111 protein-coding genes are annotated in these 115343 nt (G+C 42.3%); 50 read left to right on the forward strand and 61 right to left on the reverse strand.

The window, feature by feature from the left end; genetic code table 11:
* The first annotated feature begins 79 nt into the window (after positions 1-79).
* From HY064_16540 to HY064_16595, 12 genes are all read left to right on the forward strand, one after another.
* The gene (locus HY064_16540) at positions 80-829 is read left to right on the forward strand and encodes a hypothetical protein (protein ID MBI3512270.1); all 750 of its coding nucleotides are present in this window, start codon (positions 80-82) and stop codon (positions 827-829) included.
* A gap of 469 nt (positions 830-1298) precedes the next feature.
* Positions 1299-2870, forward strand: a complete 1572-nt coding sequence (locus tag HY064_16545; GenBank protein MBI3512271.1) for a type I restriction-modification system subunit M — start codon at positions 1299-1301, stop codon at positions 2868-2870.
* Between the two features lie 476 nt (positions 2871-3346).
* The gene (locus tag HY064_16550; protein ID MBI3512272.1) at positions 3347-4036 is read left to right on the forward strand and encodes a restriction endonuclease subunit S; all 690 of its coding nucleotides are present in this window, start codon (positions 3347-3349) and stop codon (positions 4034-4036) included.
* Positions 4036-6909, forward strand: a complete 2874-nt coding sequence (locus HY064_16555) for a type I restriction endonuclease subunit R (protein MBI3512273.1) — start codon at positions 4036-4038, stop codon at positions 6907-6909. The genes HY064_16550 and HY064_16555 overlap by 1 nt, the downstream gene beginning before the upstream one ends.
* 4 nt (positions 6910-6913) lie before the next feature.
* Positions 6914-7468 (forward strand): hypothetical protein, encoded by a 555-nt coding sequence (locus tag HY064_16560; protein ID MBI3512274.1) that lies wholly within the window; start codon positions 6914-6916, stop codon positions 7466-7468.
* A gap of 2 nt (positions 7469-7470) precedes the next feature.
* On the forward strand, positions 7471-8292 hold the full coding sequence (locus HY064_16565; protein MBI3512275.1) for a hypothetical protein: 822 nt from the start codon (positions 7471-7473) through the stop codon (positions 8290-8292).
* Positions 8293-8704: 412 nt separating this feature from the next.
* The gene (locus tag HY064_16570; GenBank protein ID MBI3512276.1) at positions 8705-9691 is read left to right on the forward strand and encodes a hypothetical protein; all 987 of its coding nucleotides are present in this window, start codon (positions 8705-8707) and stop codon (positions 9689-9691) included.
* Between the two features lie 184 nt (positions 9692-9875).
* Positions 9876-10484, forward strand: coding sequence for a GIY-YIG nuclease family protein (locus tag HY064_16575; protein MBI3512277.1), 609 nt, complete (start codon positions 9876-9878; stop codon positions 10482-10484).
* A complete protein-coding gene (locus HY064_16580; protein ID MBI3512278.1) occupies positions 10471-11019 on the forward strand; it encodes a hypothetical protein in 549 nt (182 codons plus the stop codon). The genes HY064_16575 and HY064_16580 overlap by 14 nt, the downstream gene beginning before the upstream one ends.
* A 205-nt stretch (positions 11020-11224) precedes the next feature.
* A complete protein-coding gene (locus tag HY064_16585; protein ID MBI3512279.1) occupies positions 11225-11971 on the forward strand; it encodes a hypothetical protein in 747 nt (248 codons plus the stop codon).
* A complete protein-coding gene (locus HY064_16590; protein MBI3512280.1) occupies positions 11968-12693 on the forward strand; it encodes a hypothetical protein in 726 nt (241 codons plus the stop codon). Before HY064_16585 ends, HY064_16590 begins: the two co-directional genes overlap by 4 nt.
* A complete protein-coding gene (locus tag HY064_16595) occupies positions 12694-13497 on the forward strand; it encodes a sulfatase-like hydrolase/transferase (protein ID MBI3512281.1) in 804 nt (267 codons plus the stop codon). It begins immediately after the preceding gene.
* 267 nt (positions 13498-13764) lie between these two features.
* Here HY064_16595 and HY064_16600 read toward each other — a convergent pair whose 3' ends face one another.
* Both HY064_16600 and HY064_16605 read right to left on the reverse strand, forming a co-directional pair.
* Complete coding sequence (locus HY064_16600) at positions 13765-13935, reverse strand: hypothetical protein (protein MBI3512282.1); 171 nt, start codon at positions 13933-13935, stop codon at positions 13765-13767.
* 31 nt (positions 13936-13966) lie between these two features.
* Positions 13967-14203: a transposase gene (locus HY064_16605; protein ID MBI3512283.1), complete on the reverse strand. Its 237-nt coding sequence runs from the start codon at positions 14201-14203 to the stop codon at positions 13967-13969.
* A 126-nt stretch (positions 14204-14329) separates the two neighbouring features.
* On the opposite strand from HY064_16605, the gene HY064_16610 reads away from it, so the two are divergent.
* From HY064_16610 to HY064_16620, 3 genes are all read left to right on the forward strand, one after another.
* The gene (locus tag HY064_16610) at positions 14330-14611 is read left to right on the forward strand and encodes a type II toxin-antitoxin system RelE/ParE family toxin (protein MBI3512284.1); all 282 of its coding nucleotides are present in this window, start codon (positions 14330-14332) and stop codon (positions 14609-14611) included.
* A 4-nt stretch (positions 14612-14615) separates the two neighbouring features.
* Positions 14616-14915 (forward strand): HigA family addiction module antidote protein, encoded by a 300-nt coding sequence (locus HY064_16615; protein MBI3512285.1) that lies wholly within the window; start codon positions 14616-14618, stop codon positions 14913-14915.
* A 170-nt stretch (positions 14916-15085) separates the two neighbouring features.
* Positions 15086-15583, forward strand: coding sequence for a hypothetical protein (locus HY064_16620; GenBank protein ID MBI3512286.1), 498 nt, complete (start codon positions 15086-15088; stop codon positions 15581-15583).
* Positions 15584-15675: 92 nt separating this feature from the next.
* On the opposite strand, the gene HY064_16625 is transcribed toward HY064_16620, so the two are convergent.
* Both HY064_16625 and hisF read right to left on the reverse strand, forming a co-directional pair.
* On the reverse strand, positions 15676-16269 hold the full coding sequence (locus HY064_16625) for a bifunctional phosphoribosyl-AMP cyclohydrolase/phosphoribosyl-ATP diphosphatase HisIE (GenBank protein ID MBI3512287.1): 594 nt from the start codon (positions 16267-16269) through the stop codon (positions 15676-15678).
* 1 nt (position 16270) lies between these two features.
* A complete protein-coding gene (gene hisF, locus HY064_16630) occupies positions 16271-17050 on the reverse strand; it encodes an imidazole glycerol phosphate synthase subunit HisF (GenBank protein ID MBI3512288.1) in 780 nt (259 codons plus the stop codon).
* 232 nt (positions 17051-17282) lie between these two features.
* On the opposite strand from hisF, the gene HY064_16635 reads away from it, so the two are divergent.
* Complete coding sequence (locus tag HY064_16635) at positions 17283-17606, forward strand: hypothetical protein (GenBank protein MBI3512289.1); 324 nt, start codon at positions 17283-17285, stop codon at positions 17604-17606.
* 73 nt (positions 17607-17679) lie between these two features.
* The gene (locus HY064_16640; GenBank protein ID MBI3512290.1) at positions 17680-18510 is read left to right on the forward strand and encodes a hypothetical protein; all 831 of its coding nucleotides are present in this window, start codon (positions 17680-17682) and stop codon (positions 18508-18510) included.
* Positions 18511-18533: 23 nt separating this feature from the next.
* Here the strand turns inward: HY064_16640 and hisA are convergent, their stop codons facing one another.
* From hisA to HY064_16695, 11 genes are all read right to left on the reverse strand, one after another.
* Complete coding sequence (gene hisA / locus HY064_16645) at positions 18534-19253, reverse strand: 1-(5-phosphoribosyl)-5-[(5-phosphoribosylamino)methylideneamino]imidazole-4-carboxamide isomerase (protein ID MBI3512291.1); 720 nt, start codon at positions 19251-19253, stop codon at positions 18534-18536.
* Positions 19250-19885: an imidazole glycerol phosphate synthase subunit HisH gene (gene hisH, locus HY064_16650; GenBank protein ID MBI3512292.1), complete on the reverse strand. Its 636-nt coding sequence runs from the start codon at positions 19883-19885 to the stop codon at positions 19250-19252. Before hisH ends, hisA begins: the two co-directional genes overlap by 4 nt.
* Positions 19882-20112, reverse strand: a complete 231-nt coding sequence (locus HY064_16655; protein ID MBI3512293.1) for a hypothetical protein — start codon at positions 20110-20112, stop codon at positions 19882-19884. The genes hisH and HY064_16655 overlap by 4 nt, the downstream gene beginning before the upstream one ends.
* Positions 20113-20242: 130 nt before the next feature.
* Entirely contained in the window at positions 20243-21253 is a 1011-nt protein-coding gene (gene aroF / locus HY064_16660; GenBank protein MBI3512294.1) for a 3-deoxy-7-phosphoheptulonate synthase, read from the reverse strand.
* Positions 21254-21448: 195 nt separating this feature from the next.
* On the reverse strand, positions 21449-22246 hold the full coding sequence (locus HY064_16665; GenBank protein MBI3512295.1) for a tryptophan synthase subunit alpha: 798 nt from the start codon (positions 22244-22246) through the stop codon (positions 21449-21451).
* Positions 22247-22254: 8 nt separating this feature from the next.
* Positions 22255-23436, reverse strand: coding sequence for a tryptophan synthase subunit beta (gene trpB / locus HY064_16670; protein MBI3512296.1), 1182 nt, complete (start codon positions 23434-23436; stop codon positions 22255-22257).
* The gene (locus tag HY064_16675; protein MBI3512297.1) at positions 23417-24070 is read right to left on the reverse strand and encodes a phosphoribosylanthranilate isomerase; all 654 of its coding nucleotides are present in this window, start codon (positions 24068-24070) and stop codon (positions 23417-23419) included. The genes trpB and HY064_16675 overlap by 20 nt, the downstream gene beginning before the upstream one ends.
* On the reverse strand, positions 24067-24924 hold the full coding sequence (gene trpC / locus HY064_16680; protein MBI3512298.1) for an indole-3-glycerol phosphate synthase TrpC: 858 nt from the start codon (positions 24922-24924) through the stop codon (positions 24067-24069). The genes HY064_16675 and trpC overlap by 4 nt, the downstream gene beginning before the upstream one ends.
* Entirely contained in the window at positions 24921-25913 is a 993-nt protein-coding gene (gene trpD / locus HY064_16685) for an anthranilate phosphoribosyltransferase (GenBank protein ID MBI3512299.1), read from the reverse strand. The genes trpC and trpD overlap by 4 nt, the downstream gene beginning before the upstream one ends.
* Position 25914: 1 nt before the next feature.
* Complete coding sequence (locus HY064_16690; GenBank protein ID MBI3512300.1) at positions 25915-26484, reverse strand: aminodeoxychorismate/anthranilate synthase component II; 570 nt, start codon at positions 26482-26484, stop codon at positions 25915-25917.
* A gap of 5 nt (positions 26485-26489) precedes the next feature.
* Positions 26490-27998 (reverse strand): chorismate-binding protein, encoded by a 1509-nt coding sequence (locus HY064_16695; GenBank protein ID MBI3512301.1) that lies wholly within the window; start codon positions 27996-27998, stop codon positions 26490-26492.
* Positions 27999-28356: 358 nt separating this feature from the next.
* On the opposite strand from HY064_16695, the gene HY064_16700 reads away from it, so the two are divergent.
* Positions 28357-29457, forward strand: a complete 1101-nt coding sequence (locus HY064_16700; protein MBI3512302.1) for a lipase family protein — start codon at positions 28357-28359, stop codon at positions 29455-29457.
* 217 nt (positions 29458-29674) lie between these two features.
* Here the strand turns inward: HY064_16700 and HY064_16705 are convergent, their stop codons facing one another.
* Entirely contained in the window at positions 29675-30007 is a 333-nt protein-coding gene (locus HY064_16705) for a helix-turn-helix transcriptional regulator (GenBank protein ID MBI3512303.1), read from the reverse strand.
* A gap of 222 nt (positions 30008-30229) precedes the next feature.
* Here HY064_16705 and HY064_16710 point away from each other — a divergent pair, with 222 nt between their 5' ends.
* On the forward strand, positions 30230-30508 hold the full coding sequence (locus HY064_16710) for a hypothetical protein (protein MBI3512304.1): 279 nt from the start codon (positions 30230-30232) through the stop codon (positions 30506-30508).
* A gap of 67 nt (positions 30509-30575) precedes the next feature.
* The gene (locus tag HY064_16715) at positions 30576-31289 is read left to right on the forward strand and encodes a hypothetical protein (protein MBI3512305.1); all 714 of its coding nucleotides are present in this window, start codon (positions 30576-30578) and stop codon (positions 31287-31289) included.
* Positions 31290-31369: 80 nt separating this feature from the next.
* Here the strand turns inward: HY064_16715 and hisB are convergent, their stop codons facing one another.
* From hisB to HY064_16735, 4 genes are all read right to left on the reverse strand, one after another.
* Positions 31370-32512 carry a bifunctional histidinol-phosphatase/imidazoleglycerol-phosphate dehydratase HisB gene (hisB, locus tag HY064_16720; protein ID MBI3512306.1) on the reverse strand — a complete coding sequence of 381 codons (1143 nt, stop codon included), beginning with the start codon at positions 32510-32512 and terminating at the stop codon, positions 31370-31372.
* A 21-nt stretch (positions 32513-32533) separates the two neighbouring features.
* Positions 32534-33583, reverse strand: coding sequence for a histidinol-phosphate transaminase (hisC, locus tag HY064_16725; GenBank protein MBI3512307.1), 1050 nt, complete (start codon positions 33581-33583; stop codon positions 32534-32536).
* 81 nt (positions 33584-33664) lie between these two features.
* A complete protein-coding gene (gene hisD / locus HY064_16730; GenBank protein MBI3512308.1) occupies positions 33665-35032 on the reverse strand; it encodes a histidinol dehydrogenase in 1368 nt (455 codons plus the stop codon).
* A gap of 32 nt (positions 35033-35064) precedes the next feature.
* Positions 35065-35943 (reverse strand): ATP phosphoribosyltransferase, encoded by an 879-nt coding sequence (locus tag HY064_16735; GenBank protein MBI3512309.1) that lies wholly within the window; start codon positions 35941-35943, stop codon positions 35065-35067.
* Positions 35944-36422: 479 nt separating this feature from the next.
* Between HY064_16735 and HY064_16740 the strand changes: the two genes are divergently transcribed.
* The 3 genes from HY064_16740 (at position 36423) to HY064_16750 (ending at position 39081) form a co-directional block, all read left to right on the forward strand.
* Complete coding sequence (locus HY064_16740) at positions 36423-37253, forward strand: hypothetical protein (GenBank protein MBI3512310.1); 831 nt, start codon at positions 36423-36425, stop codon at positions 37251-37253.
* Between the two features lie 32 nt (positions 37254-37285).
* Positions 37286-38065, forward strand: coding sequence for a hypothetical protein (locus HY064_16745; protein ID MBI3512311.1), 780 nt, complete (start codon positions 37286-37288; stop codon positions 38063-38065).
* 155 nt (positions 38066-38220) lie between these two features.
* Positions 38221-39081: a ChaN family lipoprotein gene (locus HY064_16750; protein MBI3512312.1), complete on the forward strand. Its 861-nt coding sequence runs from the start codon at positions 38221-38223 to the stop codon at positions 39079-39081.
* 106 nt (positions 39082-39187) lie between these two features.
* Here HY064_16750 and HY064_16755 read toward each other — a convergent pair whose 3' ends face one another.
* Positions 39188-41131: an ABC-F family ATP-binding cassette domain-containing protein gene (locus tag HY064_16755; protein MBI3512313.1), complete on the reverse strand. Its 1944-nt coding sequence runs from the start codon at positions 41129-41131 to the stop codon at positions 39188-39190.
* Positions 41132-41240: 109 nt separating this feature from the next.
* Here HY064_16755 and HY064_16760 point away from each other — a divergent pair, with 109 nt between their 5' ends.
* Positions 41241-42395, forward strand: coding sequence for an AI-2E family transporter (locus tag HY064_16760; GenBank protein MBI3512314.1), 1155 nt, complete (start codon positions 41241-41243; stop codon positions 42393-42395).
* Between the two features lie 5 nt (positions 42396-42400).
* Positions 42401-43063, forward strand: a complete 663-nt coding sequence (locus HY064_16765; GenBank protein ID MBI3512315.1) for a DUF2461 domain-containing protein — start codon at positions 42401-42403, stop codon at positions 43061-43063.
* A 26-nt stretch (positions 43064-43089) separates the two neighbouring features.
* Here HY064_16765 and gldN (HY064_16770) read toward each other — a convergent pair whose 3' ends face one another.
* The 10 genes from gldN (HY064_16770) to topA all read right to left on the reverse strand — a co-directional run bounded on the left by gldN (HY064_16770) (position 43090) and on the right by topA (position 56493).
* The gene (gene gldN / locus HY064_16770; protein MBI3512316.1) at positions 43090-44016 is read right to left on the reverse strand and encodes a gliding motility protein GldN; all 927 of its coding nucleotides are present in this window, start codon (positions 44014-44016) and stop codon (positions 43090-43092) included.
* Between the two features lie 174 nt (positions 44017-44190).
* Entirely contained in the window at positions 44191-45105 is a 915-nt protein-coding gene (gene gldN / locus HY064_16775; GenBank protein MBI3512317.1) for a gliding motility protein GldN, read from the reverse strand.
* Between the two features lie 116 nt (positions 45106-45221).
* Positions 45222-46082 (reverse strand): gliding motility protein GldN, encoded by an 861-nt coding sequence (gene gldN / locus HY064_16780; GenBank protein MBI3512318.1) that lies wholly within the window; start codon positions 46080-46082, stop codon positions 45222-45224.
* Between the two features lie 26 nt (positions 46083-46108).
* Positions 46109-47731: a gliding motility protein GldM gene (gene gldM / locus HY064_16785; GenBank protein MBI3512319.1), complete on the reverse strand. Its 1623-nt coding sequence runs from the start codon at positions 47729-47731 to the stop codon at positions 46109-46111.
* A gap of 34 nt (positions 47732-47765) precedes the next feature.
* Entirely contained in the window at positions 47766-48632 is an 867-nt protein-coding gene (gene gldL / locus HY064_16790; protein MBI3512320.1) for a gliding motility protein GldL, read from the reverse strand.
* A gap of 72 nt (positions 48633-48704) precedes the next feature.
* On the reverse strand, positions 48705-50156 hold the full coding sequence (locus HY064_16795) for an SUMF1/EgtB/PvdO family nonheme iron enzyme (GenBank protein MBI3512321.1): 1452 nt from the start codon (positions 50154-50156) through the stop codon (positions 48705-48707).
* 195 nt (positions 50157-50351) lie between these two features.
* A complete protein-coding gene (locus tag HY064_16800; GenBank protein ID MBI3512322.1) occupies positions 50352-51359 on the reverse strand; it encodes a type IX secretion system membrane protein PorP/SprF in 1008 nt (335 codons plus the stop codon).
* Positions 51360-51528: 169 nt separating this feature from the next.
* Positions 51529-52512: a type IX secretion system membrane protein PorP/SprF gene (locus HY064_16805; GenBank protein MBI3512323.1), complete on the reverse strand. Its 984-nt coding sequence runs from the start codon at positions 52510-52512 to the stop codon at positions 51529-51531.
* A gap of 189 nt (positions 52513-52701) precedes the next feature.
* A complete protein-coding gene (locus HY064_16810; protein ID MBI3512324.1) occupies positions 52702-53889 on the reverse strand; it encodes a formimidoylglutamase in 1188 nt (395 codons plus the stop codon).
* Between the two features lie 108 nt (positions 53890-53997).
* Positions 53998-56493: a type I DNA topoisomerase gene (gene topA / locus HY064_16815; GenBank protein MBI3512325.1), complete on the reverse strand. Its 2496-nt coding sequence runs from the start codon at positions 56491-56493 to the stop codon at positions 53998-54000.
* Between the two features lie 245 nt (positions 56494-56738).
* Here topA and miaB point away from each other — a divergent pair, with 245 nt between their 5' ends.
* From miaB to HY064_16880, 13 genes are all read left to right on the forward strand, one after another.
* Positions 56739-58289, forward strand: coding sequence for a tRNA (N6-isopentenyl adenosine(37)-C2)-methylthiotransferase MiaB (miaB, locus tag HY064_16820; GenBank protein ID MBI3512326.1), 1551 nt, complete (start codon positions 56739-56741; stop codon positions 58287-58289).
* A complete protein-coding gene (locus HY064_16825; GenBank protein ID MBI3512327.1) occupies positions 58286-59149 on the forward strand; it encodes a hypothetical protein in 864 nt (287 codons plus the stop codon). Before miaB ends, HY064_16825 begins: the two co-directional genes overlap by 4 nt.
* 36 nt (positions 59150-59185) lie before the next feature.
* A complete protein-coding gene (locus HY064_16830; GenBank protein MBI3512328.1) occupies positions 59186-59482 on the forward strand; it encodes a nucleotidyltransferase domain-containing protein in 297 nt (98 codons plus the stop codon).
* On the forward strand, positions 59469-59807 hold the full coding sequence (locus tag HY064_16835) for a DUF86 domain-containing protein (protein MBI3512329.1): 339 nt from the start codon (positions 59469-59471) through the stop codon (positions 59805-59807). Before HY064_16830 ends, HY064_16835 begins: the two co-directional genes overlap by 14 nt.
* A complete protein-coding gene (locus HY064_16840; protein ID MBI3512330.1) occupies positions 59808-61046 on the forward strand; it encodes a sigma-54-dependent Fis family transcriptional regulator in 1239 nt (412 codons plus the stop codon).
* On the forward strand, positions 61043-61567 hold the full coding sequence (locus tag HY064_16845) for an LptE family protein (protein MBI3512331.1): 525 nt from the start codon (positions 61043-61045) through the stop codon (positions 61565-61567). The genes HY064_16840 and HY064_16845 overlap by 4 nt, the downstream gene beginning before the upstream one ends.
* Positions 61567-62817, forward strand: a complete 1251-nt coding sequence (locus tag HY064_16850; protein MBI3512332.1) for a hypothetical protein — start codon at positions 61567-61569, stop codon at positions 62815-62817. Before HY064_16845 ends, HY064_16850 begins: the two co-directional genes overlap by 1 nt.
* Positions 62818-62829: 12 nt before the next feature.
* Positions 62830-63213: a preprotein translocase subunit SecG gene (gene secG, locus HY064_16855; protein MBI3512333.1), complete on the forward strand. Its 384-nt coding sequence runs from the start codon at positions 62830-62832 to the stop codon at positions 63211-63213.
* 182 nt (positions 63214-63395) lie between these two features.
* Entirely contained in the window at positions 63396-63674 is a 279-nt protein-coding gene (gene groES / locus HY064_16860; protein MBI3512334.1) for a co-chaperone GroES, read from the forward strand.
* A gap of 32 nt (positions 63675-63706) precedes the next feature.
* The gene (groL, locus tag HY064_16865; protein MBI3512335.1) at positions 63707-65335 is read left to right on the forward strand and encodes a chaperonin GroEL; all 1629 of its coding nucleotides are present in this window, start codon (positions 63707-63709) and stop codon (positions 65333-65335) included.
* A gap of 110 nt (positions 65336-65445) precedes the next feature.
* Entirely contained in the window at positions 65446-65631 is a 186-nt protein-coding gene (locus HY064_16870) for a hypothetical protein (GenBank protein MBI3512336.1), read from the forward strand.
* A gap of 10 nt (positions 65632-65641) precedes the next feature.
* Positions 65642-65953 carry a superoxide dismutase gene (locus HY064_16875; protein ID MBI3512337.1) on the forward strand — a complete coding sequence of 104 codons (312 nt, stop codon included), beginning with the start codon at positions 65642-65644 and terminating at the stop codon, positions 65951-65953.
* A 92-nt stretch (positions 65954-66045) separates the two neighbouring features.
* Entirely contained in the window at positions 66046-66639 is a 594-nt protein-coding gene (locus HY064_16880) for a T9SS type A sorting domain-containing protein (protein ID MBI3512338.1), read from the forward strand.
* A 405-nt stretch (positions 66640-67044) separates the two neighbouring features.
* Here the strand turns inward: HY064_16880 and HY064_16885 are convergent, their stop codons facing one another.
* From HY064_16885 to mraZ, 15 genes are all read right to left on the reverse strand, one after another.
* Complete coding sequence (locus tag HY064_16885) at positions 67045-67494, reverse strand: GatB/YqeY domain-containing protein (GenBank protein ID MBI3512339.1); 450 nt, start codon at positions 67492-67494, stop codon at positions 67045-67047.
* Positions 67495-67592: 98 nt separating this feature from the next.
* The gene (gene ftsZ / locus HY064_16890; GenBank protein ID MBI3512340.1) at positions 67593-69743 is read right to left on the reverse strand and encodes a cell division protein FtsZ; all 2151 of its coding nucleotides are present in this window, start codon (positions 69741-69743) and stop codon (positions 67593-67595) included.
* Between the two features lie 359 nt (positions 69744-70102).
* Positions 70103-71389 (reverse strand): cell division protein FtsA, encoded by a 1287-nt coding sequence (gene ftsA / locus HY064_16895; protein ID MBI3512341.1) that lies wholly within the window; start codon positions 71387-71389, stop codon positions 70103-70105.
* Between the two features lie 9 nt (positions 71390-71398).
* Positions 71399-72196: a hypothetical protein gene (locus HY064_16900; protein ID MBI3512342.1), complete on the reverse strand. Its 798-nt coding sequence runs from the start codon at positions 72194-72196 to the stop codon at positions 71399-71401.
* Positions 72193-73632, reverse strand: a complete 1440-nt coding sequence (locus HY064_16905) for a UDP-N-acetylmuramate--L-alanine ligase (protein ID MBI3512343.1) — start codon at positions 73630-73632, stop codon at positions 72193-72195. Before HY064_16905 ends, HY064_16900 begins: the two co-directional genes overlap by 4 nt.
* Entirely contained in the window at positions 73629-74741 is a 1113-nt protein-coding gene (gene murG / locus HY064_16910) for an undecaprenyldiphospho-muramoylpentapeptide beta-N-acetylglucosaminyltransferase (GenBank protein ID MBI3512344.1), read from the reverse strand. The genes HY064_16905 and murG overlap by 4 nt, the downstream gene beginning before the upstream one ends.
* On the reverse strand, positions 74728-75948 hold the full coding sequence (locus HY064_16915) for an FtsW/RodA/SpoVE family cell cycle protein (protein MBI3512345.1): 1221 nt from the start codon (positions 75946-75948) through the stop codon (positions 74728-74730). Before HY064_16915 ends, murG begins: the two co-directional genes overlap by 14 nt.
* On the reverse strand, positions 75938-76447 hold the full coding sequence (locus HY064_16920; GenBank protein MBI3512346.1) for a hypothetical protein: 510 nt from the start codon (positions 76445-76447) through the stop codon (positions 75938-75940). The genes HY064_16915 and HY064_16920 overlap by 11 nt, the downstream gene beginning before the upstream one ends.
* Positions 76448-76457: 10 nt before the next feature.
* Positions 76458-77792 carry a UDP-N-acetylmuramoyl-L-alanine--D-glutamate ligase gene (gene murD, locus HY064_16925; protein ID MBI3512347.1) on the reverse strand — a complete coding sequence of 445 codons (1335 nt, stop codon included), beginning with the start codon at positions 77790-77792 and terminating at the stop codon, positions 76458-76460.
* 7 nt (positions 77793-77799) lie between these two features.
* Positions 77800-79068, reverse strand: a complete 1269-nt coding sequence (locus HY064_16930; protein ID MBI3512348.1) for a phospho-N-acetylmuramoyl-pentapeptide-transferase — start codon at positions 79066-79068, stop codon at positions 77800-77802.
* A gap of 3 nt (positions 79069-79071) precedes the next feature.
* Complete coding sequence (locus tag HY064_16935) at positions 79072-80535, reverse strand: UDP-N-acetylmuramoyl-L-alanyl-D-glutamate--2,6-diaminopimelate ligase (protein ID MBI3512349.1); 1464 nt, start codon at positions 80533-80535, stop codon at positions 79072-79074.
* Positions 80532-82667, reverse strand: coding sequence for a transpeptidase family protein (locus HY064_16940; GenBank protein ID MBI3512350.1), 2136 nt, complete (start codon positions 82665-82667; stop codon positions 80532-80534). Before HY064_16940 ends, HY064_16935 begins: the two co-directional genes overlap by 4 nt.
* A 2-nt stretch (positions 82668-82669) precedes the next feature.
* On the reverse strand, positions 82670-83080 hold the full coding sequence (locus HY064_16945; protein MBI3512351.1) for a hypothetical protein: 411 nt from the start codon (positions 83078-83080) through the stop codon (positions 82670-82672).
* The gene (gene rsmH / locus HY064_16950; GenBank protein ID MBI3512352.1) at positions 83061-84008 is read right to left on the reverse strand and encodes a 16S rRNA (cytosine(1402)-N(4))-methyltransferase RsmH; all 948 of its coding nucleotides are present in this window, start codon (positions 84006-84008) and stop codon (positions 83061-83063) included. Before rsmH ends, HY064_16945 begins: the two co-directional genes overlap by 20 nt.
* Positions 83992-84471, reverse strand: coding sequence for a division/cell wall cluster transcriptional repressor MraZ (mraZ, locus tag HY064_16955; GenBank protein MBI3512353.1), 480 nt, complete (start codon positions 84469-84471; stop codon positions 83992-83994). Before mraZ ends, rsmH begins: the two co-directional genes overlap by 17 nt.
* Positions 84472-84913: 442 nt before the next feature.
* On the opposite strand from mraZ, the gene HY064_16960 reads away from it, so the two are divergent.
* From HY064_16960 to HY064_16970, 3 genes are read left to right on the forward strand one after another with little or no spacing between them, the layout of a single operon-like run.
* Positions 84914-85747 (forward strand): 1-acyl-sn-glycerol-3-phosphate acyltransferase, encoded by an 834-nt coding sequence (locus tag HY064_16960; protein ID MBI3512354.1) that lies wholly within the window; start codon positions 84914-84916, stop codon positions 85745-85747.
* Between the two features lie 18 nt (positions 85748-85765).
* A complete protein-coding gene (locus tag HY064_16965) occupies positions 85766-86698 on the forward strand; it encodes a GNAT family N-acetyltransferase (GenBank protein ID MBI3512355.1) in 933 nt (310 codons plus the stop codon).
* A gap of 19 nt (positions 86699-86717) precedes the next feature.
* Positions 86718-87320, forward strand: coding sequence for a YihA family ribosome biogenesis GTP-binding protein (locus HY064_16970; GenBank protein MBI3512356.1), 603 nt, complete (start codon positions 86718-86720; stop codon positions 87318-87320).
* 5 nt (positions 87321-87325) lie between these two features.
* On the opposite strand, the gene HY064_16975 is transcribed toward HY064_16970, so the two are convergent.
* From HY064_16975 to HY064_16990, 4 genes are all read right to left on the reverse strand, one after another.
* Entirely contained in the window at positions 87326-87934 is a 609-nt protein-coding gene (locus HY064_16975) for a hypothetical protein (GenBank protein MBI3512357.1), read from the reverse strand.
* A gap of 139 nt (positions 87935-88073) precedes the next feature.
* On the reverse strand, positions 88074-89894 hold the full coding sequence (locus HY064_16980; GenBank protein ID MBI3512358.1) for a gliding motility-associated C-terminal domain-containing protein: 1821 nt from the start codon (positions 89892-89894) through the stop codon (positions 88074-88076).
* Between the two features lie 63 nt (positions 89895-89957).
* A complete protein-coding gene (gene gldC / locus HY064_16985; GenBank protein MBI3512359.1) occupies positions 89958-90311 on the reverse strand; it encodes a gliding motility protein GldC in 354 nt (117 codons plus the stop codon).
* 35 nt (positions 90312-90346) lie between these two features.
* Positions 90347-91369 (reverse strand): hypothetical protein, encoded by a 1023-nt coding sequence (locus tag HY064_16990; protein MBI3512360.1) that lies wholly within the window; start codon positions 91367-91369, stop codon positions 90347-90349.
* A 57-nt stretch (positions 91370-91426) separates the two neighbouring features.
* On the opposite strand from HY064_16990, the gene HY064_16995 reads away from it, so the two are divergent.
* From HY064_16995 to HY064_17005, 3 genes are read left to right on the forward strand one after another with little or no spacing between them, the layout of a single operon-like run.
* Entirely contained in the window at positions 91427-92230 is an 804-nt protein-coding gene (locus tag HY064_16995; GenBank protein MBI3512361.1) for an outer membrane beta-barrel protein, read from the forward strand.
* Position 92231: 1 nt separating this feature from the next.
* Positions 92232-93044 carry a DUF481 domain-containing protein gene (locus HY064_17000; protein ID MBI3512362.1) on the forward strand — a complete coding sequence of 271 codons (813 nt, stop codon included), beginning with the start codon at positions 92232-92234 and terminating at the stop codon, positions 93042-93044.
* 36 nt (positions 93045-93080) lie between these two features.
* Positions 93081-94709, forward strand: a complete 1629-nt coding sequence (locus tag HY064_17005) for an NAD+ synthase (protein ID MBI3512363.1) — start codon at positions 93081-93083, stop codon at positions 94707-94709.
* 74 nt (positions 94710-94783) lie between these two features.
* On the opposite strand, the gene HY064_17010 is transcribed toward HY064_17005, so the two are convergent.
* The 3 genes from HY064_17010 to HY064_17020 all read right to left on the reverse strand — a co-directional run bounded on the left by HY064_17010 (position 94784) and on the right by HY064_17020 (position 96907).
* The gene (locus tag HY064_17010) at positions 94784-95278 is read right to left on the reverse strand and encodes a redoxin domain-containing protein (protein MBI3512364.1); all 495 of its coding nucleotides are present in this window, start codon (positions 95276-95278) and stop codon (positions 94784-94786) included.
* An 86-nt stretch (positions 95279-95364) separates the two neighbouring features.
* A complete protein-coding gene (locus HY064_17015; protein ID MBI3512365.1) occupies positions 95365-95976 on the reverse strand; it encodes a hypothetical protein in 612 nt (203 codons plus the stop codon).
* A 94-nt stretch (positions 95977-96070) separates the two neighbouring features.
* The gene (locus tag HY064_17020; GenBank protein ID MBI3512366.1) at positions 96071-96907 is read right to left on the reverse strand and encodes an NAD(P)-dependent oxidoreductase; all 837 of its coding nucleotides are present in this window, start codon (positions 96905-96907) and stop codon (positions 96071-96073) included.
* A gap of 124 nt (positions 96908-97031) precedes the next feature.
* On the opposite strand from HY064_17020, the gene HY064_17025 reads away from it, so the two are divergent.
* Entirely contained in the window at positions 97032-98081 is a 1050-nt protein-coding gene (locus HY064_17025; protein MBI3512367.1) for a VOC family protein, read from the forward strand.
* 121 nt (positions 98082-98202) lie between these two features.
* On the opposite strand, the gene HY064_17030 is transcribed toward HY064_17025, so the two are convergent.
* The 3 genes from HY064_17030 to HY064_17040 all read right to left on the reverse strand — a co-directional run bounded on the left by HY064_17030 (position 98203) and on the right by HY064_17040 (position 101772).
* Positions 98203-99330, reverse strand: coding sequence for an acyloxyacyl hydrolase (locus tag HY064_17030; GenBank protein MBI3512368.1), 1128 nt, complete (start codon positions 99328-99330; stop codon positions 98203-98205).
* A 110-nt stretch (positions 99331-99440) separates the two neighbouring features.
* Entirely contained in the window at positions 99441-100349 is a 909-nt protein-coding gene (locus HY064_17035; GenBank protein MBI3512369.1) for a hypothetical protein, read from the reverse strand.
* Between the two features lie 73 nt (positions 100350-100422).
* The gene (locus HY064_17040) at positions 100423-101772 is read right to left on the reverse strand and encodes a 1-acyl-sn-glycerol-3-phosphate acyltransferase (GenBank protein MBI3512370.1); all 1350 of its coding nucleotides are present in this window, start codon (positions 101770-101772) and stop codon (positions 100423-100425) included.
* A gap of 198 nt (positions 101773-101970) precedes the next feature.
* Between HY064_17040 and HY064_17045 the strand changes: the two genes are divergently transcribed.
* Positions 101971-104649 carry a T9SS type A sorting domain-containing protein gene (locus tag HY064_17045; protein ID MBI3512371.1) on the forward strand — a complete coding sequence of 893 codons (2679 nt, stop codon included), beginning with the start codon at positions 101971-101973 and terminating at the stop codon, positions 104647-104649.
* Positions 104650-104776: 127 nt separating this feature from the next.
* The gene (locus HY064_17050) at positions 104777-105619 is read left to right on the forward strand and encodes a site-specific DNA-methyltransferase (GenBank protein MBI3512372.1); all 843 of its coding nucleotides are present in this window, start codon (positions 104777-104779) and stop codon (positions 105617-105619) included.
* On the opposite strand, the gene HY064_17055 is transcribed toward HY064_17050, so the two are convergent.
* Entirely contained in the window at positions 105616-106647 is a 1032-nt protein-coding gene (locus tag HY064_17055; GenBank protein MBI3512373.1) for a hypothetical protein, read from the reverse strand. The two genes, HY064_17050 and HY064_17055, sit on opposite strands and share 4 nt — an antisense overlap.
* A 3-nt stretch (positions 106648-106650) precedes the next feature.
* Complete coding sequence (locus HY064_17060; GenBank protein ID MBI3512374.1) at positions 106651-106875, reverse strand: helix-turn-helix transcriptional regulator; 225 nt, start codon at positions 106873-106875, stop codon at positions 106651-106653.
* Positions 106876-107242: 367 nt separating this feature from the next.
* Between HY064_17060 and HY064_17065 the strand changes: the two genes are divergently transcribed.
* From HY064_17065 to HY064_17075, 3 genes are all read left to right on the forward strand, one after another.
* The gene (locus tag HY064_17065; protein ID MBI3512375.1) at positions 107243-107791 is read left to right on the forward strand and encodes a hypothetical protein; all 549 of its coding nucleotides are present in this window, start codon (positions 107243-107245) and stop codon (positions 107789-107791) included.
* 207 nt (positions 107792-107998) lie between these two features.
* Entirely contained in the window at positions 107999-108991 is a 993-nt protein-coding gene (locus HY064_17070) for a pentapeptide repeat-containing protein (protein ID MBI3512376.1), read from the forward strand.
* Between the two features lie 48 nt (positions 108992-109039).
* Positions 109040-109474, forward strand: a complete 435-nt coding sequence (locus tag HY064_17075) for a hypothetical protein (protein ID MBI3512377.1) — start codon at positions 109040-109042, stop codon at positions 109472-109474.
* 131 nt (positions 109475-109605) lie between these two features.
* On the opposite strand, the gene HY064_17080 is transcribed toward HY064_17075, so the two are convergent.
* The 3 genes from HY064_17080 to HY064_17090 form a co-directional block, all read right to left on the reverse strand.
* Positions 109606-112452, reverse strand: coding sequence for a T9SS type A sorting domain-containing protein (locus HY064_17080; protein MBI3512378.1), 2847 nt, complete (start codon positions 112450-112452; stop codon positions 109606-109608).
* A gap of 90 nt (positions 112453-112542) precedes the next feature.
* Positions 112543-113880 carry a dihydroorotase gene (locus HY064_17085; protein MBI3512379.1) on the reverse strand — a complete coding sequence of 446 codons (1338 nt, stop codon included), beginning with the start codon at positions 113878-113880 and terminating at the stop codon, positions 112543-112545.
* 173 nt (positions 113881-114053) lie between these two features.
* Entirely contained in the window at positions 114054-115280 is a 1227-nt protein-coding gene (locus tag HY064_17090; protein MBI3512380.1) for a M20/M25/M40 family metallo-hydrolase, read from the reverse strand.
* Positions 115281-115343: the final 63 nt, after the last annotated feature.

A 115343-nucleotide genomic window follows, 5' to 3' on the forward strand; every position in this document is an offset into this window, starting at 1 on the left:
AAGTATTCAGCAGATCAGAAGTCCATTTGATGAGTTGGAAATATGACATCGAAAAACTAAATTTGATATAACTCATTTTATGAGACATACTTTCCGGATTTGGAACATTATGGATCAAAGAATGGGAGATATAAACGAGTTACCTGCAATGCTGAGACGACTTTCATTCTTTATTTTAACTATCACAGTTTTCGTTAGCAAGACAACTGCCGAGACAGTATTGCTAAAATCTGATGATGACTTCATTTATAAACTGACTTTTGACAGCACTCTAATAACCGGCAGTTTGTCGACTTATGAATATTGGTCAAAATCAATCTCGATAATAAATAAAGCAGACAGTCAATTAGTCCAAACAATTTCCACTCCGAAAAATCATATTGCTGGCAGACACATCCTTTTATCCTACTACACATTCAGCCTATTTAGAATTGAAGATATAAACTTTGACGGGTATAATGACATTATGCTAATTCAATCTTTTGACACACTTCACCCACAGAACATATTTTATTTTTCTTGGGCATATAACAATAAGACACTAAAATTCGAGCGCGACACAACTTTAGATAAAATCATTCAGCCAAACTTTGACCATGACAAATTTTTAATTTTATCTTCTAATCTTTTATATGCGCCACAGGATCAAATATGGAAAACATATCAGTACATTAAAGGAAAATTGACCTTGATTGAAATAGATGAACGAAAAATAATTACTGACAAAGACAATAATTACAACTCGGTATCTAATACAAAGACAAAATTAATAAAAGGGAAAATGAAATTAGTCGAGGTGACGACAGATTACTCATTGAAAGAATATTAATCTCACAGCCTAAAGCACAGCAGGTAACAGCAAGTTGGAGAAATGGCGGGTGACATGCAAGTAGAAACTTTAGTGCATTTATTTACCTTTGTGCTGCGGAACAGTGAAGTGCTCCGAACTCCGCCACTTCTCCAACTTGCAAAACGTTATCGGTAACTCTATTGGCGACCGTGCTAACATCAAACTGACGAACAATTAACAAACTGACACAGGACAAAACACATATCGGACAGACATCGCTATTAACGGACAGGCAACCCTTCGTTTTTAATTTTTTTTGCCACCGCACGAAATTTTTAAAAATGATTTTTCTGCCAACGCACAAAACACACTTTCATTTTTTTGCCGACACACAAGCCAACCCGAAAAAAAATGAAAGAGTGTTTTCTCCACCGCTTTAAAAGTCCGTTCTTCGTGAATAAGTAAGTGCTATAAATTTTAACTTTGAACCATAAGAAATATTTAATAAATGAGTGAAGACCAAAAGAAAAACCTTGAACAACAGCTTTGGAACATAGCCAATACGCTTAGAGGTAAGATGAATGCAGATGAGTTCAGGGATTACATTCTGGGTTTTATCTTTTATAAATACTTAGCCGAGAAAATGGAGATTTATGCAAATGCCATTCTCAAAGCCGACAAGATTAAATACAAAGACATAAAAGAAAACAGCAAGCAGGGCAAAGAATACATTGAAGCCATCCGTGAAGAAGCATTGGAAAAGTTGGGCTACTTTTTAAAACCTTCCGAACTGTTTAGTGAAGTTGCCAAACGAGGCAACAGCGATGAAGAAGGCAAGGACAATTTTATTTTAGGCGACCTTCAAAAAATCCTCAACAACATTCAGCTTTCTACAATGGGAACGGAAAGCGAAGAGGACTTTGACCACCTCTTTGAGGACATGGATTTGAACAGCACCAAACTTGGCAAAACACCCGAAGCAAGAAATACAATAATTGCAAAGGTGCTATCGCACCTTGACAATATTGATTTCAAGTTGGAGCAAACCGAGTTGGATGTGTTGGGTGATGCTTACGAATATCTCATTGGGCAGTTTGCCAGTGGTGCAGGAAAAAAAGCAGGTGAGTTTTATACGCCACAGGAAGTAAGTAAAGTGTTGGCGAAAATTGTAACCACAGGAAAACAAAAACTAAAATCTGTTTACGACCCAACATGCGGTTCAGGTTCTTTGCTGTTACGAGTTGCCAAAGAAGTAAAAGAAGTAAGCAACTTTTACGGACAAGAACTCAACCGCACTACTTACAACCTTGCACGAATGAATATGATATTGCACGGTGTGCATTATCGCAAGTTTGACATTAAGCAAGAGGACACACTTGAACACCCACAGCATTTAGGAAAAACTTTTGAAGCCATTGTAGCCAATCCGCCATTCAGTGCACAGTGGAGTGCAAACCCTTTGTTTACGAGTGATGACCGATTTAGCCAATACGGAAAATTAGCACCTGCAAGCAAAGCCGATTTTGCTTTTGTGCAACACATGGTGCATCATTTGGCAGAGAACGGAACAATGGCAATTGTGTTACCACACGGTGCGTTGTTTCGTGCAGGTGCAGAGAAGCACATACGCAAGTATTTGATTGAGGACAGAAATTATTTGGATGCAGTTATTGGTTTGCCTGCAAATATTTTTTACGGAACAGGAATTCCTACTTGCATTTTGGTTTTTAAAAAATGTAGAGAGCAACCCGAAGATGTTTTGTTTGTTGATGCAAGCCAATATTTTGAAAAAGCAAAAAATCAAAGTGTGCTTCGTGGAAGCGACATCAAAAAAATAATTGACGCTTATCGCAATAGAACCGAAGAAGAAAAATACAGCAGAAAAATTTTGTTGAAAGAAATTGCAGAGAATGATTACAACATAAACATTACAAAGTATGTGGACACATTTGAAGCAGAAGAAACAGTTGACTTAAATTCTATTTCCAAAAAGTTGAAAGCATTGAACAAAGAAATAGAAACAACAGACAAAACGCTTGCAGCATTTTGTAAAGAATTAAAAATTGAAACTCCTTTTTAAAAATGCAAAAGCAAAAGAACATACCGCAATTGCGTTTCCCTGAATTTAAAGGAGAATGGGAACAAAAACCATTTGGAAAATTGACAACAAGAATTTCAGACCCAGTTGATGTTGAACCAAAAAAACTTTATCAGCAAATTGGAATTCGTTCACATGGCAAAGGAATATTTCACAAAGAATTAGTTGACGGAAAAACATTAGGAAACAAAAGAGTGTATTGGCTAAAGCCAAACGCACTTATTGTAAATATCATTTTTGCTTGGGAACAAGCAGTTGCCAAAACAACTGATAAAGAAATTGGATTGATTGGTTCACATCGTTTCCCAATGTATTTGCCAATTGAAAATGTTTCTGACCTTGATTATCTCTTACATTTTTTCTTAACGAAAAAGGGAAAAGCACAATTAGAACTTGCTTCGCCTGGCGGTGCAGGAAGAAACAAAACACTTGGGCAAAAGGAATTTGAAAACTTAAAGTTGAGAATTCCCGAACACCGTGAGCAAATTAAAATTGCATCTTTTCTAACTTCAATAAACAAAAGGATTTCTCAACTCACAGAGAAGAAAAATCTTTTGGAGCAATACAAAAAAGGTGTGCTGCAAAAAATATTCTCACAAGAGTTGAGATTTAAAAACGAAAAAGGAAAATCATTTTCAGAATGGAGCTCAACTCCACTTTCTGATTTGTTAGATTACGAACAACCAACAAAATATTTGGTTGCAAGCACAGATTATGACGACAACTACCAAACACCAGTTCTTACAGCAGGGAAAACTTTTGTTTTAGGTTATACCAATGAAACCGAAGGCATCTACAACAATGAGTTGCCTGTAATAATTTTTGATGACTTTACAACAGCATTTAAGTTTGTTGACTTTCCGTTTAAAGCAAAATCATCTGCAATGAAAATTCTAAAACCGAAAGCAGGTGTGAATATTGAGTTTGTTTATGAAGCAATGCGAAACATAGAGTATGAAATTGGTGGGCACGAAAGACATTGGATTTCCAAATATTCTAAAATAGAAGTTCCTATTCCATCACCTGAAGAACAAAAAAGAATTTCAAGTTTCTTTTCGGAGGTAAACAAAAAAATAAATCAAACTGAAATTCAATTAGAGCAAACGCTTCAATTCAAAAAAACTCTTTCACAAAATCTATTCTGTTAATGGCGAAGCAACCCGAACATATATTAGAAGAACAATTGGTAGCACAACTTCAAAAGTTGGGTTACGGTTTGGTGTTGATTAAAGACGAGAAAGATTTAATTGCCAATCTTAAAACACAGTTAGAGAAACACAACAACATTCAGTTCAGCAAAGCAGAGTTTGAAAAAGTGTTGAACATTTTAAGCAAAGGTTCAGTATTTGAAAAAGCAAAAACGCTAAGAGCAAAGCAGCACATTGTAAGAGACAACGGAGAGAATTTATATTTTGAGTTTATACAATCAGAGCATTGGTGTCAGAACCAATTTCAAGTTACACATCAAGTTACCATTGAAGGCAAATACAAAAACCGCTATGATGTTACAATACTCATAAACGGTTTGCCGCTTGTGCAAATAGAATTGAAACGCAGAGGGCTTGAATTGAAAGAAGCGTTCAATCAAATCAACCGCTATCAACGACATTCATTCGGTGCAAACTCTGCACTGTTTCAATATTTGCAAATTTTTGTAATCAGTAACGGAGTAAACACAAAGTATTACGCCAACAACAGGCAACAAAGTTTTAAGCAAACTTTCTTTTGGACAGACAAGGAAAATAAACGGCTCACAAATATTGTAAACGGTTTCACTTCTGAATTTTTAGAACCGTGTCATATCAGCAAAATGATTTGCAAATACATTGTGCTGAATGAGACCAATAAAATTTTAATGGTGTTGCGACCTTACCAGTTTTATGCAGTGGAAGCACTCATAGACAGAGTGAAAAATACAAACAAAAACGGTTACATCTGGCACACCACAGGAAGCGGAAAAACTTTGACATCGTTTAAAGCCAGTCAGATTTTAATGAATTTGCCACAGGTGAAAAAGGTTGTATTTGTAGTTGATAGAAAAGATTTGGATTACCAAACCAACAAAGAGTTCAACAGTTTCAGCAAAGGTTGCATTGACGGCACAGACAACACAAAGCAATTGGTTCAGCAGTTTTCAGACGATACAAAATTGATTGTAACCACCATTCAAAAACTAAACACTGCAATCAGTAAGAAACAGTATTTGGTAAAAATGGAAAAGTTGAAAGACGAAAAAATAGTTTTCATTTTTGACGAGTGCCACCGCAGTCAGTTTGGCGAAACACATAAACGAATAAATTCCTTCTTCAACAACATTCAACTTTTTGGTTTTACAGGAACACCAATTTTTGCCGACAATGCAGTAAAAAACGAATTAGGTAAACGCACTACTAAAGAATTGTTTCAGGACTGTTTGCACAAATATGTAATCACAGATGCAATCCGTGACGAAAATGTTTTGAAGTTTTCAGTGGAATATGTTGGCAAATACAAGCGAAAAGAAACCGCCACCGAAATTGATATTGAAGTGGAAGACATTGACACGAAAGAGTTAATGGAAGACAGCAAACGATTAGAAAAAATTGCTGATTACATTCTTGAAAATCATAACCGCAAAACACACAATAGAGATTTCACGGCAATGTTTTGTGTGAACAGCATTCCAACGTTGATAAAGTATTATGAAATACTCCAACGGAAAAAAGAAGAAGGAAAACACAACCTGAAAATTGCAACCGTATTCAGCTACAACAGCAACGAAGATGATTTAGATGCAAACGGGATTTTTGATTTTGAAAGAGATTTTGACAGGGTTGATTTGAATGTAGTTGCAGAACCAACAGTAGAGTTTGGGGCAAACAAACACACCCGTGAAAAGTTGGACGAGTTTATTAATCACTACAACGCAATGTTTGAAACGAAATTTTCAACCAAGGACAGCGAAAGTTTTTACAACTACTACAACGACATTTCTAAAAAAGTTAAGGAACGCAAGATTGATATTTTGCTTGTGGTAAATATGTTTCTCACAGGTTTTGACAGCCCAACCTTAAACACTTTGTATGTAGATAAAAATTTGAAGTATCACGGATTGATACAAGCATACAGCAGAACAAACAGAATTTTAAATGAACAGAAATCACAAGGCAACATCATTGTTTTTAGAAATCTGAAATACGCAACAGACGAAGCAATTACTTTATTCAGCAACAAAGAAGCGATTGAAGTAATCATAATGAAACCGTATGAGGACTATGTAAAGAAGTTCAACGATGCAGTAATTGACTTGTTGAAAATTGCACCAACAGTAAGCAGCGTAAACGAATTGCAAACCGAAGATGATGAATTGGAATTTATAAAAGCGTTCAGAGAACTGATGCGGATAAAAAATATTCTCACAGCGTTTGCCGATTTTAGCTGGACAGATTTAGCAATAGAAGAACAGAAGTTTGAAGATTACAAAAGCAAATATCTTGACCTTTACGATAAAGTAAAAAGCAATCATCAAAAGGAAAAGGTTTCCATCTTAGAAGATGTGGACTTTGAGTTGGAACTCATTCACCGAGATGAAATAAATGTTGCTTACATCATTCAGTTGCTCATAAAACTGAAATCGCAAGTGCAGAAAGTTGTAACACAAGCAGAAAAGGAAATCTTCAACTTGTTAAGCACCGATGTTACTTTAAGAAGCAAGAAAGAACTGATTGAAAAATTCATTCAGGAGAATTTGCCAGTGATTGAAGATACTGACGATATACCCGAAGCATTTGACAAATTCTGGAACGAAGAACAACAGAAAGCATTTGAGCAATTGGTAAAAGAAGAAAATCTATCAGCCGACAGAACGCAATCTTTAATTGAAGATTACTTGTATGCAGAAAGAGAACCGCTAAGAGATGAAGTGTTGCAATTGATTGAAGGCAGTGAGCCAAAACTTTTAGAACGCAAAAAAATTGGCGATAGGATTTTGAAAAAGATTGTGGATTTTGTGGATAGATTTATAAACGGTATGACATCATAAAGAAATGGTAAACTTGTTATTCAGATTATTTCTCACATTCAATGCAACTTCGTTGATACTAGTTGTGTATTTGGTAAAGACCGAGAAAGTATTGAATGTGTTGTGGTGGCGTTTGGCAAACCTCCCACATTTTGTTTCTTATTCAATTTACTTTCTCATTCCCGTTGTGTTGACTTTTTTGAGTTTGCTTTTATCAAAGTGGTTGGCTAACGACAGCATTGAAAAAGAAAACGGTGTTTCTGCAATCAAAGAAATTGAACAGGCAAACAATGCTTATTTGCCAAGCTATTTGGGTTACTTCTTTGTGGCGTTAAGTGTTCCATATTGCGACACTTTAATTTTTGTTTTTGCAATCTTGTTTCTGTTTACATTCCTTTCTCAGACACTTTATTTTAACCCTTTGTTTTTGCTTTTTGGGTATCACTTTTATTACTTGACGACAGCAAACAACATCAAGATATTTTTGATTACAAAAAAGCAACTGAAAGACCCAAGTAAAATTGAGTTTCCAAAACTTAAACGCATTAACGACTTTACATTTATTGACCAAGAAAAATAGCAATGAACCATTTAATCGCAAAAACAAAAGGCAGAAACGGTGATTACTACAAAGTAATTTCTGACGAAGAAATATTTGAATTACCTGACGATTTGAATAACACCGTTGAATATGATGCTGACCACAAACTTGACGAGGACAGTTGGTTTGCTATAACCGAATTTTCGGAGAAAGATTATTGCATTGACCTTTTGACAAGGCGTTTTGTTTCGGCTGACTACAACCAAATTGCACAAGCCGACTATACAAAAATTGACTTTCTCTGTGCTTATCAGACAGGTGTTTACTACTTTCAAAAGATTTCAAGCAAACAGTTAATCCGCAAAAAATATTTCACACTTTCAGCCGAGCCGACTTTGTATGAAGATGCTCCCATTATCGTTATTGACGAGTTTGCAGACGCAATCTATGTGAAGAACGAGGACACACTTTATTTCAAAAATCTTTCTTCAATCGCAAGTATTTTCAAAGGCATTGACGTTTTGTATCGTGAAGCGACACAAGAGGAAACAGAAGAATTTTTGGAGAACGATTTCATTGAACTTGGTGAGGACTTTTCGGCTGACAATGTGAAGAAAGCAAACAGAAAGAGAATTGCTTTAGCAATGCAATCTTTAGAGAAGTTTACACCTGCACAGAAGCAAGACATCTTTACTTACATCAGAGAGTATTGTGCTGACTTAAACTTTGACGAGAATGATGAGAACTTTACAATTTCAAACGAAGAAGAATTAAAACAACTTCTCTACGGAATTGAGCAACGCTATTACACGACAAGACAAGGAAACGAAAAACGATTGGCAAATTCAATAACACCATTATGACAAAAGTCAACGCACAAAAAAATACACTCTTGCAAGCCGCTAAAGCCAACGCTGAAACCAAAGCTTGCAAGAGAGTATTTTTTTCTCCACCCAAAAAGAAAAATCATTTTTAAAAATTTCTTTCCAACGCTTCAAAAAAAATTAAAAACCCAAACGCACAGTGCAAACACGGACAGACACCGCTTCTAATGTAAATCGCTTCGGACAAAGTGTGTGTAAACTTGACACTACACATCTTCGGACGGACAGAAGAGCTACCGATAACAAGGGGTTTAAGAAATTGGCGGTTCAGTGGTTAAATCAAGTTCGGTTTTCCAATCAAACTTTCGTGCAGGTTGACAGTTTTGTGCTCCGAAATCGCCAACTTCTTAAACCCGCAAACCGTTAGTGGCAAGCAACAAAAACGACACCGATGGTAGAAATAATCTCCGACAGCAAAGAAATAAAACTGCTTCATAGACAGTTTCACAAGTCGCTTGACAAATACTTAGACAAAGAAGTGCCAATTTTTGTAGGCTTTCCTGCGGGCAGTTTTCAAGACACCGTTCAATATTCGACAGACTTGAATTTTTGGCTGACATACAACGAGACAGAATTAAATAGATATTGGAACGGCTTCGGAGTTGGCGAACCCATCAAGGACAAAATGAATTCTCTTACTGGAGAAATTAATTTTCCAAAGACAGACATTGACAGACGAGTTGCTGGAGCATTTGGAAGAGAGCCCAATGGAAACATTCTCGTCTTACATAGAGGAAAAATTGGCGGAGGAAAACCTGGTGTCGGAAAAAATCTCTTCGTTGGAAACTTCAGAGGAGAATTTGTGACAGCAATGGACGGAGACACCGAAAATCAATTCTGTCTTGTCGGACAACTTAATTCAAAATTATTTCCAAGACAAGTTGCAGATTTTATTTTTGAAATCAGGAGAATAAAAGACCTTGGCAACAGCGGACAGACAAACGGTTTTTCAGAGTTAAACAACTTCCAATTCTCAGACGAGCATTCAGGACAGACAATCTCTGAGCGTGAAGGACAGACAGTCATTGACAGAACACACGGAATAGTTGTAAATGCTTTAGCGCGTGAACTTGAAAAAAGAAAATACAAAGTAGGCAACGACAGAAACCGTGACCTATTCATCCATAACGACAATAAAATCCAGACACTATTTGAAATTAAAACAAGTTCTGCAACACAAAATATTTATTCTGCCGTTGGACAGTTAATCATTTACAGCATCCCAATTAAAAATGAAGTTCAACTCGTGACAGTTTTCCCAGACAAACTAAGCAAGACAGTTGAAAAACGACTGGACAATATCGGAATACAGCAACTCTACTACGACTGGACAGACAACGAACCAACATTTCACGGACTGGACGACATACTAAAATAAATTGCCAGCCACTAACATCACCTTTGCGTCAGGCGGGCTTCGGTGGTGCGGGAAAGTTTGTAACATCGCATTTGCATTCGTGTCGGGGGACAGGACTTCGTCCCGTCACCCCGCCCGAACGCAAAGCTGAGGAACGTTACTTGGAGACACTCCGAACATCAAACTAATTGCATGAAAATAAACTATGACAAACAACGAACTTGAAACTAAAATTCTGACAACAATTAAAGCTAAGCGGACTTTCCAAAAGTCATTTTCAGATTTAGTCAAGGACTTTGAAATCAAATTCGCAAACTTTGACCCGACTGCAAACTGTTTTGAAATTGGTAATTACTTCGGGGCTAGGATAGGACAAGTTGCAGCAACAAAAAAATTAATTGCTGACGGTAAAATAAAAAGTGAATGGCTAAGAGAGTATGAAACTAAAAGTGGAAAGACCAAAAATGACTTTATCGGGCTTTATGTTTTCTTAAATGACAACTGTCCTTTCTATGTTGGTATATCAAAGGGTGTTATCGGGCGAATATTTCAACACACGAAAGGACACAACCACAACACTTCGACACTTGCATACAACATTGGACTAATACGCTACGAGCTTTTGACTGGACAAAAACATCTTGGCGATAGAAAAGAATTAAACTTTAAAACAGAAGTAGAACCTGTTAAGGAATTTCTGTTAAGACAAAAAATTGCTTTGCTACCAATTGACAATCACGAAGAGCTTTATTTATTTGAAATATTTTGCTCAATGAAACTTCAGACATTTCTTAACAAATTTGAAACGCATTAAATCAAAAAATATGTATCGTGTAGATAAAAGAGATTGCACCATCGGAGAAACATTAATTGCTCCAGAAAACTCTTATCAAGTTTCGACCAGTTTCACAGACGATAAGCAAACTCTTGAACGAATTTTAGAGGAAGAAAAGCCAATAGACAAGCAAGGAGATAGAAAATCTGGACTTTTCATTTTTGCAGAACTTTCAGACGCAATTCGGTTTTCTTGTGTAATGACAGACAGTAAAATTTATCAAGTAATAGGACTTGCAGACACAGTATTTTATCACCGTGGAGATATGAACTTGACAGAAATAATGAGTAAAATAATTGGGCAAGAAAGCGCTTTGAGAGAAATAGCAAAAAGTTATTGGCAAGGCGGCAAGACATTTAAGCCGTGCTGGGAAATTCTTGTTGACAAAGTTCAAGTAACAAAAATTATTGTTGGTGACAATGAAAATAGAAAAAGGATTTGTTCTGATTTTAAAATGGCCGCAGGACAAAACATTGAAAAGCTAGACTTTTATCTTACTCAACTTTCAGAATAATGATTAGCCACTATAACAACCTTTGGTGCAGACCTCAAACACTTTTGCCTCGAACAGACAGCAGGGCAGCAGGTAACAGCACATTTGCAATAGGCGGGGTTTCGTGCTCCGCAGACAGTTTTGTGGTAGCCGAAAGTTCAGTTCTCCGAATGAACATTTGTGCTGAAACGCCCGCCCATCGCAAATCTGCAAAACGTTATGCCCAATGCTAAAAAACAGCCAGACACCATTGACAACTGACAAATACTACAACGACATTAACAAAATGGTTTGTGACTTCTGTAACAGACACAAACTACAACTGCTGGACATTTTTTTAATTGGTAGCCGAGCATCCAGCAACGACAATACTCCATTGACAAATTCCGATTACGATTCAATAATAATGTTAAAAGACAATCTCGGACTTGACGACTTAAAAAAAATAAGAGACGACTTGCAAAATAAAATAAATCAAATAGACAAACTCGACTTATATCATTTTAAGTTTTTTAGTTTGTATGAATTTGAAAAAGCAAAACATTATGACGGTTTTAGAATTTTTGAGTTTCAATCACGCTTTAAATCACAGTTAGGGACAATGGCTTTAAACTACAATTCTATTTCACTTGATAAATTTAATTTTATAAATTCAATACTTTTACAAGAAGTCAATGGAACATTAACTAATCCGGATATTTTAAAAAATATTTCAAACAACGAGAAATTGAAAAAAAGAGTTGAAAGAAATATTCAAATTTTAGAAAGCAAAAAAATTATTCCTTATTGCCATAAAACAAATTACATAGAATATTGCATGGACAATGATGAACTGTATAGAGAATTTAAGCAATCAAAGTTCAATAAAGTGGGCTATGTTAATTTTCTTGACAAATATTTTATGAGATTCAGACACGAATTTATTAATAGAGGAAAAATTTATTTAGACAATATAAATCAACTACAAAAATGAAAAAAGGAAAAAGAGAATTAACTTGGAACGAAATTTTACACCAAGTAAAGTTTTGGATAGCCCTCATTCTTGCATTGTTACCATTGCTTACTGTTTTATATTTTACAATTTTTGATAAAGTCAAAGACAATTACTTAATCGTTACTTTGGGTTTAATATCATTTCAAGTTGGTTTTTGTATAAATTTAGTTTATGAAATAATAAAAGAGCACAAAAAAAAGAATGAATCAGACATTACAAATATTAAATCACAAACGGAATTTTGGACGCATGGAAAAAAGTATGAGGAATTAATAATCATATCAATAAATGCAAATCATTTTATTGAATCACTTGTAAATAATGAGATAAAGGTGAAAAATGTTAAACTGATTTTTCCAAACGATGACAGCATAAAAACATATTATGCTAATAATAAAAATGTCAATGATAAAACTAAATCAATTTCCGCTGTTAGCGATTCAATTAATCTCGTTTCAAATAAATTAAACCAAGCCAAAACAGATAATATAATTTCATCTTTTGAAATTAAGAAAATGGAAATGTTCCCTTCAACTTTTTTAGCAATTTTTGACGGACAAAAATGTTTGCACGGAAAATATTTTCCCGATAAATATAGAAGTGACACGATTGGATTAAAAAGTATCGGTTGGATGGAAAAAGAACCGAATAAAGTTTTTTATCTTTATAAATATTTTTTAAATTTATGGGAATCCAATTGAATGAAAGAATTTGAAACAAACTATTTAATCGTTACAATAGACAGTTGCAGATGGGATACATTTTGTTCTGCTAATATGCCATATATTAAAGGCAAATCTTCCTTTCGCAAAGCATATTCTCAAGGAACATACACCTTACCTTCTCATAAATCAATTTACCAAGGCATTTTACCTTCCGTGTATGAGAAGATACCATATTATAATAGGTTTGCGAAATCATTATTCAGAATCAACAATAGAGAAGTTGCAACTAATAGTTTGGTAACTTTTAGAGGTGGGACAAAGAATATAATAGAAGGATTTAATGAAAAAAAATATTTCACATTGGGAATAGGAGCAATGGAATGGTTTAGACACATTGAATTAACAGACGGTTTTCAAAAATTCTTTTATACTGCAATTAATGCCAAAAAGCAATGTGAAATATTTTTTGAAACAATTTCTAAAATTAAAGAACCATTTTTTGCTTTAATAAATTTTGGAGAAACTCATGAACCATATGAATACGGAAGACAAATTGAACCCACTCTTAATTCACGCTCAAGAATGCGTTCATTTATAAACTATGGTTTTTTACAAGATGAAATGAATAAACAGATTAGTGCTTGCGAATATTTGGATTTAATGTTCACAGATTTAATCTGTAATATTGAAAAAACAATTTCAAGAGGGACAGTGGTTATTATTTGCTCCGACCATGGAGAATGTTTCGGAGAAGATGGATTATATGGACATGGATTTTATCATCAAAAAATTATTGAAGTGCCTTTGGGAATTTTTGAAATTAATTGTAAAATATTATGATTCGCCTTTCTTGACAGACAGTTACACGGTGGACAATTTCGCAATGGAAAAAAAAAGACAAAAAAAAGCACGGTGGACAGCATCGCAATTATACAACGCTTTTCTCGGCTGACAGTTTTTCTAGCGGACACAGATGACAACAGCACTGGGCATAACAGCGGTGGCCGTTGCCCGCCCGGTTTGGGTCGGGCAGGCACAACTCTCAATTTCAAAAAATAATTCCCCTATTCGCCCGAATAGCGCAACTCATTCCCGCTCCTCCGAAATTCACAACACAATTTTTTCTGTTAATGGCAAACGGAAAATATTTTCCAGCGAAAAACAATGTTCATAAACAACAAAAAAATGTTCATCGTCTTCTGAATTTCTCCCGAGACTTCGGGATTCCTCATCTCCATCGCCACCACTTTTATTTTTTTCTCCCTGTAGTTCATCCACTTTTTGAGATTGTACGCAATCGCGGCGCCGATCATGAATTTATTGGCTCCCGATAGCTATCGGGACTAATTCCGCGCGTCCAAATTCTTTTCATCCCGCGGAAATTAATCAGTGTGCCAAGGACAGGTTCGACCGTTGAGCTGCGCATTTTTTTCAGTTGTTTTGCTTTTTGTGTTTTCAGTCGCTCGTGCATTTCATCGTAGAGCGGTTTGTGTATGCTGTCATCCAATTTTTTAAAATCACTTTTTCCGATGCATTCACTCCGCAGCGGGCAATTCTTGCATTATGCGTCATTGCTCAGACAGACACTTCCGACTATCCGACAGCCAAAAAATAAATTTGCAGACATCGAATTAATTGCTTACCTTTAACGTTAGTAACGTATTTCGATACTATGATTATATCTTTCGGTGACAAGACGATCCAAAAAATATGGGAAGGCGAACGTGTAAAAAGTTTCTCGACAGACATACAAGAAAAAGCTCGTAGAAAATTAAGAATGCTTAATAACTCGGTAGACATAAAAGATTTATTGATTCCTCCTTCAAATATGCTTGAGAGACTCAAGGGAAATCTCAAAGACTTTCATTCCATCAGAGTAAATAACCAATGGCGCATCATTTTTCATTGGCACAATGGAAATGCAAGTAATGTTCAATTAATCGACTATCACTAAGACAATGAAAAAACTAAAAAACATTCACCCCGGAGAAATTCTCCAAGAAGAATTTTTAATTCCACTTGACATTAGTGCGTACCGGCTTTCTAAAGAAATAGGTATTCCTCAGACAAGAGTTTCTGAGATTGTCAAAGGCAACAGACGAATAACTGCGGACACCGCTCTCAGACTTTCCATATTTTTTGGTAACTCCGCTAAGTTTTGGCTCGGACTTCAGGACGACTTCGACATCGAAGACGAAAAAAGACACAAACAAAAAGACCTGAGGTTAATCAAGCGATACGTTCGCAATGCCGCATAACACGGGGCAATTGCGTCAGCGGGCGGACGTCGGAATAGAAACATTGAGCAATAAATAAACTTGGGTGCGTGCAGACAGTTTTGTGTTCCAAATCCGCCACTTCTCCAATCTGCAAAACGTTAGCACTAATAGGGGCGGACAGACAATTCGGAAATCTTAAATGGACATCTATGATAAAGTTTAATCGGGCAGACATACAAGACAAGTACTACATTCTTGAAATTTATAACTGCCCGACAGATGTAATAATGTTTGCTGCAAATTTAGGTGCGGAAAATATTACAATTGAAAATTACAAACATCATGGAAAAGACCACTCCCCTCTTTTCTTAAGTATTCCGTGCGACAATCAAACTGTAATACCTAAACCTAAACGGTATGACATGGATTTTGAAATTACTAAATCGGACTTTAATAATCTTAAATCAATTTGGCATTCCAATGGTTGTTATGCAATTTTCCATGAGATTACAGACCTAAGATTTAAAGCGACAGATCTTAATGACATAGCTCGATACAAAGCTCTCGACAATTTTAAGTGGACATTGGAATTAGCAATTCCAGGCTCTGCTTCTGACGGTTGGGGACGCATAACATCACCGGACAAGACAATAATTGAGAAAATAGAAAACTATATAAAAACTATATACACAAGTTCGTGCCATTGACAATACGAGATTCTTGAAGAAAATCGGACAGCTTACAAAAGATCAGAAAATAAAGCTTAAAAATAATTTACGAATAGTGCTCGACATCCAGATTATTTCTTCTGCCTCTTCTCCAGCACTTTTATCACATCTCCAAGCGATTTATTCTTCGCGGCAAGCAATATCAAATAATGAAAAAGCAGATCGGCGCATTCGCCGAGGAATAATTCATCGTTATTATCCTTCGCTTCGATTACCACTTCAGTCGCTTCCTCTCCTACTTTCTGTGCAATTTTATTTATTCCTTTCGAAAAAAGAGAAGCGGTGTACGACGCAGAAGGATCGGCATTTTTTCTTGCGTGAATTATTTTTTCAAGATGTTCAAGAAAATTTCCTGCATTGATCTCGCCCCAACACGTGTCCGCTCCCGTGTGACATACGGGCCCATGCGGATGAACTTTTATTAGCAGCGTATCGTTATCACAATCGAGTGCAATTTTTTTCACATCAAGAAAATTTCCACTCTCTTCTCCTTTCGTCCACAAGCGATTCTTCGACCGTGAAAAAAAAGTAACGCGGTTTTCATTTTTGGTTTTATCCAATGCTTCTGCATTCATAAAACCAAGCATGAGCACTTTATTCGTCTGCTCATCCTGAATGATGGCAGGAATAAGTCCGTCGGGATATTTTTTAAAATCGGGAGTCATATTATTTCTGTATTGTAAATTCATCCTGCAAACGCATGGGTTCTCCGTTCTCCGCGAGATATTTTTTCAGGGAAGGAATTGAAATTTCCCCGAAGTGAAAAATACTCGCTGCAAGAGCGGCATCGGCATCGGCAATGCGGAACACATCGAGAAAATGATGCATTGCTCCTGCACCGCCCGAAGCAATAACAGGAATGTTCACTGCTTTTGAAATTCCGCGTGTGAGATCGAGATCGAAACCATTTTTAGTTCCGTCGGCATTCATTGAAGTGAGAAGAATTTCTCCGGCGCCAAGTTCCTGCGCGCGCAACGCCCATTCGAGCGCAGTATTTTCTGTTTTCACTTTGCCTCCATTAAGGAAAACAAAATATTCATTTTCCGTTTTCTTTGCATCGATCGCAACTACCACGCACTGGCTGCCGAAACGTTTCGCCAATTTTTCAATAAGAGAAGGATCTTTGAAAGCAGAAGTATTCACAGAAATTTTATCGGCGCCGTTATCGAGCAGGGCTGCAACATCTTCTTCTGAAGAAATTCCACCACCAACCGTAAAAGGGATATTGATTCTTGCAGCAATTCTTCGCACCAGTTCACTCATTGTTTTTCTTTTTTCATTCGTCGCCGTGATGTCGAGAAAAACAAGTTCATCAGCACCTTCACCTGCATAACGCGACGCAAGTTCCACCGCATCGCCGGCATCGCGCAGTCCTTCGAAGTTTACACCTTTCACCGTGCGCCCATTCATTACATCAAGACAGGGAATGATTCTTTTTGTGAGCATTTTCAAAAACTGATCTTCATCATAAACGAAAGCAAATATAATCCTTCCCAATGAGCTTAGCATTTTCAGAATGAGAAGTATAGCAGGATGAAAAAACAATTTCATCAAAACTGATCCTTTTCAAATACCTAATTCGGGGTATTGATGATTTCCTGAGACGAGATACTTTTGTTTAGAATTAATCTAAAGAACAAAACAGGTGAGAGCCGGAAGAAAAACATACCTACTACTGATGCTTGCGGCCTTTATTTTTTCGTGCAGAACTGCTGTTGCCTTGTTCAGCGACGATGATGTAGCCCGTGCAAAAAAGATAAATGCAAATGCCGATGTACAGCAATTAAGTGACGGGCAAAAATTATACAATGAAAAATGCGGCAGTTGTCATTATCTCCATCAGCCGGCCGATTTCAATTCTCAGAAATGGGATACGATACTTCCCGGAATGAAAAACGACGCAAAACTGAATGATGAAGAATATCAGAGAATAAAAATTTACATACTGACCATGTGCGATGCTCCACCGCCTGGGAAAGGAACAAAGAAAAAGGAGCGCTAATTATAACACTGAAAAGAAAAAAACATCCATGCATCATGGAGTGAAATTCTATTAACTAAAAAAAATAAAAATCATGAAACTTATTTCAAAAACATTTTTCGCTGGAACGCTTTCTCTTTTTTCCATACTTCATGCGCAAGACCGTCAATATGTGTGGACGTACCAATGCACCACGCTTCCCAAAGGTGCGAAAGATCTTGAGGCGTGGTCGACGTGGAGTTATGGAAGAAATTATTTTTACCAGCGACTCGATACGCGCCTTGAAATGGAAGTTGGCCTGACGGACAGAATTCAATCTGCATTTTATTTCAACGCATCGCACGCAGCATTCGGCGCCAACCTCGATACACTTGGTGGAATTGCCAATACCAATGTTGACGGAATTTTTCACTCCAGCGAATTTTCTTTTTCCAACGAATGGAAATGGCGGCTCACCGACGCAACTGCGCCCATTGGATTTACACTTTACGCAGAATATGGTTTAGCTCCCGGTAAATTTGAATTAGAGAACAAACTCATTTTCGACAAAAAATTTCCGAAAGATAATTTCGCTTTGAATCTCGTAAATGAAACGGAAATTTATTACAGTTCGAAAAAAGGTAAAACCATCCGCTCCACTGAATACGAGCCCGAATTGGATCTCGCGTACATGCACATGCTCAAACCGGCATGGGGACTTGGATTGGAAATGCGCAACAGTAATGAAATTGAAAATGGGAACTGGAATTTTTCTGCGATTATGGGCGGGCCTACTTTATTTTATGCAGGCAGCGGACACTTCATCATTATCGGTTTCATGCCGCAATGGATGAATCTTCATAAAACGGATGATGCCCCAAATAATCTTGTGCTGAATGCGAGAGAAAAATATGCGGTGAGAATGTTGTTTGGATTCGGACTGTGATAATTTGCTAATGCGCTAATGCGTTAGCATATTGCTTTCAGTTCCTTCAGCGTAATCTTCCCTTCGTAAATTGCTTTTCCAACAATGACTCCTTCACAACCCAAACGATCGAGCGCTTCCACATCTTTCATAGAGGAAACACCACCGCTCGCAACGAGACGAAGGCCGGGACACTGAAATAAAAGATGGCGATAAAAAGTCATGTTGGGTCCGGTGAGTAAACCGTCGCGTGAAATATCGGTACAGAAAACGTGTGCAATTCTTTTTGTCATTTGCTGGCGAATGAAATCCACCACGTCCACTTCCGTTTGTTCCTGCCAGCCGCTCACTGCAATTTTATCGTTGCGCACATCGGCGCCGAGGAAAAAAATATCGGGGCCGTATTTCTGTATCCACGTATCGAACACCTGTGGTTGTTTTACCGCCATGCTTCCAATGGAAACATAAGTTGCGCCGGCCGAAACCACATTTTCAAGTTCTGTCATTGTTTTTATTCCGCCTCCGAAATCGGTGAGCAGTCTTGTGGAACGGGAAATTTTTTCAAGAATTTTCAGGTTGCGTACACAACCGTCTCTTGCTCCATCGAGATCCACAATGTGCAACCGCGTTATTCCCGCCTCTTCAAATTCCTTTGCCACTTCGAGCGGATCTTCACGATAAATTTTTTTGCTCGCGTAATTTCCTTCCGTCAGGCGGACACATTTCCCTTCAATGATATCGACAGCAGGTATGATCGTGATCATAGTTCAATGAAGTTACGAAGTATCTTTTCTCCTGCCGCACCGCTCTTTTCGGGATGAAACTGAACTGCATTGAAATTTTCCTTTGAAACCGCTGCAGCGTACGACAAGATATAATCTGATGTCGCCGAATTATTTTCAGAATTCTCCGCATAATAGCCATGAACGTAATAAACGAATGCATTTTCAGGAATTCCGGCGAATAATTTTCCTTTAAGTCCGGTGATCGTATTCCAGCCAATCTGTGGAATTTTCATGTCTCTCACTTCATAAACTCCCGCCGGCAATTCATCTTTTGATTTTGTCCAGAGCGAATGCGAAAATTTCTTCACCTGCGTTTTGAAAATCCCGATCCCATCCGTGTTGCCTTCCTCCGAATGTTCGCACAGTAATTGCATGCCCAAACAAATTCCGAGTACCGGTTGTTTAAGCGAGCGAATTACATTCACCAGATTTTTTTCATGCAACTGTTTCATCGCGAAAGAAGCTTCACCTACTCCTGGAAAAATAACTTTATCGGCAGCAATTATTTCTTCAGCATTTTCCGTGATTTGCGCGTGCACACCCAGACGCTCCAATGCGAATTTAATTGACTGGATATTTCCTGAACCGTAATTGATGATGGAGAGTTTCATTTAATACTCCTCTTCTTCCATCCTGTTACAACTTGCCTCATTTTTTCATGCGGAATTCCTTTGCTTTCTTTTACATCTTTAATAGCTTCCCGTATTTTATTTACTATGATCAGTTGTTCAATCAAGATATCAAGTTCGAATTCATCCGGGAGCTTTCTTAAAACTTTCATAGCATCAGATTTTTTCATGGTGGTCCTGTTTTCAACGTTGTCTGATTTATTTGTCACACTACTCAATTTTTATTGATTTGCTTTGTGCTCCTTCGTGTCCTCGTGTCCTCGTTAGCGGCTATATAAACAAACTCGAGGCCACGAAGGCTCAAAGGATCGAAGTTTCACTAAGTTCACATCTCTTCCATCAAAATGATCTTTTCAATTGATATGCAGCTCTCGTTTTATTTATCAGTTTCTCCGCTTCCTCAAAGTTAAGCGTCTGCTGTCCATCCGAAAAAGCTTTCTCCGGTGTGTCATGAATTTCCACGATCACTCCATCGGCGCTGGCCATCACGGCAGCGAGCGCCATCGGTTCCACGTGCGCACGTATGCCTATGCCGTGCGAAGGATCGACGATCACCGGCAAATGCGAACGCGATTTAAGAATGGGAACGGCGTTCAGGTCAAGTGTATTGCGATACGCTTTCTCATACGTGCGTATGCCGCGCTCGCAGAGCATTATTTTTTCATTTCCTCCTGAGAAAATATATTCTGCGGAAGCAAGCAGCTCTTCGATCGTTCCGGAAATTCCTCTCTTGAGCAGAACAGGTTTTTCAATTTCACCAAGCGCGTCGAGTAAATTAAAATTCTGCGCATTCCTCGCGCCCACCTGGAAAACATCCACGTACTCATACATTTCTTCTATCTGTTCTTTCTGCATCACTTCCGTCACGATCTTTATTCCATTCTGTTTGCAATGTTTGAAAAATATTTTCAGTCCGTCAATTCCTATTCCACGGAACGCATAAGGCGAACTTCTCGGTTTGAAAACTCCACCACGCATGATGCGTACATTATTTTTCACCAGAAAATTCACCGTACTTTCTATCTGTTCTTCACTTTCAATAGAACAAGGGCCGGCCATGATGGAGAAATTTCCTTCACCTACCACAACACCATCATGGAGATCGATCACCGTTTCTTTCACTCTCCATTCGCGCGACACGAGTTTATTTGCATCCTTCACGTAATGCACATCGCGCACGCCCGCCAGGTTCCCGATGGAGCGAATGTCGAAGGGTTGTGTTCCAACACAAACAAGGTACCGCTGCCGTTTTGTTTTTACTTCGTTAAGCGAATAGCCGGATTTTGCAACAGCATCTTTCACAAAATGTTCATCCTGCTGTGAAATGTTTTCTTCTAATTGAATGATCATGGTTTAATTTTTAAGATTCTGATTGTTCCTGTATTTTAATTTTTTGCGGGCGGCCGGGCTATCCCCGCCCGACTGAACGTCGTTCGGGCGGGCGCTCTATCTTTTGTTTCACAAAAGGATCCCGCTTCTATCCTTGTGCCGAGCGAAGTCGAGGTGCCTGCCCGACTAAACGCAGTGAAGGCGGGACTGCCCGATTTACTTTACACCTATAGTTTGCCCGATTGAAAGTTTATTGATCAGATTATTTATTGCTTTGGAAATATTTTTTTCATTGGTTAATTCTTTGATGAAAGCGGTTCCGACAACCACTCCATTCGTACTCTCCGAAGCAGCTTTTCTTGTTTCAAAATCATGAATCCCGAAACCAACAAGAACCGGAATCTCCGGAATAATTTCCCGAACTTTCCTTAGTGAAACCATTTGTTCATCAGAAAAAGTTCTACTCTTGCCCGTCGTGGATGCAGTTGAAACGAGATAAACAAAACTTTTACTCAGCGCCGCAATTTTTTTCAATCGCGTTTCTGAAGTTTGCGGCGTAGCAAGGAAAATAAAATACACACCGGCTTTTTCAAAAAATGATTTGTATTCTTCTTCATAGACTTCTACAGGAAGATCCGGAAGAATTACACCGCTGATATTATTTTTTACGCACTCATCCAGAAATTTTTTCATTCCGAATTGAATCACCGGATTAAGATACCCCATAAGCACTTTCGGCAATTTTGAATCTTGAATCTTTGAATCCTTGAATTGATCAAAGAGGATACTGATGCTCATTCCATTCTCCAACGCAATGCGTGATGACTCCTGAATAACAGGACCATCCGCTAACGGATCAGAAAAAGGCATTCCTATTTCAACAAGATCAACACCTCGCTTTTCAAGTTCAGAAAGAATTTCCGTTGTGCTGTTCAATTGCGGAAATCCCGCAGTGAAATAAACACTCAGGATATTCTTTTTCTTTTCCGAGAATAATTTATCTATTGGATTCATTACAATTGTTAATTATTAATTGAACGGATGTAAGTTTCAAGATCTTTGTCGCCGCGACCGGAAAGATTGATCACGACAACATCATCCTTATTGAATTTTATTTTTTCCAACGCAGCGACCGCATGTGCGCTTTCGAGCGCAGGAATTATTCCTTCCAATTTTGTCAATAGAAAAGCTGCCTGCAGTGCTTCATCATCTGTTGCAGAAAGAAATTCTGCCCTTCCATATTTACACAGCGCCGCATGCAAAGGGCCAACGCCGGGATAATCCAGCCCTGCGGAAATGGAATGCGGTTCAGTAATTTGCCCGTCATCGCTCTGCATCAACAGTGTTTTACTTCCGTGAATGATTCCTGTTTTTCCCAATACAGAAGTCGCTGCAGAAAATCCGGAATCAATTCCTTTTCCTGCTGCTTCCACCGCAATGAGTTTTATTTTTTCATTTTCCAGGAAATGATAAAATGCACCGGCAGCATTACTTCCTCCGCCTACACAAGCGATAACAACAGAAGGATTTTCATTTCCTGTTTTTTCTTTCAGTTGCTTTTTTATTTCTTCCGAGATCACAGATTGAAATTTCGCAACAAGATCGGGATACGGATGCGGGCCTACCACAGAACCAATAATGTAATGCGTGTCTTCCGGATTATTGATCCAGTCACGGATGGCCTCGTTGGTCGCATCTTTGAGCGTTTTACTTCCTGAAGAAACAGAACGGACTTCAGCGCCCAGCATTTTCATTCGCGCAACATTCGGCGCCTGGCGCTGAATATCTTTTTCTCCCATGTACACCACGCACGGAATTCCCATGAGTGCGCACACGGTGGCAGTTGCCACACCATGCTGCCCGGCTCCAGTTTCCGCAATGATCCTTTTTTTTCCGAGACGTTTTGCCAATAGAATTTGTCCGACCGTATTATTTATTTTGTGCGCGCCGGTGTGACAAAGATCTTCCCGTTTAAGAAATATTTTCGCAGAATATTTTTCCGATAATCTTTTCGCTTCATACAATGGGGTTGGCCTCCCCACATAATTGTGCAGAAGATCATTCAGTTCCGCGCGGAAAGAATCATCTTCCATGATCGAACTATATTTCAAACGGAGTTCTTCCACATTGGGAAAAAGCAACTCGGGAATAAAAGCTCCGCCGAATTCGCCGTAATAACCTTTTTCAGAGACTGCGTAATTCATGTGATGATTGTTTGAATGCGTTGACGAATGGTTTGAGCATCTCAATATTTTTTTTGCCGGGATATAATTCGAACCTGCTGTTCACATCTATTCCCGCAAATGAAAGATGATGCACTTCGTAAATCTTAAGAACATCAGCAGGGCCAATTCCGCCGCTCAGGAGAAAAGGTGTGCTGCCGTTATATTCATTCAGTAATTCCCATGCAAATGAAAATCCATTTCCTCCTGCAAGCGGGCCGGCGGTATCAAAAAGAAAAAGATCCGCAGCGCCTTCATATTCCGCACAGCGTTCGAATGAATTCCCGTCTTCAATTGAAAATATTTTGATCACCTGTACTTTTTCGCGGAGATTCCGGCAATCGCTTACACTTTCTTCTCCATGCAACTGCACCGCATCGAGACGATAAATTTCAATCGCGTCTTTTATTTCGTCTGCATCGGCATTCACAAAGACGCCGGTTTTTTTCATTGACGGAACAGACCGTGAAAGTAAAGCGCATAATTCCGGGTCGATCTTTCCGGCTGCATAACGCGGGGAATTATCGGCGAAAATAAATCCTGCATAGTCGGCATGCATTTGCGATACCGAAATGAGGTCTTCATTGAAAGCTATACCACAGACTTTAACGATCATATCAGATTGGAGTTGGGAGAAGGTTTGCCCGCCTTTTTAAGCGGAGAGTTGGGAGCCGGCAATTCTTCTGCTTTTAACCTGGAAATAAAATTCGCACACGCTTTTCCGGGATCGGAATTTTTCATGAAGGCTTCTCCAATGAGAAATCCGGAAAAACCTTTTTCACGCAATTGAAGAACGATGGACGGATCTGAAATTCCGCTTTCGGAAATGAGTGTGAACTGATCGCTGAGGAGCGTGGCCATTATAACAGAACGTTCTGTATTCACATCGAAATTTTTTAGATCGCGGTTATTTATGCCAATGAGAGTAATTCCATCGCCGATCTTTTCCATTTCATTTTCTTCATGCAATTCAAGCAGCACTTCCAGCCCGAGAGAAAAAGCCAGCGAAGAATATTTTTTTATTTCTTCTTTCGTCAGCACTGCAGCGATCAGAAGTATTGCATCTGCACCAATCGATTTTGCTTCGATGATTTGGTATTCGTCCACAACAAAATCTTTTCGCAACACCGGGCAATAATTGATACGGCGCGCTGCTTCAAGATCTGCATTCTTTCCGCCGAAATATCTTTCATCGGTGAGCACCGACAACGCGGATGCGCCCGCCTGCATATACGCGAGCGTGGTCGCGCCAGGATCTGCGTACGCATGGATGATCCCCTTCGAAGGGGAACGTCGCTTGAATTCAGCAATGATCCCGCTGAGATCCTTTCGCAGAATATATTTTTCAAGGGAAACCGGGGTTGTGTTGAAATACAAACTCTTTTCCAGCAGTTTTACCGGGTAAAGAGATTTCTTTTCTTCTGTTTCCTTCCGCTTGTGCGCGATTATTTCCTCTAAGATATTTTTCATTTTACATTGATGAATTTCTGAAACGATCTTTTTGCCCTGCCGGAATCGATGGCCTCTTTTGCTTTTTCAACAGCAGCGCTCCTGTCCTTTTCAATTCCCAGGCATTCCAAAGCAAGCGCCGCATTGGCAATGACAACATTTTTTTGCGCAACAGTTGCTTTATTCTCCAGCACATTCATGAAAATTTCCGAAGCCGCTGCCGGGGTTGCTCCTCCGAGTAAATCGGAAGGCAGAAGTTTTTCCATTCCGAATGAAATCGGGAAAAGAATTTCCTCCCCGTTATTCCGGAATATCTTTGCATTTCCTGTCAATGATAATTCGTCATAACCGTCGAGCGAATGCAGGATCACATATTTCTCATTGGAATGTTGCGCGATGTAATGATAAGTACGCGCCAGTTCCATACTGAAAACTCCATTCACACGATGCGAAGGTTTTGCCGGATTCACCAACGGCCCGAGCATATTGAAAAATGTTTTGATACCGAGTTCTTTCCTGATGGGCCCAACACGCTTCAACGCGGGATGAAAAAGCGGTGCGTGCAGAAAGCAAACTCCGCTTTGGTCGAGTGATCTTTTCAGCACATCATTGTCATTCGGGAATTTGTATCCTAATTGTTCCAGCACATTCGAAGAACCGCTCACGGAAGAAACTCCATAGTTGCCATGCTTGATCACTTTTCCTCCGGCGCCGGCGACAACAAACGAAGTAGTGGTAGAAATATTAAAAGTATTTTTTCCGTCACCGCCTGTGCCACACAGATCGATCGTATTTTCATTGGGCAGATCGACACGCATGCACAATTCCAGCAATGCAGAACGGAATCCACTGAGTTCTTCGGGCGTCACAGGGCGCATGAGATAAACCGTCATGAACGCCGCAACCTGCGATTCATTTCCTTCGCCTGCCGCTATGCGCGCGATCGTGTCGCCCGCCTGCTGGTGCGAGAGTGTTTCGTGCGCGAAGAGTTTTTCCAGTACTTTTTTCATTTCAGTTCTCCATAAAATTCCGCATCAGTTCTTCGCCGAATTCTGTCATGATTGATTCGGGGTGAAACTGCACGCCTGCAATTTTTTTTGTTTTGTGCTGCAATGCCATGACCTGTCCGTTCTCATCTCTCGCTGTAACGAAAATTTCTTCCGGCAGAGTTTTTTCATCCACTACCCACGAATGATAGCGCCCTGCTTTGAATGCATCAGGAATTCCCTCGAAGAGAAAACCGGAATTTTTTTCTTTGCGAATCTCGGTTGCCACACCATGAAAAACTTTTTCGAGATTGATGAGTTTCGCGCCCATTGCTTCCGCTATGGCCTGGTGGCCGAGACAAACGCCGAGAATATTTTTCTTCCCGGCATATTCTTTAATCAGCGGGAGCAGTAATCCTGCTTCAGCAGGAATTCCGGGCCCGGGCGAAAGAATGATCTTATCATATTCACCGATCTTTTCCATGCTCACCTTGTCATTGCGGAAAACATCGGGTAATTCGCCGGTGATCTTCTCCACGAGATGAACAAGATTGTAAGTGAATGAATCGTAATTATCGAAAACAAGAATTTTCATTTTTTTTATTTTGAGATTTTTTCTGCTGACTGAATGGCCTGGCGTAACGCTTCTAATTTATGATCGATCTCGCGCAATTCTTTTTCAGGAACAGAATTAATGGTGATGCCTGCTCCCGCCTGGTAATGAAGTTCGCCATTTTTGCTGAGGAAAGAACGGATCATGATCGCTGTGTTCATCGTTCCGTCAAAACCGATCAACCCGATACAGCCGCCGTAAAATCCTCTTGCCTCAGGTTCCAGTTCATCGATGATCTGCATGGATCTTATTTTCGGAGCGCCTGATAATGTTCCCGCAGGAAATGTATCGCCAAGCACACGGAAAATATTTGCATTTGCATTCAGTTCACCACTCACTTTTGAAACGAGATGAATGACGTGTGAATAACGGTGAACTTCGCGCAACGAATCTACACTCACATTGCGTGCATGACGACTAAGATCGTTCCGCGCAAGATCGACGAGCATGATGTGTTCTGCATTTTCTTTCGGATCCGCGACGAGTTCTTTTTCCAGTTTTTCATCTGCAACAGCATCGCCGGTGCGGTGGAATGTTCCTGCAATCGGGTGAATTGTTGCTCTTAGAATTCCGGATTTTGGAATTTTGGAATTTGTTATTTGTAATTGTGCTTCGGGAGATGAACCGAAAATGCGGTAGTCGCCATAATCGGCGAAAAATAAATACGGAGATGGATTTACCGCACGCAGTGACCGGTACACATTGAATTCATCGCCTGAAAATTTCCGGGAGAATTTTCTTGAGAGTACGACCTGAAAAATATTTCCTGTCGCACAATTTTTCTTCGCTGTTTCCGTCGCCTGCAGAAAATCTTTTTCGCTGATGGAACAACGTTCACCAGCATCGGCATGGAAACGATATTTGGGAACGGAATGTTGCTGCAGCGAATTTTCTATTGCAGAAAGATCGCTTTCATCGCCCGGCAACAATTGTTCGATGAGATGAATGCGGTGGCGCAGGTGATCGAATTCAATGATGGTGCGGTAAAGTGTGTAACGCAGAAAAGGAATTTCTCCCTGTGAGTTCCGTTTGCGGAATTTTACATCTTCGAGAAAAGGTATTGCATCGTAACCGAGATAACCGATCAGCCCGGTGACCACGCCATCCGGAATATTTTCTTCGGGTTTAAACGCGCTGATGAATTGTTCAAGGATCTGCGGAATACCTCTGCCTGCTTTTTGTGCAGAATGGAAATTGCAGGAAGGAATTTCAATTTTTATTTCTTCTTTTTCTCCTTTGACTTCAGCAACCGGATCAATGGCAATGAAAGAGCGGCTGTTTCTTCCTTCTGCATTATCGGCGCTCTCGAGAAGAACGGCACCGGGAAACTGATCGCGCAGGCGCAAGTACATGCTCACAGGCGTAACGGTGTCAGCGAGGATTGTTTTCACGGTGATGCGCACGGGAATGCTTCCTCTTTTGAGTTCGGGGTTCAAGGTTTCGGGTTCAAGGTTAATCTTCCCGGGTTGTGAATCAGAAATGTCTTTAAGATTCATTGTCATTTCAATTTTATCAAACAAAAAACCCGCTGTGTTCAGCGGGCTTTGTTGGTTATGATGGTTCAACAAAATGCGGCATTACACAGCGAAAGTATTCTTTCCTGCGTGCCACCAGTTTTTGTTGTTATTCATTTTCATTGGGCAAATATACGGCGAAATTCCGCAGAAATCCAAATCGGGGAAACCGGGTAGTGTTCGAAGAAATATTTTTCACAAGATTTTCATTGGTATTTTGATGAACTGCAGAATTTTTTTTAGCCCCGATACCGCAACTGGCTCCGACATTGCGGTAGCGGGAGGAAAGAAACTTTGAAGTGATGCTGTTGCGCTCCTCCAAATCATCCTAAATTTACTCATGAGAAAAATTGTACTGCTTTTATTACTGCCGCTTTTGCTGATCTCTGCTGCTGCCAAAGCGCGACATCTGCAACCCGGATTTGATGCGATGGAATTCCGGAAAATGTTTTCTATTTCGGGTTACCAGCTCGATACGGCGAAGTGGAAAAACACCTGGATGCCGTATCCAACGGGATATGATCTTGCGTATCGTTCGCCGGTGAGCGGGCTTGATAATCGCTGGGACTTGTGGAGAGCGAAAGATTCGGTTGATGTGATCAGTGTGCGCGGTACAACAGCGGAATTCGATTCATGGCTGGAAAATTTTTATGCGGGAATGATCCCGGCGCAGGGAAAATTAACGCTGGAGAACGGAAAAACTTTTGATTACAAACTTGCGGAGGATTCAAATGCATACGTGCACATTGGCTGGACCATAGGCATGGCGGAACTTGCGCCCGATATTGTAGAAAAAATAAATTCGGAATATAAAAATGGCGTGAAAGATTTTGTGATCGTGGGCCACAGCCAGGGCGGAGTGATCTCATTTTTGCTGACTTCTTATTTGTATTATGAAAAAGGAAAAAGCATTCCGGCTGATATTACATTTAAAACTTACGGAAGCGCTGCGCCTAAACCGGGCAACCAGTTTTACGCTTACGATTTTGATTTCATTACGAAAGGGGCCTGGGCTTTTCGTGTTGTGAATTCGGCGGATTGGGTTCCGGAATGTCCGTTCACTATTCAAACGCTTCAGGATCTGAGCAAGGGAAGCGCTTTTGAAAATGTGGATTTGCTATTGGGGAATGCGCCCTGGCCTTCGAAACCTGTTGCGCGGCGACTCGTTCATAAAATGAATCATGCGGCGAAACGCGCGCGGAAAAAATTCATAAAATATCTCGGGAAGCGTTCGGGGTTTGTGGTGCGCAAAAAAATGAGTGCGTTTCCTAAGTACAACTATGTAACGAGTTTCGCTTATGCAACATGCGGCGTTCCGATAATTTTACGGCCAGATGCACATTACCACGAATTATATCCCGACGATGGAAAAAGTATTTTCAGGCATCATGGTTACGGGCCGTACCTGTACTTGCTGAACCTGGATTACCCGGTTAAATGATGTACAATTTACAATTTGGCAATGCACGGATGAGTTGCGGAATTGAAAAGAATCGAATAAAAAAAGCTGCTCTTTACGGCAGCTTTTCTTTTGAAGTGAAAGTTTATGGGCATCTCTAATAACTTCGAACTGCTGCGTTGGGCTGCGTCCTCAAAATCCTCATTTACGAATAGTAAATTCCCGCCTTGCATTTCTGTGTTTTTAGAGATGCCCTTATTTATTTTTTTCTTGAAGATTTTTTCTTCGCGGCTTTTTTCCTTTTGGGTTTCCTGCGATTGCTTTTCACAATGAGGCGTTCCACATCTTTCACTCGCACTGTGGTGTTGGTGTCAACAAGTTTGGCAGGATTCACCCCAACGAACACCGCTATTTTAAGGAGGGTTTCAATGGTAATGTTCTTTCCCGATTCGATGTGATGCATATTTCCTTTATCAAGGCCTATCTGATCGCCGAGGGTGATCAGGGAAAGTCCTTTTTTGTTACGGTAATAGCGAATCCTGGCGCCAACAGCAGCGAGGAATTTGTGGGTAGGGTCATTTGTTTTAGCCATGGTTCAAAGATATGATTTTTTCCGGGTTGTGTTATATTGCAACCTCTGGGTTATGAGTTTCGAGTTTGGGGTTATGGGTTTTGAGAAATGAGAATGAATTTGAAAAACCGGGCGCGAAAATTCTGAATTCTGAATTGACTTTTTGTTGTTAGTAACTCAACAACTTTTTGTTGCGGGTATGCCCGGAGTAATTACCTTCGCGCCTTATTCTTACCCATGCCCATGAAAAAGTTTATCAGCTGCTCTATTATTTTTTGTTCATTCTTGTTTCTTCCTTTCAAAGCCAGCGCCGGCGATGATCCGCATAAGCAAGTGAAAGAAACACATGCCGGAAAGCGTGCAGATTCAAAATTCACGCATATCAGTGCGAAGTACGCGATCAAAAATCGCCTTCATTCTTATCACGATCCTGTAGATGGCGGATTCTATTCCTTCCGTCGCCACGATTATACATTTCACTTTATCCGTCGAAAAAAAGACAATTCCCCTGGCGGAAAATAATCTTCATCTTCTTTTATGGAATTCGGAAAAGCGTTGCATCCTTATTGCAAACGCTAAAATCCGGTCTATGAAAAAGTTTCTTCCCTTCCTGCTCATCCTCTTTTTTCTCCTGGGCAACAATATTCTCTCTGCCGGAAATTTTCCGCGCAATGATCACAAGCATGAATCCTTTCAATGCTGTCCCGTGAATGCGCATGCGGGTAAGCGGGCGAAATCGAGAGCCACTCATATCCATAAAAAACTTTACACGAAGAAAACAGAAAAGATAGGAACCTACGTTCAGTCGCAGGGCCAAACTGCACCGGCGAAAATCATTTCACCTGATAATGGTACTGATGGAACAGGAGCCGGTGGCGGAACATCCGGCGCACCGGTAAATGCAGCACAGCAGGTAGATGCTCCTCAGTCTGTGAATTCAATCAGGCATGACACGGATACAGATGTGCAGCGCGTGATAGAAAATGCAGACGGGAACGTACATGACAATGCGGATGTGAACGTTACTATTCCTTCAGATACTTTACGGATCGAGTTGATCAGTAATCCTAATAGCAATGGAGGAAACATTCATCAGAATAATGCACCGAGAAATAAAGTGAACGTTTCTACGACCGATGGAAATGTAATTGATGAGAAGAAAAAAGCGCCTGCCGGAAATACGGTTCCTCAGCGGAAAAAAACTTCTGAGGATAAAGCGCCAGTCCATAACGCACCGGCTCCTACAGGAGTCCTGGAGACAACTCCCTCGAGAATTACTAATGTAGATGTGATCCATAATTAAGTTGGTTGCTTGTGTTTGTTGAGTTGGCCAGAGAAGAAATCCTTCTGAAGCAACTTCACGAACTCAACAAACTTATCCAACTACAAAACGCCCTTCGTACTCGGCAAAGAATTTCCTTCGCGCTTCACAGCCATCCTGATTGCTTTTGCAAATGCTTTGAAGATGGATTCTATTTTGTGATGTTCATTTGTTCCTTCGGCTTTAATATTCAAATTACATTTTGCAGCATCGCTGAACGATTTGAAAAAATGAAAAAACATTTCCGTCGGCATCTCTCCTATTTTTTCTCTTGTGAATACTGCACTCCATTCTATCCATGGCCTTCCGCCGAAATCAATCGCGACCTGCGCGAGGCAATCATCCATCGGCAATAAAAATCCGTAACGCTCTATTCCGCGTTTATCGCCGAGCGCTTTTGCAAATGCTTCTCCAAGAGTAATAGCAGTGTCTTCAATCGTGTGGTGTTCATCAATGTGCAGATCTCCTTTCGCTGAAATTTTCAGATCGAGATTTCCGTGACGTGCCAGTTGTTCCAGCATGTGATCGAAGAATGCGAGGCCGGTAGAAATTTCTGCTTTGCCGGTTCCATCGAGATTTAATTCGACTGAAATTTTTGTTTCGTTTGTCTTTCTCTCATGAACAATAATCCTGGCGGAATCATTTGGAATTTGAGATTTGAGATTTGAGATTACTTTGAGAAAGGAATAGATCTCATCCCAATCCGAAACCACCTTTGAAATTTTATTTTCCCATCCATCCGCAGAATCATAGTTGCGGTAAAAAATACACCGGCAGCCGAGATTCTCAGCCAGTTTCACATCCGTAAGACGATCGCCGATCACAAAAGAATTGGCAAGATCAAAATCTCCATTCATGTATTGAGTGAGCATGGCCGTGCCCGGTTTGCGCGTAGATTTTTTTTCTTCCGGAAAACTCCGGTCAATAAATACATTGTGAAAACCAATCTTCTCCGACGACATGGTTTGCATAATAAAATCCTGCACGGGCCAAAACGTATTTTCCGGAAATGAATCTGTTCCCAATCCGTCCTGGTTGGTCACCATCACCAATTCATAATCGAATTCAGCTACTATCTTCCGTAGATTTTGAATAACACCGGGAAGAAAACGCAGTTTGGAAAAACTATCGATCTGGAAAGTACCGGGCGGTTCCCCTATCATGGTTCCGTCGCGGTCAATGAATAATATTTTTTTCTTTTTCATGTGGTCGCGGATTAGCGCAGATCAGCGCGGATTATTTTTCAATTCATTCACTAATTTCAGATTCTGTTGCGGTGTTCCCACTGTTATCCGCAAACATCCTTCACACAAAGTTACTTTCGAACGGTCGCGGACAATTATTCCGGCAGAAACAAGTTGATCATAAATTTTTTCAGGATCATTCATTTTCACCAATAAGAAATTCGCATCGGAAGGAAATATTTTTTTTACAAACCTGAGTTTACTCAGTTCTACCACTAATTTTTCTCTTTCACTCACTGTTTCTTTTATCCACGCATTCACCTGCTCAATATTGTCGAGCGCTTTCAAAGCAATTTCCTGCGTGGCCGCATTCACATTGTACGGTGGTTTTATCTTATTCAGCACATCGATAATTTCTTTCGAAGCGAAGAGCATTCCAAGTCGCAATCCGGCGAGTCCCCATGCTTTTGAAAGTGTCTGCATCACCACGAGATTCGGATATTCGGTCAATTCGCCAATGAAACTTTTCTGTTTTGAATAATTGATGTACGCTTCATCCACCACCACAATTCCGTGAAAATTATTAAGAATGATCTCGACCTGTTCGCGAAGGAGTGAATTCCCGGAAGGATTATTCGGCGAACAGAGAAAAATAATTTTCGTTCGCTCATCCACCACTTCAGAAATGCTTTCAATGTCGGGTTGAAAATTTTCTGTCAATGGAATTTTTTTTACAAAAACATCATTGACATTCGCACTCACTTCATACATACCATACGTTGGCGGAGTGATGATCACGTTATCAATTCCCGGATTGCAGAATGCGCGGAACAAAAGATCGATCGCTTCATCACTACCATTCCCGAGAAAAATATTTTTTGCAGGCACTCCTTTTATACCGCTTATTTTTTCTTTAAGTTTTTTCTGGAGCGGATCAGGGTAACGGTTATAATTCCTATCGGCAGGAGAACCGAATGAATTTTCATTTGCATCGAGAAATATTTCTGCATCTCCGTTGAACTCATCGCGGGCAGAGGAATACGGAGTTAATTTTTTTATGTTCTCCCGGAGGAGGTTTTCTAAGTTAAACATGCTTTTTATTTTTTGGGCGTGTCCCCGTCCTTCGACAAGCTCAGGATCGGGGTCGGGCTATCCGGTCGGCGGAGCTCCCTTCTATCCCTCACGCACAGAGCGAGGCCGAAGTGCATCACGCAATTTTTTCAGTCTTAATGTTATTGCATTTTTGTGAGCGAAAAGTCCTTCGGCTTCTGCCATAATTTCTACAGCAGGGCCGATATTTTTCAATCCTTCCTGCGATAATTCCTGGAAGGTTATTTTTTTCACAAAACTATCGAGCGAAACTCCGCTCCACGCACGCGCGTGTCCGTTCGTGGGTAAGGTGTGATTAGTGCCCGACGCGTAATCGCCCGCGCTCTCGGGCGACCATGCACCTATGAAAACAGATCCTGCGTTCACTACGCGTTCTGCAAGCGCGCGCGCATCAGCACAAGCAAGGATCAAATGCTCAGGGGCATAATCGTTTAAAATATCCATCGCTTCAGTTTCATCTTTCACGAGAATTGCAAAACTTTTTTTCAGCGCTTCATCTGCAATTTTTTTCCGGGGAAGAACTTCCAGTTGTTTTTCAATTTCATTTCTCACATTATCGAGAACCATTTTATTTTTTGAAACTACCATCACCTGGCTATCAGTTCCGTGTTCTGCCTGCGAGAGCAAATCAGCAGCAATAAATTCTGCCGGAACAGTTTCATCTGCAAGCACGGCAAGTTCTGAAGGCCCGGCGGGAATGTCAATGGCAATTCCTTCTTTCGAAACCAGTTGCTTCGCACAAGTAACGAAAGAATTTCCCGGCCCGAAAATTTTATCTACACGCGGAATCGTTCCTGTTCCATAAGCCATCGCTGCTATCGCCTGCGCTCCGCCAACTTTAAAAATATTTTTCACACCACAGATCTGTGCAGCGAAAAGAATAGCAGGATGAATCATTCCCTGCCCGACTTCGTCATTCCCGTCCGTAATGGCACGGGCAAGCAGGCGGGCATTTTCCGACGGAGGAGTGCACAGAATAATTTCTTTGCAGCCGGCGAGTTTCGCAGGGATCGCCAACATGAGGACAGTCGAGAACAAAGGAGCCGTTCCTCCCGGAATATAAAGTCCCACTTTTTCAATGGCCACATTTTTTCTCCAGCACTTCACGCCATTCATGGTTTCCACTTCCACTATCGGAGTTTTCTGAAGAGAATGAAATTTTTCAATATTTTGTTTTGCAAGCTCAATTGCATTTTTCAATTCAACCGAAATATTTTTTCCGGCATTTCCCATCTCTTTTTCCGTAACGGAAAATTCTTTCACAGCAAAGCCATCGAATTTTTCCGTGTACGCGCGCAACGCATCATCTCCGCGCGTGCGCACATCACGCATGATAGCTGCAACTTTTTCTTCCAGTTGAGAAACATCAGCAGCCGGCCGCCTGAGTTTTTCTCTCAACATATTCAGGTCTGTATATTCAATGACATTCATCTGTACATCCGTTTTAATTTGTAATCCTCCCGTTAGATAACCATCTTCTCAATAGGGACCACCAAAATTCCCTGCGCGCCTTCTGCTTTCAGTTTTTCGATCACATCCCAGAATACTTCTTCTTCAAGTACGGAATGAACGGAGCTCCATCCTTTTTCGGCAAGCGGAAGAACGGTCGGACTTTTCATTCCGGGAATGAGTTGAATAATTTTCTCCAGTTTATCATTCGGCGCATTGAGCAAAACATATTTATTCTTCTTTGCTTTTCTCACTGCACGTATGCGGAAAAGCAAACGGCCGATGATGGCTTTCTGCTCATTGGATAATTTTTTATTTCCGATAAGAACCGCTTCACTTTTGAAAACAGTTTCCACTTCTTTCAAACCATTCATGAAAAGTGTACTGCCGGAACTTACAATGTCGCATACTGCGTCGGCCAAACCAATTCCGGGTGCGATCTCCACCGAACCGCTTATCTCGTGAATTTCCGCAACGACTTTTTTCTTCTTCAGAAATTTTTCCAGTACATTCTTATAGGTGGTAGCAATTCTTTTGCCGCGCAAATCTTTCACCGAAGCATATTGATCTCCTTTCGGAATAGCAATGGATAATCTGCATTTTCCGAAACCGAGTCGTTCTACAATTTTCACATCGCTGTTTGCTTCCACCAAAACATTTTCACCGACAATACCGATATCCGCAACACCTTCCGCGACATATTCGGGAATATCATCATCGCGCAGGAAAAAAACTTCCAGCGGAAAATTCTGTGCTTCTGTTTTCAGTTTGCCTGCCCGTCCGTCAGGCGGGTTCAGCCCGTTACTGAATTCTATTCCGCATTCTTTTAAAAGGCGGATGGAATCATCATAAAGTCGTCCTGATTTCTGAATGGCAATTCTGAGTTTTCTCATATTGGTTTGTATTGAAATAAAAAAGGGCTTACCATTTCCGGCAAGCCCCTTTGCTATTGAGTATGAAACATACCACCAGCCGGCTCACCATGAGGGTGTGCTTGCGTGATGATGGTTATGAGTTGTTGTTTTCATTGAATGAGGGGGCAAATCTAAAGAAAAAGAGAGTGAATTTCCAAATGTTGCCTTAATAAGGATTGTAAAAAATGATTTTTAAACCGCATTTCATCGCTTTCCGAGTTAGAACTTTTACTGAATTCCACCTGCGTTGCGTTCTTTTCTGCAAAAAATGCAAAAAAATGCAAAGCATAATTGATTCTTGTGTTTCGCTGGCACATTCCGTTACAAAAAAATTTCTCCCCGCGATATTCCGTTTCTCCACCCTTTTTTATCGCCGCATGTTTGTGATGTCAAAAGACAAATAAAAAAATCCAAACACCAAATTCCAAACAATAACAAAATCTAAAAACCTGACCAACATGAAAAACATCATCTCCATCATCGCGCTTGTTCTTCTTTCTTTTACAATGAAAGCACAGGACACCTTAAAACTGAAAAACGGAACGAAAGTTCTCGGGGCGGTAACTGAAGTTTCTTCTTCAGAAGTAAAATTCAGAAAAACTGCCGACGGTCCTATTTATGTAATGCACAAAGATGAGATCGCATCCATTTCTTACCAGAACGGAATGGAAGAAGTATTTGACAACACATCATCTTCTTCCTCTTCTTCCTCGAACACAAATTCCGGTTCTTCCAATTCATCTGCCAACAACGAATCTAAAAAGATCGGAAATTATAATGGTAATGATGAAGGATTCACAACCGGGAAAAAACATTACGGCGGCCCGCGTATAGGAATGACTGCGATCAGTGACGGAACAATTTCAAAATCGATCGGCACGAATGTTATTTCTCAATTCGGCTGGCAATTCGAAACACGTTTTTTCACTGTCGACAATGGTTCATCAGGATTATTTGAATTTGTTCCCATGCTCGGCGGACTTGAAAGAGGAGCATTTCTTCCCAGCGCAAGTGCATTGATCGGATTCAGAACCGGCAGCGGATATGAAATCGGTTGCGGCCCTAATTTATCACGCTCCGGTTTCGGAATGGTTTTCGCAGGCGGCGCATCTTTTCAAATGGGACACGTTTGTTTCCCTGTGAATATTGCGTTCCAACCAAACATTTCCAAGAGCTATACGTCTGCGTCCTACGATTATGTTACCGGCCAGTACACAGAGCATACACAAAAACTCAATTCAGGATTCCGCCTGAGTCTTCTCATCGGTTTCAATGCAAGAAGCAACTGAGTAATTTTTTATTCAACCAAAAAAAAACTGACATGAAAAATTTCATCCTCTCTGCGCTTGCACTGCTCATTGGCACCTGCACATTCGCGCAAGACACACTGGTAAAAAAAGACGGAGCCGTATTGCCGGTTTATCTTTTCGATTCCGATTCGCTCATGATCTCTTACAAAGGAACCGATACAACTGTGAACGAAGTAAATGTTCTGCAGAAAAAAGATCTGTTGCTTCTGAAACACAGGAATGGTGCCGTGGAAATATTTTTTTCCAACGACACACTCATCACCATGAATGGAGCCATCGTGTTGTGCAAAGTGATCGAGATAGCGCCGGAGATCATCACCACATTTTCCTACACAGGAAGAGTGAATGAAACGGCGGCATTACCCTCCTCGGAAGTTTTTGCAATTCGTTTTCACGATGGATCCTCTGAACTTGTCGATCATTCGGAAAATAAAGAGGAGCCGGTTTTCACAATGGATTATTACAAAATGGGGCAGGCCGATGCGAAGAAATATTTCAAAACATCCGGTGGCGCAATCATTGGTGAAGTAGTATCGGGCATGTGTACTTACGTCTATTTCCTCGGGCTTATTCCAGGTATAGCGATCTCCACGCATACTCCGAAAAATATTCACTGCGCAGAAAATCCGAATGATGCATTACTCAACACGAATGAAGCTTACAAAGCCGGGTTCGTGGATGCAGCGAAAAGAAAGAAAAGTAAAGATTGCTGGATCGCTTATGGATGCGGCGTTGTAGTTCCGATTGGCCTTGCAGTTGCCATCCTTTACACGATCGATGATGGATTCTGATCGCAAAAGTAAAGTTCGAAAAGTTTAACGAAGAATATCATATTGAACAGCAAACCGGTCTTTTTCATGGCCGGTTTTTTTGCATTCATCTATTTTAACATTAACTAAGAAATGCTGAAATAAAAATTTGTTTTTCTTTGCGCAAACAATAAGTCATGAAAAAAATTTTACTCCTCTCTTCCGTCACCCTCCTGTTTTTCAGTTTCACCGGCGAAAAAAAAGCTTACGTGATTTACAATTCAAAAGGGAAAGTGACGAGTTATAAAAACCTTCTTGATGCAGCGAAAGAAGCAGACATCGTGATGTTCGGCGAAGAACATGATAATCCTATCTGTCACTGGCTGGAACTGGAACTGACAAAGGATCTTTACAATTTTAAAAAAAATAATCTTGTACTCGGTGCAGAAATGTTTGAACGCGATCAGCAGAATTTTCTCACAGAATATCTCGATGGAAAAATTTCTGACAAAGTTTTCCGCGATACCACAAATCTCTGGTCGAATTTCGGAACGGATTATAAACCCTTAGTTGATTTTGCCAAAGACAATCACCTCGCTTTCATTGCCACGAATGTTCCGCGCCGTTATGCCAACATGGTTTACAAACACGGCCTGTCAGCGCTCGATACTTTGAAACCGAACGAAAAAAATTTCATCGCTCCTCTTCCGATAAAATATGACAGCACGGTGAGAGCTTACAAAGAAATTTTTGAAAATGCAGGCGGGCACGGCGGACAAAATCTTCCGAAGGCGCAGGCGCTGAAAGATGCGACCATGGCTTATTTTCTATTGCAGAACTGGAAACCCGGCGAAACTTTCATTCATTACAACGGCGCTTATCACAGCAACAATCATTCGGGACTCGTGTGGTATCTCGGGCAAAGCAATCCTTCCCTGAAAATCCTTGTGATCTCTTCCACTACACAATCTGATATCAGTAAAATCGATTCGGCTTCTAAAGGTTCCGGTGATTTTATTATTTGCATTCCGGATGATATGACGAGGACGATGGAATAAGCAGCGGCATTATTTCATCTACGCCCGATGAGGCAATGCACATTTTCATTGGGGAAATGATAAAAAAATTGAAGGTTAAAATAGGATAACGCTTCGCAGAAATAATTCACAATTTTTTATTCAACTCTTCCCATTCCAGCATTTTCTGATCGAGGGTATCTTTCTTTTTTTCGTAGGAAGAAAATAATTCTTTGTCATTCATCACCAGTTGATATTGCTGGGGGTCATTCAGTTTTTCATCGATGGACAGAATTTCTTTTTCCAGTTTTGAAATTTCCCCCTCTATTTTGTGAATGCGGTTCCGGAGCTGTGAAGTTTCTTTTTGTTTTGCGCGGTATTCTTCGCTGTCGGTCTTCTCTTCTTGTTTTTCTGCCAGCCCGGATGACCCGGTCGGACGGGATACATTTTTTTTTGCTTCTTTCTGTTCGAGATCGGCCAGCGTTTCTATTTTTCTTGTCTTGATGAATTCATACACATCGCCGATATGTTGTTTCACATTCTGATTGCGGAACTCAAAAACTTTACCGGTAAGCCCCTGCAGAAAATCACGATCGTGTGAAACGATGACGAGCGTTCCGTCGAATTTAAATAATGCATTTTTGAGAACTTCTTTCGAACGGATATCGAGGTGATTGGTCGGTTCATCGAGAATAAGAAGATTGTGCGGCTCGAGGAGAAGTTTGCACAAAGCAAGTCGCGTACGTTCACCACCGGAAAGAACTTTCACTTTTTTGTCAATGTCATCGCCGCTGAATAAAAAAGACCCGAGCAAACCGCGCACCTGTTTGCGCACATCGCCAACAGCCAATTCATCAATCGTTTCAAAAACGGTTTTATCAGCATCCATCATGTCTGCATCGTCCTGGGCAAAGTAACCTGTGCTCACCGAAAAACCTGTTTTCGCTTCACCATTCGTGGTTGCTTCGCCGTTGATGAGGCGGATCATCGTCGATTTTCCTTCGCCATTTCTTCCCACAAAAGCCACGCGGTCTTCCCGTTCAATTTCGAAATTCACATTTTTGAAAATAATTTTTTCTCCGTACGCTTTAGTCACGTCTTTTGCTTCCACGACTATTTTTCCGGAACGCGGCGCAGGAGGAAAACGAAAACGGATCTGTTGGTTGTCTTCGTTATCGACTTCGATAATTTCAATCTTATCTAATTTTTTTATCAGTGACTGTGCGAATGAAGCCTTGTTTGCTTTTGCGCGGTATTTGTCAATGAGTTGTTCTGTTTTGTCAATGAATTTCTGTTGATTTTTCTGTGCGGAAAGCTGCGTCTCCCTTCTTTCTTTGCGCAATTGCAGGTAACGCGTATAATTTGCTTTGTAATCATAAATTTTTCCCAATGAAATTTCTATCGTTCGCGTAGTGAGATTATCGAGAAAAGCTTTGTCGTGCGAAATGATGACGACTGCTCCGTAATAATCGACGAGAAAATTTTCAAGCCACTGGATCGATTCGATGTCGAGGTGGTTCGTGGGCTCATCGAGCAAAAGCACATTCGGTTTCTGTAATAATATTTTCGCGAGTTCAATTCTCATTCTCCATCCCCCGCTGAATTCATCGGTAAGCCGGTCGAAATCTTTTCTTTCAAATCCAAGTCCCATCAGTGTGCGTTCTATCTGCGCATCAATTTCTCCACCGTCAAGAACATGCAATCGTTCATTCGCATCATTGAGATCCTGGATGAGTTGCATGTATCCGCCCGATTCATAATCCGTGCGCACGGTAAGTTGTTCGCTGATGTAAGCAATTTTCTCTTCGAGTTTTTTCACTTCGGCAAATGCGGTCGCCGTTTCATTGAATACAGTTTTACCGAGGCTAGCCGCCATGTCCTGGCGCAGGTAACCGATAGTACATTCTCTCGGGATCGCAACTTCACCGCTCGTAGGCCGCTGTTCGCCTACAATTATTTTCATAAGCGTAGATTTTCCTGCACCGTTTTTTCCTGCAAGCCCAATCCTGTCGCGCTGATTGATGAGAAAAGAAATTCCGTCGTAAAGAGTGAATCCGCCGAAACTCACCGTCACATTATTGATCGAGATCATAAGTCTGCAAAGATAACAGTTGGGAGTGAGGAGAAAGGAGTACGGAGTATTGATTTTTTTCCGGACTCCCAACTCCCGACTCCGAACTAAGAACTATCTTTATTCCCCAATGAAAACCATCCGCGGCTCCGTCATTTCCGGTGTGCTTATTTTTCTGAGCATTGTTCTCCTCGTAGCGTTCGCGTGGGTATTCTGGCAGGTGCGCACGATCCTGCTTTACATTCTCATTGCCGCGATCATCACGGTGCTCACACGCCCGATAGAGAAACGCATGCGCAGTGTTAAGATCAGGAATAAACCTATTCCGTCCGGGTTACGTGCGGTGATTGTGCTGCTGAGTTTATATGTTCTGATCTTTTCTGTTTTTCCTGTTTTCATACACATGTTCGCGGGTGAAGCGCTTACGATCTCGCACGTGAGCAGCGATCAATTGCAGATGGCATTGCACGCACCTATCAATCAACTTCAGAATACATTCACCGACCTTCAGCAAACGAGTGGAAGCACACAATCGCTGGAAAGTTATATTCAGTCGGCAGCAAGCGATATGCTGAAGACGATCCAGTTCACATCTGTAGTGAATGGAGTTGTTTCCTTTTTCGGTTCCGCCTTCATTGCATTTTTCGCGATCTCATTTTTCACATTTTTTTTTATCAAGGATGGCGTTTCCATTTTCGAAATGCTGCTTCTCCTCGTGCCGGTGAAACACGTGCATAGTGTTCGCAACATCATTACCGATTCAGAAATAATGCTGCGGAAATATTTCACGGGCGTTTTGCTCGATGTTTTATTCGTTACTTCTTTCATCAGTATCGGAATGGCGGTACTGGGTGTGAAGAATTTTCTGCTCATCGGATTTTTCGCCGGCATCATGAATATCATTCCTTACATCGGCCCGCTCATCGGTGGCGCATTTGCTATTGTCATTGCAGTTTCTTCCAATCTCACTCTTGATTTTTATTCGGCACTCATTCCGCTCATTGAAAAGATCATACTTGTTTTCATTGCGATGAATTTACTCGACGCATTCATTGTGCAGCCTTTCATTTTCTCAAAAAGAGTGAAAGCACACCCGATAGAAATATTCACAGTCATTCTCATTGCGGGATCGCTTGCCGGCATAAGAGGAATGATCGTTGCTGTTCCCGTGTACACGATCCTGCGCATCATTGCTCGAGAATTTTTCAGCAAATACCGGTTTGTACAACGGCTCACCGATGAACTGGATGCGACACCAGATCAGAATCCAATTGCTAAAGAATAAAAAACATGATCAGAAAATCAACGCTCGATTTCCTCGGAAAATTATCAAAGAACAATAACCGCGACTGGTTTGAAAAAAACAAATCGCTTTATCTCGCGGCAAAAGATGACGTGGAAAAAAATATCGATAGGATCATCGAAGGCATCCGTAAAGCAGACCGGCGCATCGATGCCGATCTTATTGCGAAAAAATGCATGTTCAGGATCTACCGCGATGTTCGTTTCTCGAAAGACAAACGTCCGTATAAAAATAATTTGGGCGCAATAATAAATCCCGGTGGAAAAAAAATGTCGGCGCCGGGATATTATGTTCACATAGAACCGGGCAAAGCGTTCATTGCCGGCGGACTCTGGATGCCGGAGTCGCCGGAACTTTCAAAGATCAGGCAGGAGATCGATTACAACCAGGATGAATTCAGGAAAATTGTTTCTTCAAAAAAATTCAAAAGCACATTTGGAAAACTGGATGAAGAAGACAAACTTTCTACCACGCCAAAAGGATATGCAAAAGATCATCCGGCAATAGAATTCTTAAAACTGAAAAGTTTTGTTGTTGTCGGGGAATTAAAATCAAAAGAAGTGACGGGAAAAGATTTTGTGAAGAAGGCAGTTTCTATAATGAAAGAGATGATCCCGTTGAATAATTTTCTGCAAAGAGCGATCGATTAGTTTTGAGTAAGGGGTTTTACTCAATACTAATAGTGCCATAGATCGCTTTCAAAATCCAGCATATCTTCTTTTATTTTATCAGCTTCGAGTAATGCATCAATGCCCGTTTCATACGAACTTATGGGCCGGTCATACACATTGGATTCTTTGTGAATGTAGCTTGCGAAAATTCTTTTCTCAAACATATCATCGTAAGTAATTCTCCCGGAATAATTCTGTCCGAGATAAACTCCCTGTCGTGCGAGCAGCGGTCGTATCTGCGGAAAATACAACCAGAATAGCGGGCGATAGCCAAGCACTGCGCCGGTGGCCGGATCTTTTTTAGTGCAGAGCGGGCAAATTCCAATAATGCGTACTTCCATCACGGAACGTTCTTTATCGAAGAACCAATCTTCTTTCATCCACCAGGCCAGCACATCGCTGCTTTGAATTTCATTTACGATCGTGTCATTTTTATAAGTTCCGGGATTGAACGGATCTTCTACCTGCACAATTTCTTTCGAGTACAATAGTTCTGCAACCTGTTCCGTATTCATCTTCACTTTGAATTCATCATCGAACGCGGGATTATCGAATGCTGTAATGTAACCGTGCATGACACCGCATTTCACAAGATCGAACAAACTCATAAGTCCATCATGCGGTTCTTCCGGATAATAATACGGTTGATTGAGTTTTTCGCGAAGGTCAAGCGTTCGCCATATACGTTTCGACCACATCACATCTGCTTCACGCACGTAAGGATAAGGAATAGGCCTTCTGCCGATGTTATTCGGATTCATTGTATTTCCAGAAGTATCGGGAACAGAACATGGAACGGCAGGTTGTGCTTTGATCCGTGATGCGAAGAAAATCAGCAACAGAAAAATAATGAGTCTTACGCCGAACCTGAGTTCTTCAAGAAAATTTTTAATGGAGAAGAAAATTATTTTTTTTCTTTGGGGACGAAACATGATGGCCTCCTTTTGCGAATGCGTTTGAATTCACTGGCGGAGTAAAATGTTTCATGGGAGAATGGTCTGATAATAAAACGCAGAAATGCCGGTGGTAGTACGTAAAAAAAATCTCCGGCAGAAATTTTGCAGGAGATTTTTTTTGACAAATAAAATTTATGGCGAAGGATAATTTTACAAGTGCCACATGTCGTGTTCCATTTTGAAGATATCATCTTTCACGCGGTCTGATTCGAGCATCACATCTATTCCCTCTGCATAAGCGACGATGGGCCGGTCATACACATTCGATTCTTTGCGAATGCTGCTCGAGAACATTCTTTTCATGAAGAGATCATCGAGCGTCATCCGGTTCGCATCATTTTTTGTATTGTACACTTCTGTTTTTGCGAACAGCGGCCTGCATTCCGGAAAATACAACCAGAAGAGCGGAGTGAATCCGAGAACATCTCCAGTTGACGGATCTGTTTTCTCTTTCATGGGGCAAATTCCGATGATGCGCACATCCATTACAGAGCGTTGTTTATCGTAATACCAGTCTTCTTTCATCCAGTATGCTTTCACATTATAGGAGTTGAGATCTGTTCTTGTAGGGCATGGAATGAATGTTCCCGGATTATTCGGATCCTCGCATGTGGTAGTTGAATCCCATTGCACGAATGTTCCTTCTACCTGGCTTTTGGTCATTCTCACTTTGAATTCATCGTCCATTGCAGGATTATCATACGCGTGAATGGTTCCATCGAGCAATCCTTTTTTTATCACATCGAACAAGCTCATGCGATCGTTGAGCGGCATTTCCGGGTAATAAAGCGGAAGATTGAATTTCTCACGCAGATCGAGTGTTCTCCACACGCGTTTCGACCACATCATATCGGCTTCGCGCTCGGGCGCATAGGGAACGGCATTGCGATTACGCGCATTTTCCTTGATATAAAAAGTTTCTCCGAATGCTGCAGGATTCAATACACCACCAGCAGAAGTTCCTCCTGGTTGTGCTGATGAAATTTCCGGCAAGACGAAGGTCATGATCGCGATCACAGAAAAAATTATTGTGACCATTGTTTTTTTTGATTTCTGGTTTTTCATTTTTCTCTCCTTTCCTTTTTTATTTTGTAAGCATAAGATGCGCGTCGATGGAAAGTCACATTAAAGCAAAAAAAAATCCTTCCGGGTAAGGAAGGATCTTTTTGAGGAAAAATTTTTCAGAAATGCCAGAGGTCATGTTCCATAATGAAAATATCGTTCTTGATACGATCAGATTCCATCAGGGCATCAATACCGGTGTAATAGGTGCTGATGCTACGATCATACACGTTTGATTCTTTATGGATATAACTTTCAAACATTCGTTTCCAGAACACATCATCAAGTGAGCGGCGTTCCGCATCATTCTTTGTATTATAAACTTCTGCCATCGCAAAAACGGGGCGGCATTGCGGGAAATAAACCCAGAACTTAGGAGTATAACCAATGATCTCGCCGGAAGTAGGATCTGCTTTTTCTGCCATAGGGCAGAGTCCGAGAATGCGAACATCCATTACGGAGCGTTGCTTATCGAAGAACCAGTCTTCCTTCATCCAATAAGCTTTAATATCATTTGAATTCAACTCATTTTTAAGAGGAGCGAGGATAAAAGTTCCCGGATTATTCGGGTCTTCTACCTGGTTTGTTGAATCCCATTGAATGAACGTTGCTTCTACCTGTGCTTTGGTCATCTTTACTTTGAATTCGTCATCCAGAGCAGGATTATCGAAAGCATTGATCTGACCGGCGAGTAGGGCGTCCTTTAGAACGTCAAACAAGCTACGTCGATCATTGATCCTTGTTTCAGGATAGTACAGCGGGTGATTGAACTTCTCGCGAAGATCAAGCGTGCGCCATACGCGTTTAGACCACATCACGTCTGCTTCACGCAGGTATGTGTATGGAATTGGTTTGCGGGTGCGCGTGTTTTCCCTGAGGTAAACCTGATCAGGAAAAGTTGGATCGAGTACCTGTGCACGAACATCGTCGAATGCCAGGAGAACAACAACTGCAACCAGAAGAAACTTGATCGTTTTCATGGTACTTCCCTCCTTTGGGTTTTAGTTTACTTCACTTTGATATTTACGCCGGGGATCTTTCTCATCGTTCCATCCGGGCCTTGTACTGTGATCTGTTCAAAGAAAACTTTGTTACCGGGTCTGATGCCGGCAAGAAGTGATTTCATGTCCTGATTAATTGCGGGGCCAACACTTTTCTTCTCAACGTAAACACCGTTAACGTTAACAGAAAGAACAAATGAAATGACTTTGAAAGAAAGGTCAAAATCGAATCCTTCCATCTTTGCGAATACACCAGACTGATTGTTTAATTCAGCTTTGGTCATTTGTCCATCTCCTTTAATACTTCCCACATAAGCCACCGGATCAGGAACACGTTTTATACGGAATTCAAATGTTCCCATTGATTTATTTACTCCATTCAGTGTAGCGCCAACAGTCAGTGTTGCTTTTGTTCCGCCAGACACCGTTACAATATAGGAGCCAGCTTTCCCATTCGGACGCATAGAACCTCCGCTCAAAGAGGGCTTCAAATCACCCGGAGCAACTCCAGCTGCAGAGATCGTTATAGGATTATCAACGCCGATATAGAACACATTCATCTTTTCCAGGAATACAGCTGCAGAAGGAGTAGCAACAATATACTCTGATTTAAACGGATAAGTATCCCAGGTATTGTCTGGCTTTTTCACTCGGATCAATCCCGACCATTTCTGAAGTCCAACTGCAGTTGCAGGAACCTCATATGTGCCAATACCGCGTGCAACTTTTACAGTAGTAGAATCGACAGCACCGATTGGTTTCTTTGTAACTGAATCATAATTGCATAACCAGATGCTTGGATCCTGAGTAGTACTGAACGCAGCCACAAAAACGTTAGCCATATACTTATCTCCGGAAAGAACATAGCTTGTTGGTGCAACAACTTTAGCTGCGAGTGTATCGAATTTGAAATCATTCGCAGAAATAGATTTGTAAAGTTCGTTTACAACATCGCCCTCTGCATTTTTCACATCATTCTGAATGCGCGTAAGCTGCGCAACAGATGCAACAATTACAATGTGATAAAAATTATACCATTCCCATGATATCATTTTTTCCATCTCTTTGGAATATTGTTCCTTCGGAATGAGCGGATCAAGACTGCCTTTGAGTTTTTCCTGTGACTCTTTTGGGAGAAGAGCCATCAGATGATCGTGATATTTAATCAGGCTGTCTTTAAGATCTTTTGCTTTACCGGTAACATTCGAAGGATCCTCCCCAATCATGAAGTGAGTTGGAGTATCGTAATCATCCGGCTTATCCAGTAAGACAAGATGGAGGGTATCCCCGATCTTCGGAGTGATGTCACCTCCGGCAGAATGAGAAATCATTTCTCCGCGAAGGTCATCGATGTATTTACAGAGTGATGTTGAATAAGCTTTTACCGCCATTGCTTTAGCATAAAGCGGGCCTGCTTTTTTTTCATCGTTCAGTTTCGCGATTTCAAAAGCACCATAAGTCACGGCATTTTTACTATCGAAATTCGCATTTGTCTTTTTGAGACCGCTATCGATTGTAATAAATGCAAGAATGATCTCTTTCGAGATGTTGAGTGCGAGAAGAGCCGTCAGTACGAGGTACATCATACCGATCATCTTCTGTCGGGGAGAGAGTTTACCACTAGCCATTTTTCTTAACCTCTTTTAAATTGTTTAACACTGATTATTTACGGACATTCATTGCAGTGAGCATGTTGCCATACACTGTATTGAGCGCCTCGAGGTTGCTGGCGAGTGAATTAATTTCAGTACGATATCGACGTGTATCATCCATAGAATCGTTGAGATTCGTAAGAATGGTTTGTATTCCTTCGTATAGGGTATTGGTAGCTTTGAGATGTTCGTTCGATCCTTGAAGCTGCAATTCATAAGCAGCATTTAAAGCCGACAGATTCTTGGAAATTTTTCCAAGCTGACCCTGGTAATTACTTGATTCTTCATTAGCAGCCGCAAATGATTCGAGTGTACGCGAAGCACGAGAATACGCACCAGCAAGTTGATCTACTGAAGAACTTACACTTTCCCCGGCACGTTCATAAGCAAGCGAAAGACGATCTACATTATTGGTCGCTTTCGAAATATTATCCGAGAATTCTTTAGAAGCAACACTTGCATCTGCAATGTCTCCGATCTTGGTTACGCTCTCACTCAGTCCACGCATTCCGGCTCCCAGGCTTTCTAACAACTCAGGCCCAATCTTAGCTTCCTCAAGCATTTTATCTAACTGTTGGGTGAGAGACGTATCATCACCTTTCTCATCCAGTTCTTTTGCTTTTTCCTCCTCAGTCATACCTGCAAGCTCAGGGTAAACCAATGTCCAGTCCAAATCTTCATGAATCGGTTCGAACGCCGAGAAAGCGAAAATAACCGCTTCTGTTCCCAAGCCTATGATCAACATTGTACCAGCACCGGGCCAGTGCTGAATTTTGAAAAGCGCCCCTACGATTACGACCGACGCACCGAAGCCGTACAGTTTTGCCATGAAATTTTTCCACTTCTTGCTGGCGAAAAGACTATTTTTACCGCTCATTGTTATTACTTGTTTGTGTTGGTTAGGACTGTGTTTATTGTTTGGTGTGAATTTACGGGAGAAAAGTCAGAATTATAGATCATCATCCTTAGAACGACCGAGGAAGGTCATTACGCAACGGAATCCTACGTAACATTTTGCCGTGTCCTGGTATTCATAGGAACGTGAACTGGTTTGCAAATAGAAACCAACATCTTTCCAAGAACCACCACGAATCACTTTCCGGCAAAGAACTGTGCTGGAAGGCGATTCATCCTGAACAGTTGTTTCATATTGGTAATCCGGGTTGAGGTCATGCATGAAGTCATATGCAGACTCGTCGAAAGCACAGGAGGTCCACTCTGCAGCATTTCCAGCCATACAATAGAATCCCCAATCATTCGGGTTATATGAGAATATTTTTACAGTATGGAAACCGCCGTCATCTATATAGGAGCCACGCATTGGTTTAAAGTTTCCAAGGAAACATCCACGCGCATTACGAATATAAGGTCCTCCCCAAGGGTATGGGTTTAACTGCAATCCGCCACGAGCCCCGTACTCCCACTCTGATTCCGTAGGAAGACGAAAATCCTGTACAGCAACTTCTCCACTGCCTTCAAGGAAAGTATTCAATAATTGCGTACGCCAAATACAAAACGCACGCGCCTGTTTCCAGGTTACTCCTACAACTGGATAATCATCATAACATGGATGCCAGAAATACATATTCGTCATTGGTTCATTGAAAGCATACGAGAAATCATGTACCCAAGCAAGAGTATCAGGATAAACATTGATCACATCTTTTACAATGAAAACACTTCTGTCAACGCCATTCTTCGTGACGCGGCGCGATTGAACGTTGTAGTTTCCCTGCTCGCGTGTGGGCATTGTCCTTCCGGCTTCAGAAGGGTTAGGGGTCGTTTTGGGTATATAACGATTTGTTTTCTGAGCTGCAGTACGAAGGTCAATCCTATAATATTCATAAATAAGTTTACGAGAATCGATTTCCTTGCGGTGCCAGAAACGCTCTTCAGCAGGAAGATACATGTCGTTAAGTGCAGCTTTGTAATCAGGATCTGTTGCATCCCAGCGAACTTTTTCAAGCCAGTTCAAAGGCTGATAAGGATCCTGAGGCATATCGTCATCTACATAACGAGGTCCATTATCCTCATATCCTGTCCACTCTTCTTCAGGAATCAGGTAATCATCCTCAAAACCATTCGTTGCAAGCAAACGACGAGCTAAGGAGTCCCGAACATAATACACGAACTGACGATACTCGTTATTCGAGATCTCTGTCTGGTCCATGTAAAATGCCTGAATAGAAACAGTTTTCGACTTTGTAGTATGTGCATAAGGAATATCCTCATCGCTAGGACCCATATTGTAACTGCCCATCGGGCAATACAACATTCCATAAGGATCGAATGGATACCAAGCCGGACGGTTTTGTACGCCCATAAGCTGACCATTATCCTGTTCACAGGAATTAAACAGTAGCATCACGGCGATCACGCCCACGAACAATAATCGTTTCATTTTAGCCTCCTTTAGTTTCCCTTTAGTGGTGTACTCTGGTGTTTTAGTTTTAATAAAACGCTGGCAATGTTTCCGGTATTGCCCCTATTGCTGAAAAATCACCATACTGAGAGAGTATGATGATTTTGGCGACAACAGAATCGTTTTTACGCCAATCTAGGTTTCAAGGTTACGATTTACGTACCCTTAACTCAATCAATCGAAAATCCGAACATCTCCATGTCCCTGCCGATGCACAGGCATAGTGATTGGAACACAGTAGTTTATAAATAGTTCGAATGTGCCGTTATTGTAATTTTTTAGATTTGAAGTCGTATAATCGTAGGCGAAACCAATTTTCATACCCCCATCAGGCATCCCGTTTGGGGTTGACTTGGAAGTAGGCATTTGAAAACCGATCATCGGACAAATAGCATCCTGGAAGCGATAAGAAGCACCAGCCCAGAAACGCTGATTGTACATGGCGATAACATTCAAATCGAATGAAGTTATTGTTGCATCAGATTTCACAAGAAATGACGGACGAATTGACCAGTCACCCAAATCCCAATTGTAACCACCGGTGATAAAATAGTGGCGCGCCATCTGGAACAACAATGTGTGAGTAATAGTTGGAGGTGTGTTGGCAGGCACAGAAATAGTTGACGAGCCATCATCAATTTTACCAGCCGGCAAGTGCGTGGAAGAAATTCCGAACCAGATGTTCTGGCGCGCATACCACAATCCGAATCCAGCATCAAAAACAGTCTTTTTGATAGCAGGTGGAATCGATTGATCGGTCATCCAGTTGGTGGTTGCAACCCACTGCTGCGAACCGGTTGGCCCGAGTCTTTTGCTGAAAGCGCCAAGCTCTACCCCGATTCCGAGAACGCCGCCACCTAAAGATTGATGAAAAGAATAGTCGAGACGATAACCCATGTTATTCTCAAATCCGAGTTTGTCGTACATCACATTGATTCCTGCGCCACCATGAATTTGCGGAAGAAAAACATCGGCAGAAAAAACTCCGCTGTTCGGAGCTCCGTCAAATCCATTCCACTGATTACGGTAAATAGCTGTTGCGCACAATGCCTGCCTCATTCCCGCATAACCGGGATTCATGAAAAGTTTGTTGTACATGAATTGAGAAAACTGCGGATCCTGCTGTGCAAATGCCGCCCCGGATGTCAACGCAAACGCAATAATAGTAAGGGTTTTCTTCATTTTTTCAGATGTTTTGCCATTGATTTTAAGTGTACTTTCAGTACACAGGTCGCTAAGATAGGTATTCATTTTTGATTAACAAATCTTTTTTAACCTCAAATTGTTCAAAATCTTTTTTCAAAACCAAGTATTCCGGCAACGCTCGAAAGAATTTTAACAACCTCAGCTGCTATTCGAAAAAACGATCGTCGCGATGCCAGCCGTATTTCCAATCTACAGGAATGCAATAATTCAGAAAAAGTTCGAAAGTTCCGCTGTTGTAATTTCTGAGTTGCGATGTGGTATAGTCATAAGCAAAACCAATTTTCATTCCGCCTTCGGCCGGACCCTGGTCTGTATTTTTGAAATGTTCCGTCTGAAATCCAATCATCGGAATGACGGCATCTGCGAACCGGTAAGAACAACCGAACCAGAATTGTTGTTTGAAAAGGGCGATGCAATTTACTTCGAATGAAGTAATGGTTGCATCTGATTTTACGAGGAATGACGGGCGAATTTCCCATTTCTGATAAGGGAAAATTCTTGTTCCGCCGGAAATAAAATAATGCCGCGCCACCTGGTACAAAAGTGTGTGATCAACATTATTCACAGTTTCTATTCCGTCATTGATCAATTTTGAATTCAGATGCGAAGAAGAAATTCCTAACCATGTTCTGTTGTCCTGGTACCAGAATCCTGCACCGGCATCGAACACTGTTGTTTTTATCTGCGGCGGAATTGATTGATCATTCATCCAATTGGAAGTAGAAACCCATTGCTGATTTGCAGAAGGGCCAAGATGTTTGCTATAAGCGCCGGCCTGAATCCCGAGAGCGAAAATATGATCGCCATACTTTCGATGAAAAGAATAATCGAATGAATAATTCATGTTGTTTTCAAATCCGAGTTTATCAGTCGTGATGGTGATGCCGATACCACTGCTGTAATCTTCCGGAAGAATAAGATCGGCCGAAAGCACTGCGCTTCTCGGTGATCCGTCGAAACCGGCCCATTGCTGGCGGCCGATGAGCGTTGCGCAGAATGAATTGCGCATGCCCGCGTAAGCCGGATTCATAAAAAGTTTGTTGAACATGTATTGAGAAAACTGCGGATCTTGTTGCGCAAAAATTCCTGCTCCCGAGCAGAATGCGAGAATTGTAAAATACTTTTTCATGCTTCATTGACTATGTGTTTCTGGTGACGTTGATATAACATGGAAATGAAAAAAAGATACAACTTCATGCACGCGCACATTCAAGATTCAAGATTCAAGATTCAAGATTTGAAATTCTTAAAAAAGAAATTTTAATACCCGAATTTTCAAATTGGCCAATCTTCGAATGAGCGGAGAATTTAAGCGGGGCTAACTCAGTTTCTGGAATGTCTGCCACCAGCGATCGGGCATTTCTTCCTTGCAGGCTTCTTCATAATCCTGATAAGTGCACGGAACAAGTGCGTGACGTTCGAAGCGCAATTTCTGATTGGGCGGATACGGAACTTCCATCCACCAGCGATCGCTGCGTGAACTTTTCATGAAAATAATTTCGTGATTATGATCTCTGAGAAATACGCGGTACTTCATGTAATCGCTGGCATCGCCGAATGGAAAATCTTTTTTTCTGTTGTAAAACCCGTCGATGAAACACCAGAACATCTGCGCGGCGAGATGCGACGTGATGTTTTTGCGATCGAAAGCAGGATTGATCTCGTAAATTCCGAATGAAGAACATTTATCGCTGATGCCTGCATAACGGGCAACCTGGCAGGCCTCGTCTCCGAAGAATCCATTGGGAGAAGCATTTTCATTTGCCGGCGCTTCACTCTGGCGAACGGCACCGATATCAAAACTCAGGATGTCGGCATTGCGGATGATGGGTTCGAGATCTTCCATTCTCGAGCGTGAAAGACCGAGACGATGAATATCAAAATTTAGTTTCTGCATCAGTTCGATGGAAGCCTGCTCGACAAAATAAGTCTGGTAACCGATGTTGGAAAAATTGAAAAGAAAATTTGGCTGATGAAGAATGAGTTTACTCAGCCACGAACGACTGTTGAGTTTTTCTCCGGCAACACCGAGATCGAATTGCGGATCAACAGCGACCACGTTCACCGTCTGTTCTATTTTTTCGTAACCGAGATATTGCGCGTATGTGAGATCCTGCCCTCCGCCCATGATGAGTGGAATAATATTTTTCCGCAACAAAGCACCTATGACAGTTTTCAGTGCGAAGTCGGTGTCATCCGGGGAATTTCCTGCGCGGATATCACCCAGATCGGCCATCTGCAATTGCCATTCTCCTTCGAACAAATTGTAAAAATTCCTGCGCACATGATCAGGCGCGAGCGCGCATCCGTTATTGTTATGCGTGCGCCGGTCCTCGTTCACGCCAATGAGCGCTAGTTTTGTGCCGCTAAGATCTGGCCACCCTGTGAGAGAAGAATTTTTCTGAATTTTCTGCCCGATCTGCGAGGGAAAATAAGTTGATGTTCCGGAAAATTTAGATTCATCTACCGGCTGAAAGAATTCCGAATAATCAAGGTTGTCGCTCATCTGAAAAAAGGTGTTCTGCAAATTTCAGAAAACGAAATGAGAAGGGCCGGATGAAAACGCAGGGGTTATCAGCAATCGCCTGTTCGTAAAGCGGAATTACCGGAATTTTTATTTTTTCTTCACGTGTTTTTTTGCTGCACTTTTTTTCGATGCCGGTTTCTTTGCCACGGGTTTTGCTTTTTTCAGGGGAGATTTTACGGAAGCCGTGGCTGCTTTTTTAACCGGGGTTTTCGCTTTGGGGCGTGAAGATTTTTTTTCTTTCGCTTCCAACTGCGCTGCTTTTTTAGCTGCTGCTGCTTTTTTCCACGCGGGGGCATTCGCATCCTGATCGGCAGCAATAGCAAGGCAATCTTCCATTGACAATGATTTCGGATCGCTGCCTTTGGGAATTTTATAATTGCTTTTACCAATGGCAATGTACGGCCCCCACCTTCCATTCAGCACCCGCACATCATCCTGTCCTTCGCGGCGGAAAGTGTTGATCTCTTTTTCTGCATCTGCTTTACGCTTGGCAAGAATGATCTCTATGCCGCGATCAGCAGTGATCGTAAGTGGATCATCTGTTTTCGGAATGGAATAAAAAGAATTGTTGCTGAGAATGTACGGGCCGAATCTGCCGACCGCAACTTTCATTTCTTTTCCTTCGAATTCGCCGATGATGCGCGGCAATTTGAAAAGTTCGAGCGCATCTTCGAGCGTGAGCGCTTCCATCCGTTGATCTTTTTTGAGGCTGGCGAATTTTTTATCCGGATCATCGCTCGCCCCGATCTGCACGAGTGGGCCGAATCTTCCAATGCGGACAATAATATTTTTTCCTGAAACGGGATCGATGCCGAGCAAACGTTCTCCGCTTGCACGTTCAGATTTCTCCTCGGTGGTCTCTACGGTTTTGTGGAAGGGGCGATAAAATCCTTCCAGCATTTTTCTCCAGTCAATTTTTCCTTCTGCTATCTCATCGAATTCCTCTTCCACATTCGCCGTAAAATTATAATCCATGATAGAAGGAAAATACTGGCTTAAAAAATCCGTCACCACCATTCCGATATCTGTAGGAAATAATTTTGCTTTTTCGGCTCCTGTATTTTCTGTTCGTGTTTCTTCCGAAATATTTCCGGAGCGTAATGTGAGTACCGAATAATTCCTTGGCTTTCCTTCACGATCTTCTTTTACCACGTAGCCTCGATCCTGAACAGTGGAAATTGTCGGTGCGTAAGTAGAAGGGCGGCCTATACCGAGTTCTTCAAGTTTTTTTACAAGACTTGCTTCCGTGTAACGTGCAGGGTGGTGCGTGAAACGCTGCGTGGCTGTAATGGAATGCGAATTTAATTTCTGTTCAACAGCGAGCGCCGGAAGAACACCTTCGCGCTCTTCTTTTTCATCACCATCTTCATCAGACGATTCCATATACACTTTCAGGAATCCGTCGAATTTTATCACTTCACCCTGCGCAACAAATTTTTCTGCAGCAGTAGAAACAGAAATGATCGCTGTTGTTTTTTCAAGTTCAGCTTCACTCATCTGGCTGGCGATGGTGCGCTTCCAGATCAGGTCATACAATCTCGCTTCATCACGTTCAGCATCCACACTGTTATGTTCGAGATACGTCGGGCGAATAGCTTCGTGCGCTTCCTGTGCGCCTTTACTTTTTGTTTTGTACTGGCGGGTGTGAATGTATTTCTCACCGAAATTTTTTCCGATAACCATTCTTGCATTCTCAATAGCGAGCTCAGAAAGATTCACCGAGTCCGTACGCATGTAAGTGATCTTTCCGCTTTCATACAATCGCTGGGCGACGGTCATGGTGCGCTTTACGGAAAATCCGAGTTTACGGCTTGCTTCCTGTTGCAGCGTTGATGTTGTGAATGGTGCTGCCGGAGATTTTTTTGCTGGTTTTGTTTCGAGCGATGCAACGGTGAATTCTGCATGCACACATTTATTCAGAAAGTCGCGCGCCTCATCGATCGAAGAAAAATTATTTTTTAATTCTGCTTTGAAATTGCTGCCGTTCGATGAAAAAACTGCAGAAACTTTATAGGAGAAAACTGATTTGAAATTCGAGATCTCGCGCTCGCGCTCCACGAGCAGGCGCACAGCAACGCTCTGCACGCGGCCCGCGGAGAGAGATGGTTTGACTTTTTTCCAGAGGATGGGCGAAAGTTCAAAACCTACCAGGCGGTCCAGGATTCTTCTCGCCTGTTGCGCATTCACAAGGTGCTGATCAATGGTGCGCGGCGTTTGAATTGCGCGAAGTATTGCCGGCTTGGTGATCTCGTGAAAAACAATTCGCCTCGTTTTTTTCACATCCAGCTTAAGCGCTTCCGACAAATGCCAGGAAATCGCTTCACCTTCACGGTCCTCATCAGTCGCGAGCCAAACGATCTCCGCATCTTTCGAAAGTTTTCTCAATTCAGAAATCACTTTTTCTTTATCCGGAGAAATTTCATAATTCGGAGAAAATCCTTTTTCAGTATCCACGGCCAGTCCTTTTTTCACCAGATCACGCACATGCCCGAAACTCGATTTCACCAGGAAATCCTTTCCTAAAAATCCTTCTATAGTCTTTGCCTTCGCAGGCGACTCCACGATCACGAGGTTCTTTGCCATCAGTACATTTCTTTTTTACAGTTCAACTTCACTTCATAAATTTTTGTGATTTCACCCGGAATTTTTTTGCCGAAAGTTCCGTGTGAAACAAAATCTCCGACTTCAAAAGATGAACATCGAAGGGCGCAAAGAAAAACATTAAGATTTGAAATTTCCAAATCGGGTTTGCCGATTCTGGGCGCCTATATATATATTTATATATATAGAATCGCTGAAAAAAAATTTTCACGGGTTGTTAGAAAACTATGTCATTTTGGCAGAAATGGTGGTTTTTGGTAACTTCGTCCCCCATTTCAAAAACAAACGTGAGAGAATCAATCGGAACAAATAAAGTAATTGATGAAGCTCGGCAAGGGGAAACTTTGATCGCAGAAAAAAATATTACCGCAACTAAAAAACTTTTTCTCGAGAGTTATGGATGCCAGATGAATTTTTCCGACAGTGAAATAATTGCTTCTATTCTGAAAGAAGATGGTTTTACAACAACGAAAGATTTTACGGAAGCCGATGCGATCTTCATCAACACGTGCGCCATTCGTGATAAAGCAGAACAAACAGTCCGTAAACGTTTGACCGAATTCAAAAATGCAAAGAAGAAAAATCCCGAATTGGTAATCGGCGTTCTTGGTTGTATGGCTGAACGATTGAAAGAAAAATTTCTTGATGAAGAAAAAATTGTGGACATCGTCGTCGGCCCGGATGCGTATCGCGATCTGCCGAATTTAATTTCAAAAGTGGAAGGCGGACGCAAAGCAGTGAACGTTATTCTCTCAAAGGAAGAAACCTACGCCGACATTACCCCGGTTCGTCTCGACAGCAATGGAGTTACTGCGTTCATCAGCATCATGCGCGGGTGCGATAACATGTGCTCGTTCTGCGTGGTTCCATTCACGCGCGGGCGTGAACGTTCGCGCGATCCCGAAAGTATTGTGAACGAAGCGAGAGAACTTTTTGAAAAAGGATATCGTGAAGTAACGCTGCTCGGGCAAAATGTTGATTCTTATATTTTCGCAGGTGGCGGCCTCAAAAAAGACATCTCGACTTCGCTCGATGTGACAAATGAAGAGCAAAAAGCGGCTGCAACTTCGTTCGCACAATTGCTGGAAAAAGTTGCGCTCATTCATCCTGATCTTCGGATCCGTTACAGCACTTCCAATCCAAAAGACATGACGGATGAAGTGTTGCACGTAATGGCGAAGTACGACAACATCTGCAAATACATTCATCTTCCTGTGCAAAGCGGTAGTTCCAGAATTCTCGAAGCAATGAATCGCGGTTATACGCGGGAATATTATGAAGAACGCATTCGCGCGATAAGAAAAATAATGCCCGACTGCGGAATTTCTTCCGACATCATCACTGGTTTCTGTACAGAAACAGAAGAAGATCATGAGCAAACTTTATCGCTCATGGAATGGGCAGATTACGATTTCAGTTTCATGTTCGCTTATTCCGAGCGTCCGAAAACTTTAGCGGAACGCAAATTCAAAGACGATGTTCCGGAAGAAGTGAAGAAAAGAAGACTTGCAGAAGTGATCGTTGTCCAACAGAAATTGACAGAACGCAGAGTGAAAGCCGGCGTCGGAAAAATTCATCGTGTGTTGATTGAAAAAACTTCGAAACGTAATGATGATAAATGGTCGGGAAGAAATTCGCAGAACATTGTTGTTGTTTTTCCGAAGCAATGGAGAATGGAGAATGGAGAATTAAGTGCGGAGATGAAGCCGGGTAATTATGTGAATGTGCTTGCTGAATCTTGCAGTTTGACGACTTTGATAGGGAGGGTGGTGGAATGAAATTTTCAGATAGAATTGGAGAAACAATTCCAATAGCGACTTTACAAATCAAGTCTATTGATGAATCATTGAAAAACACTCTATGGAATGTTTATGATATTGCTTTCTTAACGAACGTTAGAAGCAAAAGATATTGGAGTGATGTTTACGGTTTTCCGCAACAATATATAAGATCACTTTGGCATCATTTTTTTAAGAAAAGAATTGATGAAATCCCATTTAATACTGGCGATTTAATTCAGTATGTCAGTTCTTGGTTTTTTTATAGGGCCAAATGGTATGATATCTATAATTTGCTTGAGTTTAGTTATGATCAGATTTCGGATTTTCAATCTAAAGAAGACTTCTCTGAGGCTTGTAACGCAATGTTAGCACGAGAATCTTCTGCCTACAGATTTATTAATGGAAGTATTTCACCAATAACTTCGGAAATCGAAATAAAGTCCTTGGCAGATGGTATAACAACTACATCAACTGGAAGATTAAAAGCGGTAAATATTCATTTGAAAAGTGCGCTTGGCTCTCTATCCAACAAAGAAAACCCTGACTATAGAAACACAATTAAAGAGGCTATTAGCGCGGTCGAAAGTTTATGCAGAATTATTGCTTCGGATGACAAAGCAACTCTCGGAGCGGCATTAAAAGTAATTAAGAGTAAAATAGAAATTCATCCCGCCTTTGAGCTCGCCTTACAAAAGTTGTATGCTTATACCAATGATGAAGGCGGACTCAGGCATTCTTTGGTCGATGAAGTAAATGTGGCCGATGAGGATGCTATTTTTATGCTGATCACCTGTAGCGCATTTATAAACTATCTAATCGTAAAAGCTGATAAAACAAATTTATTACCTAAGAATTAAAATGACCATCCCAGAAATAAAACAACGCTTCATCAAATGATAAATCAGGAAAAACAAAATATCATCGTCAATTATCTTGCAGCCTATGAGCCGAAGATGATCGGTATTTTTGGTTCTTATGCACGAGGGGAAGAAACCCCGGAAAGTGACATTGACATCCTTGTTGATCTCCGCGCAAAAATCACACTCATCGATCTCGTGAAATTTCACCAGGACCTTGAGATCCTTATCGGAAATAAAGTTGATGTTGTAACTCTTGGCGGACTTCGAAACGAGAAATTGAAAGAATATATATTCAAAGACCTCAAATACCTGCTCAATGAAAAAGGATAATTCTATTTATCTCGGGCATATTCTGGAATGTACAGTGCAAATCGAGGAATACATGAAGGATATTACGCGGGAGAAATTTCTCGATCAGCGTATGATCCAGGATGCTGTCATCAGGCAAATAGAGATCATCGGAGAAGCCACAAAAAATATTTCGGTCGAATTCCGCGAACTACATCAGGATATTCCGTGGAAAAGAATGGCAGGAATGAGAGATGTGATAATTCACGAATATTTCCAGGTAAACATTGAAGTGGTTTTCGAAACTGCCAATTCATGGATACCAGAACTCAGATCTAAGATCAAAACTTTACTTGGCACAACTTAAATGACCATCCAGGAAATAAAACTACGCTTCGGAATTATCGGCACCACTCCCCTGCTCGATCGCGCAATCGATATTGCAGCGCAGGTGGCGCCCACTGATCTTTCGGTGCTCATCAACGGAGAAAGCGGAACAGGAAAAGAAGTTTTTCCAAAAATTATTCATCAGCTCAGCGCAAAAAAACACGGGCCTTACATTGCTGTGAATTGTGGTGCTATTCCCGAAGGAACTATTGATTCCGAATTGTTCGGCCATGAGAAAGGTTCTTTCACCGGCGCAATGGAAGCGCGTAAAGGATATTTTGAAGTGGCTGATGGCGGAACTATTTTTCTGGATGAAGTAGCGGAAATGCCGCTCGCTACACAAGCGCGCCTCCTGCGCGTGCTCGAGACGGGAGAATTCATTCGCGTGGGTTCTTCAAAAGTTCAGAAAACAAATGTGCGCGTTGTTGCTGCAACGAATGTGAATATTCCGGATGCGACAGGCCGCGGAAAATTCCGCGAGGATCTTTATTACCGTTTGAATACCGTTCCGATCCTTCTTCCCCCGCTGCGCGATCGCCGGCAGGACATTCAATTGCTCTTCCGGAAATTTGCTGCTGACTTCGCTGCGAAATACCGCATGCCCGTTATCAAACTATTGCCTGATGCGGAACACCTGCTTACGAATTATTACTGGCATGGAAATGTTCGCCAATTGAAAAATGTGACAGAACAACTTTCCATCATTGAGAAATCGCGCGAAATTGATTCGGCAATACTGAATAAATATTTGCCCGATAATAAAAATGCGATCGGCGGAGTTCCTGCACTCGCACGTACGGAAGCAGCGGACCCGCGCGAACGCGAATTCATGTTCCAGTTGCTGCAGCAGATGCGCCAGGAATTGAATGATCTCAAATCACTCACAATGCAGTTGATTCAGAACGGCGGAAGGATCACACCGGAAATTCTCCAGCAGAATGCACCGGTCATCCAGAAACATTTTTCTGAAATGAACACGGCTGTTCCCCGGCAGGAATCGGTGATCATTCATTCTCCCAACTGGAATGATGTTACGGAAGAGATACATGCTCCGGAAGAAATTGTGGAAGATTCTCTTTCACTCCAGGATAAGGAAATAGAATTAATTAAGAAAGCTTTGGAAAAACACAGGGGAAAACGGAAGAATGCGGCAAAGGAACTCGGCATTTCGGAACGCACTTTGTACAGGAAGATCAACGAATACGATATCAAAGGATGAAGACTTTCCGGAATTTTCTTTTTGCATCTTTTACTCTTCTCATTCTCCAGAGCAGTTTCTGTAAATTTCCATATTCACTCACTGGCGGCCGGCCTGAATTGACAGATACCGTTACTGTTTCCGTTCTTCCTTTCACCAATTCTGCACCGCTTGCAAAAGCTACTTATGCAAATTCACTCACTGAATCTCTGCGCGATGCTATACAGCGGCAAACGAGAATGAAAATGGTGCCGAGTGGAGGCGACCTGAATTTCGAAGGAAATGTAACCGCGTATTCCGTTTCACCGGCAGCGATACAGGCAGGCACCACTAACCAGGCAGCTATGAACCGGCTCACGATAACCGTGAATGTGAAATATACCGACGCGATCAATAATAAATTGAGTTTCAATTCCAACTTCAGCCGCTATTCTGATTTTTCTGCTTCACAGAATTTAGCTTCGGTGGAAGATCAATTGATCAAAGACATTAACGATCAGCTCGTACAGGACATCATGAACAGATCTATCAACGCCTGGTAATGAATCTGCAGCAAATGATACAATGGATGAATGATCCGGTTTCGCTCGGCAAAGATGCCGGAGCAGAACTGGATGCCGTGCTGCAGCAGTTTCCTTATTTCCAGACCGCGCATTTGCTCTACATAAAAAGTCTGCACAACGAAAATAATTTTCTGTACAACAATCAGCTCCGTGTTGCAGCGGCGTATTCCACCAATAGAAAAGTGCTGTATGAACTGATCACGAAAAAAGCAGCCGCGGAAGTGGAAGAAAAAGTGATCGCGGAAGAAAAGAAAATTGAAAAAGAAATTCCGAAAGAGATTCTTCAACCGGAATTCCCGAAGAAAAAATTCACGCAGGACCCCGACGAATGGGAATCGGGCATGATGCGACAGCTCCAGTTATTGCATCACTGGCAAATGACGCCGCAGCAAATACTCGATCAGCGCATCGAAGAAATAAAAGCTGAAAAAGAAAAAGCAACTGAAAAAAATATTCCTGTTGAAAAAAATCCATCAGCTGCTGACGAGATCAATACGCTGCTTTACGTGCTCGTTGAACCGGGCGAGAGTGAAGATATAGGAACCACGACGGATGAAATTGCGGAACCAGATACTTCGTGGGAAATAAAAACGCTGGATACTATTGCGGAAGAAAGTGAAAAAGATAATCCCATCCCGCAGGATCCTGTTCAACAGGAAATAATCCGCGAAGCCATTACCTCTTCTATCGAACTCGAAGTGGATGATTCACTTCCTTCACTCGAAGAAATTACAGGGAAAAGTAAAACCATTGATGAGGACGCAGAAGAGATTCCGGTTTTCGTACATAAAAAGAAAACTCCTTTCATTATTCCATCTGAAAAAAATGCGGAGAAGCCGCCCGTGAACGAAGAAAAGAAAGAAGAGGAAATTTTGCCTGCCGGTGAATTCACTTTCGGCAACTGGCTTCACCAGTTGAATGCAGAAAAAATTTCTGTCCCCGAAGAAAAAACAGCGGAACACGATGAGCAACTCATTGAGAAATTCATTCAGAACCAGCCCAAAATAAAAGCGAAGAAAAATGAGTTTTATAACCCGGTGAATTATGCAAGGAAAAGTGTGCAGGACAGCGATGAATTCCTTACCGAGACCCTCGCGCGCATCTATGCGAAACAGGGGAACATTCCTAAAGCCATCAGGGCTTACCAGAAGCTGAGTTTGAAATATCCGGAAAAAACCGTTTACTTTGCAGCCCTTATTGAAGAACTGAAACGAACACCATCACCATAAATCTTTTTTAAAATGGATGCCGTCATTAGTGTACTGATTATTCTCTGTTGCATCATGCTCGTGCTTGCTGTACTGATCCAGAATCCGAAAGGCGGCGGGCTTGCTGCAGGATTCACTGCCGGATCGCAGGTAATGGGCGTTCGGCGCACTGCAGATTTTCTTGAAAAAGCAAGCTGGTATCTCGCTATTTTCCTTTTTGTACTCAGCGTTTACTCAACAGTTCGGTTGAAAAAAGCAGCGAGTGGCGGAAACAACGTCAATGAAACTTCAACCACAAAAGACCGCGCCGGTGATTTCGACAATATGAATAAAGGCGGCGGCGCTACTGCAAATCCATTCGGTGGCGGTAACGGCGGTGCAGCTAAACCGGTTGCAAAACCAGGAGGAGGAAAATAAAATTTTAAAATTTAAAATGTCAGGATGTCATTTCCGGCATTTTCTTTTTTAATACTTCTGAAATTTTGTCTTTGTTCGAATGATTTTTTTTCAATGGCATAATTTTCGTTCAACCAGATTCGCTGATCGGAAAAATTCCTTTCACATTCAATTCATGTCAAACCAATAAACACGAAGTAAAAATGGCTAACCCGAAGATCAAACCTTTGGCCGACCGCGTGGTCGTAGAAGCTGCTGCCGCTGAAGAAAAAACTGCCGGCGGAATTATCATTCCCGATACTGCAAAAGAAAAACCGCAACGCGGAAAAATTGTTGCAGTAGGAAACGGAAAAAAAGATGAACCCATGACCGTTAAGGTCGGTGATTCTGTTCTCTATGGAAAATATTCCGGAACAGAAGTACAGATCGATGGTAAGGATTATCTCATTATGCGCGAATCAGACATATTCGCCGTCATTTAATTTCACACACAATTCTAAAAACACTTTGAACAATGGCAAAGAAAATTGATTTTGATCTTGAAGCGCGCGACGCACTGAAACGCGGCGTCGATTCACTCGCAAATGCTGTTAAAGTCACACTCGGTCCCAAGGGCCGCAATGTGGTCATCGATAAAAAATTCGGTTCTCCGGTAATCACGAAAGACGGTGTTACTGTTGCAAAAGAGATCGAACTGAAAGATGCGGTGGAAAATATGGGCGCACAGATGCTGAAAGAAGTTGCATCTAAAACTGCAGATGTTGCAGGCGATGGAACAACTACAGCAACTGTTCTTGCCCAGTCAATCGTTACTACAGGTTTGAAAAATGTGGCAGCTGGTGCTAACCCTATGGACCTGAAACGCGGAATTGATAAAGCAGTTGCAGCAGTCGTCGATTCTCTTCACAAAATGTCGAAGAAAGTTGGTGACGATAACCAGAAGATCCAGCAGGTTGCAACTATTTCTGCCAACAACGATAGCGCCATCGGAAAACTCATTGCAGAAGCAATGGCGAAAGTGAAAAAAGAAGGCGTGATCACAGTGGAAGAAGCAAAAGGAACGGAAACCACAGTTGACGTAGTAGAAGGAATGCAATTCGATCGCGGATATATCTCCGCTTACTTCGTAACTGATGTAGATAAAATGGAAGCTGTTCTCGAAAATCCTCTTGTTCTTATTTACGACAAGAAAATTTCGAACATGAAAGAATTGCTTCCTATTCTGGAAAAAGCAGTGCAGACCGGGAAACCTGTTCTCATCATTGCAGAAGATATAGATGGTGAAGCTCTTTCTACTCTCGTGGTGAACAAGATCCGCGGATCATTGCGCATTGCTGCAGTGAAAGCGCCGGGATTCGGTGATCGCCGCAAAGCGATGCTCGAAGATATTGCCGTTCTCACTGGTGGAATTCTCATCAGCGAAGAACGCGGATTCAAACTTGAGAACGCTGATCTTTCTTTCCTCGGAAAAGCTGAGAAGATCACCATTGACAAAGACAACACAACGATCGTCGGCGGTGCTGGAAAAAAAGCCGATATCACAGCGCGTGTAAACCAGATCAAAGCGCAGATCGAAACCACGACTTCCGATTACGATAAAGAAAAATTACAGGAGCGTCTTGCGAAACTTGCAGGTGGTGTTGCTGTTCTTTATATCGGCGCTGCTACGGAAACTGAAATGAAAGAAAAGAAAGACCGCGTTGATGATGCACTTGCTGCAACACGCGCTGCGGTGGAAGAAGGAATTGTTCCCGGTGGTGGCGTCGCATACATCCGCGCGCAGGAAGCACTCGACAAACTGAAAGGTGATAATGAAGATGAGATGACCGGTATCCAGATCATTCGCCGTGCACTCGAAGAACCACTCCGCCAGATCTGCGAAAATGCAGGTGTGGAAGGGTCAATCGTTGTTCAGAAAGTGCGCGAAGGAAAAGGAGATTTCGGATTCAATGCGCACACCGACGTTTATGAAAAACTTTATGATGCAGGTGTCATCGATCCGACAAAAGTAACACGCGTTGCACTTGAGAATGCGGGCTCCATTGCGGGAATGCTGCTCACAACGGAATGTGTTCTTTCAGAAATAAAAGAAGAAAAATCCGCGATGCCTCCAATGGGCGGCGGAATGGAAGGAATGATGTAGGGAAATTCTGAAAATCAAATTTCAAATCCCAAAGTCATTTAACCGGCTTTGGGATTTGTTTTTTCGATTTTTTTCGATTTTTTTCCTGCTATCTTTGATTCATGTCGAAGATGAGAAAAATAGCACTGATCGGAATTGCATCGGCCGCAGCACTCACCGTGGTCGCTGTTATTTTCGGTTATCCTCCGGCAGTGGCAGGCGTGCACGCTTTACCTTTCTGCCTGTTGTTGCTCCTCGACAGCTCCAGGAACAGGAAAAAAAATTCAGGAAACGAAAACACATCTGCGCAATCCTAAATAATCACCCATGAAAATTTACGCCATTGATAAGATCCTTCCTTCCGCTACTGAAGAAAATATCCGTGGCGTGGTGGTGAAGGAAGCACTTCACATCTGGATGCTTTATGCAAAAGATCTCGTGCGCGAAGTTTATTTCCGAAAAGACCGCCCGGGCGTGATGCTTGTTCTTGAATGCGAAAATGCAACAGAAGCCAAGAGAATCCTTTCTACTTTTCCAATGGTAAAAGCAGGTGTCATTGATTTCGAAATTATTCCCGTCGGACATTTTGTTCCGTTCGGTACCCTGCTCGACCAGGAACTTCTCAAGAATTACCAGTGATCTGAACATTTCCTTGTGATTAATTTCGCGCAGGGAATTTTCAGGAATCACCGGAAAGAGTTATTTTTATTACACCAACCAAAACCGACCACATGAAAAAAATCTACTTTCTTTTTTCGCTTCTCTCGATCGGATTCTTCGTCCGCTCGAATGCCCAGTGCACCATCACTTCCGGACCAACTGTTACTCCGAATGGTTTATCCATTTCTGTTACGGGTACCGGAACCGGAGCCGCAATTCCACAATACGTTTACGATTGGGGTGATGCAACAAGTCCGGGAACAAGTCAGACTTCTACGCATACCTACGCAAGCGCCGGAACATACGCACTCTGTATGTACTACGTGGATGTGTCGAACTCCAGTTGTGTCGATACTAACTGCACTTCAGTCACTGTTACTGCAACCGGCATCAACACAGCCGACGCGATCAGCCGGTCATTCAAATGTGTTCCTAATCCTGTAAGTTCTTCTACACAGATCGATTATGCGCTTTCCATGAGCGCATCTGTGAACATACGCGTGTACGATGTACTCGGCAATGAAGTGGCTGTGCTCGAGAATGGAACTGTTGCTGCAGGACAGCACATCATCAACTGGAATACCGACGGACTTTCGAAAGGAGTTTATTTCATTCGAATGCAGGCGGGAGATATTTCTACGACGATCAAAGTGGTGAAACAATAAAATATTTTTTTTCAATAAAATAAAAGCCGGTCAGATCTGATCGGCTTTTTTTGTGAATGAAAAGATGAGGACGGAATTTTTTAGCCCGGATGCAGTGCTTTTACCCCGCCTGCTCTTTGTCTTTTCGATTTCGAAATTTTTCGGAACGCACCCTGACAAAGAGCAGGCGTGTAATGCGCTGCAGCCGGACAGGAGAAAATAAGAAGTGATGCAGCCGCCGCTCCTGAACAAGATTGTGCTATAATACAACCTTGAAAAATGGACCGTTTCTCTTCCCTTCCGCGTGTAGGCGTACACGCACACCTGCACGCGGAGAAAAAAGAAAACCCGGTCACACACTACCGGGTTTTCAAACACACAAACACAATTAAACAACACACTTAATCTTGCGCAGTCACCGTTTTATTATTGCGGAGTTGCGAGCAGTTCTTTCACAATGGATGAGATCATTTTTCCATCGGCTTGTCCTGCGAATTTTTTTGTTGCTGCGCCCATTACTTTTCCCATATCTGCGGGCGATGATGCACCCACTTCTTTTATCAATTGAGCAAGTGCAGCCCGAAGATCTGCTTCGCTCATTTGTTTCGGTAAATATTGTTCGATGATCCCTGCCTGGAAAATTTCAACATCAGTGAGATCTTTCCTGTTCTGCTGATTATAAATTTCTGCGGTCTCTCTCCTCTTCTTCACTTCTTTCTGCAGCGCTTTCATTGCTGCGTCTTCTGTTAATCCTTCCGGTGACGTTTTGAGAATAATGACCACCGATTTGATCGCGCGCAATGCTTCGAGTTTTCCCTGCTCTTTAGCAAGCATTGCTGTTTTGATATCAGCATTTATTTTTTCTTCAATTCCCATCTTAATAAAATCTCAAACAAAAAATCTCAAATCTCAAAAAAACTTATTCCGAAACGTATTCTCTATTTGGGATTTGTTTTTTTCTTTTTGTTTTTTATTTAGTCAACGTTATCGTGCAGGAAAGAATTATTCGGGCGGATCTCGATCTTTTTATCTTCGTTCTCCGTCAGTGTAAAACGTGAGATCTGCGATTCAGATGAGTGCGGAACATTCTCGAGCGTGATGTTTCTGCGTTTGTAAGCCGGCTCCTTTTCCATTTCATTGAGCGCTTGCGGAGTTTTCAGTTTCATGCTCAGTTCCTTCAAACGCTGGATACGCTCCTGCGCTTTTTTCTCCTGCTCAATGATCTTGATGCGGCGTGCTTCTTCTTCCGCGTCGATGGTTTCCTGCGATGGAGTTTCAGCAACCGGCTCTTCTTTTGTAATGAGCACCGGTTCATTCACTGAAGAAATTTCAGCAACAGGTTCACTCACTGAAGCGATCTCTTCCTGTTTTTCCATCACCACTTCCGGTGTTTCAGTCGTTTCTGCCTGGATCTCCGGAACAACTTCCGTAGAAGCAGAAATATTATTTTCCGCGTCCGACTGTGTCATCCGGGCGGGCAATTCTGCTGTTACTTCTTTTTCTGTTTCATTCACCAATGAAGAATCATTCCACACCGGCTCATTATTCCACTCCACCGCTTTTTCTTCGCCGGATGAATTGAGATTTGTGATCTCGAATTCAACCTCGGTATTCATAACAGGTTCTGGTTGCTCTTCGGCGGTTACTGTTTCTTCGCTGGTTGTGCTCAGCGTGAACTCCGGCATGGAAGAAATTTCTTCCGTAGTATTTTCGGGTGTTGTTGTTTCTGCAACGGGTTCAGAAGAAACTTCCGTAATGATCTCCGGTGTAGCTTCGCTTACAACCACCTCTTCTGTTTTTTCTTCCTGCACTTCTGCAACAGGTTCGCTTGAAATTTCACTTACAGTCTCCGCAGTATTTGCAACAAGAAACGGTTCGAGCGGATTTGTCACTTCAGCAGAAACAGTTTCTGAAATAATTTCTTCCGTTGATTCTGATTTCAGGAATGGTTCAAGCGGGTTCGCTCTTTCTTCGGTTTTTTCTTCAACAATTTCTTCTGCTTTTATTTCAGGTTGCGGATCGGGCTGTTTGTGAATGAGAAATGGTTCGAGTGGATTTGCAAGTTCCACTTTCGGTTCTTCTTTTTTCTCTTCTACAATTTCCGGTTCTACCAGTGAACGTACAATTTTCTGTTCGGCAGTTTTGCGCGTGTACTCGTATCCTGCAGAATTATTCTGATTGAATCCTGTAGCAATGATGGTCACATTCACCGCATCTCCATAGGAAGGTTCTACTCCGTAACCTTTGATGATCTCTGCTGTTTGCCCGGCTGCTTCCTGTATGTAATCGGTGATCTCCCCGAGTTCATCCATCGTGATCTCATTCGCACCGGAGATGATGTTGAGCAGTACATAGCGCGCACCGATGATGTTGTTATCATTGAGCAGCGGAGAATTAAGCGAAGTTTCAACTGCACGTATAGCGCGATTCTCGCCCGACGCCATTGCAGATCCCATGATAGCCACTCCACTGTTCTTCATCACGGTGCATACATCTGCAAAATCAACATTGATCTGCTGCGTGAGACTGATGACTTCCGCAATACTTTTTGCAGCTATCGTCAACACATCGTCTGCATGGGAGAATGCATCGCTGAGTTTCAGATTACCATACATCTCACGCAATTTATCATTGCAGATCACAAGCAGCGTATCCACATTCTGCTTGAGTTGTTCTATTCCGTCTTCCGCTTGTGCGCGGCGTTTTTTTCCTTCAAACAGAAATGGAACCGTAACAATTGCCACTGTAAGAATTCCCATTTCCTTCGCAATTCCCGCAATGATGGGAGCAGCCCCTGTTCCTGTTCCACCTCCCATTCCCGCTGTGATGAAAACCATTTTTGTATTGTTCGCAAGAATCGTGCGTATGTCTTCGATATTTTCGATCGCAGCATTTCTTCCGACTTCCGGAATGGATCCAGCGCCACGCCCTTCGGTGAGTGTAGTACCAAGCACGACTTTGAACGGAACAGGGCTCATGTCGAGCGCCTGCTTGTCGGTATTGCAGACAACAAAGTCGACACCTTTTATTCCTGCGCGGTACATGTGGTTGACCGCGTTGCTGCCGCCGCCGCCTACGCCGATCACCTTGATGATCGAGGATTGTTCTGGAAGATCGAATTTCATGTTTTCTTTCGTGTTAGTCCGATCAGATTCGCCGGAGTTAGTGAGAGCTGGGGTTGTGTTCAAATTATTTTTTATTTCTGAATTTTCTTTTTGTGCGTTTTCTGTTTGTGCATTTTCTCCGAAAGCAAGTGGTTCTTCACTCACAAACGTTTCTTCCGTCTCTTCCCACCGATCCGAAGGCGTTTCCTTGTTATGATCACCGGCGTGCCGATCATTTTCATTTGATTCATTGAACATCTTGTATTGGTCCATTGATTTGCACGGATAAAAAATCGTTGAAAATTAGTTTACCGAGAAAAAAGCCGGACGTAACACACGCATAACTTACTAACGTGTAATTGTTCATTTCAGCATTTTTTTCAATGTGAATTATCATCTTCAAACCACTGTTTTCCCTTCGAGAAAATCTGGTCAAACCAATTGCCTTTCGTTTTCTGCGAATGATTCTGCACTTTATTTGTTTTTGCTTCCGCAGCTTTTTGTTTCTGGTGTTTCAATAATCCGCGAAGCACTAATCCTACCCCTGTTGCGTAAGTAGGGCTCGTAATCTCTTCTGAACTTGCACCGAGATGTTCATTTGGAAAACCAACGCGCGTATCCATTCCTGTTACGTATTCGATGAGTTGTGTAATGTGTTTCAACTGGCTTCCTCCACCGGTGACCACGATACCAGCGATGAGTTTTTTCTCAAACCCGGAATTTTTTATTTCATAGTACACGTGTTCGATGATCTCTTCCATGCGCGCCTGGATGATGTGTGCGAGATTCTTCACTGAAATTTCTTTGTGCGGGCGCCCGCGCAAACCGGGAATGGATACAATTTCATTTTCCTGATTCTCGCTCGCAAGCGCCGATCCGAATTTTATTTTCAGCAACTCTGCCTGCGTTTTTATAATGCTGCATCCTTCTTTGATGTCTTCCGTGATAATATTTCCACCGAATGGAATTACGGCAGTGTGGCGGATAATGCCATCGTGAAAAACTGCAACATCAGTTGTTCCGCCACCGATATCCACGAGCACCACACCTGCTTCTTTTTCTTCTTCACTCAACACTGCATCGGCAGACGCGAGTGGTTCGAGTGTAAGATCGGCCACCTCGAGCCCGGCTTTCGCAACACATTTGTAAATATTTTTTGCTGCCGCAACCTGCCCGGTGATGATGTGAAAATTCGCTTCGAGCCGTGTGCCTGCCATCCCGATCGGATTTTTAATTCCCACTTCATTGTCCACGATATATTCCTGCGGAATAACGTGAATGATCTCTTCGCCCGGTTGCATGGCGAGACGATACATGTCTTCGATGAGTTCGTCAATATCTTTTTGCGAAATTTCATCTTCAATGCTTCGGCGCGTTCGCATACCGCGATGCTGCAAAGATTTGATGTGCTGTCCGGCAATGCCGACATTCACGACTTTGATGTTGACGTTCGCTTTGTTGGAAGCTTCGTCCACCGCCTGCCTTATGGCGCGGACCGTTTCATCAATATTCAGAACAACACCGCGGGCAACACCGAGTGATTCTGCTTTTCCAATACCGAGGATCTGGATCTTTCCGTGTTCGTTGCGACTGCCTACGAGAACGGCGATCTTGGTTGTACCTATATCAAGTCCAACGACGAGATCATTTAAATTTTCTGATGCCATGATGAGAGTTTATTTTTTTGTACAGACTACCTGGTTTTTATATTCGAGATTAATGACACTGTATTCATTCCATTTGCCGGTGCGCACCATTCCTTCGCGATAAAATACATCCAGCTTCTTCAGCTTCTCTCCGAGTTCATTTACATCGCCGAGAATGATGATCTGTTTCCCGATGCGCGGCACGAGTTCAAATCCTTTTTCATTGGTAAAATACACCTGCACGATCTGCGACCTGAGTAAAGAATCTTCCTGCAGTTTTTTCGTGATCTGCCAGATGTCGTCGAGTTTCGTTGGCGTTTCAAAAACAGAATCGGGATCTGATTTATCAAAAGGAGTTTCATAAGCGGAAGCATACGTGTCGTTGAAATTTCCATTGAACAACAGAACAGGCGCGGTGCATTCATCCGACAACGGCATGAGAAAACCACGATCATCGAAATAATAGGATTCGCCGGAAGAAGTGAGGATGCGAGCAACTGCTTTCCGCTGGTGAAGATGAATGTTGAGTGTTCCATCCACATCCATGAAAACTTCTCCCGATTCAACAGCCGGATGATTCAGCATTAATTTTTCAATAGCAGGAACATCAATATCGGCGATCTGTTTTCCAACCGGGTTGGCGTGATGATCGGAAAGTAATTTCAGCACATGATCTTCATCGAGAAAAATATCAGAACATTTCCTGTCGATGACAATATTTACTTTCGGACAAACACGATGCAGGTGTGCCTTTCCTGCAAATGTCATTGCGGTGATAAGCCCGATTCCAAGCAATGACCAGAGTGAAATGATGAGTATTTTTTTCATTTTGTATTCTCCTTTCTGCTTGTCGCTTCGGTATTGAATTTTCTTCGCAATGCATTCTCAAATGGTTCAACAAAACGATCGATGTCGCCCGCTCCCATGGTGATGAGCACATCAAAATCATGCTGCATTGTTTTTTCCACGAGTTCTTCTTTTGTATAGAGATTTTTCTTTTTCGTTTTTATCAATGACAACAGGAAAGAAGAATTGATCCCCGCGATCGGTTTTTCTCTTGCCGGATAAATTTCGAGAAGGATCACATCGTCAAGTTTGCTGAGCGCCGAAGCAAATTCACCGGCGAAATCTTTTGTGCGTGAAAAAAGATGCGGCTGAAAAACTGCAGTAATCTTTTTCCCGGGAAATAATTCCTGCGCCGATGAAATGCACGCTTCCAGTTCGGCCGGGTGATGGCCGTAATCGTCAATGTAAACTACTTTTTCATTTACAAAACGATAATCAAAACGCCGCGCAACTCCTTTGAAAGAAGAAAGCGCTTCACGCACCGCTTCATTTTTCACACCAGCCTGTTTCGCCGCTGAAACTGCAGCTACCGCATTCTCCACGTTATGCCTCCCGGGCAAACCGAGACTCAGATCTTCGAGACGATCTCCGCAGCAATTCATATCGAAATAATATTTTCCATTCCTGATCCGGATATTCTCCGCGTAAGAATCCGTTGCATTGGAATCGAGTGAATAGCTCAGGACTTTTGTTTTCACGAGCCCGAGTTTTTCAATCACTGTTTTTTTCGCGATCACTTTCTCCTTCACTTGTCCTGCAAATTGCCTGTAGGAATCATACATCGCAGAAGCATCGTTATAAATATCGAGATGATCGGCATCAACCGAAGTGATGATGGCGACTGCGGGATGCAGCCATAAAAATGAACGGTCGAATTCGTCTGCTTCTGCAACAACAATTTTTTCTATCGCGGGAATTTTTTCATCGGAAATATTTTTTCCAAGAAGAAGATTGGTATGATAATTCCCGGAAACACCACCGAGAAAAGCGGAACAGTCGATGCCCCCGGTACGCAACAAATGCGCAGTGAGTGTAGTCGTCGTCGTTTTTCCGTGCGTGCCCGCGATCGCGATCGTGTGCGCGTCGTCCGTGATGAGCCCGAGCACCTGCGCGCGCTTCATGAGTTTGTAATTTTCGGAACGAAACCAATTGAGTTCATGGTGATCTTCCGGAACAGCCGGCGTCCACACCACGAGTACACCTTCCGTACTTTTCCTGATCTCTTCCGGAATATTTTTCACTTCGTCATCAAAATGAATTACTGCTCCTTCTTTCTGCAATTCATCCGTAATCGCAGAAGGAGTTTTGTCGTAACCGGAAACTTTTTTTCCTGAAGCAAGAAAGAAACGGGCAAGCGCACTCATTCCGATACCGCCGATACCGATGAAATAAATATTATGCAGATGATGTGTCTTCATCCTGTTTTCTTTTTTCCGATCAGTTCAAGCACTTCATTCGCTATGAGCTCTGCTGAATTTTTCACAGCGAGTGTGCTGATGTTCGCAGAAAGTTTTTCCTGCATCAATTTATCGTTCAATAAATCAATGATCCTTGCAGGAAGTTTTTCCTTTGCCTCCGCATCTTTCACGAGTAATGCCGCTTCTTTTCTCACCAGCGACATCGCATTTTTAGACTGGTGATCTTCCGCCACATTCGGTGAAGGCACGAGAATGGCTGGTTTCTTTACCAGGCATAATTCCGATACGGAACTTGCTCCCGCGCGCGACACGATCACATCGGCGGCAGCATACGCGAGATCCATTTTTGAAATGAAATCAAAAACTTTCATTCCGCGCTGGTCATTTTTCACTGCTTCTTCTGCTTCGCGGAAATAATTTTTCCCCGTTTGCCAGATGAGTTGAATATTATTTTCACGCAGTTGTTGCAGACATTGCTTTATCGTTTCGTTGATTGTTCTTGCCCCGAGGCTTCCTCCGATGACCAGCACTATTTTTTTATCCGCAGCAAGGCCGAAGATGCCCAATGCCTGTTTTCTTTTTCCTTCCAGTTCAAGAATATCACTGCGAACAGGGTTTCCTGTAAAAACAATTTTTTCTTTCGGAAAATATTTTTCCATTCCTTCATAAGCCACGCAGATGCGATTTGCTTTCTTCGAGAGAATTTTATTCGTGATGCCGGGAAATGAATTCTGTTCCTGTATGAGTGTAGGAATTCCTGCATTGGACGCAACACGCAGCATGGGACCACTTGCATAACCTCCTGTTCCAATAGCTGCATCAGGGCGAAAACGTTTCAGTATTTTTTTCGCGCGCATGATGCTGCCGAGTAATTTGAAAGGAAAAGAAAAATTACTCAGCGTGAGTTTGCGTTGCAATCCGGCGATCTTCAATCCTTCGATACGGAATCCTGCAGCGGGAACCTTTTCCATTTCCATTCTTCCTTCCGCTCCCACAAAAAGAAAATCTGCATCCGGAACGCGGAGTTTGAGTGCATTTGCAATAGCGATGGCCGGAAAAATATGTCCGCCTGTACCGCCGCCGCTGATGATGAATTTAAGCTGTGGCAACTTCACCTCCTCTCTGTATTCCTTCCGTTTTATTTTCCGCTTCAATATCCTCACCCGATTCTGTTTCGCGGCTTACACTGAGAATAATTCCAATTGCGATGCTGGAGAATAACAATGAAGTTCCTCCCATGCTCAGGAAAGGAAGCGACTGGCCGGTGACCGGAAATAAATTCACGGCGACCGCCATATTGATAAGTGCCTGGAAAATGAGACTGAATGAAAGTCCGAATGCAAGAAGCGTCCCGAATGTTTTCTGGCTTTTTGTTGCGACGCGCACACCGCGGTACAAAAGGATCATGTAGAGAAGAGTAATTCCGATGCCGCCGAAAATAGATCCGTATTCTTCGATGATGATCGCATAAATAAAATCGGAATACGCTTCGGGAAGAAAATTCCGCTGCGTGGAATTGCCCGCGCCTTTACCCGTGATGCCTCCTGTTGCCACTGCGATCTTCGCGAGTTTTGCCTGGAGACTTTTGTCCGGATCTTTTTCTTCTTCTCCTTTGAAAAATTCAACGATACGTTGTTCCCACACGTGAACGCGCGGAAGTGCTTTCGGGAAAAAATATCCCATCATGATGAGCATGGAAAATCCTGCGATGGCAATGCCCAGCACTTTAACGATGGACTTGAACGGAACACGGCCGATGAACATGAGGATAAGACACGTGGTGAAGAGTAATGCAGCAGTAGAAAAATTCGCGGGAAGGATCAATCCGCAAATGAGAAAAACAGGAAGCATGATGGATCTGAAAACCTGTTTGAAATCATTGAGCTGATCCTGCTTCTGCGTGAGCACGCGTGCGACATACATAATGAGCGCGAGCTTTGCAAAATCTGAAGACTGAAAAGTAAGGCCGACTCCCGGTATAGCGATCCAGCGTGATGCATCATTCACACTCGCACCATGAATAAGTGTATAGAGCAGAAGCGGCACAGAAATAAAAAGCATGATCTGTGAGACGCGCGAAAAATAAACGTAGCGGATGCGGTGCGTGATGTACATGAGTGCAAACCCGAGCAGGATGAGACGCGCATGTTTGAAAAGATAAAATTCAGTTTGCCCGTCATGATGTTTGTAAGCAAGAGCAACAATGGAACTGTAAACTGCAAGCAAGGAAAGCAAAGAAAGCAGCACAACGATCACCCAGACCACTTTGTCGCCTTTGAGAAATCCGAATAATTTTATCCTGTTCTCAGTTGCCATGATGAAGTTTTTTCACGAGTTCGCGGAACCGGTCACCGCGATTCCTGTAATTATCGAATGCATCATAACTCGGGCAGGAAGGAGAAAAAAGAATTGTTTTTATTTTTTCATCCGAGTACAACGCAGCAAGCGCTATCGCATCATGCAGGTTCTCTGCCTTCAATATTGTTTTTGTTTTTCCTTCGAACGCATTGAAATATTTCCATGGTGTGGATCCGAGCGCGATCACCACTTGCACTTTTTCACTGACGAATTGAATAAGTTTATGATGATCATCGGCACGATCCGTTCCGCCGATGATCAGCGTAACGGGGCCGGGAATATCACGCAATGCAAACCAGGTCATATCCACCGAAGTTGCAATGGAATGATTTACCCATTGCATGCCATTATGTTCGAGAACTGTTTCCAGGTAATGCGAATCATCGCCTTGTATTTTCAGGCGCGCATCAACCAGTTCACGATAATGATCTTTTCCGGTGACAGGATTGCTTTTCATTTTATTTTTTTTAAAGTGCGCGAACAGCATTTTTGAACTGGCGGCCGCGGTCTTCATAATTCTCGAAAAGATCGAAGCTTGCGCAGGCAGGAGAAAGAAGAACGGTGTCTCCTTTTGTTGCAAAACGCGAGGACAACGTTACAGCTTGCTGTGCAGTTTTCGCTTCAGAAATATTTTTCACTACGCTGCCGAATATCTTTTTGATCTTCGCATTCTCGGTGCCGAGGATCACGATCGCTTTCACTTTGGTTTTCACCAGTTCGACAAGCGATGCGTAATCATTCCCTTTATCGACACCGCCAACGATCCACACAACAGGAGTGGTCATACTTTCGAGTGCAAACCACGTGGAATTCACATTGGTTGCTTTCGAATCGTTGATGAAGTCGATGTTGTTCACGCGCGCAACGAATTCCATCCGGTGTTCTATATTCTGAACATCAGCGAGTGATTCGCGCACGGTTTCTTTTCTTACTTCCAGCAAGCGGGAGGCGATGCCGGCTGCCATGGAATTATAAATGTTGTGCTTGCCCTGGAGTGCGAGTTCTTCGATCGTCATAGAGAATTGATTATGGTTTGTATTTATTATTATTTCATTTCCGTTGAGCCATGCACCTTCTTCCACTTTATTTTTCTGTGTGAAAGGATACAAGTGCGCCGCTGTTTTTCTTTTTTTCATTTCCTGCATCGTGATCTCATCGTCCATGCAGAAAATAAATGCGTCTTCCGGCTGCTGGTTCTGCGTGATGCGGAATTTTGAAGCCGAATAATTTTCCATTTTGTGATCGTACCGGTCGAGGTGATCGGGAGTGATGTTGGTGAGCACGGCGATGTTTGCGCGGAAGTCGTACATGTCATCGAGCTGAAAACTGCTCAGTTCGATCACGAAATAATCGTACTCCTTCTCTGCAACAAGAGCGGCAAAACTTTTTCCGACATTACCTCCCATCGCTACATTCATTCCTGCTTTTTTCAGAATGTGATGAATGATGTGTGTCGTCGTTGTTTTTCCGTTGCTCCCCGTTATGCAGATCATTTTCGCATTGGTAAATCGCGCTGCGAATTCAATCTCGCTGATCACCGGTATTCCTTTTTTTCGCAATGCAACAATGAGCGGCGCAGTTCCCGGTATGCCCGGGCTCCTGATCACTTCATCGGCACTGAGAATTTTTTTCTCCGTGTGATTTCCCTCTTCCCATTCGATCCCAAGATTTGAAAGAACGTCCTTGTACTTTTGTTTGATGATGTTTTTATCTGTGACAAAAACATCCATTCCTTTTTTTTTCGCCAGCATTGCTGCGCCGGTTCCGCTTTCTCCTGCGCCGATGATCACGATGCGTTTCATCCTGTGATCAACGCAGTTTAAGAGTTGCTATAGCGAGAATTCCGAGCATGATGGCTATGATGAGGAATCGAAAAACAATTTTCGATTCGTGCATTCCTTTTTTCTGGTAATGATGATGCAAAGGCGACATCAGGAAAAGACGATGCGATCTTGCATAATCGAGACCGAATTTTTTCTTGCGGAACCTGAATACTGTGACCTGAAGTATGACAGAGAATATCTCGACGAAAAAAGTTCCGCAGAGAATGGGAATGAGCAATTCTTTCCTGATCGCGATCGCAAACACCGCAATGATCCCACCGAGCGCGAGACTTCCGGTATCTCCCATGAAAACCTGCGCGGGATATGAATTGTACCAGAGAAATCCTACGCACGCACCAATGAATGCGCCGATGAACACCACAAGTTCTCCCGTGTCGGGGATATACATGATGTTCAGGTAATCGGCGAAGATGGTATTGCCCGAAACGTAAGCGAGAATTCCCAGCACGACACCGATCACTGCAGAAGTTCCGGATGCAAGTCCGTCAATTCCGTCGGTAACATTTGCACTGTTCGAAACAGCAGTGATGATGAAGATGACAATGGGAATGAAAATGAGCCACGCCCAGTCTTTCGCCTTATCACCGAGGAACCATAATAATTTTGAATAATCGAATTCATTATTTTTTACGAATGGAATTGTTGTTTTCAGTGAATGCGTTTCCTCACTTGCGTAAATCGGGAGATGCGCCGAAGGAGCTGAAGACTGTTCAGTGGTCATCGTGATGAGATCATTGTTCGCCGCAGAAATTTTTTCTTTCACACCTACATTATGATTGAAATAAAGAACAGACCCGACGAGTAACCCGAGCCCCACCTGTCCCATGATCTTGAATTTTCCGTGCAGTCCCTGTTTATCTTTTTTAAAAACCTTGATGTAATCGTCAATGAAACCGATGATGCCGAGCCACACTGTTGAGATGAGCATGAGCATGATGTAAACGTTCGCGAGTTTTGCAAACAACAAGGTGGGAATGACGATCGCTGCAAGAATGATGAGTCCGCCCATCGTAGGCGTTCCTTCTTTTTCTTTTTGTCCGTGCAGTCCCAGATCACGCACCATTTCGCCTACTTGTTTTTTCTTGATAAAAGTGATGATGCGTTTTCCGAAAACCATCGAGATGAGCAACGAAACGAATACCGCCATCGCCGCGCGGAAGGAGATGTACCGGAATACTCCCGCTCCCGGAAAATTGTGCACCTTATGCAACCACATGAAGAGATAGTAGAGCATCGTTCAGGCTTTGGCGTTTTTTAAATTCTCACTGAGTATTTCCATATCATCGAAAGGAAATTTTTCTCCTTTTATTTCCTGGTATTTTTCATGTCCTTTTCCCGCAACGAGCACGATGTCGCCCGGGCGTGCGAGCGCGACCGCGGTGCGTATCGCTTCTCTCCGGTCGGTGATCGAAATAGTGTTGCGCGAATTTTTTTCATCCACACCTTCCTGCATTTCGCGGATTATCGCAGCCGGATCTTCACTTCTCGGATTATCAGAAGTGAGAATAACACGATCGCTCAGCGTACACGCGATCTTTGCCATGAGCGGACGTTTTGTTCTGTCGCGATCACCGCCACAACCGATCACGGTGATCACCTGTTCATTTCCTCCTTTGATATCCTGAATCGTTCTCAGAACATTTTCGAGCGCGTCAGGTGTGTGTGCGTAATCGATGATCCCGGTAACACCACTTTCATTGCGCAGGTACTGGAATCTTCCTTCCACGGGGCCGAGTATGCTGAGTGTAGTGAGCACATTCAGTTTTTCCTGTCCGAGAAGAACAGCAGTTGCGTAAACAGCGAGAAGGTTGTATGCATTGAAACTACCAATGAGTTTGCTCCACATTTCTGTATTGTCGATGCTGAGATGTAAACCTGAAAACTGGTTCTCGATGATCCTGCATTTGAAATCACCAAGACTTTTTACCGAATAGGATCGGCGTAATGCGCGCGTGTTCTGCACCATCACTGCACCGTTCGCATCATCTTTATTCACAAGCGCAAATGCTTCTTCACTGAGCTGATCGAAGAATTCTTTTTTTGCTTTCAGGTAGGCGTCGAAAGTTTTGTGATAGTCGAGATGATCGTGCGTGATGTTGGTGAAAACTCCACCGGCAAATTGCAATCCTGAAATTCTGTTCTGTACCACTGCATGCGAACTCACTTCCATGAAAACATATTTGCATCCGGCATCAACCATTTTGCGCAACAGGTGATTCAACCCGATAGCATCCGGCGTGGTATGCGTGGATGGAATTTCTTCTGTGTTGATCATGTTGCGCACCGTGGTGAACATTCCTGTTTTGATCCCGAGCGCGCGGAATAAATGATAGAGTAATGTGACTGTTGTAGTTTTCCCGTTTGTGCCGGTCACGCCAATGAGTTTCATCGAAGAAGAAGGGTCATCATAAAAATTCGAAGCCATGATACCGAGCGAGGCAGAACTGTCTGCAACTTTCACATAGGTGATCTTTTCACTCATCACTTCAGGAAATTCTTCACACACAATTGCAACAACACCAAGTTCTTCAGCTTTTGAAATAAAATCGTGACCGTCCGCAACCGTGCCTCGCACTGCGATGAACAATCCGTCCTTCTCTGCTTTGCGCGAATCAAACGTCATAGATACGACCGCAACATTCGTCGATCCCCTCACTTCGAGAAGCCTGCTTTTATAAAGTATGTCGCGCAATAATTTCATATCGACAGATCGATGATGATCTCTTTATCCTTTGTTATTTTTTGTCCGGGTGAAACAGATTGCGAATGCACAGCTCCTGCACCGTTGAGCCGCACGCGATATCCTCTTTTCTCGAGGAGATAAAGTGCATCCGCTCCGGCCATTCCTATGAGATCAGGCATCCAACCTTCACTCAACCTGAGTTCGGCATCACTCGATGAAAGTGTGATGAAATTATTATTCACATTTGTTTTTGCGAATTCATCAGTGCCTGCATCATTCTTCAGATCGATCTGCAGGATATTTGCAGCGTTCATTGTTTGCACATTCAACCCGTTCATGATCTGCGGAATTTCATTGGCATTATCAGCAAGTGAATTCACGGCGGAATGCAGATCAAGATCTGTTTCATAAACACGATCGGCGATCTGTTTGAAGATCGGACCGGCAACCACTCCGCCATAATACACATCGCCCGAAGGAGCGTTAACGATAACGATGCAGGAATACTTCGGTTTGTCGGCAGGAAAATAACCAACGAAGGATGCCTGGTAAGTAACGTTGTTCTTGTCTTTTCCATACCCGCTTCCTTTTGCGATCTGCGCTGTTCCTGTTTTTCCTGCAATGGGATAAGCAGAATTTTTCAGGTTGCGTGCTGTTCCGAATTGCACAACTCCTTCAAGAAGTTGTTTTGCTTTTTTAATTGTTTCCGGTTTTGCAACTGAATCATTGATGATCTCCGGTGTGAACGTGCGGATCGTTTTTCCTTTTTCACGGATCTCTTTCACGAACATCGGTTTCACCATCACGCCGTTATTGGCAACAGCATTATAAAGAGTAAGCGTTTGCAGCGGAGTGATCAACGATTCGTAACCAATGGAGATCCACGGAAGAGAAATTCCGGACCAGTCATTTTCTCCTGCATTTTTTATGAATGACTCTCCTTCTCCTTTTATAGGAAGGCCCAGTTTCATTCCGAATTTCAGGCGATGCAATCCGTCGGTAAATTTTTTCGGATCTCTTCCGTATGCTGCATAAATTGTTTTGGAAATTCCTACGTTGGAAGATTCATAGAATGCATCTGCAACAGTCACCGAATTTTCTTTGGGTGTGTGCGAATCATTCATCACATCTTTCGAAGTGTAAGCATGATGGCCGCCTTCGAGATCTACTTTATCGGTGAGATCAACCCGGCCATCATCCATTGCAACGAGCAGTGATGCCAATTTGAAAGTAGAACCGGGTTCGCGCGCGTCTGCGATCGCGTAATTATAATCTTCAACGTACACGCCGGAATCCTGCCTTGAAAGATTGGCGATCGCGCGGATCTCTCCTGTAGAAACTTCCATGAGTACCACGCAACCATATTTCGCATCGTGTGCAGCGAGTGAATTCATCAGTGCATTTTCCGCAACATCCTGGATGTTGACATTGATCGTTGTTAAAATGTCTTTTCCCTGCTGTGGTTCAATTTCATTTTCGTTATTGATCGGCATCCACACACCTCCGGCAATTTTCCGCATCAGTCTTTTGCCGCTGATCCCGGTGAGAACAGAATCATATGCATCTTCAAGTCCGACTTTGAACTGGCCACTATCGCCATGCACATAACCGATGGTTCGTTCTGCCAATGAACCGAAAAGTCTTTTCCTTTGATTATGCTGCATGTAAATGAATCCGCCTTTGAATCGCCCTGAGCGGAAGAGGGGCAATGCACTTATTTCCTGTAATTGTTTGTGAGAAATATTTTTCGCAACCTGCTGATAACGCAATCCTGCAGAGCGTGCATTGATGAGCAGATGGTAATAATCGGCAGAAGAAATTTCGGGGAACATATTCGACAACCCTTTCGCGAGTGCCTGCGCGCTATCATCAAATTCTGCATCATCGATAAAAGCATTCGCGTGCGGATCAATTCCAACATCATAATAAGGAAGTGAAGTAGCGAGCAATGATCCATCGACGGCGAAAATATTTCCGCGCACTGCTTCAATGTCGAATTCTTTCTCGGTGAAATTTTTCGCTTCGAGTTCCCATTTTTTTCCCTGTGCAAATTGAAGGAAGAACACGCGCGCAATGATCGCGAGCGCAAACACGCCGCACAGAATGTACACGAGGTACACGCGCTTGAGTATGATCTTTCTTTCTTCCACTTTTAATTTTCAGTTTTTGGTGCGGGCAATACTTTGACTTCGATCTTCAGAAGTGATCCGACTGAATCTTTTAATCCGAGTGCCTGTGCGCGTGCTACGATCGGTGATCGCTGGCTTGCACAACTCAGGTCGGATTTTGAATCGATGTATTCCGATCGTAATTCTTTGATATCGTTGGTAAGTGTGTTGAGTTTGCGGATCTGCTCTTCGGCGTAATAACCGTTCGCGATGTAGAGCAGTGCGATGAACGTGAGGAAAAAAATGAATGGAAGAGTACGCAATGTACTTTCGCGGGAGAGGAAGGCTCCGCTCATCACTGATCCTACGGTACGGGTGACGATGTTTGCTCCGCTGCTTTTCTGCTTCGGCTTCTGTTCTTCGGGAGGAGTTTCCTTAATTGTGTTTTTGGTCATATTCCGCTTTAGCGGCCGCGGCATTCGCGGATCTTTTTGCTATTCTTAGTTTCGCACTTCTTGCGCGATTATTCATTTCAATTTCTTTTTCGCCCGGTGTGATCGGTTTCCTGTTCACGGGTTCGAACGGACGGATAATATTTCCGTAAATGTCTTTTTCCAGTTCTCCTTCAAAATTTCCGGAGCGGAAAAAATTTTTCACCAATCGGTCCTCAAGCGAGTGGTAAGCGATGACCGCTATTCTTCCGCCCGGTTTGAGCACATCGGCCGATTGCCGGAGAAGAAGTTTCAGCGCTTCGAGTTCCTGGTTCACTTCAATGCGGAGCGCCTGAAAAACGCGGGCGAGATAACTGTTCTCTTTCCCTTTCGGTGTGCAGGAAGTAATCGAAGTTTTCAGATCGGAGATCGTGGAAATGTTTTTCTCTTCGCGCGCATGCACGATGATCCGCGAAAGTTTCCCGGCATTTTCCACTTCACCATAGAGCGAGAACATCTGCTTCAGTTCCTTTTCACTTTTTTCATTCAGCACATCAGCAGCTGTCTTTTTCATTCTCTGATCCATGCGCATATCCAGCGGCCCTTCGAAACGTGTCGAGAATCCGCGGGATGCTTCATCGATCTGGTGAGAGGAAATTCCGAGGTCGGCGAGAATTCCATCAACGGGAAAATGATTGTGTTTCACGAGGAAATCTTTCATCGCGGTGAAATTCTGCTGAACGAAAATGAACCTTTTATCATCGGGAACATTTGCTGCAGCATCTTCATCACGGTCGAAAGCGATGAGCATTCCATCAGTGCCGAGTTTTTCAAGAATTGCTCCTGAATGTCCGCCGCCGCCGAATGTCACATCCACATATTTTCCGTCACGCCTGATCTGTAATCCTTCCAGGCATTCATGTAAAAGAACGGGATTATGGTAGGTCAACATCTTCCGCTTTATTACCCATGCTTCCCATTACATCTTCAGCAAGTGCACCGAAATCGATCGAAGGATCATTGATCGCTTGTTCATACTGATCCTTGTCCCATATCTCGATCATGTTCACTGCTGCCGACATAACGATGTTTCTGGAAATACCACTGAAACGGATGAGATCTTTCGGTAAAAGAACACGCCCGGTTCCGTCGAGTTCCACCGGTTTTACGCCGGCGTTGAACATGCGGATGAAGTCAACATTTTTCTTTTTGAACCGGTTCAGTTTATTCACATCCTTCACCAGTGCTTCCCATTCTTTCATCGGGTAGAGTTCAAGGCATTTCCTGAAGACACTGCGCTTGATGACAAAACCTTTTTTCAGAACGGATTGCAGCTGTTTTTTAAATGCAACGGGAACGAGCAAACGTCCTTTTGCATCCATACTGCATTCGTAAACACCAATGAGGCTATTCATGATCCGGATTCTGAGGGGTAAAAGTAAATATTAATTCACCACTTTTTCCCACTTTTTCCCACTTTTGTTAATAACTTCCCCACTTTAACCTATTTCACGATGAATAATCTTTTATGAGCGGCCCGGAAGCCCTGTTTTCATTGGCGTTCAGCTCAGCGATGCGCGGAATAGAATAAAAAGGGTAATCAACATTTGAATGTTTCACGAATGAGATCACGCGTTCATTTTTACTTCCGGATAGAAGGATTTGAAAAAAAATCCGAAAAAATTATTGAGCCGGGACCGAAGGGTTCATTAATAAAGAAGCGGCAGTCCGCAAAGGGCTTTTTTTAACCGGATCAATTGTTGTAAATCTGAAAAAGTAAGAGATCATTGAGATTTCAATTAATTCCGGATAATACGATCAACGTCTCATTTTCAAAAAGGGAATTACTTTTGCGCAGTGAGTGCTGAGAAATTAATAGATATAGAAAAGATCATAGCGGCGAAAAACCCGAAGCTTCTGAAATGGCTTCCCGGGTTTGTTCTCCGTTACATCAAAAAGATCTTGCACGAAAATGAAGTGAACGATTTTTTTGAACGCAATAGTCACTTGCGGAATATGGATTTTGTGAATCAAGTGCTGAGCGAATTCAATACAACGGTCATTGGAAAGAATACGGAGAATATTCCGCGACAAGGCGGATTCATTCTTGCTTCTAATCACCCGCTCGGCGGTTTCGATGGTCTTGCTCTTATGAAAGCTGTTTCACCACAGCGTCCCGACATCCGGTTCCTGGTCAATGATATTCTGCTTTTCCTGAAAACAATGGATGATCTTTTTGTGCCGGTGAATAAACACGGATCCCAGACAGCGATCACCAGGATCGAAGAAACTTATAGCTCCGATAACGCTATACTTATTTTTCCTGCGGGGCTGGTGTCAAGAAAACAGAAAGGAAAAGTGCAGGATCTCGAATGGAAAAAAAGTTTTATCGCCAAAGCCATCCAGTATAAAAAGCCGGTTGTTCCCTGTTTTATTGACGGAAAAAATTCTTCGCGATTCTATAATTTTGCGTTGTGGAGAAAACGCTTCGGAATAAAGTCGAATATTGAAATGTTTTATCTGGCTGACGAGATGTTTCTCCAGCGGAATAAAACAATAACTATTACCTTTGATAAACCGATCGACGCGGAAATTTTCGATCGATCGCATTCACACCGCGAGTGGGCACAACTGATGAAGGAACATGTTTACGCGATTGGTGAAGGAAGAAAAGGCCCGTTTCATGAATAAGTGAAGAAACACGATCCTATGAAGCCAGTAATTGCTCCCGTGAAGAAAGAGTTTCTCGAAAAAGAGCTGAATGAAAATACGTTCGTCCGGCAAGCGAATAACGGTGACAACTGTATTTACATCGTTAACATTCACAATTCCCCGAACACACTCTCAGAGATTGGCCGGCTGCGTGAAGTGAGTTTCCGCGCTGCAGGCGGTGGCACCGGCAAAGACTGTGATCTTGATGATTTCGATACCTGTGAAAATTGTTACGAACAACTCATTGTATGGAATCCCGGTGACAAAGAAATCGTGGGAGGGTATCGTTTCATACGTTGTATTCAAGCACAACTGCCCGATGGCGAGTATCATCTGGCTACTACAGAGCTTTTTTCTTTCAGTGAGAATTTCAAAAAGAATTTCCTTCCTTATACCATTGAACTCGGGCGATCATTCATTCAACCCGCTTACCAGCCATCGGTGAATAACCGTAAAGGATTATTTTCCCTTGATAACCTGTGGGACGGACTTGGCGCGTTGGTGATGGATAACCCCGACGTAAAATATTTTTTCGGCAAAGTCACCACCTATCGTCATTTCAATATTGTTGCGCGCGATTACATTCTTCATTTCATGGAACATTATTTTCCGGATAAAGATCATCTTGTTGTTCCCCTTCACGAAGTGATCATTAAAACTGATATTTCTGATTTTGAAAAAGAACTCGGGAACAATCCTTACAAGGAAGGCCATCGCATTCTCAATCATCGCGTGCGTGCGCTCGGAGAAAATATTCCTCCACTCGTAAATTCATATATGAACCTCAGCGCAACGATGAGAAATTTCGGCTGCGCTGTGAATACTGAATTCGGCGATGTGGATGAAACCGGCATCATGGTCTCCATCAGCGATATTTACCCGACGAAAAAAGAACGGCACATCAGCTCTTACAAAGGCCGGAAAAAATAATTCAACACTTGATTTTTTTGTGAAGATCACTTCGGCTACTTACATCACCAGCAGCACAAAACTTCTGCAATGCCCGAAGCCGGACAAACCGGAGTATGCATTCATCGGCCGTTCGAATGTCGGTAAGTCCTCGCTCATCAATATGCTCACGGGCGTACGAGGGCTCGCACGTATATCTTCAAGCCCGGGAAAGACGCAACTCATCAATCATTTTCTCATCAATGAAAAATGGATGCTGGTCGATCTTCCGGGATATGGTTATGCGAAAGTTTCGAAAGAAAAAAGAAATGAGTTCGGAAAGATGATCAGGAATTATGTTAGCGGAAGGGAAAATCTCATGTGCTTATTCGTACTCCTCGATTCACGTCTCCCGCCACAAAAACCGGATCTTGAATTCATGACTGAACTCGCGGAATTACAAATAGCGTTCTGCATGGTCTTTACAAAATGCGATAAAGTGGCCGCGTCTCAATTGCCGAAGAATATTGCAGCTTACAAAAAAATCATGAGTGAAGAATGGGAAGCGCTTCCAAAATATTTTCTCACGTCATCCAACACCGCAAAAGGAAAAGAAGAACTGCTGAAGTTCATTGATGATTCAAATAAATATTTCGAAAAATAATTTTTTCAGAATTTCAATCTTTTCTTTCTGACTGCATGCCCCGGCTTGCTGAATGTATCGAACTCGATTCCCGCACACATGAAAAGATTTCCGTTCCAGTACTGGAATTCCATGAAATAATTCTCGTCCGTTTTTACCGAATGGCCATCCTTCAAATATCCTGCGCGGAACCAGTTTTCTCCATATAAGATTCCGAACCCGCTTTCATCCCCGTCATCATCCGACCAACCGAAAAGCATCGCATTCACCCCGTAAGAAAAATCGAATCCGTACTTTGAATATTGACGCGGGCGATCGTATATCCGTAACTCAAACGATGCACTACCTCCGAAACCTACCGTTGCTTTTTTAATTGCATTACCGCGAATACATGCATCGGCAAGCAGGAAGAACTGATTGTGTAAGTTGATGACGGGGAATCCATACCCGAGTTCCAATGTTGGCCCTCCGCTCACGCCATATTGATTTCCGTACGCACTGAATCCATTCGATTCACTAATGAAATGCTGATGTTGCCCGTTGTTACGGTAGAAACGAGCGTGATCAAAACCTCTTTGCGCACTTGAAGTTAAAATGGCCAATGAGAAAATAATGAAGAGCGTAATTTTTTTCATGCAGAAAATTTACAGAAGCAAATTACAAAACCGCAACGGAACAATTCTGAATGAATTCTGAAGAAGATTGTTCGGGAATTTTTCTTCACAAAAAAAGCCGCAACATTTCTGATGCGGCTTTTGAAAAATATTTTTTTATTTATTGCTTCTTCGATCCTATGAGTGTGAGGAATCCCGTCTGGCTGTAATCCTTGGTATTTGTAAGGGCATGCAGTATGTAATAATAAGTTCCATCGGTGCATGGCAAACCGGAAGTAGAACGGCCATCCCAATGAATTTCTGCTGATTCACTTTCAAAAACTTTCACACCCCAGCGATCATAAATTTCAATTTTATATTCTTTGAATCCGCTGCTCGGAATATAGAATTCATCGTTATTACCATCACCGTTCGGCGAGAATACATTCGGAATGAGAACTCCTTCGAGTACAGTTACAATTTGAGTCATCGTATCTAAACAACCCTGTCCGGAAGTTGCGATCAAAGTAACCGTGTAAGTTCCGGAACTTGAATACCCGTGTGATGGACTTTCCTGCGTGGAAGTATTTCCATCGCCGAAGTTCCAGCTCCATGTTGAAGTGTTTGTAGAAAGATCATTGAATGAATAGGTGTTCAACCAGGGCCCCGAAGAAGTGGTATCAAAGTTTGCAAACGGAGAGGGCAATAAAGTAGGTTGGCAACTATCAGCAAGTGAAGGACAGTTGGTAGTTGGATCAAGAATATATACACTCACATATCCGCTTCCACTTGTCCAGTTCACAGAGAGCGAATCTGTTCCTTGTCCGGAAACAATAGTTCCATTTCCGGGAACTGACCAAACATAATTTCCTGTTCCGGAAGTTGTAGCAGTAAAAATATTATTCGCAGAATTCTGGCAGACTGAAGGGCAAACGATAGAAGGTGCCGTTGGATGAACAGCAGTGAGAACGTATGGAAAACCAGCGGTTGCAAATAACCAGTTCGTTCTTGTCATTGTGGTGAATACCCCGGAAGCGCCGAATGAAACTGTACTCATGTCATTCCAGTTCGTAGATGCATTTCTCCAGTGAGACATTCCACTCCAGTTTCCATCGGAAGCAGGAATGTAATGCAATGTGATCGTTGCAGGATCGGCACCGGCAGCGCGATCTATCGCGTGATAAAAAGTATCATTCGCAAGACAGATCAATCCATCATTTTGAGAACGGAGGAATCCATCATTATCAGGATTCCAGTTGATGAATCTGACGTGATATTCATCTGTGGTAACAGCAGCAGTATTATCAAGTATCACCGGGCGATAACGTGTGAGAACAACACTTGATCCTGTTGGGAAATAATAAGAACCTCCACCGACAGCAGTTGCTCTTGAAAAAGTTCCGGGGTTTAAACTGCTTACAAATCCTTCGGAACCGGGAGTCTGGTTATTCTGAACAGAAGTTGTAGCTGTGTTCTGAACGAAGAAAATATTCGTTTGCGTTTCAAGTTCACGATCATTGAGTGAATCAACACCTGTCGGGCCGGAGATCGCATTCACCAATTGCAAAGTTTTTTTCCTGTTATTGCCAACACCATTTCCGAGTAACGTAAGATTATTGAAAGAAGTGACTGTATTATTCACACTGGTAATGAACTGCTGTGTATTGCCGAACATACGCACCGTACTATTGTTCCCGACGAAAGTGGCGTTATTAATCCAGTCCTGTTCTACCTGGTAAGTTCCGTTTCCCTGTGAAGAGGAAGAGTTATTTATCGTAAATGTTCCTGGAAGAAGAAATGTTGAATTCTTTGTAGTGGTTATCGAACCGTTGTTGGTAAGTGCAGTGGTATTGTCAAGAGTAATTCCTCCATTGCAATACAGAACACCACCCGGTGTTACGGCAACGGTTGCGCCATTGGAATAAAAAATTTGTGAACGCAGAGACGTTGTTCCTGATAAGGCAATTAACAAACAGAACAACAGGGGGTATTTTTGCTTCATGGTCAATTCGGTTTAAGCCAGACTGATAACAAATAAACAAAAAAAAACGCACAAAAAAAAGTGTTATTTATTGGTATTTCCGGCATTTCCTTCTCCTTCAACCAGGTTCATTTTTTCAGCAAAATATTGACAAAAATCGCGTAAGTCTCCTGCCATTTTTTCTTCTCCGGTAGCGCGGGTAAAAGTATCAGACATCGTAAGCAGGTTCTGATGGAAAAATTGTTTCATTTCATCCACAATTAAGTGTTTGGTCCACAGGTCAATGCGCATGGTGGATTGTTCTTTTTCATCCCACATGGCGAGCATAATGGCTTTACATTTTCCTCCCTCGTTTGAATCGCTGGCTTTCCATTCAATGGAATCGGGCAGGTTATTCTCATCCAGAGTCACCGAAAAATTGATCGTCGCTTTTTTCATGGAACAAAGTTAGCAGTAAACGTATGTCTTCCGGATCAGAATTTCGGTTTGTATTTCGCACGGTTAAGAATGGACTGCGCATCTTTAATATTCATCAATTCATCGAGAGAAACACCCGGATTTTTATTCATGAATGATTCCACGATCCGCAATCCTATCCAATTGCCCACCTTACCGGGCGACTCGCGTGGGAAATCGGGTGTGAATGGTGCATCTTCAGTGTAATGCTGCAGATCATCATCATTCTCTGAATATAATTTTTGTTTATCAATCAGTGAACTGTACATCATTGCTTCATTGGCCAGACACCATTCGATCTGCTTTTGAGAATAACCAAGAATAATACTGTCGGGTGAATTTCTCATCAATGCTTTTTCGAGGTAAAGAATTTTTCCTTCGTACACCATTTTATTCAGCACATCATTCTTCGGTGGATCATAAGGAAATTCGCAAAGCATCCATCCTTCCACAATATTCGAAAGCATATATTCTTTTGTGCAATGTATTTTTTTATAGGCCGGCCATTCCAGTTCTTCATAAGCTGCATTCTGCGGACCGAGATAATATTCAAGACCGATACCAATGTAACCTCCCTCTATATAAAGAACATTGTAATCGACACCGCTCATATCCGTATAAACGCCCTGGGGCAATTTTCTTTTCGGAAAATGATATTTAAAATGTGCGAATGCATCGGTCAATTGACTTTCAAGATCTGAAAATCCGTTTTTGAAAAGTTCATTCGTCTGTTTGTAAAGATCACGATAGGCATAATCCGAAAGAAAAAAACGCAGATCCTTATCATGGTCCACAGAATCGGGACCGGAACGATAGATCACATTATTAATAAAACCATCGCTGAACACACCATACTTATTGTGTAAAGCAGCAAGGCCTGTTTGTAAATGTGCAGTATCAAGACTGAAAAACTCTTTTTCGTAACGGATAATTTTTACCGGTGGCACTTTTATTGCTGATACGTCGACGTCCAGCCGGTCGCTTCCGCACGACATGATCACTGCTGCGATGATCACCAGGAATGGAATAAGTTTTCTCATAATATGAAATTCAAAATTATCGTATTATTGCACAACGTAAACCCGAACAAAAAAATTATGAAAAAGATACTCTTCATTTTTCTTGCATTCACTTTCGGAAGCAAGTACGCATTTACACAGGACAGCGGTGAAAACGACCTCAAGAATTTCCGCTTCGGACTCAAAGCTGCCGGAATGCTCACCTGGTACAAACCCGACGATGTAAAAAAATATACCAGCGGCGGCGTTTCTGCAAGAGGCGGATACGGACTCATCACCGATTTCCGTTTGAATAAAGTGGCTTGTTTCGAAACCGGCCTTCAGGTTGACTATGATCGCGGAAAACTGAATTTCCTCACTGAAAAAGATACCAACTTTTATTACCTCGATAAAGACGGAGCGCTCATCGCAAAAAGTGATTCTGCAGCGGGAACGATCAAGTACCGCGTGAACATGCGCGATTATCACACCACTTATCTCACCATTCCTATTACACTAAAACTGAAAACGCCTGAGATCGGTTCCATTACTTATTTCGGCCAATTCGGACTCAATGCTTCTTTCCGCCTCAAGAGCAGAACAACGGATGATGTGAATTCTGTTTCGGGACTTGTGATCGGCGGGCATTCGACACAAACCGATCTGCTCAATACAAAAGACATGAACATGTTCCGCCTCCAGTTGAATATAGGCGGTGGTGCAGAATGGAGCCTGGCCGGATCTACCTCCATGGTTTTCGGACTCAATTGGTACAATGGATTTTCAAACGTATTGAAATTAGATTCTGAATATTTATTCAGAACACCCAGCAATGGTGGTGTTGCAAGCAAGCAAAATGCAAAATCAAGTTGCATTGCGCTGACGATCGGTGTTCTTTTTTAAAATGAAAAAAATATTCCTCCTGAAGGTCGCTCTTAACAGCGGCCTTTTCTTTTTACGGATGAAACATATTTTTATTTTTTTTCTTTTTCTTTTCTCCGGGATTTTTTCCCGTGCGCAGGTGCTCAATGTGGAGTCGATGCGTTTTTACAATGATAGCAATGGGTGGATTGGCCGCGTGAACCTTGGATTTTCTGCGCGACAGAATGTGAATTCCATTTATGCATTCGATAACACCATTCACGTTCAGTATAAAAAAGGAAGAAGCCGGATTATTTTTCTGAATGATCTTGATTTTACAAAAGCGAACGGAGAAAATTTTGAGAACACCGGTTTTCAGCATGTGCGTTATAATTATCGTCTTGGCGACAGCACGCGATGGATCGCAGAAAGTTTTATCCAGTCGCAATACAATAAACCGATGAAGATCAATTTCCGTGGCGTTACCGGGGCAGGAATACGTTTTCAGTTGCTCGCGAAAAAATCAATTCATCTTTACGTTGCATCACTCTACATGTTCGAGCACGAAATAGATGAAGGCGGAAAAATTTATGATGACAACCGAATCAGTTCTTATTTCACTTTCTCTGTCAATCTTTCTGATAAAGCGGAAGTCAACAACACGATCTATTACCAGCCGGCCTTTATAAATTTCCGCACCGACTACCGCATTTCCGAAAGTCTGACTTGCATTTTCGACATTTCAAAACATCTCGGCATCTCTTCGAATTTTGAAATGGCCTACGATACGAAACAACCGCCGGGGATTCCGAATCTCTACTGGAATCTCGAATCAGGACTCTCCTTCAGATTCTGAATCTCCCCTGCAGAATTTCACGTTAACTTTGTAACGATGAAGATCGCGCTTGCACAGTTGAATTACCATGTCGGGAATTTTTCTTCCAATACGGAAAAGATCATCGCGAATATTCAACGCGCAAAAAAAGAAGGCGCTTCTCTTGTTGTTTTTTCCGAATTGTGCGTGTGTGGTTATCCGCCGAAAGATTTCCTGGAGTTCCGTGATTTTATTTCGCGTTGTGAAAATTCGGTGAACGAGATCGCGCATGCATGCACAGGCATCGCGGCGATCGTAGGTGCGCCCGCACGTAATCCGCGCGTGGAAGGAAAAGATCTTTTCAATGCGGCTTATGTTCTCGCTGATGGCAAAATAAAAAGCGTTCATCACAAAGGACTTCTTCCGAATTACGATGTGTTTGATGAATACCGCTATTTCGAACCGGCAAAAGAATTTCATTGCGCGCTGATCAATAACAAAAAAATTGCGATCACGCTCTGCGAAGATCTCTGGGATGTGGAAGACGACCTGATGTACACGCAATGGCCGATGGAAGAACTCATCAAAGAGAAACCCGATCTCATGATCAACATTGCCGCTTCACCTTTCAGTTATGATCATGCAGAAATGAGAAGGGTTGTGCTAAAACGCAACGTTGAAAAATACAAAGTCCCGCTCCTTTACCTGCAACACGTGGGTGCACAAACGGAACTGATCTTCGACGGCGGATCGATGGTGCTGAGTTCCAAGGGTGACATTATTCATGAGATGAAATATTTTGAGGAAGATTTCAAAATCATCGACCTCACCCAAAACCCAAAACCCAAAATCCAAAATCCAAAATCTTCGGAAGAATTAATTCATGAAGCACTTCTTCTCGGGATAAAAGATTATTTCCTGAAAATGAATTTCTCTAAAGCGGTTCTCGGACTCTCGGGGGGAATTGATTCTGCACTCGTACTTGTGCTGGCAGCGTGCGCGCTCGGGAAAGAAAATGTTCTGCCCGTGCTGATGCCTTCTGAATTTTCTTCGCAACATTCCATTGACGATTCGATCGCGCTTTGCAAAAACCTGGATTGTAAATATGAAATCATCCCGGTCAAAAGCAGCTATGATGAAATACTGAAAATGCTTTCCCCTGTTTTTAAAAACACGGCATTCAACGTAGCGGAAGAAAACATACAGGCGCGCCTGCGTGCGATCACACTTATGGGCATCGCGAATAAATTCGGGTACATTTTACTGAACACGACGAATAAAAGTGAAGCAGCCGTTGGTTACGGAACGTTGTACGGCGATATGTGCGGTGGAATTTCGGTGATAGGCGATGTGTACAAAACGCAGGTGTATGAGCTTTGTAAATTCATCAATTCTTCAGCGAAAATTATTCCTGAAAATATTTTGAGCAAAGCTCCTTCTGCAGAATTACGTCACGGACAAAAAGATTCTGATTCGCTTCCGGATTATTCCATTCTCGATAAAATTCTTTTTGAATACATCGAGAAACGACAAGGGCCGAAAGAACTGGTTGAAATGGGATTTGAAAAAGAACTTATAGAAAGAATTCTGAAAATGGTGAATAGCAGTGAATGGAAGAGGGCACAACTTGCACCGGTACTCCGGGTTTCTCAGAAAGCATTCGGCAGCGGAAGACGATTGCCGATCGTGGGAAAATATCTCGGGTGATTACAAATAGATCGATTACAGATAGATTTGAAATTTATCGGAAGATCGCGGAGCATAATTTAAATACCGGTCCTTCATCTCTTCAATTCGCGGATCAGTTCCTTTCCGGTCAATTCATCCTGCGCAAAATAAATCAACCGCTGATCTTCATCGTAAATGTGAATGGAAGGCGTGTAGTGCGCGATCGTGAACGTGTAATACAACAGATCTTTATCCCAGAGCACAGTGATGAATTTACTGCTGTCGAGATGGTAATCCGAGGCAAACTTTTTTAAAGACACACTGTCCGCGCGGGAAACAAAAATGAATTGTGTTTTCGGGAAATATTTGATGCTGTCTGAAATGAGTTGAGCTTCCTGCTGGCAATGTTCGCATTTAGGATTGAAATAGATCTCCACAGTTTTCATATTACTTTTCAAACTGTCAATGGTAAAATATTTTCCGTCGAGCGTGTAATACAGGAACGGCGGCATTACTTTAAGCGAATCATAAAGACTTAGGGTTGGAGTTTGCCCGAATGAAAACAAACAACTGATCATGATAAAAAAAAGGCAACCCGCTTTTTTCATTCTCAAATTTAATTAAAACCGAAGGCAGATGCAATTCAAATCGTTGGGAAGATTTGGTGCACTGCTGAATATAGAATGAAGAATTTTCACTTATTCTTCGAGATCGAAAGCACCGGGTGAATTTCAATTCCCGTAGGCGCAACACCGAGTTGTCCGTGAACTTTATCGTAGAATGCAATTCCTGTAATGGAATAAACCGCATTGGTATCGATCTCCTGCGAAGCGGATAATGTATTCTGAAAATCCTTTCGCGCCTGCACGTACTGCGAAAGATGTGAACTGAGTTTGACAGAAGCGCACCATGGATCAGGAATTTCGCCGATCATTGTTTTGGATGGATCATTCAGATCTACGAGCACGAGATGAAAATCTCCATCATCACTCAATTTGTATTCGCGGATGCGGCACTGAATCGAATACGAATTGAACTCTATTCCGAAACGCGAAGTGCTGTCGCCTGAAATTTTTTGCGGCAGAATGGTGATGAGTGATGCGACCGTTGAATTCTGCGCCGTGTAATTTATTTTTTTCTCACCAGTGTCAGTAAGCGTTTTTATATTCCAGCGGTCTCTTCCTGTGCAATTCGGATCTTTTTCATCGGGTTGGAGATAAAAATAAACAAGCGCAAAAACCGCGACCGCGGTCACCAGCAGGATCAGGAAAAGATAAATGAAGAATTTTTTATTGGGCAGTTTCATTTTTTTGAATTTTGATCCTTATTGTGAAAGTGAATGTATTTCCTTTTGTTCTTCTTCTTGGTTTTTTGGGATTGGGAATTGGGAATTTGTTATTTTACAAAAAGATATCGTTCATCAATTCTCCTCCCGGCGTAACTGCATATTTTTCAAGATCTGTAATTCCATTCTTAGCAAGAACTTCTTCGTCAATGAAAAAATTTCCGGTATCGCGCGAATTGAAAATAAAATAAGCGGTGTCAGCAAGAATTTCCGGCTTACGCGATTTACGCATCAGTTCTTCTCCTCCTAAAATATTTTTCACCGCCGCCGTTGCAATGGTGGTGCGCGGCCACAATGAATTCACGCAGATATTATCTTTTTTCAATTCCTCCGCCATTCCCATCGTGAGCATACTCATTCCGAATTTGGAAATAGTATATGGCGCAAAATGTGAGAACCATTGTTTGTCGATGTGAATGGGTGGAGATAAAGTGAGAATGTGCGCCGATGATGATTTTTTCAGATGGGGAATGCAGTGCCGCGATACGAGATAAGTTCCGCGCGTGTTGATGTCCATCATGAGATCATATTGTTTCGCCGGTAAAATGGAAACGGGAGAAAGATTGATGGCGCTCGCATTATTTACCAGAATATCTATGCCGCCGAATTTTTCCACGGCCGCTGCCACAGCCGCTGTCACCTGTTCTTCTTCGCGGATATCGCATTTCACGGGCAAACATTTTCCGCCCCGCCCGACTGCGTCATGCGGGCGGGCAGCTTTTTCAATTTCAGCAGCTGCCGAAAAAATTGTTCCGCCGAGTTTCGGATTTTCTTCAGTTGATTTTGCAGCGATCACAATGTTCGCGCCCTCGCGCGCCATGCGCAACGCGATAGCTTTTCCAATTCCGCGACTGCCGCCTGTGATGAAAATAGTTTTGCCTGTAAATGTCATTCGCTAAAGTTAGCCACAGATTTCACAGATTCACGCAGATTTTTTTCAATCTCATGTCTCACGTCTCACCACTCACATCTATATTTGCAGACAATTTATCATTCATCATTTATCATTCAACATTATGGTCATCTCCGGCATCCAGCAAATAGGAATAGGAATTCCAGATGTTCACGCCGCATTCAAATGGTATCGTCAGCATTTCGGAATGGACGTTCCGGTTTTTGAAGAAGCGGCCGAAGCAAATCTCATGCTGCCTTACACCGGCGGAAAAGGCCATTCGCGTCATGCCATTCTCGCCGTGAATATGAAAGGCGGCGGCGGATTTGAAATATGGCAATACACTTCGCGCAAACCGGTTCCTGTTCCTTTCGAAATTCAACTCGGAGATATCGGACATTTTGTAACGAGAATGAAATCGGATGATGTGAATGCATCGTATAAATTTCTGAAAAGTAAAAACGCTGATATTTTAAGTGAAGTAAAAAAATCTCCTGACGGGCAACCCAATTTTTTTGTTCGCGATCCGTGGGGAAATATCTTTGAAATTGTTCCGGGAACAGATTGGTTCGGAAAAGGAAAACAACATACAGGCGGGCCTGCGGGCGCGTTACTCGGTGTGACAGACATTGAACGTTCAAAAAAATTCTACGGAGAAATTCTTGGATACGATACTGTGGTTTATGACAAGAGTGGAAAATTCGATGATCTGAAAAATCTTCCCGGTGGAGATGTGGAATGCAGAAGAGTTTTACTGAAACATTCGAAACCGCGCGCGGGTGCGTTCTCGCGATTGCTCGGTTCATCACAAATAGAATTAATTCAAGTCGCCGGAAAAACAAGAAAAATTTTCGAGGGAAGATGGTGGGGCGACCGCGGATTCATTCATTTGTGTTTCGACATTGTGGGAATGAATGAAATGAAAAAATTATGCGAAGAGAAAGATCATCCGTTCACTGTTGACTCAGCAAACAGTTTCGACATGGGGGAAGCGGCCGGGCATTTTTCATACATAGAAGATCCGGATGGAACACTCATTGAATTTGTGGAAACGCACAAAGTTCCCGTGCTGAAAAAACTCGGCTGGTATTTGAATTTAAAAAATCGTCCTGCAGAAAAACCACTGGCGGATTGGATGGTGAAGAGTATGGGATTGAACCGGGTGAAGGATTGATTACAGCCTTCGACAAGCTCAGTCTGACAATTATGGAATGACAAATTACAGATTGAAAAACTCCTGAGATGGTCATTATTCGTCTTTCAATCGGAAATTTGGATTTCTGTAAAATTTGTCATTACTCCTTACACTTCTTCCTTGTAACAGGTATAGAATACCCGAAACCGAATTCGAAAAAATCGGCATGCGCCCAGCGTGTTCTTAATGTAAGACTGGCAACAAAATGATCATTGATCTGGTAACGCAATCCAATGCGATGAAAAAAATGATACGGCACTCTGCTATAAGCGTAATAACCCATTTCAACCGGCATAGATAATCGTCCTACGACCAAAGCAAATCCGGCTTTTACTCCCACTTGCACATTCTGAACAGGATTTGCAAGCCCGATGATCGTATCGCTTTTGTAACGTTCGTACAACGATCCGTCATACAATACTTCTGCCCCGGCATTCCATTTTATTTTTTTTCCATTGAACGTTTCATAATTAATTGAAACAACTCCGGCAGTATATTTTTTACTATCGCCGCGTGTGAGCGCAGCCCATCCGACAGAAGCATAAGTGACCACATGAAAAGTTCTTACCCTGCAGATGACAGTATCCGGCATTTGCATTTTATTGTTTTCACCGAAATGATATCCGAGCCCGAGATTGAACGACACCATATTTATTCCGAGGTTCGGCAGTTTCATCGCTCCATTCGAAAAATGGGTCATCCCTATTCCTGTTTCTATCCGCCATTTTTCCGACAACCGGATCTGCGCATTGAGACGGAGATTCACAAATCCATTCATGTTCGATCCGATCATAATGTTAGTCGGATTGTCCTCGCCATATTTTTTTGTGACATATCCGAGCGATGTGCCGACTTTGAATTTCAATGCAATTATTTTTCCCTGCGCAATATTGAAATTAATGAACGGGTAAAATGAAAAGCCATTCCCGAGAACTGCAGGATTTGCAAACTGAACGCCGACGAACGTTACACCAACTTCCGGGCAATGATAAATGCAATGCCATATTTTTTTTCCGCAGACCGGCCGCGAAAAATTGACTTCTATCGCTGTTGAATTTCCGCCCACCATATCGCGGATATAATTATGCTGGGCGAGAATCATTCCATCATGCGCATTTATGGAAAAATAAAAACCGGAATTATTGTTCTGAGAAAACGAAAAGGAAGAAACCATGATCTGCACACCGGTCAGAAAAATGCAAGCCCGCTTCATGGAAATATCAAACATCTTTTTTTTCTGAATAAATATACAAATAGAAAATGTCCTGCATTTGTGATCTGGAAAAAATATTGCGCCCCAATTAAAAACTATCATAGAACAGTGTTTTGAAATCACTGCTAATAAAAAACACCCGGATCAAGGAAAGCATTATAATAAAAACGTGCAGGCCTTATCTTTTGCCCTTTGTGGTACAAATACGGAAGCCCATAAGTGTCGAGCATAGGAATTGGCGCATTTTTATTTCTGAATACATCGTGAATAAAACGATTCTGAATTGCATCGCGCACCTGCTCGGCATCAACACCTGCATTCACCTGAGCAAATTGAGAATAAGGAAGAACAACTTTCAACTGCGCGCTGAGTAATCCGTGAGAATAATTCGGGTAAACGCCACCCGTGGTATCCATATATCCGTACGGCAAATGAGCCGAAGAATCGGCAACGCGGTTTCCCATCTGACCGGTCCACAGTGTAGAATTAATTCCGTACTGAAATTGTTTGTCCTGGTATTGCAGCAGTACAGCGCCCGTGCGGAAACGATCGAAACGTGGCCGCGCAAAAATATCATTCTCGATGAGTAAACTGAAATGATCGTACTGCAATCCCACGATGCCCGTTTGTTGCGTGGTTTTTATTTTATTGAAATAACAGTTGTAAGAATAAGCGAAACTGTTTTTGTAATGCGTTTGATTGCTTACGGAACTTAAAAATAAATTCGTGTCGCTGTTCATTTTTCCGAAACCAAACACCACACCCAATGAAGCGACTGCCTCTCCGTATTTTTTTTGTGGTCCCAGGTTGCGGAAATTAAAATAATACCGCAGATCGGAATTCATCTGGAAAAAATTTTCTGAATAATACGCGCTCACACTTATTCCAACCCTGTCGAAACGATTGCCAAGCGCAAACACCACTCCCGCATTTACCCCGACATTTTTTTGTGTGTACAATTGCGCATCCGAGTTCTGAAACAGGAAAAGAAAACAGAATATTAAAATCAATTTTATGGGCATTGCTGTTTTCATCAGTGAATATCCGGGAAGTTTTTTTTCCAGACACAGAATACTTCCCTGTTTATTTTAAATTTTTGATTCGCTATCAATTCAATTCTTCAAAGCGCGAGAGAATTCCGGTTCTCATTCGCATTAATTTATTTCCCTCTTCTTTCCCGGTCATCCACCATCTCAGGCTTCCCGAAAATCTTTTCACGTACACCCAGTACGCCTGCGCGTGCAATCCGCTCACGGGCACGAGCAGCATGAATGCTAAGAGCAAATACCAGTTGCGGAAGATGAGCGCCACCGCCAGTGATTGCAACAACCACCATATCTGCCAGAAATAAACGCCGATCGTTCCATTCACCGAAGCGCTCCACTCAATCTGCTTCACCACTTTTTTCTGAATGAGCCAGGGAATTTTATAAGGAATGTAATTTGTGATCACACCGAAAATGTGCAAAGGCAACCCGGTGATAAAAAATAAAATGTAAAATAATACTTTCGAATCCGTCACACGGCGATGGTCATATTCGTTCAGTACACGGTCGCGGAGTTTTTTCTTTTTTAATTCTTCGAAATAAGTTTTCACTTCGTGGCGGAATTCTTTGGACTGGTGCGGTGATCTTTTTTCAAATGCATTTATTTTTTCCGCGATCGCGCACGAGACCGCGTATGTATGCGCGGGATTGGAAACATCCAGATTTTTTTCCTGCGCTTGTTTCGCAAAGAGCATTTCCTCGAGATGAGCCACCACCTCATCATTTTTATCTTCTTCTATTACCACCACCAGCTTCTTCATTTTCTCCTCGAGATCCTTCGTAAACTGGTTGATCGCTCTCGGTTTATCTTTCCGGTAAATTTCTTCGTAATCCTTCACGTCGAATGGTTCGCCATAGCGAATGGAAACGCGGCTGCGGAATTTCCACGGCGTTGCCGAATAATTCACACCCACCGGCACAATTTTCAATCCGAGTTTGAAATCGTGTTTCTCTTCTGTGCCGAGCGCAATCCGCGCTGTTCCCTTTTTCAGCTTGCGCAAACGGCGTTCCTGCACACACAATCCTTCTGAAAAAATGATGATCGCTTTTTCTTCTCCCAGCAGCAGCGAACATTTGTCGAACGTATCGTCATTCTTCGCGAGATTTTCCACGCCTTCCTGCAAACGATAAATGGGAACGATGCCAATGAAGGAAAGAAATTTTGCCAGCGTTTTTTTCCGGAACACATCCGACCGCGCGAGGAACCAGCTTCGTCTCCAGTAAGTACTGCCCACCAGGATCGGATCCATAAAAGCATTCGTGTGATTGGAACAGAAAATGACCGCCCCCTTCGCAGGAATATTTTCTTTTCCCACTGCATGCTTCCACCGGTTGTAACGATAGAAATAAAACATGAGGGTATTGAACGAGATCCACATGTACCGGTAAAATATTGCACCGATTATTTTCACGACGTAAAGATAGTGTGAGAACGGAGAACTGAGAAGTGAGAACTGAGAGCGGAGAACTGAGAAGTGAGATTTGTGGTGTGGCAATTTTTTTACTGTTCTATTAACGATGTTCTCTTCTTTATCTAAATTCTAAGTACTAAGCTCTAAGTTCTCATACTATTTTCCATTAAATTTGATCTGCTCAATACTTCCCTCCTCATGAAAAAAATATTTTTCTTCACCGCCATCTTCCTCGTACAGTTTTTATCGGCGCAAAAATTCATTCATCCGAAAACGGATTCTGCACTTACGCTCACCGATATGCAAAAACAATTCGGCGAATACAAGGAAACGCATAACCTGAAAAAAGAAAAGGGCTGGAAATATTTCAAGCGGTTTGAAATGGATGAACAAATGCATACCAATGGCCGCGGTGAGGTGTGCGATCCTACGGATTATATCCGTGCAGCGATCGATGTTGCTGAACAGAAACAAGCGGAGAATAATTCCACTGCGTTGATGAATGCGTGGTATCCTGTGGGGCCGAATGTTTTGCCGAATAACATTACCGGCTATATGGAAAATGGTATCGGCAGAATAAATTGCATTGCTTTTCACCCAACGAATGCTTCCACTTATTTTGTAGGAGTCGCGCAGGGAGGAATGTGGAAAACAACGAACGACGGAGGAAGCTGGACTCCGCTCACTGATAATCTTCCCATCACGCGAATCAGTGATATTGCCATCGATCCGAATGATCCGGATAACACGATGTATATTTCTGTTTGTGATTTTGAATACATCGGTTTTGGTTTGTATCTGAACGGAAGAAAAAGAAATACACATTACGGACTCGGCGTTTACAAAACAACAGATGGAGGAGCGACGTGGAATCCAACCGGACTTACATTTCAACTCACACAAGGCGATGCTTCACTCATTCGAAGAGTGATCGTTGATCCTGCCAACAGTAATATCATTGTTGCGTGCGGCGTTTCGGGAATGTATCGTTCCATTGACGCGGGCGTAACATGGACCACCATCAACACCGGATTATTCTGGGATCTGCAGAAAGATCCTGTGTCGTCAAATATTTTATATGCAGCAACAGGATGGGTAATGAATTCAAATGATGGCGCATGTTCCATTATGAAATCGACTGACTTCGGTTTGACATGGACCACTTTGAATACAGGAATTCCGGCAACGGGAACTGTGCAGCGAATAAAATTAGCGATCGCTCCTTCCGATCCGAATTATGTTTACGCGATCACGTGCGATACACAATTCGGTTTGTACGGAATTTATAAATCTACCAATGCGGGAACCTCGTGGAGTTACATTGCACCAACTACGAATGTACTCGAAGCCGGCGACGGAACTTCTCCCGGCGGACAAGGAACTTATGATCTCGCCATTATGGTGAATGCAACGAACAGAAATATTATTTACACCGGCGGAGTGAATCTTTACGGATCAAGCGATGGAGGAAATACTTTTGATCCTGCAAGTCACTGGACACTTGGTTACGGCCCTACTATTCACGGCGACATCCATTTCATTGACAGAAATCCGGTGAACGGAAATATTTTCGTTTGTTCCGATGGTGGAGTTTATCGCACCACAAATATTATTACGCAAACATGGGCATCGGCCAACAGCGGAAATAACTGGCCAACCGTTTGGAACACGATCGGATCGAATCTGCAGATCACTTCTTTCTACCGGATTTCTTCTTCGCGCAACGCGGCCGATCGCTTGTGTGCGGGCGCGCAGGACAACGCAACTTTTTATTTAAAGAACAGTGCGTGGTTCACGATCTTCGGCGGCGATGGAATGGATACGTATCTCGATCCGCTGAATAATTCGAATGTGATCGGATCGAGCCAGTACGGATCTTTTTATAATTCGCAGAACGATGGATTCTCCGATATGGGAACGAATCCGAATATGAATGGAGAAAATGCAGAATGGACTTCGCCGCTCACTGCTGATTATAATAATCCCGGAACCATGTACGCCGGTTTCCAGAACGTTTACAAATCGACGGACAATGGATTCAACTGGACACAAATTTCGAATTTCACCGAACCCACTTACGGAACAGAAATTTCTGCGATTGCAGTTTCAAATACCAATGCAAATACAATTTATGTGACCAAGCGTGTACGTTATGAATACAATGAGAACGGGAAAATTTATAAAACCACCAATGGAGGCGGAACGTGGACGAACATCACTGCAAATGTTCCCGACACACTTTATTACACGAGTGTAGAAATTTCAGAAACAGATCCGCTCTCTGCGTGGGTCACACTCGCCGGATTCGCCGCGGGGCAAAAAGTTTATCGCACAACGAATGGAGGAACTTCGTGGGCCAATGTTTCATACAATCTTCCGAACATTCCGGTGAACTGCGTAAAATATATTCCGGGAACAGGAAATGTAATGATCGCCACAGATCTCGGCGTTTATCTTTTTGATGCCGTAAATAATCAATGGGTTTTGCGCAGCATCGGTTTGCCCAATGTAATCTGTTCCGATCTCGAAGTGAATGTGAATACGAATAAAATTTATGTATGCACATTCGGCCGCGGCATCTGGGCAACTGATCTCGATGTGTTCACGAATCTGCAACCAACAATTTCTTCTTCTTTGCAAATGAATTTATTTCCTTCGCCCAATAACGGAACATTTACGATTTCGCTCACCGGCGAAAATTCTTCTTCACAGGAACTTTCGCTCGACGTGATCGACGTGATGGGACGCGTGGTGCATTCCGAAAAATTGATTGGTAAAAATTCGTACGAAATAAAACTCGATGTTCTTCCCGGAATGTATTTCGCGCACGTGAGCGGAACGGGCGTGAAAGGCGTGAAGAGTTTTGTGGTAGAGTAGAGACAATCAATTTCTCGTTCTGAACTGAAACATTGATAGATTTCACCGTTAATATTTTTATGAAAACTAAGTCGGCTTTGCCTAAATGCTAACTCTGCTTTGTATTACTTTGTCTAAAATATTTCTCATGAAAGTTGATCCAATCGAAACCAAGAATTACTCCCAATACAATATTCCCGTGAATCAAATTTTGAACGAGGATTGCGTTCTTGGATTAAGAGAATTTCCGAATGATTGTATTGACTTAGTTGTCACTTCTCCACCATACGACAATATCCGCGACTACCATGGATTTGCTATTGATTTGTCTCAACTTGGTAAAGAATTATTTCGGGTGTTAAAGCCGGGAGGAGTAGTTGCGCTGGTTATGCAGGATCAGACGAAAAATTTTGCGAAATCACTTACATCTTTTCGAACGATTATTGATTGGTGTGATAACGGAGGGTTCAAATTGTTTGAATGTGTCATTTATAAAAAATTTGGGATGGATGCTGCCTGGTGGAGACAACGATTTAGAATGGACCATGAATACATGCCAATATTTTTTAAAGGAGAACGTCCTCAGTATTTTAATAAAGAACCATTAAAAATTCCGTCAAAACACGGAAACAAAACCATGACCGGGGGAGCCAACAGAAAAACAAATGGCTCGACCATGAAATCTGAAACATTTGTAATCAATCCGATGAAATGCAGAGGAACGATTTGGGAGTATCTTAATGCAGGAGACAAAGATGTTACAAAAAGAAAACATCCAGCACCTTTCCCGGATAAAATCCCTTATGATTTTATTAATTGTTTCTGCCCTCCTGATGGTATCGTTTTAGACCCCATGATGGGAAGTGGTTCAACTGCGGTCTCAGCACTCAAACTGAATCGGAATTTCGTTGGATTTGAGATCTCTAAGGAGTATTGTAAAATTGCAAATGAAAGAATTGCTCAAACACAGAGTTTAGCATTCCCTGCTTAGATCATTCTTGAAGGTTCTTCAATAGTATATTCAATATTATCTCCGCTTGTCATTGCCCATGATAAAGGGTTTTTCTTTAAAAACTCTTCAAAATTCCGGCCATTTAATCTTTTCCCATCTCCTTTAAAATCTCCTTTAGAGAATTTGTAATAAGAAAATTTATTCCAAGACCATGAATCTGCTTTGTATAACCATCCGGTAGATTCCGAAAGTAATTTAATGAACTTTATTGCTCTGTCTTTAGCTTCTTCGTTAATCTTTTTAGTTCCGTCATCATCTGATTCAATATTGAAAGATTCACCATTCTTCTCCGATATCCTTAATCGATCTCCCCTTTGTTTGCTAATACTAATTTCATCTCTTTTTCTAAAAAAGTGATCCATCGCTCGCATTAACGTAATCGTTGAATACTTATCGTTCTCAAACAAGTAATGCAGTGCCGATTGTATTTCATTTGCTTTTAGATATTTTAACCAATCCAAAACGTTTTCGGGATATGAAAAAAGGACATTAAAAGTCCCATCTGTAAAAAACAGTGGACAGATTGCGCTTTCCTTCAGCACAACTTTCTTGAAAGTATTATCCAAAATACCAATCAGTAAATGCACTGTGGCAAGAGGATATTTCAATCGAAATGTTTTTGCATCATAATTTCGCATCAAGTTCGGCTGGATACAATTGGTAAACTGGTCTTTGACTAATGGGAAATATTTTTTATTGAACATCAACATGTGGTGTCCAATACTTCGAATTTCCTTTCTGCAAATCTCCATATCAAGAAAGACGACATCTTGTGCAACTTGCTTTGTATCCAACAACATTACTTTTCCATCATAATAGCCAACTATCTCCCAGTTTAGATAATGAGACATCAACAACCCGCAAAGCAAGCCATCACTATCAGGACTTAAAACACATTTCAGGTTTGGTTGAATAATCCACGGATGATCCTCAACAATTCTATCAAAGTCAATTGTTCCGTAATCAACGCCAGGTTCTAAAGCAAGAAGTGATTGAATTTTTGACATGAACTACTCAGCGATAAAATACCCGATTGGTTTTTTCAATATTTTCATCATTAAAGTCAACGTATGCAAATCAATTTTTATATCCCCACTTTCTACTTTTGAAACATAGGACTGTGTTTTGCCAATTTTTGCAGCAACCTCGTTTTGCTCCAAACCACAATCTAATCTGGCTTGTAGAATTTTGGCTCCTAGTTTCCTGTGAAATTTCATTTGATCCAGACTTGCCATTTGAGTGCAAACTTAAAAGGAAGAAGTCCGTATTCCATTTAGGAATATGTCATACTGGAAAATCACTCGCGCACATGACGGGCGAGCACGTGAAAGGCGTGAAGAGTTTTGTGGTAGAGTGAGAACTAATATTTCTTCCCTTCTTTTTTTGGGCGTGTCGGTAAAGCAGAACTTCGTTCGCTTTACCGTCGGGCTATCCGGTCGGCGGGCTCCCTTCTATCCCTCACGCAATATTCAGTCCGTCCATAGTTCATTAAATTTTACAAGAACTTTTTCCTGACCGGTCATTTTCTATTCCTATTCGCCACATCGGGGCGAACTTTAATTTATCATTGTATCTTTTCTCATTCATTCCATTATACCAACAATGAAAACAAAATTTACGCTCGCAATTTTTTTTCTTCATTTCACTTCCCTGTTTTCTCAAACAGATAGTTCGGTTGCAATCTATTCTTCGCTCGACACATTAAAATATTATGACGTTGAATTGGTTTCGGGGCCCGGCAAGAGTTGTCATGAATTGGATTTCCGGTTGAAAAAAATAAAATATTGGGTTGACTGCAAAGAAGTCTCTGAAAAAGAATACATGAAATATTATGTGCCCAATGATCAGCTCGGAGATTGCAAACCCTGTTACCTGGAAACGCTTGACAAGAACGATCATCTGCTTACTGCGGGAGTGCAATACACCGATTGCCCTGTTGGAGATTGGTTTGAATATTATCCGGATGGAAAAATAAAAGTGAACGGGCATTACAAAGAAAATCTCACTGGCAATTGGGATGATCTTTATGCGAGAGGATATTGCGCCATTAAAAACGGAACGTGGACTTATTATGCCGAAGACGGAAGTGTGACGAAAAAAGAAATTTACAAAGACGGGGTTCTTGTACAAGAAAAAACAGCAGATGGATGAAATTTAAAACAGCTTCATACCAATAAATTAATCCGTTGCGTGCGATTTCAATCTGAAAATTTTGCAATCATTTACAAACGTTTATGTGTGTTTAATAATATATATTTCGTTTTCTTTGTGGAAAATTCGAACTAAGTTTTAGCAATTTCATTTTGCGACATTCTAGTTAGAAAAGATTCTATAGTATCATAAAATACTTTTTGAAACTTGACCTCAAATAAATTAGAGCGAACCGGCCCAAGCGAGTACAGAGAACGTTGGAAAACCCCAGAAGGAAAAAGGTTTAAATCCGAAGTGATTGCTTTTATTTCTGATAATATGGAAAGCAAAATTGTCAATTTTTCTTTGATACCAACTAACCAAATATTTAAATTAATTCAGGGAAGGTTGGATTTAATAGGAATTGATCTCGATAAAACTCAATTCGATTCTTGTACAATTAAAAATGCGGTTTTTGATGATGCAACCTTTTTAGGGGCGGAATTTTCTGATGTAAAATTGTCAAATATAAGTTTTAGCTCTTCTGATTTCCGCGGGGCAACTATTTTTGATGTCGAAGTTTTGGATAATGTCACATTAGACAACTGCGATTTTAGGAATGCTCAGATTACCAATTTGAAGGGATTGAATGATGAATCTGTACATGTTCCATTCAAATATACTGCTCCGAATTATTTTAGAATTCTTGCAGCAACAATTTCAAATTTTTTTCGCGGCGGATATAATGCCGGGAAGCATACTATTTTCGAAAATGTAGATACAAAAAACCTCACAGATTCTTTCACAAAAGAATTAAAAGAGTATATTAATTGGTACCAACATCTAATGACGCAAATAAATCGCCTTAATGAACGAAGTATTTGGAACAGAATAAGCCTTTTTCTAGGAATACTGTTAACGAAATATTGGAGTTCGTTTTGGGTGCTTTCATTTTGGGCGCTTTCGGCAAACGCGATAGTTGCTACTGTGATTTCCATCTATCCTCAATTTTATGTATTCAAGCATGGTAATCTTGTCTCTTGGAACTGGTTTGATGCTTTTTATTACTGTATTGTGACTTTTACGACTTTGGGATATGGAGACGTTACACCTTCAAGTATTCCCGCGCAATGTGCTGCTGGCGTGGTTGCAATCGCGGGTTACGTTACACTTGGAATTTTGATTTATCTTATTGCTAGGAAAGTTGACCGCAAATTCTGAGTAATTAATGTTTTGTATCCTTTTTCGTACATTTATAAATAAGAAATCATGATTCAAATTGCGCCAATAAAGAAATTCAGGTTTGAGGTTGTCCATAATTCCGAGTTAAACACCCCGGAAAATCAGACAAACTTTGCTTTGAACCATTATAGTTTCCCTATTCAACCAACTAGATTAAATGAGATTAGAATCAAACTGACCTATGGTAGTTACTCTAGTGTTCCTGAATTCATTCGTGTGTATTTTTTTAGATTTTCCTCCATGCAAAGTGAAGTGGTGCCAATTAACATTGATTCCAATGTATTTGAGTTTACATCTAGAGAAGATGCGGATTTTTGGCAACAGAAACCTTTTATAGTTGATAAGATTGCTTTTGTTCAGGAACCCAATTTCCTGAAATCTGATTTCGAATTAAAAATTCAGACTTTCAGAATGGAACAAAGTTTCATTCAATTTATTACCGGAAGTAATTTTAATCATTAAGTCATCCTTTTTCTCTCCTGTAAAGAATAATTCGCGAACAAGTCTCTTCGAACTCTAATGGTATTGAGGGGGATAAAACAAAAATCCCCCCGAATTACCAGGAGGATTTTTTATTTTCTGAAAAATATTTTCTACTTCAATATCACTAATTTCTGCGTTACTGAATTTCCTTCGGAAGAGAAACGTATGTAGAACGTTCCGTTCGCAAGTGAAGACACATCAATTGTTTTCCGGTATCCCATTGTAATTCCGTCGAGCAATTCAGAATACACGAGTCGTCCTTCGAGGTCGTAGATATCTACATTCATCGTGCGGATATTATCTGACGCCACATTCACATTGAAAGTTCCGTCATTCGGATTCGGATAAAAATCAACGCCACTCATTCCGCTCAATTCCTGCACACCCACGCACGCGCTCACCGTGATCGTGAACGTGGCCGTGTTCGTGCATCCGTTCGCATCTGTGTAAGTGTACGTAACCGTGTGCGGGCCTACGCCTGCGGATGACGGAGAAAATAAACTTCCTGCAACTCCGGGCCCGGAGAATGTTCCGCCCGACGGAACTCCGGTGAGGAATACGCTTGCATCAGCAGTGCATGCATTCGTAACAGCGCCGTATGCAATTACATTCGGAGGAGTTGCAACTGCAACGTTGAACATTGTACTTCCATTGCAACCTGCAGCATCTGTTCCGGTAATCGTGTACGTAGTGGAAGAAGATGGAGTGACGGTTACACTCGCACCGCTAAGACTTCCCGGATTCCAGTTGTAACTTGTTGCGCCGCTCGCATTGAGCGTTGCACTATTTCCGGTGCAGATAATTGCAGGGCCGCTGACAGAAATATTCGGAGCAGGATTTACTGTGAGTGTGTACGTGGTATCTCCGGTGCAACCATTCGCTCCGGTTCCTGTAACTGTGTAAACTGTTGTTGAATTCGGATTTACCGTTACTGAAGATCCCGCCATATTTCCCGGCGACCACGAATAAGAATTTGCACCCGATGCAGTGAGAACAGAATTCGTTCCGCCGCAAACAGGATTCGTTGGCGTTGTCACTGTTACTACCGGCGCAGGTAAAACTGTAAGCTGAACAGAATCCGTTCGCACACATCCGTTCGAATAAGTTCCGGTGAGAACATAATACGTAGTTGAAGTTGGATAAACAGTGACGGATGAAGTGGTCATATTACCGGGCGTCCACAAATAACTCTGCGCACCACCGGAAGCAAAAAGAACTGATCCTCCTCCGGGACAAATGGTATTTACAGAAGCAGTTGGAGTAACAGGAGGAGCCCACAGTACACTCACACGCGCCGTATCTGTATTCGAACAACCATTTGCATCTGTTCCTGTAACGGAATAAGTGGTTGTTGTATTCGGAAAAGTTGTATCAGGATTTGTTGTGTTACCATCACTCCACACGTAAGAGATTCCACCTGATCCATTGAGATAAGCCGCAGAGCCAAGACACACGGAATAATTTGTTGCACTCGCAACAATATTCGGAAGCGGATTCACAACAAGATTCAATGTATCGCGATTCACACAACCCTGCGCATCTGTTCCGGTGAGAACATAACTTGTAGTTGTAGTGGGAGCAACGTTGATGCTCGTCGCAGTAGAGCCCGTTGGATTCCACGAATAAGTTGATGCGCCAGATGCATTCAGTGTGGTGAATCCTCCAATGCAAATAGAATCTGACAATGGAGTGATCGTTACATTCGGAAGTGGCTGAGCAATTACAGTAACGGTTGCTGTATTGGTGCAACCCTGCACAGATGTTCCGGTAACAGTATAAGTTGTTGTAGTCATCGGGCTCACTGTAACAGAACTTCCACTGAGTGATCCCGGCATCCATGTGTAAGTGGAAGCTCCATTAGCAGTGAGTGTAGAATTTCCTCCGCCGCAAATTACTCCCGGACTCGCACTTGTTGTTACAGTAGGAATCGTGTTGACTGTGATTGTTGAAGTAGCGAAAGCCGGACATCCTGTTCCTGCATCAGTAACTGCTACAGTATAAGTGGTAGTTACAGTTGGCGATGCAATTACGTTGGCGCCAACAGTTGTATTTAATCCTGCTGCCGGCCCCCAGTTATAAATTGTATATCCGCTCGCTGTTATATTCACACTTCCTGATCCGCAATACGAAGCGGATGTAGGAGTGACGACGGGATTGACAACAAAATTTTCCGACATCGTGAGTGTGAAATTTCCGTTTGCTCCTGCATTACCATACACAAGAATGTAATATGGAAATCCGGAGAACGTACAAAAAGTTATTTGTGATTGAGGCCCGCAGAAATCATCATTACCTGCAACGCAATTGAGCGAACCGCAACTTCCTGTGAATGCACGAATGCGTGTATCGAATGTGGAACCGCAGAGTGAAGCAACAATTTGATTTCCGTCGCCGGTGAAAGTGTACCACACTCCGCCGCTCGGATCATCACCTACTGTGCACGAAGGAGCAACATCTGTATTGGCGAGTGAAGTGGATCCGGCTATACTTCCGGAAAGTGCAATAGACAATGCACCGGAGCAATTATCATTTGCAGGAGGAAGAATTTTATAAGCAAGTGTTGCCGCAGATCCGCCGTTAAGATTGCAATAATATCTGGCGACCAACACGCGATACACTCCGCTTGACGGACAGGTCCATTGTAAAAAAGATTGCAGTCCGCACCAGTCGTCGTTGTAACCGCCGGCATAAGCGCCGGTGTTATCGAGCATCGTGAGTTGTGTATCGTAACTCGCCGAACCTCCATCTGCAGCGCAGAATGAGAATTGGTAAACTGCTCCGCCAATGCCATTGAACGTATAATACAATCCTGCATTCGGAACGGCGACGGTTTGTGTGGCAGCAGTTGGAGTGATGTTGGACTGAAACGAGCCACCGGAACATTGAGCGTTGGAGCGCGTTTGAAAAAAAGTAAGTCCAAGGATCAGGGCGGGGATAATTCGTAGAGTTGATCTCATGATTGTTTTTTTGATTCGAACAAATATCAATAAACGGGCAATGAGATGCAATAGTATTTGAAAAATAAATGGGGATTGTGGAGAGAATTATCAGAACGGGCCGAATCTCATTCTCATCCCCTTCTTCGTTTCATTGAATTTACCTTCGTCATAAACAAGATTTCCATTCACAAAAGTCTTCATCACTTTCGAATGGAAGGTCACGCCTTCAAATGGCGACCAGCCACATTTGTAGAGAATATTTTCCTTCGAAACTTTCCATTCCGCATTCAGATCCACAAGTACAAGGTCGGCGTAAAAACCCTCGTGGAGGTAACCCCGTTTTTCTATTCTGAAAAGATCAGCGGGAGCGTGACTCATTTTTTCAACGACACGTTCTATAGTTATTTTTTTCGCGCGTGATTTTTCCAGCATGGCTACGAGTGAATGCTGCACAAGTGGTCCGCCGGATGGAACCTGCAGGTAGGATTGCGATTTTTCTTCCAGCGTATGCGGAGCGTGATCCGTTGCGACGACATCAATTTTATTTTCGAGCAACGCGGCCCACAGTGCTTCGCGGTCATTCGCAGACTTCACGGCCGGATTCCATTTGATGAGATTGCCTTTCGTTTTATAATCTTCGTCGGAAAACCAGAGATGATGCACGCACGCCTCTGCAGTAATTCTTTTTTCTTTCAGAGGGGTTGTGTTGGAGAACAACCCTGTTTCTTCTGCAGTGGAGATATGAAAGACGTGAAGACGTGTTCCGTATTTTTTTGCGCGCTCAATGGCTTTCTTCGTGGAGTTATAGCATGCTTCCCTGCTGCGGATGAGCGGATGCATTTCTACCGGGATATTTTCCCCGTATTGCGCTTTGTACTTTTCAAGATTCTGTTTGATGAGCAGGTCATCTTCGGAATGAACAGCGATCAGCATTTTCACTTCACGGAAAATATCGTCGAGATGTTTTTCATTATCCACCAATAAATTTCCTGTCGATGATCCGAGAAAAACTTTCAGCCCGCAAACATTTGACGAATCCACTTTTCTTATTTCATCGAGATTCGAATTCGACGTGCCCATGAAAAAAGAATAATTCGCCAATGAAACTTCCGCAGCACGTTTGTATTTTTCTTCCAGCAATTCAACGGTCGTCGCCGGCGGAATTGTATTCGGCTGTTCCATGAAAGAAGTGACGCCGCCCGCAACAGCAGCACACGATTCGGAATGAATGTCTCCTTTGTGTGTGAGTCCCGGTTCGCGGAAATGAACCTGGTCGTCTATGATCCCGGGAAGAAGATGTAATCCTTTCGCATCGATCACCTTCGTGTTTTCATCAGCGGAAATTTCTTTTTTTATTGCGGCGATCTTATCATCAACGATCAGCAAATCGGAAGAAAATATTTTCCCTTCGTTGACGAGCGTGGCATTCCGGATGATGGTTCTCAATTTTTACCGCTAAGGCGCTAAGACGCAAAGCGGGAACAAAGATAAGGGCATCTCTAAAAACACAGAAATGCAAGGCGGGCAAGTCCGAAAAACCGGAATTTACTATTCGTAAATGAGGATTTTGAGGACGTAGCCCAACGCAGCAGTTCGAAGTTATTAGAGATGCCCATAATTCAGAATGTGACGTTGAGCGTGAGTTCCTGGTCGCCGCGTTTCACTTTCACTTTAGTGGAATCTCCGACTTTGAAATTGCCGAGCGCTTTCATATAATCGTTCACACTGCCTACTGGAAAATCGCCGATCTGTGTAATGATATCTCCCTGTTTCAGCCCGGCGATCGCCGCTGGTTTTCCATCTGTCACTCCATCCACACGCATGCCTGCGCCCTCGAACGTGTAGTCGGGCATCACGCCCATGCGCACCTTGTACGTGTGCGTGCCTGTGTCCGGATTTTTCGTTGTGAGAAATTGCAGCTTGCCGAGTTTTTCTGTTTGAATGATGATGTTGATGATGTATTCCAGAACCATTTTTTCTCCTTCGAAATTTATTTTGTCCACATCATCGGAAGGTTTGTGATAATCGGCGTGCTGCCCGGTGAAGAAATGTAACACCGGAATATTTTTCAGGTAGAAAGAAGTCTGATCAGAGGGCCCGATTCCGGCCGAATCTTTTTTCACATGAAAGGTGGTGTGCATCTGGTCCATGATGGGAACCCAATTGGGCGCGGTGCCCACTCCATAAACAATTATTGTTTTTGTAGAATCGTTATAGCGGCCGATCATATCCATGTTGATCATGTAATCTACTTTCGCAAGATCAATGGTCGGACTTTCGCAGAATTTTTTCGAACCATACAATCCGAGTTCCTCACCCGAAAAACAAATGAAAAGAAAATTGAAAGGTTCCTTTTCATTATTCTGCGAAAAATATCGCGCGAGTTCCATTACACCCGCAGCGCCCGAAGCATTATCATCAGCGCCATTATGAATTTTTCCCTGCGGATTCGGATCCAGTGAATTATGATCGTAACCCAAACCCAGATGATCATAATGTCCTCCAATGATCACGGTGAGATCGGCGCCATTGTCGAGATAACCCACCACATCTTTTCCATGACGTTCCTCCATTGGAGAAGCGCTGTCCTGCGGATTTGTTTTGTGTTTGAATTCAAATGGAAAATAAAATCCGTCTGTTCCTTTTGGAGTGAGGCCGGCAGCTTTGAATTGTGTGGCAATATATTTTGCGGCCATCTTCTCCCCTTTCGATCCGGTGCCGCGTCCTTTCAATTTATCGGAAGCGAGATACGTAATGTCTTTTTTAATTCTCTCCGTACTGATCTCCTGCGCAATTATGGAGAAAGAAAATACGAGCGTTGCAAGAAGCGTAATTATTTTTTTCATGCCTGTGGTTTTATGTGCGGGGCAAATTTAATCACAGAAAAGAAATGCAAATGCAAAGAATTG

This window comes from Bacteroidota bacterium, assembly GCA_016194975.1.
GTDB lineage: Bacteria > Bacteroidota > Bacteroidia > Palsa-965 > Palsa-965.

Excerpts from the sequence above, each read along its gene's own strand:
- HY064_16800 (MBI3512322.1), bottom strand. The coding sequence starts at position 51,359 with ATGAAGAAAACCCTTACTATTATTGCGTTTGCGTTGACATCCGGGGCG.
- HY064_16625 (MBI3512287.1), bottom strand. The coding sequence starts at position 16,269 with ATGACTCCCGATTTTAAAAAATATCCCGACGGACTTATTCCTGCCATC.
- hisH (MBI3512292.1), bottom strand. The coding sequence starts at position 19,885 with ATGAAACTCTCCATCATCAATTACGGTTCAGGAAATATCCAGTCAATT.
- HY064_17075 (MBI3512377.1), top strand. The coding sequence starts at position 109,040 with ATGATTCAAATTGCGCCAATAAAGAAATTCAGGTTTGAGGTTGTCCAT.
- ftsA (MBI3512341.1), bottom strand. The coding sequence starts at position 71,389 with ATGGCATCAGAAAATTTAAATGATCTCGTCGTTGGACTTGATATAGGT.
- HY064_16900 (MBI3512342.1), bottom strand. The coding sequence starts at position 72,196 with ATGAAAAAAATACTCATCATTTCACTCTGGTCATTGCTTGGAATCGGG.
- HY064_16590 (MBI3512280.1), top strand. The coding sequence starts at position 11,968 with ATGAAAAAAGGAAAAAGAGAATTAACTTGGAACGAAATTTTACACCAA.
- HY064_17055 (MBI3512373.1), bottom strand. The coding sequence starts at position 106,647 with ATGTCAAAAATTCAATCACTTCTTGCTTTAGAACCTGGCGTTGATTAC.
- HY064_16755 (MBI3512313.1), bottom strand. The coding sequence starts at position 41,131 with ATGATCTCGATCAATAATGTGACGGTGAGTTTCGGCGGATTCACTCTT.
- HY064_16915 (MBI3512345.1), bottom strand. The coding sequence starts at position 75,948 with ATGGCAACTGAGAACAGGATAAAATTATTCGGATTTCTCAAAGGCGAC.
- HY064_16830 (MBI3512328.1), top strand. The coding sequence starts at position 59,186 with ATGATAAATCAGGAAAAACAAAATATCATCGTCAATTATCTTGCAGCC.
- HY064_16690 (MBI3512300.1), bottom strand. The coding sequence starts at position 26,484 with ATGAAAATTCTTGTTTTCGATAATTACGATTCATTCACTTACAATCTT.
- HY064_16595 (MBI3512281.1), top strand. The coding sequence starts at position 12,694 with ATGAAAGAATTTGAAACAAACTATTTAATCGTTACAATAGACAGTTGC.
- mraZ (MBI3512353.1), bottom strand. The coding sequence starts at position 84,471 with ATGAATAGCCTCATTGGTGTTTACGAATGCAGTATGGATGCAAAAGGA.
- HY064_16560 (MBI3512274.1), top strand. The coding sequence starts at position 6,914 with ATGGTAAACTTGTTATTCAGATTATTTCTCACATTCAATGCAACTTCG.
- HY064_16795 (MBI3512321.1), bottom strand. The coding sequence starts at position 50,156 with ATGAAACGATTATTGTTCGTGGGCGTGATCGCCGTGATGCTACTGTTT.
- HY064_16875 (MBI3512337.1), top strand. The coding sequence starts at position 65,642 with ATGAAAATTTACGCCATTGATAAGATCCTTCCTTCCGCTACTGAAGAA.
- ftsZ (MBI3512340.1), bottom strand. The coding sequence starts at position 69,743 with ATGAAATTCGATCTTCCAGAACAATCCTCGATCATCAAGGTGATCGGC.
- HY064_17090 (MBI3512380.1), bottom strand. The coding sequence starts at position 115,280 with ATGAAAAAAATAATTACGCTTCTTGCAACGCTCGTATTTTCTTTCTCC.
- HY064_16675 (MBI3512297.1), bottom strand. The coding sequence starts at position 24,070 with ATGATCGTTAAAGTCTGTGGTATAGCTTTCAATGAAGACCTCATTTCG.
- HY064_16845 (MBI3512331.1), top strand. The coding sequence starts at position 61,043 with ATGAAGACTTTCCGGAATTTTCTTTTTGCATCTTTTACTCTTCTCATT.
- HY064_16695 (MBI3512301.1), bottom strand. The coding sequence starts at position 27,998 with ATGAATCTTAAAGACATTTCTGATTCACAACCCGGGAAGATTAACCTT.
- HY064_16810 (MBI3512324.1), bottom strand. The coding sequence starts at position 53,889 with ATGAGCGACAACCTTGATTATTCGGAATTCTTTCAGCCGGTAGATGAA.
- HY064_16735 (MBI3512309.1), bottom strand. The coding sequence starts at position 35,943 with ATGAGAAAACTCAGAATTGCCATTCAGAAATCAGGACGACTTTATGAT.
- HY064_16750 (MBI3512312.1), top strand. The coding sequence starts at position 38,221 with ATGAAAAAAATTTTACTCCTCTCTTCCGTCACCCTCCTGTTTTTCAGT.
- HY064_16995 (MBI3512361.1), top strand. The coding sequence starts at position 91,427 with ATGAAAAAGATACTCTTCATTTTTCTTGCATTCACTTTCGGAAGCAAG.
- HY064_16545 (MBI3512271.1), top strand. The coding sequence starts at position 1,299 with ATGAGTGAAGACCAAAAGAAAAACCTTGAACAACAGCTTTGGAACATA.
- HY064_16880 (MBI3512338.1), top strand. The coding sequence starts at position 66,046 with ATGAAAAAAATCTACTTTCTTTTTTCGCTTCTCTCGATCGGATTCTTC.
- miaB (MBI3512326.1), top strand. The coding sequence starts at position 56,739 with ATGTCATTTTGGCAGAAATGGTGGTTTTTGGTAACTTCGTCCCCCATT.
- HY064_16620 (MBI3512286.1), top strand. The coding sequence starts at position 15,086 with ATGATAAAGTTTAATCGGGCAGACATACAAGACAAGTACTACATTCTT.
- HY064_17080 (MBI3512378.1), bottom strand. The coding sequence starts at position 112,452 with ATGAGATCAACTCTACGAATTATCCCCGCCCTGATCCTTGGACTTACT.
- hisB (MBI3512306.1), bottom strand. The coding sequence starts at position 32,512 with ATGAAAAAGAAAAAAATATTATTCATTGACCGCGACGGAACCATGATA.
- HY064_16765 (MBI3512315.1), top strand. The coding sequence starts at position 42,401 with ATGATCAGAAAATCAACGCTCGATTTCCTCGGAAAATTATCAAAGAAC.
- HY064_16980 (MBI3512358.1), bottom strand. The coding sequence starts at position 89,894 with ATGAAGCAAAAATACCCCCTGTTGTTCTGTTTGTTAATTGCCTTATCA.
- groL (MBI3512335.1), top strand. The coding sequence starts at position 63,707 with ATGGCAAAGAAAATTGATTTTGATCTTGAAGCGCGCGACGCACTGAAA.
- trpD (MBI3512299.1), bottom strand. The coding sequence starts at position 25,913 with ATGAAAAAAGTACTGGAAAAACTCTTCGCGCACGAAACACTCTCGCAC.
- HY064_16935 (MBI3512349.1), bottom strand. The coding sequence starts at position 80,535 with ATGAAATTATTGCGCGACATACTTTATAAAAGCAGGCTTCTCGAAGTG.
- HY064_16990 (MBI3512360.1), bottom strand. The coding sequence starts at position 91,369 with ATGAGAAAACTTATTCCATTCCTGGTGATCATCGCAGCAGTGATCATG.
- gldM (MBI3512319.1), bottom strand. The coding sequence starts at position 47,731 with ATGGCTAGTGGTAAACTCTCTCCCCGACAGAAGATGATCGGTATGATG.
- hisD (MBI3512308.1), bottom strand. The coding sequence starts at position 35,032 with ATGAATGTCATTGAATATACAGACCTGAATATGTTGAGAGAAAAACTC.
- HY064_16700 (MBI3512302.1), top strand. The coding sequence starts at position 28,357 with ATGAGAAAAATTGTACTGCTTTTATTACTGCCGCTTTTGCTGATCTCT.
- hisA (MBI3512291.1), bottom strand. The coding sequence starts at position 19,253 with ATGATCACGATCATACCTGCTGTCGATATCATTGAAGGGAAATGTGTC.
- groES (MBI3512334.1), top strand. The coding sequence starts at position 63,396 with ATGGCTAACCCGAAGATCAAACCTTTGGCCGACCGCGTGGTCGTAGAA.
- HY064_17030 (MBI3512368.1), bottom strand. The coding sequence starts at position 99,330 with ATGTTTGATATTTCCATGAAGCGGGCTTGCATTTTTCTGACCGGTGTG.
- HY064_16930 (MBI3512348.1), bottom strand. The coding sequence starts at position 79,068 with ATGCTCTACTATCTCTTCATGTGGTTGCATAAGGTGCACAATTTTCCG.
- HY064_16715 (MBI3512305.1), top strand. The coding sequence starts at position 30,576 with ATGAAAAAGTTTCTTCCCTTCCTGCTCATCCTCTTTTTTCTCCTGGGC.
- HY064_17035 (MBI3512369.1), bottom strand. The coding sequence starts at position 100,349 with ATGAAAACAGCAATGCCCATAAAATTGATTTTAATATTCTGTTTTCTT.
- HY064_17060 (MBI3512374.1), bottom strand. The coding sequence starts at position 106,875 with ATGGCAAGTCTGGATCAAATGAAATTTCACAGGAAACTAGGAGCCAAA.
- murD (MBI3512347.1), bottom strand. The coding sequence starts at position 77,792 with ATGAAACGCATCGTGATCATCGGCGCAGGAGAAAGCGGAACCGGCGCA.
- HY064_16570 (MBI3512276.1), top strand. The coding sequence starts at position 8,705 with ATGGTAGAAATAATCTCCGACAGCAAAGAAATAAAACTGCTTCATAGA.
- HY064_16905 (MBI3512343.1), bottom strand. The coding sequence starts at position 73,632 with ATGAAGACACATCATCTGCATAATATTTATTTCATCGGTATCGGCGGT.
- HY064_16640 (MBI3512290.1), top strand. The coding sequence starts at position 17,680 with ATGAAACTTATTTCAAAAACATTTTTCGCTGGAACGCTTTCTCTTTTT.
- HY064_17000 (MBI3512362.1), top strand. The coding sequence starts at position 92,232 with ATGAAAAAAATATTCCTCCTGAAGGTCGCTCTTAACAGCGGCCTTTTC.
- trpB (MBI3512296.1), bottom strand. The coding sequence starts at position 23,436 with ATGAATTACGCAGTCTCTGAAAAAGGTTATTACGGCGAATTCGGCGGA.
- gldN (MBI3512317.1), bottom strand. The coding sequence starts at position 45,105 with ATGAAAAACCAGAAATCAAAAAAAACAATGGTCACAATAATTTTTTCT.
- hisF (MBI3512288.1), bottom strand. The coding sequence starts at position 17,050 with ATGCTCACAAAAAGAATCATTCCCTGTCTTGATGTAATGAATGGGCGC.
- HY064_16840 (MBI3512330.1), top strand. The coding sequence starts at position 59,808 with ATGACCATCCAGGAAATAAAACTACGCTTCGGAATTATCGGCACCACT.
- HY064_16555 (MBI3512273.1), top strand. The coding sequence starts at position 4,036 with ATGGCGAAGCAACCCGAACATATATTAGAAGAACAATTGGTAGCACAA.
- HY064_16610 (MBI3512284.1), top strand. The coding sequence starts at position 14,330 with ATGATTATATCTTTCGGTGACAAGACGATCCAAAAAATATGGGAAGGC.
- HY064_16975 (MBI3512357.1), bottom strand. The coding sequence starts at position 87,934 with ATGAAAAAAATTACGCTCTTCATTATTTTCTCATTGGCCATTTTAACT.
- aroF (MBI3512294.1), bottom strand. The coding sequence starts at position 21,253 with ATGATCATTCAATTAGAAGAAAACATTTCACAGCAGGATGAACATTTT.
- HY064_16710 (MBI3512304.1), top strand. The coding sequence starts at position 30,230 with ATGAAAAAGTTTATCAGCTGCTCTATTATTTTTTGTTCATTCTTGTTT.
- HY064_16850 (MBI3512332.1), top strand. The coding sequence starts at position 61,567 with ATGAATCTGCAGCAAATGATACAATGGATGAATGATCCGGTTTCGCTC.
- hisC (MBI3512307.1), bottom strand. The coding sequence starts at position 33,583 with ATGTTTAACTTAGAAAACCTCCTCCGGGAGAACATAAAAAAATTAACT.
- HY064_17020 (MBI3512366.1), bottom strand. The coding sequence starts at position 96,907 with ATGACATTTACAGGCAAAACTATTTTCATCACAGGCGGCAGTCGCGGA.
- HY064_16920 (MBI3512346.1), bottom strand. The coding sequence starts at position 76,447 with ATGAAAAGCAATCCTGTCACCGGAAAAGATCATTATCGTGAACTGGTT.
- HY064_17025 (MBI3512367.1), top strand. The coding sequence starts at position 97,032 with ATGGTCATCTCCGGCATCCAGCAAATAGGAATAGGAATTCCAGATGTT.
- HY064_16885 (MBI3512339.1), bottom strand. The coding sequence starts at position 67,494 with ATGGGAATTGAAGAAAAAATAAATGCTGATATCAAAACAGCAATGCTT.
- trpC (MBI3512298.1), bottom strand. The coding sequence starts at position 24,924 with ATGAAAAATATCTTAGAGGAAATAATCGCGCACAAGCGGAAGGAAACA.
- HY064_16760 (MBI3512314.1), top strand. The coding sequence starts at position 41,241 with ATGAAAACCATCCGCGGCTCCGTCATTTCCGGTGTGCTTATTTTTCTG.
- rsmH (MBI3512352.1), bottom strand. The coding sequence starts at position 84,008 with ATGTTGACCTACCATAATCCCGTTCTTTTACATGAATGCCTGGAAGGA.
- HY064_16965 (MBI3512355.1), top strand. The coding sequence starts at position 85,766 with ATGAAGCCAGTAATTGCTCCCGTGAAGAAAGAGTTTCTCGAAAAAGAG.
- HY064_17045 (MBI3512371.1), top strand. The coding sequence starts at position 101,971 with ATGAAAAAAATATTTTTCTTCACCGCCATCTTCCTCGTACAGTTTTTA.
- HY064_16565 (MBI3512275.1), top strand. The coding sequence starts at position 7,471 with ATGAACCATTTAATCGCAAAAACAAAAGGCAGAAACGGTGATTACTAC.
- secG (MBI3512333.1), top strand. The coding sequence starts at position 62,830 with ATGGATGCCGTCATTAGTGTACTGATTATTCTCTGTTGCATCATGCTC.
- HY064_16805 (MBI3512323.1), bottom strand. The coding sequence starts at position 52,512 with ATGAAAAAGTATTTTACAATTCTCGCATTCTGCTCGGGAGCAGGAATT.
- HY064_16635 (MBI3512289.1), top strand. The coding sequence starts at position 17,283 with ATGCTTGCGGCCTTTATTTTTTCGTGCAGAACTGCTGTTGCCTTGTTC.
- gldC (MBI3512359.1), bottom strand. The coding sequence starts at position 90,311 with ATGAAAAAAGCGACGATCAATTTTTCGGTGACTCTGGATGAGAATAAC.
- HY064_16705 (MBI3512303.1), bottom strand. The coding sequence starts at position 30,007 with ATGGCTAAAACAAATGACCCTACCCACAAATTCCTCGCTGCTGTTGGC.
- HY064_16585 (MBI3512279.1), top strand. The coding sequence starts at position 11,225 with ATGCTAAAAAACAGCCAGACACCATTGACAACTGACAAATACTACAAC.
- HY064_16835 (MBI3512329.1), top strand. The coding sequence starts at position 59,469 with ATGAAAAAGGATAATTCTATTTATCTCGGGCATATTCTGGAATGTACA.
- gldL (MBI3512320.1), bottom strand. The coding sequence starts at position 48,632 with ATGAGCGGTAAAAATAGTCTTTTCGCCAGCAAGAAGTGGAAAAATTTC.
- HY064_17010 (MBI3512364.1), bottom strand. The coding sequence starts at position 95,278 with ATGAAAAAAGCGGGTTGCCTTTTTTTTATCATGATCAGTTGTTTGTTT.
- HY064_17015 (MBI3512365.1), bottom strand. The coding sequence starts at position 95,976 with ATGAAACTGCCCAATAAAAAATTCTTCATTTATCTTTTCCTGATCCTG.
- HY064_16665 (MBI3512295.1), bottom strand. The coding sequence starts at position 22,246 with ATGAATCCAATAGATAAATTATTCTCGGAAAAGAAAAAGAATATCCTG.
- HY064_16945 (MBI3512351.1), bottom strand. The coding sequence starts at position 83,080 with ATGACCAAAAACACAATTAAGGAAACTCCTCCCGAAGAACAGAAGCCG.
- HY064_16575 (MBI3512277.1), top strand. The coding sequence starts at position 9,876 with ATGACAAACAACGAACTTGAAACTAAAATTCTGACAACAATTAAAGCT.
- HY064_16615 (MBI3512285.1), top strand. The coding sequence starts at position 14,616 with ATGAAAAAACTAAAAAACATTCACCCCGGAGAAATTCTCCAAGAAGAA.
- HY064_16540 (MBI3512270.1), top strand. The coding sequence starts at position 80 with ATGAGACATACTTTCCGGATTTGGAACATTATGGATCAAAGAATGGGA.
- HY064_16825 (MBI3512327.1), top strand. The coding sequence starts at position 58,286 with ATGAAATTTTCAGATAGAATTGGAGAAACAATTCCAATAGCGACTTTA.
- HY064_16740 (MBI3512310.1), top strand. The coding sequence starts at position 36,423 with ATGAAAAACATCATCTCCATCATCGCGCTTGTTCTTCTTTCTTTTACA.
- HY064_17050 (MBI3512372.1), top strand. The coding sequence starts at position 104,777 with ATGAAAGTTGATCCAATCGAAACCAAGAATTACTCCCAATACAATATT.
- gldN (MBI3512316.1), bottom strand. The coding sequence starts at position 44,016 with ATGTTTCGTCCCCAAAGAAAAAAAATAATTTTCTTCTCCATTAAAAAT.
- HY064_17065 (MBI3512375.1), top strand. The coding sequence starts at position 107,243 with ATGAAAACAAAATTTACGCTCGCAATTTTTTTTCTTCATTTCACTTCC.
- HY064_17005 (MBI3512363.1), top strand. The coding sequence starts at position 93,081 with ATGAAGATCGCGCTTGCACAGTTGAATTACCATGTCGGGAATTTTTCT.
- gldN (MBI3512318.1), bottom strand. The coding sequence starts at position 46,082 with ATGAAAACGATCAAGTTTCTTCTGGTTGCAGTTGTTGTTCTCCTGGCA.
- HY064_16870 (MBI3512336.1), top strand. The coding sequence starts at position 65,446 with ATGAGAAAAATAGCACTGATCGGAATTGCATCGGCCGCAGCACTCACC.
- topA (MBI3512325.1), bottom strand. The coding sequence starts at position 56,493 with ATGGCAAAGAACCTCGTGATCGTGGAGTCGCCTGCGAAGGCAAAGACT.
- HY064_16745 (MBI3512311.1), top strand. The coding sequence starts at position 37,286 with ATGAAAAATTTCATCCTCTCTGCGCTTGCACTGCTCATTGGCACCTGC.